A 115343-nucleotide genomic window follows, 5' to 3' on the forward strand; every position below is an offset into this window, starting at 1 on the left:
AGGACCCATAAAACGAGTTAGAGGAAATCCCAGAAATAAGCCCTGTAAATAATTGAAGGGCAACACCCACCAGAAAAATATTATACTTTAGATGATTAGAACTTAGGCACCTCCTCTTTATTTCAAATGAGGCTTTAAATGCATTCCAAATAACTGCTAAAACAGGGAGAACAAACAGGAACAAACCAACAATACCGTTTCTGAAGAGAATCAATACATACATATTGTGGATATGATGATAACTACCACTTTGAGAACCTGTACTATCTTTTATTAAGGGAAACTCTGGGTGAGCATTAAACTCAGCCCCTACTCCAAGTCCAATTAAATACTCTATAGCACCAACATTCTCGCCTAATGTGCTCATCGCACCTTTAATTTCAGCAATTCTTTCAAAAGATGAACTATCAAGACCTGATTGACCAGAAAAGGTATATTGAAGTCTATCAACTAAAGAAAAAAGCATTCCTTGATTTAAATAAGCAATACCCGCACCACCTATAGCCAAAATAAAAAAGTAAAAGTAGGCACTTGAATACCTCCGAACATAATAAAATGCAAAACCTAAACTCAAAACCAAGACTACCCAATACTCTCTTTTAAAAGAAAGTATACTAAGCAAAATACCAACCACCAGAAATAACAACAACCACTTTTTATTGATATTAAATATCACATTTTCCTTTGAAATCACCCCATACAACAATGTAAATATTAGAAATGGAAATAAGAGAAATTGATTTAATCCAGCTCCATACCTTTCACCTAGAAAAAGAAGTATAACCTTACCAATCATTGCCAACAATGTATAAAAAAACAAAAAAGCAATGATATTATCAACTAATTTTTCTTTATCATGAGTAGTTCTTACATGTGAAAGTGCATAAATTATAAAAACAAATGATATTAGATATCTCACAGAATCTGAAAGAATATATTTAAAATCGGAACCACCTGCCCTTCCTATGAATATAGAAACAAAAAGTAAGAGTATACAAGAAAAAAACAGGCCACATAGAAACCTATCACCTCCAATTTTTTTATTCTTGCTGAAAAACACAAGTGACAGAATCAATAATGGTATTAGCTCTATAAAAGCTCGGAACATTAAAAGGAAGCTAAACACCCCTTTATTGTGAACAAATATAGTTATTAAAAATAAACTAAAAGTAACTCCGAAGGCAATAAACTTTAATGTATTTAGGTTCATCTTATCAACTAAATGACTTATTTATGAATTTATGAGAATTGGTAACCAACCTCTCAAGCTCATCGTAATTTGTATCATCATGCAAAATTTCTACGTCAGCCAGATCTCTTTCATCAGTTATAATTCGACTTTCTGAACCTATAGATAACAGTAAGCTTTCAATCCTATTTATGTTGTATCCGTGTGACACAGCTAGAAATGGTTTTCTAAAAATCAGTGCAAAGACAACACCATGAAAAGAATCAGTCACAATAAAGTCTGACTCATAAAATTCACGAATGAACTCTCTTGGGCCTATGTCATTTAAGTGCTCATCTACATATTTTCCAGGGTGAACATCTAAAGAGATTGCACGTACAATATCGTTCGTTAACTCTTTAACAGCTTTAACGGTCTTTGTGGTAAGAGCTGTCTTCTTTAAAAAATAAGTAACTATTCTTTTTTTCTTTTTGGTATTATAAAGACCTGTGTTACCCGTGTACTCTAGCCACTCTTCAGCAGTTAATAATAGAGTAGGATCTACAACATGCTCCATAGTTAACCGTAACGACTTCAGCTTTTCAACCATATCAGCTTCACGAACACTGATGCTCTTAAATTTGTTCAATTCATTCAGCATCTCGTTCAAATAACTATTGTCTGGTTGATAACTCCCCATACTAGAAGCATAAGAAATTTTTACGGCTTTATTATCAAAGTTTAATAAGTATGCTTTATCCAAAGTTCCGTCTGATGTCATACATGTCGGATTCCAAATTTGGTCACTGCCACTTAGAAGATAATCATAACGACCAGACAAACTCCCCAATGTTTCACTTGTTACGGGAGTAGAGTATTCTATTTGGTTAAAAAAACGTTTAAATCTATCTATTGCTCTTTTCTTAGGTATAACTCTTAATATGTCTTTAAAACTTCGCAAAACCCCTCTAGGGCTGAAATCTAGACGTATTAATGATAAGTTTTTTTTAACATGTTTATTTTCATAATCAATTAACTCGCACTCTCCATACCTTGACATTACCTTGTACGATGAAAAAGCTTGTAGCATTCCACCATAGTTTACTGTCTTTTGTACCGTAATAATTCCTATTTTTATATCTTTCACTTACTATACCTAACGCTCTATAAAATGAAGCACTTCTTTTATGTCCCTTCTTGGAGAAACACAAACAATATTTTCTTCTTTTGGATAACCTATCGCTAACATCATAATTACACTGTTACTATCAGGAAGGTCATACATCTTTCTTAAAGCCAGATCTGGCTTTATCATCTGGCTCCAATTCAAACAACAAGAACCCACACCTAAAGAGTGAAGACTATAAATGAAACTCATAGAAAAAAGACCACCATCAATCCAATGCTGATACCTCTCATTTCCAGAAATGAATGCTTTTAAATCAGCACTGATGATAGCTAGTGTGTGTATATTACCTGTAAACCCTTGATTGCCGTTCTGAATTGATAATAGCTCATCAATTTTTCCTTTTGATTTTACTATATCCACTCTCCATGATTGCCTGTTACAAGCCGAAGGTGACTTCATAGCATATTTAGTGGCTTCTTCAATTATTGCTAGAGGCACTTCTTTATTAGAAAAATCACGTAGCGAATACCTTGTTAGGAAAAAGTCACTTGGCTTTTCCAAAATCCCAAGCTCAGCCTCAGCCTTTTTAAGAACCTTCACTCCTGCCTTAACTTGAGATTTGTAGTTCAAAATCCATTCATACTTTTCTCTAAATAAAGTGGACTGTTTTGCTGTCGAGTTCTTTTTATAGAACTCCTTAATGGCATTTATCGCACCAAGTTCGTGAGCAGTTTTTAAATTTTGGTCAGATTGCCACAATTCAGTCAGAATATCAGCAACGAAGTGAGCATTAGCCCACCCTCTTTCAGGATCATTATCTCTAAAACTCAAACTTTTTTCTAAGCTGTGATATGACTTAGCAAGAATGTAAACACGCTCATCTGAATTTTTATGTTTTTTCCTCCAACCTCCATGCTTGATAACACGAAGCCAGTCATAAATAAATCCAACTAGCGTTAATACTGGCCTAAAGTATACTCTCACCATTTACCTCTTTATTTAATTTAAAAATAGTTCTCATAAACTCAGACGAGTATTTTTTATATAAAAAACACAAAGCCACTTCAGATAAAACAGTACTTATAGCTGCCCCAACAGCACCATATAAAGGTATAGTTACTAAATTTAGGGTTATATTTAAAACAGCAGTCCACCCCATACATTTTACCTTAATATTTATATTATTTTTAACCATTAGTAAGGCACCATAGTTACATGATAAAAATCTAATTGGGATTGCTATTGCCAAGCAATAGACTAACACCAGACTATCACTATAATCTGCACCAAAAACTAATGGTATAAATACATATGAGCCAACCATCACAGCTACTGAACAAACGGAACCAATTAAAAAGGTTTTAAACCTTAATTTCTCAAAAGCATTAATACGGCTTTGCTCATTAGAGCTAAACCATCTATGGAGTTTTGCCAGCATTATTTTCTGATAGTATATTCCTGGCAATATATACACAGAGCTAACAATCAGAAAAGCCACATTATAATAGGCAACCGTTTCAGCACCCACAATAACTCGAAGAAGCAATAAATCTGATTGAAAGTATACAAGATGCATCAAAATAGCAAACGAAAATGGAATTGAATTTTTCAACAACTCCCAGTCACTATAAATAGTAAATTTTGAGCTTTCAGCACGATAGAAAATAGAGTAGCCTATAGCAATAGTAATTATACTAACAGCAAGATAAGCAGAAGCAACGCTTGTCACACTTGCCCCCCAAACTAAGAAGACTCCCATAAGGAATAACAATCTTAATGTTGGTTGTATTATTTGAACAAATGACAAAGCATTATAATTACCATTCACTTGCAGAACGGAATTTAAAAACAAAAAAGCCCCATGAGAGTAAACAACTCCCAGAAAAATTGCTAAATGTAGCATTCCATAAAAATATAAAATTATTGATGTAATTGAAAAAATGATAAGAAAAGCTAAGGAATGAATTTTTAACATTCTTAATCTCATTTCTTTACTACAGCCACTTTTTTCAGATGCTATCTTCAAATAAAAGTCATTTAGGCCAAATGTTATTACTGTCCCTAACAAGCTACATAAAGTTAAAGCAACTGTTACATCACCATAGGCAGCTACATCTAACCATCTAGTTAAAATTCCCTGTATAAGAAAAGTGATGGCAATAGAAACAACAGTCAAACTTGCAACTCTTATAGTTGCGTCTGTAGATTTCATTTATTACCAAACACCTTTAGTATCAATAATCACACCAGATGTAGGCCTAATTTTTTTAAATTCTTTATGATCAACTAATAAGATGTGAATATCAGCATTATGAAGTGTGTTGTTCATACTGGACAAGTGCCTCCCGTAGTTACTTGGTAACAATTCTATATTTGGTTCTACACAGAGTACTGATCCTTTGTGAAATTTTGATATCTCAATAAATATATTTAACGCAGGACTCTCTCGAAGATCATCAATATCAGCTTTAAAAGCTAAACCATAACATGCGACCGTAATATCTTTTGCCGTTTTATCCGGATTAGCTTGTAAAAAATCAGCAATAGCTAATTTCACTTTATCAATTACCCACTGTGGTTTAGAGTCATTCACTTTACGTGCTGTATGTATAATTCGTGCTTCTTCTGGTGTTTTGCTAACTATAAACCAAGGGTCTACTGCAATACAGTGTCCTCCAACACCAGGGCCTGGCTGTAAAATATTAATACGTGGGTGGCGATTAGCTAACGATATAAGCTCCCATACATTTATATCTAGTTTATCGCAGATAATCGATAACTCGTTAGCAAAAGCGATTTGCACATCTCGACACGAGTTCTCTGTTAGTTTTGCCATTTCAGCAGTACGAGCATTAGTAATTACGCACTCGCCTTGTACAAAGGTTTTATATAACTCTACAGCTCGAGCAGAACAATTTGCTGTCATGCCTCCAATTACGCGGTCATTTTCTACCAACTCACGAACTACATGGCCGGGCAATACACGCTCTGGGCAGTGAGCAATATTAACATCAGCATTTTCTCCCGCTTGCTGCGGGAAACTTAAATCAGGGCGAGCCGCAGCTAGCCAACCTGCCATTTGCTCAGTAGCACCAACTGGTGAGGTAGATTCAAGAATAACTAAATCTCCTTTCTTTAGTACTGGTGCAATTGCTTCACTGGCTTTATGAATATATGTTAAATCGGGTTCTGGAATTTGAGAGTCGTTATTTTTAAAAGGAGTTGGCACCGCAATTAAAAAAGCATCAGCTTGCTCTGGTGAAAGCGTTGCTTTGAGATAACCTTCTTTTACGGCTGCATGAACAATCATATCTAGCTCAGGTTCAACGATATGGATTTCACCTCGATTGATTGTGTCTACGGCATGCTGATTAACATCCACACCAATTACTTTCTTTTTGCGAGAGGCAAACATCGCTGCTGTTGGCAATCCAATGTAACCCAAGCCAACGACCGAAATTGTATTAAATGACATACTTTCCCTTTGAAATCTTGAAGTTTAAAACTGCTTACTGGTGTTTATTTAGCTAAAATATCGCAGATTCTTTTGCATGCATTTCCATCACCATAAGGGTTATGGGCTCTGCTCATTTGCTCGTAGCTTTTCTCATTAATTAGCAGTTGTTCTAAAGAAGTGGTGATTGCTGCTACATCAGTCCCGACTAACTTTACTGTTCCAGCTTCTACTGCTTCAGGACGCTCAGTGGTATCGCGCATAACTAGAACTGGCTTGCCGAGGCTGGGCGCCTCTTCTTGGATACCACCAGAATCTGTTAAAATAACATGTGCTCTATTCATTAAATAAACAAAAGGCAAATATTGCTGAGGTTCTATTAAGTGAACATTGTCAATATCGCTTAAAATGCGATTAACTGGCTCTTGCACATTTGGATTTAAATGCACTGGATATAGGATTTGGCAGTTTGGATGCGCTTTTGCAGTCTTAGCCAGAGCTTCACAAATACGCTCAAATCCACCACCAAAGCTTTCTCTTCGGTGACCTGTAACTAAGATAAGCTTTTTGCTCTCATCCAACATGGGGAATTGTGCAGCTAGAGTATTGCTTAGATCGGAGTCTGTTTCTATTTGATGCTTAACCATTAGCAAAGCATCGATCACTGTGTTACCCGTAACAAATATATTTTCATCATGGTAATTTTCAACTAGCAAGTTTTGTTTAGAGGTCTCAGTGGGAGCAAAGTGGTATCTGGTAAGCGCCCCTGTAAGCTTGCGGTTTGCTTCTTCTGGCCATGGAGAGTATATATTGCCTGTACGCAACCCTGCCTCGACATGACCAACTGAAATTTGCTCATAATAAGCAGCTAAGCTTGCTGCAAATGTGGTTGCAGTATCGCCATGTACTAAGACCACATCTGGCTTAAACTCTTTAAGTACTGGAGTAAGCTCTAATAAAATTCGGCTTGTCACTTCTGGTAGCGTCTGCCCGGCTTTCATTAGGTTTAAATCATAGTCAGGTGTAATTTTGAATAACTCTAAAACCTGATCTAACATCTCTCTGTGCTGTGCTGTAACACATACTTTGGCATCGAAGCGTACATCTTGCTTTAGAGCGTGTACTAAAGGTGCCATTTTAATTGCTTCTGGTCTTGTTCCGAATACTGTAAGTACTTTCACAGAGTGTCCCTTTATTTTTTCTGCTGGTTTATTTAGAAATGCCGATTGGATTTTAGGAGGCTTTACTTGTCTTATTCAGCCTCCCTATTCATAACGCCCTATATCTTCATGCAGAGCTATTATTCTTCGAATTAAATTCGCAGTTGAGTAACCTTGATTGGTTATCTTTCAATCTCAACATAATGCCACTTTATACACATTGAGTTGTTATGTTGCACCAACTTCGGCTTGCCCTATGTCTCACAATAACAACTCATCTTATTGGTCATAACATAAAGTCGTTGCTGAGGGTCGCAACATAAAGTCGCTGCTACAAGTCGTAACGTAAAGCCGTTGCTACGAGTCGCAACGTAAAGTCGCTGCTACGGGTTGCAGCGACATAACCTGCTATGCTTTATCTGATTTGTATTCGTAGTTGTAGTAGCCGTAGTAACCATAAGCGTTGGTTGATTTACGAACAACACCGTTGAATACCACCCCTTTTACATCAATACCATTTTGCTCAAAACGATTTCGTGTAATTTCTAGCTCTTTTGCATGGTTTTGGCCAAAACGGGTTACTAGTAATGTTGTACCTGCGTGGGCACTCACAATTGCAGGGTCTGTTACCGCTAAGATTGGAGGAGTATCAACAATAACTAAGTCGTACATTTTGCTCACTTCCCCAATCAACTTGCTAAAGTTTTCATGCATTAGTAGCTCAGACGGATTAGGCGGTATTTGGCCTCGGGTCATTACTTGCAGACCTTCTACTTGGCTTGGCTTAATCACTTGCGCTAGGTTCAATCGGCCAGAGAGATAATCACTTAAACCGTCATCCCACTTCATACCAAACTGAGTTTGCAGGTACCCTTTACGCATATCAGCGTCAATAACAAGAATGCGTTTGCCACTTTGCGCCAGCACGGTTGCAAGGTTTACGGTAATAAAGGATTTACCCACGCCAGGACTTGGACCTGAGATGGCAATAACATTGTTTTTTGCCTCTAGCATAGCAAAGTGCAAGCTGGTACGAAGACTACGCAGTGCCTCAACAGAAAGGTCCGCTGGGTTATCCATGGCGAGTATAGATTTTGCCTTTGCCACTTTGCCCTTGCGTGCCTTTGCAAAACCTGTGAGTTTTACTTGGTACTCTGAGAAGGGCACGCTGGCGTATACAGGCAAACCCAATGCTTCTATTTCCGCTGGGTCTTCAATACCTTTATGCAGCGCTTTTTGCACAAGCACGATAGCAACAGCTAACATACCGCCCAGCATGATTGCCATCACAACGATTAGCGCTTTTTTAGGTTTGACTGGCTGGGTAGTATTTACCTCTGCGTAATCTACTATGCGAACATTACCTACCGTACCCGCACGCACAATATCTAGCTCTTGCGTTTTACCCAAAAGCAGCGTGTAGATTTCATTATTTACTTCTACATCACGCTTTAAGCGTAGCAGCTCGCGCTGAGTCTCTGGTAAGCCTTGTACTTCACCAGCTAATTCGTTGCGTTGGCGCTTTACTGTATCAATTTGCTCTACCACACCGCGGTAAGAGGGGTGTTCACGCTTAAATTTACGGCCAAGCTCTAAACGCTTTAGCTCTAACTCTTGCAGTTTAGTTTCTAGTTTTACAATTTGTTCTAAAACGCCCTGTGTTTCTAGGCTAATATCAATAGACTCTTGGCGAATTTGATAGTCATTAAAGGCTTTTTCTGCGCGCTCTAGGTTACGCTTAACTTCAGGAAGCTGCACTTCTAAAAATTCAAGAGACTGCTGCGCCTCCGCGCTATTACGCTCCACATTGCGACGCACATAAATACCAGCCACTTTATCTAGCACTTTTTCTGCATATTCAGGGCTAGCACTCTGAAGTGCCAAGTTAATAATGCCGGAGTCTTTCCCCTTCTCAGACGCTGATATTGCACTTTGCAGATCTAAAATAGTCTGAAGACGGTTACGTTTAACGATTGAAAACTCGGTCTCTGGACGTGCTATCAAAGTCTTAATAGTCAGCTCAAATTGGCCTTGTTTTACTTCTTCGCCCACTTTACCTGCAAGTACTTCGTCACCGTCACTTGTTAATAATGCAAATGACTCATCTGTTCTCGCTTGTAAAACAAACTCTTCGCCTACTGCACTACTTGGCACCTTAAATCGATGTATTTCAACTTTCTCACCACCCCACGCATAAGAGCTTGCGCCGAGGCTTGGCTCTGCAACTTCGCCTTCACTTTGTGCAACAAATTTACGGAAGCTGCGGCCACCAAATAGTGGAAATAGTTTTGGCTCAACAACGGTATCTAAATTTAATGTGTCGACCGCTTCACCAATGACGCTTCTAGATTTTAATAGCTCAATTTCGGTTACCGCTGCGGAGGTACTTTCAAACATACCAGACATATCATCAAAACCGGGAACAGAACCGCCCTTTTCCTCTACCTGTACCATTGCAGTTGCTTGGTAGATTGGCGTGCTAAATATTGCGTAGGCTATGCCTAACAACATAAATAGTGCAGTAATGCCTGCGATAAAAAACTTAGCATCTAATAATGCGCCAACTAGCGCCATTAAATCGATTTCTTGCGTCTCTTCTTTTGATGACTTTTGATTAGAGATAAGATTTGGCTGAGCATTCATATACTCACGGATCCTTATAAATACTGTTGCCAAGCGCCACAGGCGCTATCGATAAGCTCATAAACATGCTCAAACGCTTCACGTGATTGGCGATACGGATCTGGAATTTCTTTATCGCCAATCCATTTACCAAGTAAAAAGGTTTTGCCACGAGCTTGAGGGTAACGGCTGCAAAGGTCAGTTAAATGCCTTTGCTCCATTACGAGGATGAGACTATTTTGTGCGACCAAGGTACCAGTTAACTGGCGGCCTTGGTGCTCACTCATGTCGATTCCTTGTTCTTTCGCCAACTCCTGCGCTAATGCATCAGCGGCTTTTCCTTCTAGGGCGGTTAATCCAGCTGACGAAACAGCTACATTTTTGCCACTTAGTTTGTTTTTTAGCAGATACTCTGCCGTAGGACTGCGGCAGATGTTACCTGCACAAACCATTAAAACACTATCAAACATGAGTACTCACAATTACTGATTTTCTATATCTTGAATCGCATCCACTGTAGACAGTGAAGGCAATAATAAACTGATAACTTTGTTCCAACGAGCAAGTGGCGCGCTAGTCACATACACAATATCTTGTGGCTCAAGTTCAAACTGTTCAGCAAGTACTAGAGAGGCTACGTTTTTAGCATGTAGCTGATATACATCTGCAAGCACACCATCTTTTTGCAGGTCGCGCTTACGCAAGACAAAAACACCGTTTGCGTCTGCTGTACGCTCGTTAAAGCCACCAACATCTGTTAGTGCTTCAGCTAGGCTTAAACCATAGCGGTTTACGTCTACTTTGCCCGCTTTAATCACATCACCCAACACATACACGTTGCGTTTATCATTACGACTTACGTGTACAATATCACCGTGTCTAAGTAAGCGGTTTTGTGAAATATCACCTTCGCCATAAAAATCATCGAGTTGAATAACTTCTGTTTTGTCACCACGAGTAAAGGTTACCGTTTCCCAATCGGCGCTTTCTGTTAAACCGCCAGCTTGGTTTATCGCATCAATGAGTGTCACTGGAGTTTCTGTGATTGGATACACACCAGGTTTTGTAACTTCACCGGTTACATACGCTTTTTGGCTTTTAAAACCAACCACTTTTACGTCGATTTGCGGCTCTTCAATAACACGACTTAGTCTTTTTGCAAGATCAGTTCTAAGCTCGGTTACTGTGCGACCAGCAGCAGGAACCTTTGGCGCATAAGCAAAGTTGATTGTACCATCGGCTTGAACACGGAAACCGTCAAACTCTGCTGTTCGTTGTACAGCTGCTGGAATGGTGAGTTCAGGATGGTCCCACACACCAATGGTAATTACATCACCTACGCCAAGACGATATTCATAATTTGAAACATCAATACCCGCAAGCGACGAGTGATCAATTTGTTTCGCTCGTTTGATTTTATGTTCTTGCACCAATTGCGAGTCGATAATATGAATATTTACTTTTTCAAGATCTCGCTCAAGGTTTGCAGTTTGTTCACCAGAACCTATTCCTTCGAAATGGCCACCTGGAACGAGTGTACAGCCACTCATTGCAAGTAATACAGTTGAAGCAATGATAGTTTTACAGCGTAGCGCCATTGTATCTTCCCAAAAGTGTTTATAGTCTTTTCTTTTAATTACTTTTATTGCCTTTTACTTAATAACGTAAAGACAACAGAAATTTCGTGGGCTAATTAAAGCATGCACGATTGTTGATCGCAAGCGAGTACTAGGTTTTCCAGCTATTCTCACTCTTAGTTCCGTGTTTTATCTGTTATGTGATAAGAACTTGTGCCTTAGCCCCATAAATTTTCACCAAAACCTTTTATTTAGCCCAACCCGCTTTATTTCTCATTTTGCAACTAATACATAAAATATAGAGCGAAGTTCTAATTATTGCAGTCTCACTGAGACGGACCGTCTATTCATCTAGGACACAAGTACCTGACTCAACCCTTCTCAGTACGTTTAGGCACGCTTCCGCCCTTAGGTTGCAGCTCCTAAATGCTGTTCTAGTTTTTATTTGTTGTGCTTAGGCCGCAAATATATCTCAAGGCGATGTATCTACACTTAACTTAACGCACCCAAATAAAGTGCCGTTCAGCTATCAGCCATAGCTTTGTGCTTTTACAGTAGCTTGCTGCTGTGTTATCCAGCTAATTTATTATTCTTAGTAGAATCAAGTTGCAGAGCAAATCCAACCTACAGGGGCCAAAACCGCTCACATCGTTCTGTTTTTGCTCTCTAGAGTTAGAGAAGATTTAAATTTCAATTTTAGATAACTTAACCGACAACACAGTACACCTTTAATATTACAAATAAATAAGAATAAAGGATTAATTTCTTATTGTACCTTTTTGATTGTGCTGTTATCAACAACTATTCTCGTATACTGATTAAGCAATTTAATTAATAAAATGCTTCGAACTTCTCCGTCAGGTTGTTGAAATATTGCATGAATATCCTTATAGCAACCGTCAGTCAGCCGAACCAGGTCACCCTCTTTCAAGTCGCATTGCACCTCAACTTTGCAAGATTGCATGAGCTCATTAACTAGTTCATCCGGTACTATTTGTAGATCCATTCCATATCGAATGAAATTAGCAACACCGCGAGTATTTTTTACCGCAGAAAAGTGTGAAGAATGTGGATCAAGACGAACAAATAAATACCGTGGAAAAAGAGGTTGTGTTACCGCTTTCGCACTTGAGTTTTTTTGTTTTATGAAAGTCGGGAAGCAAGATACGATCCCTTGACTTTGAAGATTTTCCTGTGCTCTGAATTCCTGTTTCGGTTTACAGTAAAGTAGATACCAACGTTCCATGCAATAATCCATTATCAATTTTTTTGGTAGTCAAACTAATTGTTGGAATTATACTTGAATAGATGCTTGTGTCTAGGGCGTTTCAACACTCATGTAATTACTGTCGCCACTTAACAATAATTACACTTATTACAATAAAACTTGAAACTTATATTATGGTTGAGTCTCATATACTGGCATAGGGCCTATTTATCTTTCACCTTTGTTTCGCAGCAGTTTGATTGCCATCCATATAAGGCAGAGTTTACGCGGCATAGTTATTCTATGCGTAAGGTGATAAAGGCTTTTTACTCCTGTAAAGTCTCTTACCTCACCTCCATGTGGGGTAACACAGAAAAATGCCAATCAAGCGCTGCCCTTTGGATTCACCTGCTTGCACTTTGTTCATTGTGGCTCAACGCTTGCTTAGATCACTAGACACAAGCTGATTACACTACAGATACACTCATTGCTTACGATAATGTTTTCCTGAGAAAAGCGCTTTAAATAAGGGAGCTAAATCAAAGGTTGGCTGGCCATTAAACAAACGTGTAGTCAAAGTACTGCTGCATACTTTGGTAAGTATTATCAATTGCTTAATTAATGGTGTGTAGTACCGCAATGTAAGACCCAAGTCGTAACTTCGCTCAAGCCTTCTAAAAGCAATGACTTTTTTACTTTCTTTTTGATGTCTTGACAATGAATGTTCAAATCCAGGGATAATCATAATTGCTTCAGAGAGTTTCGCTAAAAACACACGAAAGCAAAATGTAGTATCTACCCCATATAAATAAAAGCGCTCATCAAACACACTTCCAAATAAAGCTTCTAACCTGCTTGCAATGTCTCTTCCAACAATAAGACCACTTCCAATTGTAATCACTTTGTCTTGTTGCCCTATTTGAGCACTTGGATTTGCCGGCCGACCATTAATTACAGGATTAACGATCTGCCCTGATGATTTAATCAATGGCATGGCTATCCGATCAGAGAATGCTTGCGCTGAAGCGTCAATGTAACTTTCATTCAACTGCGAATCGTCATCTAAAAAAATATATTTTTCACTCTTTGTTTCGCGAATAAATCGATTGTAAATCGCAGCTAATGAGCGATTTTCGATTGTCTCCTCAGTTACAACATCATAACCAACCTGTTGTAATCGAGATACATCGCGAGATTTCAGTGGGTTAGGTCCATTATTCCAAATAACTAGTCTAGCATTTCTATATTGAACTTTAGATCGTAGCAGTGAGTTTATTGTGTCACTTTCGCTTATCTCTTTGTTATATAACAAGACTAGAATGGCAGTATCAAATTCTAGACTCACCTTACTTTTCCTTGATGATATCTAAAATTTTATTGTTATTCTCAATAATGGATTGATTAATTCTGTCCCTATTTTCTTTTAGTTTTTCTAAACATTCGTTATCAACATAGTCTAGAATCTTTGCAGCACTTCTCATGTCTAAACACTTATTGAATGGAGCTAGACTCCAATCTTTAAGAAAACTATCTAATTTAGGAATTTGTGGATTTAAACCGACATGAGGCTTTGCATAAGCCATTGCTGTAATCACTCCGTGTAAACTTGTCCCTATGAATAGCGAGGACTGTTTAATCACATACATAATTTCCCATACATTCAGTGGGTAAAGTAACTGGTGTTGATAGTCCAAAATTGCACTGAGTTTTACTAGATACTCATTATCGTCATGACCAGAAGCATAACCAATTGGTAATAAGATAATTTTTTTATTATTTTTTTGCGCTACGCTCTTGAGGTTCTCAACTACACTTTCTATCGAGTTTCCAACTTTAGTCGGTGCGGCTTGAAATACAATATAGTCTTCACTACATGCTAACCTTACCTTTTCTGATACGTGCTCGGCAAAGGTATCATCGTCGACTAAATCTGACATCAAAAATGCGGAGTCTGGCGCCAATCCTGTTTCAGAAGTTAGCTCTTGTACTTGAGCTTGTGTCCGAGTATCTCGTACCGATACATAAGATGCTTTATTGAGACGATCGACCACTGTTTTTTTATCTTTTGGTCTCAACCACTGAATACCACCACCAACGGTGTTATAAATAACCTTCACAGAAGCCTCAAAGCTTGCAGGATCAACGATAAACGGATATTCCCACTTAGCTGAGTAAAACCAATCAGAATAGAGTGAAAAGTATCTTCTGGTCACCTTTTTTACGAGCGTTAGAAACTTATTAAACAGTGCGCTTTTTTGCATGTGAAGATACAAAGTTGCATTCGTTGCGCAAAGCACTTCACCACCTATTACGATTACCGCAGATCCATCATTGAGAAGCGTCGTGTAGTCATTGATTGATTCGCTAGGCAAACATTTGTAATTGGTTAAATCAGCTTTGCTAACTGCAGCATATTCAAGCTGGAACTCCTCAAGCACTTCCGGTCTATATTTTTTTATGAATCTTTCAAAGAGAATCGGCATAAGGTTATCGCCGTAGTTGTAACGATCAAATGCCCCAAGTAAAACTATTTTTTTCACACACAACCCTAACACGATTTGTATTGACTATGGCGCTTTGCTTTTAGTAGAACGCCACCAATGATAATTAATTGAGGTATGATACCTGCAATTGAGAAAAGTGCCACTGCGGCAACATCACTACCCAATGCCCCCCCGAGATAAAAAGCGGATAAAACTAACCCTGTATTAAATATGCTGTTGACTAATAGTACCTTTTCAAACTTCAGCACTGCGACTGCTGCAACACAAGGCCGGTTAATAAAGTTGAAAAAGAGCCACACACTAAACCACTGAGCATATACGCCTGCCTGATGCCACTCTGAGCCAAAAACAGCACTAAATAGCCAAGGGGAAAATAAAATTAAAATTATCATTGGAATGACTCCAATGAGTGCAAGAACTAGTGTGGACTTTAAAAGAAGTCCAAATATAGGGATACCTGAGACAAAGCGCTCACTAATATTTGGATACAAAACATCACTTACAGACTTAGCAATAAGATTTAGTGGCATCGTCAAAATACTACGACACAAAGTAAAGAAGCCTGCTGCTGGAGCCCCAAACAGGGACGCTAGCAAAATAATTGGCAGTGACTGATTAAGCCCAGCTAACAGCCTCTGTGGGGTACGGTACTTAAAAAAATCTTTAAACTTATATGCAAGAGCGCGATAGTAATGTGTGTGAATCACTTTAATGGGCGCTTCAGTAATGCTTCTTCGAAAAGCACAAAAATAGATAATGACGCTGACGGCTGTCACAAACGTTGTAATTGCAATAAGGGTAATAGGGGAATCCAAAGTACTTCCAAGTCCCAGCTTTAATCCATTACTTAGCAAAGACTGAAATAATAAAACCTTTGAATTTAAAGAAAAATACTTTTTCCTGAGCGCCAAGTATGTAAACACTTCAAGCGCAGCTAGTAGCAGTACATATACAGAAATTATGATTTCTATTGCATCGAGTTCGCTTAACGAAAAGTACCCTAGTAAAATATCATTGCTACTATACAGAACAATAAAAATGACTAATGACCAACCTAGTGCAAAAACCAAAGACAATATCGCTAATTGTATCGCTGTACTTTCTTTTTTGGGCAAAATTACCGCCATTGAATAGCTAAAAGTCATTAACGGCAATAATATTGTCGCCAATGCGGTAAAGCTTCCCAGTAATCCAAATAATTCAGGACCATATAAACGTGTGATAATTGGAGAACAAAGAATTGTTATTAGCTGAGCGCCAGCAGTGCCAGTTGCGACAACGAATACACCTTTGACTAATTTGTTCTCAAATAAGCTTGATATTTTCATGTATGAGTTTTCTACACCGAGTGAGTGCACTTAAATTAAGTAGACTGTGAATTTTTACACAGTAATCAGCTCCCTCTCAAAGTGTTCGTTAAGGTTAAACCAAATTACCGTGAAGTTACTACTTCAGCATGAATAATACTAATTTAATTAATGCACTCTCTCATTTTAGGAGTTAAATGTTTTATCTTAACGACAGGGTTAGTAAGAGCCCTATATATTGTTTATATCAACTGAGTTAAGCTTATTAATAGTGTAATCGATCTAGCGTAGTTAAAACGATGAGTAGCCATTTCCATTTTAACCTATTGTTAAAATAGTATTTTTTCAGATAGCAAGCAGCTTTCTCATACTCATTTAGCATGATTGGGTTGGGTTGAGTCTACTCCCAGTACCCAGACAGGGAGCAACTTCAACCAGACTTAAAACTAATTGGTTAACTAATCTTCAGCTGATATTTAAAGTTAAATAGGTCATGATTCTAATATTGAAACTCTCTAAGCGAGATGCCCTCTTTGTCTTTTTCTGAAAGAAGGGGTTGGCCTTTTAAAGGCCATTTAATCGCGAGTTCTTTATCATCCCAAGCGATAGTCACTTCGGACTGAGGGTGGTAATAATCGGTACATTTATAGACAAACTCTGCATGTTCACTTACAACATAAAAGCCATGCCCAAACCCTTCTGGTACCCATAATTGGCGCTTGTTATCAGCAGATAGATATTCTCCGACCCATTGGCCATATGTCGGTGAATCTTTGCGTAAATCAACCGCAACATCAAAGACTTCTCCAGATACAACTCTCACCAGTTTTCCTTGAGTGTGCTCCTTTTGTAAATGAAGTCCACGTAAAATACCTTGGCTAGACTTGGAATGGTTGTCCTGTACAAATTCAGTTGTTTGATGGGTCACTAGATCTTCAAACTTCTGTTGATTCCATGTTTCCATGAAAAAACCTCTTTTATCTTCAAAAACACGAGGTTCTATAATTTTGACAGCTGGTATATTTGTATCTATTACGTTCATCTATTTATATCTGCCTATTGATATTTTTCTATCTGTTGTAACTGCAGTCGCCAATCGCTTTGAGGTATTGCAAATTGTTCAAATATTTTTTGACAATTTAATTTAGAATTAGCTGGTCTTGATGCCAATGTTGGGTATTCTTTTGTTGTAAGTTGAGTAAGTGCGATCGGAGTGGATACGATGCCGTGCTCTAGCGCCCGTTGAAAGATCACTTGAGCAAAATCATACCAACTTACATAGGGAAAACCAGAGAAATGATAAACTCCAAACTTAGCTTTTCTATTATAAATAGAATGGGCAATTGACAACAAAGCCTGAGCTATGTCGCCTGCGTAAGTTGGGCCTCCAAATTGGTCAGCAACGATGCCCAATGACTTTTTAGACTGTGCAAGCCGTAGCATTGTCTTTACAAAGTTATTGCCATATTCACTAAAAACCCACGCAGTACGGAGAATTACATGACGCTCACAAGACTCTTTTACCTGTTGTTCTCCTGCTTGCTTGCTTCGCCCATAAACATTTTGCGGGCTCTCAGTATCGAGCTCAGTATATAACTCGGGGCTGTCTCCAGCGAATACATAATCTGTTGATATATGCAAAATCGCTGCATCGTGTTCATCCGCTGCAATGGCCAAATTTTTAGCCCCATCTCGATTAACCTGGAACGCAGCCTCTATCTCATTTTCAGCATTGTCTACTGCTGTATATGCAGCAGCATTAATAATAACGTCTGGTTTAAAACTAGAAACACACTTTGAAACTTGACTTATATCTGTAATATCAAGCTCATCTCGACCCAGCGCCAAAAAAGTAATTTCTTCTTGTTGTTCAAGTATTGATACAAGGCTTTGCCCTACCTGACCATTTTTCCCTGCGACAAGTATTTTCATTACTTACCCTTTAGATACTAACCGATTCAAATACTGGCCATACTCATTCTTGAGCATTGGCTTTGCTATTTCTAGGATTTCATCTGAACTTAACCAACCATTTCGCCAAGCAATTTCCTCTAAACACGCTACTTTCAAGCCTTGCACGTTTTCAATTGTTTGGACAAAAGAAGAAGCCTCATGCAAACTCTCATGGGTTCCAGTATCCAGCCAAGCGAACCCTCTTCCGAGCAGTTCAACATTTAAACTGCCATCTTGTAGGTACATATCATTAATTGATGTGATTTCAAGCTCACCACGCTCAGATGGCGTTACTTGCTTGGCAAACTCAACTACTCGATTATCATAGAAATATAAACCAGTTACAGCATAATTAGATTTTGGAGTAACGGGCTTCTCTTCAATAGAAATCGCCCTCATCTGTTCATCAAATTCAACCACTCCGAAGCGTTCTGGATCTTTTACTTGATAACCAAAAACTGTAGCTCCTTCGCGCTGAGTTGCTGTTTTCAATGTATTACTAAATGACTGACCATAGAAAATATTATCACCAAGTACCAAGCAAACACTTTCATCACCTATGAACTCTTCACCAATAATAAATGCTTGCGCAAGGCCATCTGGTGACTCCTGCACTGCATAACTTAAGTTAATGCCAAAGTCGCTACCATTCCCTAACAAACGTTTAAAACCTTCATTGTCCTCTGGAGTTGTAATTATCAAAATATCCCTAATTCCAGCCAACATAAGAGTTGATAAAGGGTAATAAATCATTGGCTTATCGTAAACTGGCAGCAATTGCTTTGAAACGCCTCGTGTTAGTGGATATAGTCTAGTACCCGACCCTCCGGCCAAAATTATTCCTCTCATTATATCCTCAACTTATAAGTTCGAAATTTCGCCTAACCGCGATCTATTATATGAACCATCCTGAACATTCCGACACCACTTTTGATTAGCTAAATACCACTGAACGGTCTTTCTTAATCCAGATTCAAATGTCTCTTTTGGTGTCCAATTCAGTTCAATCTGCATTTTGGTAGAATCAATTGCATAGCGACGATCATGGCCTGGACGGTCATTTACAAAGGTGATTTGCTCCGCATACTTTGAGTCTTTTGGCACTAGTTCATCTAACAATTTACAGATACTCTCAACCACATCAATGTTCTGCTTCTCGTTGTGTCCACCTATATTATAGGTTTCTCCAACTCTGCCCTCTGTGACAACTGTATACAAAGCTTCAGCGTGATCTTCAACATATAACCAATCTCTAATTTGATCCCCTTTACCGTAAACTGGTAACGATTGTCCTTCAAGCGCATTCAGAATAACAAGTGGGATTAACTTTTCAGGAAAATGAAAAGGGCCGTAGTTGTTTGAGCAGTTTGTAACTATCGTTGGTAATCCATATGTGCGCAACCACGCCCTGACCAAATGGTCACTAGAAGCCTTACTTGCAGAGTATGGACTGCTTGGAGCATAAGCGGTTTTCTCAGTAAACAGCGGCAATTTAGCAGCATGTTCAAATTGGCTTGGATGAGGCAGATCTCCATAAACTTCATCAGTTGAGATGTGGTGAAATCTGAATTTAGCTTTTCGGTCTTCACCTAGCGTATTCCAGTATACCCGTGCAGCCTCTAATAGATTATAAGTACCTACTATATTAGTTTGAATAAACTCGGCTGGTCCTGTAATAGAACGGTCTACGTGACTTTCCGCCGCTAAATGCATTACTGCATCAGGTTGATGTTGTTTAAATACTCTATCTAGTTCAGCGCGATCACAAATATCCACCAACTCAAAGTCATAGCGTTCATCTTTTTCGACACTCTCAATTGACTCTAAGTTGCCCGCATAAGTTAATTTATCCAGATTTACAACAGAATCACCGGTTTTATTAACAATATGGCGAACAACAGCAGAGCCGATAAATCCTGCACCACCTGTAACTAGAATCTTCAAAATATACCCTTATAAATTACTTTTTATATTCACGGTTCAGCAAAGCAATGGCAATGGTTAAAACCTAAGTTTCAACTATTGCTCATTACAATGAAAAATAAAATATGGATTTTTAGACTAAGAAAGCCATAGGCTATTGATAATTAGATCGCTAAAGTAAACTTTGATGCTTATAGCACTTACAATTAAGCTTAATAACGCAGTGTTTATTTAATCGCAGCCAAATATGTCTCTTGTATACACTTTACTTTTAACATCCATGAGCTCTTCAACCATTCTATTTGAGACAATAATATCACTGCGCTCTTTTAGTTCGGAGATAGACTTTACAATTTCGGAGTTAAAAAAGTGCTCTCCATCATAGCTCGGCTCATATACTATTACCGTTACACCTTTAGCCTTGATGCGTTTCATCACCCCCTGAATAGCGGAAGCTCTAAAGTTATCGGAACCTGCTTTCATAATAAGCCTATAAATCCCAACGACTTGAGGTTTTTTTGCCAAAATTGAGTTGGCAATAAAGTCTTTCCTGGTGGTATTAGCTTCGACTATCGCACCTATCATATTGTTTGGGACATTTTGATAGTTAGCTAACAACTGCTTAGTATCTTTGGGCAGACAATAGCCACCATAACCGAATGAAGGGTTGTTATAGTGATTACCAATTCTAGGATCCAGCCCCACTCCCTCTATTATCTGCCGGCTACTCAGTCCATGCGCCTCTGCATAGCTATCTAATTCATTGAAGTAAGCGACGCGCATTGCTAAATAAGTGTTAGAAAACAGCTTTATCGCTTCAGCTTCAGTTGAATCTGTAAAAAGTAGAGGAATATCTGCTTTTTTTGCGCCCTGCTGAAGAAGCTGTGCAAAGGTTTTCGCTATATCAGTGTAGCCACCAACAATAATTCTCGATGGATACAAATTATCACGTAATGCCTTTCCTTCACGAAGAAACTCTGGAGAGAAAGTTAAATTCTCGAATTGAAGCTGTGTTTTTATCTTCTCAGTATACCCCACAGGCACAGTTGATTTGATAAATACAGCTGCTGATGGAGCGTACTTTTTAATGTCATGAAGAACAGCTTCAACAGACGATGTATTAAAGTAATTTGTCTCAGGATCATAGTCTGTCGGTGTTGCGATGATAATAATTTCAGCATTATCGTATGCTCGCTGCTTGTCCATAGTTGCAGTGAAGCACAAGTCACTAGAAGATAAGTAGGATGAGATCTCTTTATCTTCAATTGGAGAAACACCTCGGTTTAACAATTCAACTTTTTCTTGAACAACATCCAATGCAATAACGTTATTGTGCTGGGCTAGTAACACAGCGTTAGAAAGACCAACATAACCCGTTCCTACAACTGTGATATTGAACGATTTTCCTTTACTCATTACTACTTTTACCTTATGGCTGTACGCTTTCTGTACCACTTTAATATTCGCCAAACATGTAATATTGCATAGTTATAACTAATGAATATCGCAATAAATAGCAAAAACATTAATCCCTCTGATACTTGATATACCTCGCCAACAAGTCCTACCATAGCAAATAGAATGCCGATAACTGAAATAATGACTAGAGCTTGCTTTGAGGTAAAACCAGCTCGTAGAAAAATGTGATGCAGATGGTCACGGTCTGGACTGAAGGGAGATTTCCCTTTTCTAATTCGCCGAATAATAATCGCAGCCATATCCATAAGTGGAACAGCTACAATCCACAAGGCTGTAACAGGACGAAATGAACTAAACTCCCCCTGCGTATTAATTACAAGTAACCAAACTACCGTGAAGCCAATAAACATACTACCAGCATCACCCATAAATATTTTTTTATACTGCGTACCAAATACACCCAAATTGAATATTAGATACGGGACGAGAGCCGCAACCAATAAAATCGACAATAAGCTGGTTTGACCACTATTAAACAAGAGAAATGAAATAGAGGTTAACGTGATGATAGCCATTGATCCGAGTAACCCATCGATACCATCAACCATATTAAAGGCATTGATAATTCCGATAACCGCCACATAAGTAAAGATAACACCAAACCAGGCAAGGTTTATATCACCAAAAAACAAGATATTCCCCAGGTTTTCGATGTAGCCTTCAGTCGAAACTATCATCAATGTAGCCACGACAACCTGAAAAAAAACCCTAATCCGAACACTTAAATCATGCCGATCATCCATCACTCCAAGCATTACCATTAGACCCGAAGCAAACAAGTAACTGGCTAGTTCATTATTTAAAGGGAAAAAGAGGCTAGCGGTCACTGATACACTGCAAAAAACTGCAATTCCACCAATTAATGGAATATTTCCTTCGTGCTTCTTCCGTTCATTTGGTTTGTCGACGAGGTTGAAACGAATCGCAACAGGTCTTACTACCCCAATCGCTACAAGAGACATCACGAACGAAAAAAATAAGGCTAGCATGAGCTCCATTAAAAACACTCCAAAATCATATAACTCTTTCGTCTACTCGTGCTCTTACACGACAATCAACATTGATACAGACAAATTACAAATGGAAATAGCGCAACAATTGTAATTCAAAACCGACATAGTGTACTTGATTTGAATTACTTATGCACTATGAAAGGGGATTTCGTTGTCAATCATCTTCTCCCTTTAAGCTGTAAATAAAAAGCTACTAGCTGTTAATAATTGTTATCTCCAGTACAATATCTCGCAAGTAAACTCACTTTCGCCGGGACGCCTGAAGTCAGCTTTCATGATGACTCAAGTTAATTATTGACAAACATGGCTCTTTCTTTAAAAAGTACAACTTTGGAACAAAAAGCTGACAATAAATAGATTCACAAGAAAGGGCTCTTGTGTAAAAATATGGGGTTCAATATTTATTCCAGAAGTTAACGCTGTATTATTCGCACGCTCAGTTGGCGCAGCATTACTCACATCGACTATCGATACTGATTATGTTGCTCCCTATACCTTACTATTGCTGAATAGTATTGTGGATATTTGAATACTTACGCCTACAGATTAAGAGAATTATGACCGCCAGTCTTAAGCAACCAAGCGCTTCCCCATTAATCACCATATACATGCCTACCCATAATAGATTAGACAACCTAAAACGGGCGCTATTAAGTGTTCAAGCTCAGAGCTATGACAATTGGGAATTAATAATTGTTAATGACGGCTCTAGTGATGGAACAAAAGCATTTTTAGATTCGATCCAAAGTGTTCAGATCAGAATATTTCATAATGATAAAGCCAAAGGTGCGTGCCATGCTAGGAACATTGCTATTCAGGCTGCTCAAGGTGAATTTATTACGGGGCTCGATGATGATGACGAGTTTTGCCCAGATAGGTTAGAAACACTGATAGGCGCATGGCAACCACAATATAGTTTTCTCTGTACGCCAGTCACAATATGTAAAGGCTCAGCCCAAAAAGAGCACCCATTTTTCATTGGGCCTATCTCTTTAGAAAGTATGCTGGTTATCAATAAAGTGGGTAATCAAATCTTCTGCAAAACAGAACATCTAAGAGAGATCGGCGGGTTTGATGAAGAATTTAAAGCTTGGCAGGATTACGACACATGGGTGCGGTTCATCGAACGCTTTGGTCCTGGCCTAAAACTACCTAAATCAACCTACCTTCAGCACGAAAGTAGCTCTGTGAGCATAACACGCTCACCAAATAGGCTAAAAGGATTTTATCAGTTTTTAGCAAAACATGAGCATTTAATGGATCAAAAACAACGTAATGCTATGAAGTGCTGGGAGCATATAATTAAAGGGCAATGGGTCCCTCTTCGAGTGCTAGCTGCAGCTGATAACGCCATTTTTAAATACTCATTTTTCCATAATATAAAACGAATACTAGGTCGATAATGAAATTGCTATTTGTACTTGAGGACTTTACTTTAGGTGGTGTTGAGAGAGTAACTTTACAGTTAATAAAAGGGCTTTTATCCGAGTATAATGTTGAGATTGCAGCTACCTCTCAGTGCAAAAAAGGCCCTTTATTAAAAGACTTCGAGGATATCACTACTGTTTGTGATAGCGCATCAAAGTTGAACAGTTTCAAAACATTAATACAGCAATATAAACCGACCATCGTTATCTTTACAAAAGGTGGACTGTCAAAATTAGCTGTCGTTTTGCCAAAACACTGCAAAACGGTTGCAATACAACACGTTCCTATTCAGCTTCCTGAAGAAAGTTGGGTTAAAAACGTTATTCGAAGAGTCGGCGCTACACTACTTTATCGTAAGATGGATAAAGTAGTGTGTGTATCTGATGGAATATTCCAGAATCTCATAAAGCTAGGCGTTTGCTCAAAAAGCAACACAACTAGAATTTATAACCCTGTTTTGAGTGAAGATATTCTTACATTAGCCGATCAGGCGATGCCTGAATATGAAGACTATTACGTTTGTGTTGGACGACTGCATTATCAAAAGGGCTATGATTTGCTGCTCGAAAGTTTGATCAAATTAGGAAAGCCTACATGTAAAGTAGTCATCCTAGGTAATGGACCTGACAAAGCAAAGCTAGAAGCCTTAATAAAGAAGTACAATTTAGAATCTCAAGTAATTTTACACGGTGTAACAAGCAATCCTTACATGTATATTAAACACGCTAAGGCAATCCTATTACCTTCTCGCTGGGAAGGTCTCCCTACCGTTTTGGTAGAAGCTAGTTACCTAAAAACGCCCATTATTGCGTTTGATTGTCGATATGGTCCGAAAGAGCTTACGAGAAATGGATTGTATGGCTACCTTGTGCCCTTTGGTGATACCACTCAATTTGCAAGTTATATTGATTTGATTGAGCAAGGTGTATTAAAAGCGTCCGTGGATACTGAAGAATTCACATTAAAATCATCGGTTCAAAACTACTATAAGCTGTTCAAATCTCTATGAAACCAAGTTTAAATAGAAAGATCTACTCTGGCCATCAATTTTCAGAAATAAGAAATAATGCATTTCTACAGGAAAAAGCCATTGCGATCTCGTTTGTAAACCCATTTTCTTACTACGAAGTGCAAAAAAGTGACTCATTGATTGATGGCATTGATTATTATTTTTCCGATGGTGCACTGCTTTGCATGTTGCACAACCTCTTCTCTCCCAAAATATCTAGGGCGAGCTTTGATTACAGCTCTATTGCAAAACCTTTCCTAGAATACGTTGAGCAACACAACAAACGCTTGGCTGTGATTGGAGCAACAGACTCTGAGAATGCTAAAGCTGTGGAAGTATTAAAGAAACAGTTCCCCAATCTAAATATCGTATTCAACAGAGATGGTTATATTGATGATATTGAGCCTGTAGTAAATCAGATTGAAGCTTTAGAGGTAGACGTAGTTCTAGTTGGTATGGGAACGCCCTATCAAGAGAAGTTTTGTGTAGAAACCAAGAAAAAGCTAACTCGTCCAATGCTACTAATCACATGTGGGGGTTTTTTGACTCAAACCTCTATCAAACCAGACTACTATAACCCTATTATCAAAAAGCTAGGTCTCAGGTGGCTACAACGCATGATAATGCATAAACACGTTAGAGACCGTGTCATAAAACAGTACCCAGCTTTCGTCATCAATTATCTTACTCATATGATATTCAAAAAGAAGTAATTAAGTTGTACACCATACTATAGGTTTCTGTTCCGAGCTTTTACAACACCAAAATCAGATGGGTGAAAGCTCGGAACAGGCATATTTTATTTAATCACAATTGGTACGCTATACAGTTCTGACATCGCTTCACCAAATTCGTCAACTTCTGATTCACTCTTAACTACTTTGGTCGTAATAAGCATCATCAACTCTGTACGTTGCAAGCTATCTACCTTAGCTTTGAACAAGTTTCCTAAAATAGGCAATTCACCTAACGCAGGAACCCCCTGAGTATAGTCGTTTTTCTTCTCTTGGATCAGTCCACCCAAAGCAACTGTTTGACCATCCCCAGATAAAACTTCTGTGCTAATTGAGCGATTTGTAATAGTTGGAGAGGAGACCCCACCAAGAGTGTTAGGTTTACCATCACTCACAGACATTGAAACAGATAAAGTCACAACACCTTGAGAGTTAATGATTGGAGTAATCGATACGTTAATACCTGTTGAACGATATTGTACTGAGTTTGATACAGAGCTATTGTTACCTAGGTTTTCAACTGTTTGTGTAATTATCGGGATCTGATCACCTGAACTCAACGTCGCAGATTCACCATCTCGAACAATAAAATAAGGTCGCGACAACACTCTTGCATCATCAAGAGAGTCTTTCCAATTAAACTCTGCCTTCCAATCACCAGATATAACTTGACCAAATAGCGTTCCAGTTCCCGGGTCCAACGTCAGTCTATCAGACCCACTTGAACCAGCTTGGTTATATAACCACTTAATACCTGATGACATTTCGTCATTCAGTGTGATCTCTAAAATCGTGATATCCAGTATTACTTGCCCTGGTAATACATCCATTTTTTTCAATAATGATTCAACCAGCCGATACTCATCTTTAGTTGTGTAAAAAATCAATGCATTCTGCTGTTTATCCAAACTAAATTTAACATTTTCTGCACTTTTATTTACAGCACCTTTCGATGCAGTATCCTCACTCCCACCGGATGTTCTGCCTCGTAACAATACATCCAAAGACTCTCGCATATCTTCGGCTTTCGCATACTTTGGCTTATAGATGAAGTATTGCCTTTCATCACCAGCTAATGGCACATCTATTTTTTTAGCCCAAAAACTAATGCGCTCAATTGTATCTTGGCTTGCAGCGTATGCCACGAATGAATTTATGCGTGGTAATGGCACAAAAGAGACATCACCTTCTTTCGATACACTTAGGCCATCCTCTTCCAACAACGCCTTTATTTGCTCAATACCCTCAGTAGGAGAAATGTGTGCAAACTCGAATAAGCGTATTTCACGACCAAAAGCACGAGGAACATCAAGCATATTGATAATTTTTATAGCGCGCACTAATTCAGCTCTCTCTCCTTCGAGAATAATCAGCTTTTGTAACGAGTTAACGGTAACTTTGGCTGTCGATAATTTGCTAAGAATATTGGTAATATTTCTACTACTACTGTAAATATACGGTACAATATGCGTGATAGCACCAGCAACTTCTGGGATATCATTGACTTTATTACCTATTCCCACCGCAATTGAATTTTTTTGTTCCGCGCCACTTGATTTCGAAAGATATAGAATTTCATCTTTTCTGAAGCTAGTCACGCCACTCTCTTCTAACGCTTTCATTGCAACTCTGTAGAATTCAGTTCTATCAATAGAAGAAGAAAGGTTTAGCGTTACAGTATCTCCAGAAGCCGATAATTTCGGAGATATAACATAGTTAATTCCAAGCAGCTCTTGAAATACCTTGTTTGCAAATTCTTTTACGGGCATTTCATCGGCAGAAAAAGTAATAGCAGGCCCCTCGAGCTTAGGAGCAGATTTAGCTTCTTCTTTTAGGCGCGTAATTCCCCCCCAATCTTCAACATTGACTTCTTTAAACTGTCGGCCTTGCTCCTCAACCTGCTGCTTTTGAGAGGCGGTAACAACTTGTTCATGCCTTTTGTTTAGTAGAGACTTTTCCACTTGAAGATCTTTGTCCCGTAAACCTGTTTTGCTTGCACAGCCCGAGACCAACAATATTGACATTATCGCCAAATACAGTTTCTTTGAAGGCATTGGTATCATTCTAAACTTCTCCATTAGCTTCACTTGCCATAACAGACACGGTGAGTGGCTTGAATATCTTTAACTCTATCGGTTGGGTGTCTTTAAGTGACAATGTAATGCTATTCACATCAATTTCTGTGATGCGATATTGATAAAACGAGTCACCCTTTTTTATATTCAAATATTCGTCACTGTCACTTAGTGTAACCTTGACTCTTGCTACTGCTAACTCGCCAGATGTATACACCGCAATAAGTGACAGTTGTGCATCTTGATATAAGGGCACATCGAGCTTTTTATCGTCGATCCTTTTGAACTCCACGCCTAAATTTCTTGATAGCGCTTCAACATCCAGTGGTGATTCTGTGTGAATATCGATCGCAGTTAGATTATTTTCCTTTTCACTAACATTAATATATGAAGCCATTATCATTTTCAGTGCCCACCAAATAACAACAATGATGAAACTGCACAGTATTAGAAGGTTTTTCATTTCTTTTTATACACCCTCACAAACTCAATGTTAGCAGTTACATGTCCTTTACGAGCCTTAGGTTGGAACATGGAGACTTGCCTAACTCTATTTCCTTTACTAATGTTTTCTAACTCAGATAAAAGATTTAGAACACGATTATAATCTCCAGACACATTTATCATCCCGGTAAAAGCAGAATAAGTGCTGTTAATAGCAACTTCTCGCTGTGGTGTCTTGTTATTAACTTGGACTTCTACTTTTTCTATCGCCACATCAACAACTTCAAGCCAGAGTAACGCAGGATCTTCTTTTTCACTTAACTGTGGAAGCCCTGCGTAATGCTCCAGTTGAGAGTCTAATATTTTTAGTTGTGCATCAATCTCATCATACTGAGCAGCTACAACCGCTTGCTTAGATGCAAACACTCTAGCGGCAGCAATTTCATCCATCGATTTTGAAATCCAATCAATCCAAGGAAAGATTAAAAACTCCATAGAGATAAGAAGACCTATAGCAGCCCCTCCCCATTTTTTTATCAATTGCTCACGTGAGTTCACAGCCAAACTACCTCTATTGTAAACGCCTCACCGCCTGCTTTTTGCTTTATAACTGGCCCTGAAAACTTTGCTTCTTTGACACCAGGAGAACTAACAATCTGCTTTAATAAGTCTGTTGCAGATCCTACTGTGACACCTCGCAACTCAACCCCTTTAGGTATTACTGTAACCCTTTCAAACAAAACATCCCTGACGTTTAATTGCAAACCTGCGAGCTTATTCAATACATTTGGGTTATCAGCTAAAAATTGCTGTAATTCTTTAACTGAATCAACTTGGTTATTATATTGACGTCGTTTATCGATACTTTCATTCACTTGAGCCTGGTTTAACTCTTTTGCTGAATCTAACGTCATTTTATTCCAAAAGACGTAACTAGTAAGTGTGATAGCAGCTATACCACTAGCAGCCAAAAGGCCATAAGCTAAGTTTCTATTCGAGAGACGCTCCCTTCTTTTTGGTTTACTTCGCTTTATTCGAAGTCCAATTAGATCAAACCATAATAGTTGAGATTCGGATAACGAGAGCTGGCTACTATTTTCATGGGCTAAGCTAAGAGGCCAGTTATTCGAGTCTTCTACTTCGCAATAAAGCGGCAGAATGAATTCGCATGAATCAGGGATCAGCTGATAAACATCTCTAGGGATGACAAAATATTCGATACTAAAGTGACTTTTACTTAAGTTCCTAGCACGCCAAAAAAATACACCTTCAAATGGAGGCAAAGCTTTACTTTGTGCCTTGATAATATTAAAAATCTGATTTAAGGAAGACTTTGAATACTGCTTCGTAGTTGCCCAAAAAAGATTTCTATCTAGCACACAGGCTTCTGATAACTTGACTTTGACAGCAGGGCACTGCGTATCTACAAGCTCTTTTTGGCTATTAAGAAAGTATCTTTTATGCACGACCAAAGCTGTCGCATCATTGATATTTTTATTCGACAACATCATGAGCTAGTTCACTACTTCTTCTTTACTTACAAAATATGGTCGTAATCCCGGACCTCTCTCAAAATTAAAACGCTTTGAGTAATTTACAGGCCCCTCAAATGTGATTTGAATAGAAAGTTTTCCACTGGCGATACTATCAACACCGCCTTCGCCCTCATCTTGCGAAGGTGTTTGCCCCTCAAATCCAAACGCAGAGTATAAAGACTTAGGTGTAAATTGTCGAACAATATAGGGATTGACCCTAAGCACCAAAAATGGCTGAATTTGTTCAAATAAATTATCATTTTGAAGAATGTAGCGCAGCTCTTCAACAGTCTGCAGCGCTGTATTATTAGGTAAATAAGGCAGCGCGTAATCTCCCTTTTCAGCTCCTTCTAGGCGGCGGAAATTGTCGATATCCTGCCAATCATCAAAGCGGTCCATAATTTGGTTTATGTCGCTAGAGTCAGTGCCATAATGTAATAATAACCGCTTAAATGCACCTTCATTCAATGGCGCGAGCGATACTAGACCACTTAGATCTTGAGCACGCACATGAAGGTCGCCCCGTTTTGTAACCTCCCCCCTAAAGTTTTTTAGTGAAGGATCTATTAACTCAATCCCAGGATAACGAGAGTTTGGCCCCAAAATACCTAGCGGTGTTGTCATTAACTCATAAATAATTTCAGATTGAGCATTATCGACCGCAATTTTAGCCCTATTGTGTTGCTTGATCATATTTGCCATATTGGCCGTATTGTTACCTTTTTCCGACATAAAGATCATCATACTTGCCATTGCGGCAGTGATCATCAATACTAATAGCAATGCTGCACCATTACTTTTGCCTATTCTGCTATTCACTACTTGCACCTGATAAGGAAGGTGGAATTCTAGATATTCGATAGATCAAATGATTGACCTTATCGCGCGTACTATCATTTTTGACCTTAATACGAATAAAGAGAGGCATTATTCTACGCTGAGATGCATAGAATGTATCATTCCAAGTGGGCTTAGGCTTCACAACTATATCTAAGTATTCGGAGTAGTAATTGCTAAACTCAAGCCAGTCTTTCCAACCAAAGTATTGAAACTCAAAGCTTTGGCTGGACATAAATGAAATGCTCTTCTCACAGTTACTCTCATGAATTTTAAAGCTACTTAACGAAACAACACCCAGAGGGACTTCACAATACAACAAATCACGGTCTTTAATATACAGTGTGGATACTGCAATTGGCTCCGATATCAATACTGGAGAACGAGTCACAAACGCAAATCCCCCTTTTTCTCCAATAAAAAAAGGAACTGTTTTGCCAAGTTCGTCTACATACCCATAAGGGAATGCCTCTCTAATTTGTTGATTCACAAGTTTTACTCTAGAAAGCTTGTCAATATCATATCTGCTATTTGAGCTGGTTAAATTTTGTAGGGAGAATCGATAACTCATTACAGCAAGTGCAATTACTATCGAAAAGATAACCATTGAAATTAATACTTCAATCAGGGTAAACCCAGTTCTATTACTTTGCTTCACGCCAGAATACATTTTTGAACTCAGTAATTTTTTTGGGGGCTGGGAGTAATTGAGAAAAAACAGCGCATTTATATAAAATCATCGTTCCATTTGATGTTTCACCGCTTTCACTACCACCAACGCTTGTCAAGGCTGGTTTCTCTGATACCACTTCAACTCGCCAATAGTAACTTTCACCATCATATTTGTACTCACCTTCAACCTGAAGGTTATACTCATACTGATACCTTACTTCATCTTGAATATATTCAAGCATGTAGGATTGCTGTGCCGTTGTAACAAGCCTTCGCTCGTTCAATAACATAGCTTGAGTAACATAACTAATTGCGCTAATAGATATAAATAAAATAACAGAAGCAATTAGCACTTCAATTAGTGTCATCCCTGTCTGCTGCTTAGAACTCAATCGTTTCACTTTTCTCTGTGTCTTTGTAGGTAAATGATAATTTTTTAGCCACTAAATAATTGCTAGAAGACAATTGAACCGTTTCACTTTCAAAACTAAGCTGTGAGAACGTTATTGATTTAAGTGCTGATAGCTTAGCTTTCTCGGAGGACTCATACTCAACCTTTGGTTGTGGTATTTGTGCTTCTCCAGCTTCCCAAACCTCTATGTTAAACCCTTCAAGACGCAGTTCTAAATCACGCCCTCTATAAATTGAGTACTGTTTTGCATATTCAAGCAAAGATTTAAGTTGCTGCTTTTCGGAGTAACGCTTAACTTGTTCTAATTGCTCCCACATATTTGGTAGTACCACAGAACTTGTCAGGCCAACTAGTACCAACACAATAAGCAGTTCGATTAAAGTAAAGCCTTCTTGTTTAGAAAGAGACATCATTCATCGACACTATACTTAGAAGCATCACGATTACGACAGATCCAACTATCCCCCCCATTATTAGTATCAGTAGTGGCTCTAGTAATGCTGTAAATTTAGTTAGCCAGCTTTCGAAACGATTTCGAGAGCGATTAGCTATCTCACTAAAAGAGCTTGCTAAGCTACCACTTTCTTCACCCACAGTAATTAGAGAAATAGCAACGTCATCATACAGGCTAACCCCCTTAAGTTCGTTACTTAAGACACCACCACTACTAACAACGCCCACCACTTTCGTAAGTTTTGCGTGAAGTCTAGGGTTAGCCACCGTTTGCAAGGCTAACTGTAAACTATCAGATAGGCTAACACCACTTTCTAATGTCAACTGCAAAGCCGTTGAGAACTTTATACGATCTGAGTGGGTTACTATTTGCTTTACAATAGGGAACTGAATCACCGTCGAAAATAGCTTTTTTCTTAGTAAATCTCTTTGCATAGCACTGTATAAAGCTAAGGCGCATAAAAATAAGAAGATTAGTAAATGAAGCTGATAGTTTTGAACCCAAGTAGAAAGGTCTAATAGCAACCTAGTGTATTCAGGGATCTCTCCACCATTGTCAAACATAGATGACATACTAGGAATGACAAAATTAAAAATAGCCCAGATAGCAGAAATACAAACGAACAATATGAAAATGGGGTAAGTTGATGCTTGAATAACCTTACTTCTCAATGCACTTTGAAACTGCAAGTTTTGACTTAACCTAGCGAATACCTGAGGCAAGTTGCCTGTTGCCTCACCAATTTTCACCATTTCAATATACAAAGTTGAAAAAATATCCGTTCTTTTCGCCAGCGCTTCGCTTAGCACGGCTCCTTGCTTTATATCAGCCAGAACAGAGGCCCATACTTGCCCAAGCGCAGAGTTTCGATTAGATTGGGCAAGCACATCCAGAGCTTTGTCTACACGAAGGCCATTTTGAAGTAAAGTAGACAACTGGCTAGTTGACTGCTCTAAGTCGTTAAGAGATACTTTTTTGCGAATACTTCTTGTTCGTACCACTTTTATTTCAAGAACCAATAGATCCTTTGACTGTAGCTGAGTATATACCGAACTTTCACTTTCAGCCGTAAGTTCACCCTTTTCTATCTCGCCTTCTGAGTTACAGACTTTATATCGGAATACTTGACTCACCCAGCTACCCTCAATACTTCCTCTATAGTTGTCTGACCATTTACAGCTTTCAGAAAACCATCTTGCTTAAGCGTGCGAAGCTGCTTTTGCTCCATCATTTCATAAAGGCTGTCGAGAAGGCGCTCATCTTTAGGCAGTTTCTTAACATCTAAATCACAGGGCAAATACTCTAAAAATGCGACGCGACCAGAGTAACCAGTGTTCTCACAGCGTTCACAGCCTTTAGCTTGATATAGAGGTTTATCTACTCCCTCTGCAACCTTAGATAAATTATATCGCTGATATAGTTCTCTTGTTTCTTGTTCACTGAGAGGTTGTTTACAGTGATTACACAAAGTTCTGGCAAGTCGCTGCGCCATAATGGAAACAAGACCAGCGTTTAATAAGTATTCTTGAATACCCAAATCCAATAATCTCGTATAAGCAGAAGGCGCATCGTTTGTGTGAACCGTACTAAAAACTAAATGCCCAGTTAGTGCTGATTGCAAAGCTATCTTAGCAGTTTCATTATCACGGATCTCACCAACCATGATTACGTCAGGATCCTGACGTACAATACTTCGAAGTCCTGCTGAAAAATCATACCCAATCTCAGCATTCACTTGTACTTGATTAATCCCCGGTAATTGATACTCGATAGGATCTTCTAGGGTAACAATTTTAATATCGGGACGATTTATTTGATTCAAAAAGGAGTAAAGAGAGGTTGTTTTGCCTGAGCCCGTAGGTCCAGTCATTAAAATAACTCCGGATGTTTTTTTAAGATCCTGGTTTATTTTATCAACAAGATCGGCTGAATAGCCGAGCTTTTCCAAATCGAATTTAACAGCATTTTTTATTAGAAAACGCATTACAACACTCTCGCCAGTACCCAAGGGTAATGTCGAGCAGCGAATGTCTAGGTCAGTAGCACCCGCTTTCATTTCTATTTTACCGTCTTGTGGGCGTCTCTTTTCGGCAATATCCATCCCTGATAGAATCTTAATTCTTGAGATAACAGCTAGCTGAAGATTGTTGGGTATTGGATCTGCTTCTTTTAAAATGCCATCAATTCGATATCTAGCTCGATATTTACCATTAATAGGTTCGATATGTAAATCTGAAGCTCCGAGCTTTACCCCTTTGTTTATTAGGCTATTTACCAGATTTACAGTTGGCGCGCCTAATGCTAATTCTTTTAATGCACTTAAATTATCACTTGAGATAGAAAGCTCAGGCGTATCTGAGACTAGCGCACGACATTGTTCAGCTAGCAACTCAAAGTCTTTCTTTGTTACAGCGTAAAACTGCTTTTCCTGCGTAATAAAACGAAGATAATCTAATGCATCGCGGCTATGCGGGTTAGCGAATACTATGCTCACCTCCGTCTCACAGACAGAAACAGGAGCCATATCATTCTCTAATAGAAGCTCTAAATTGATAGATCTTAAAAAGCTTATATAGTTCGCTGAAGTGCCTAAGTTATCATTCCATTTTTTGCAACTAAGTAATGTGCAATATAACTCACAGAGCTGATCTTCATCGATCCAGCCAGAATTCAATAGTACTATCTCAAGTTGAGAAAGTGCACCTCTCTCAAACTCAGCGACTTGCTGCAGCCGCTCACTATTTAATATTTGCTGGCTGCCAATATACTCATGAACCTTAGAGTTCCACGTCTGCATCTTCACCTTCGCCACCAGGTTTGCCGTCTCGGCCAAAACTCTTCAACTCAAATTGCTCGCTACCATTTTCACTGATAGCTTTATAACTGTATGGATTACCCCAAGGGTCATTTGGTATTTGCTTTGGAAAGTAAGGTCCATCCCACATTTCTTTGTTACTTTTCACAAGCTCATCAAGAGTCTTTGGGTAGTAACCTATATCTAATCGATAAGAGTCTAACGCAGTTGAAATAACCTGCATTTGCGCTTTTGCAGTACCCTCTCTAGCAGTACCTACCTTACTAAACATTCGAGGCGCAACAACAGAGGCTAAAAGCCCCAAAATTACCATAACAATTAACAACTCCACTAAAGTGAAACCCTTAATTTTTTTTAACTTTTTCATTTGAATACTCATTTAGTCAATGCTGTTTATATCAAGTAGAAAGCCGCGACCTGCGTAAGACACCAACAACTCAAATTAGTTCCTGCACAATGTAATCAGGACTTATGACATAATAAATGCATAATTCTAGAGTGGAACCTCGTCATAAGTGGGTCGCATTTATACCGCTGAAATCTAACATACAACGGTATAATTTTGAACTAGTATGGCTTTACTTTAATGCATTAATTGCAGCACTTAGTTTATCAAAGCCACCACCTGTTACTATTTGATAATCCACTAATATACCGTCTTTCTGCTTTCCAATCACAAATGAAGGAGTTCCATCTAAACCGAGAAGTTGAGCATCAGTAATTGAACGAGAAACTTCTGCATGTACGGATTTATCCTCTAAACAAGCATTAAACACAGTTTCATCTAAGTTAAAATCAGTGGCAATTTCCTTTAGTGAATCCGTTACTATGTTATTTCCTAACTCAAAAAGCTTATCTTTAACTCCTTCATACTGGCCTTGCTTATTTGCGCAACGTAATACAACAGCGGCATAACCAGATTTTGGGTGAAGTTTAGTTAATGGGAGCTCACGCGCTAACACAGCAACCTCACCAGAATCAACAAACTTGCTCTTAAATTCGGGCCAAATTTCTTGTTGGAATTTTTTGCAATAAGGGCAATGTAAATCAGTGTATTCAATCATCACAATACTGGCATTTTTATCGCCAATCCATTTACCTTCGTTGGACAGAGGTAATGTGTCTGGCTTTACCAGCTCAGCAAGTCCAACTCTGACGGCTACTTGCTGTTGAATTGTTTTCAATTTTTCCACTTCTGCACGTAGCTCTTTAAGCTCAGCATTCTGAGTGGTACTACACCCTATTAGTAAACTTGATAATGCTATTGGTAATAACCAGTTTTTCATTGAAACTCCTTAATTTAGGCTCTTTTTTATGACAGGTTGGTCCGGACAAACACAGGTTGTTGGTATACCTGATCAATCTTAGTTTTGGGTAACAAATAACTTTGTGATAACTAGCATTGACTCTAAGTTCACCAGATCTGCTTCACTAATATTGGCATCAGATTATAACGGCGTTTTGATACGCAGGCAGCGTTAATTATAAAACTCACTGTGTTGATAAAGGTATAGTTGCGATGAACTTCAAAATGAAACAGTCAGTCCATGATTTACCCAAAACTCATTTTCATAACCACCTTCGAAAACCCACGCCACACTCATATATCAGATAGCAAGTAGCAAAATATTTAGCCTCGGCTATTTGAGCTTTACTGCCTCATTGGTTTCTGCACGAAACGGTAATGTTCGATACAGCTTCCTTGTCTCGAAAGAGATTACTTAAGTAATCAAATGAATATCTGTACGCTTTGTTCCCCTCTAAAAACATAATCTGTAGATATATTTTCCACCCCATTAGGTCATCTATACTTAAGGTGAATGATGTTTGACGCTAATAGAGTCAACGTCGACCAAGAAAATAGTAATAAGGCACAAAGCCAGACATTACACTATGATGATAAAAAAACCCTCGCAAAAGCGAGGGTTTTTAAACTATGGTAAGTAATTAAAAATTACTGAGACCATTCGTTTTGGTCTAGTACTGGCATTACGCGGTCAGTACCACCAATGATTTTCTGTACAGATACACCGTGTACTGAATCTTTAGGAGCAGTAACTGTGAATGTTACAGTATGACGATTGTCAGCTGATTTAGCGTTTGCAGCGTTTGTACCTAGAGATTCTGCAGCGTAACCGCCGTCAGCACCAGTGTAACCTTTCTGAGCAACTGCTTGCTCGATTAGCTTAGGCACGAAGTAAACTACAGAAGACTTCGCAGGAACTTGACCAAGTTCAACAGCAGTTACTTTACGAGCACCAGTGTTACCGTTAGCTGATTCGCCAAATACGTCAACTGTTACTTCAGCCGCTTCGTCGTGTTCGTTAGTAACACGTACAAAGTTACCTTCAGCGTTTACTACGTAAGGAACTTTAAGAACTGCACCGTTAACGCCAACTTTGTGAGTTACTTTGTTATCTTCACAGTGATCAAGTTCACCTGCTGTACCGAAGTCTAGCGTGTAGTAAGTAGTAGCGTCATAGTTGAAGTTCATGATGCCGTCAGTTGGGTTATTCTCAACTACGTAGTACATTGCATTGTAAGTTGCACCAAGAAGTGGAGCAGTTGTCTGAGCATTAGGCTCCGCATCACCTGTACCAGCATTTGGAGTGAATAAGTCAACAGCTTCTGTGTTGTATACAGTAGCAGCAGCTTGAGTTAAACCAAATGAACCAGGTACTGTACCAGTTTGTACAGGAACAGATGTGTCTAACACGCCTGTAGCAGCCGTACGGCCATTGTATAGACGCATTTTAACGTTTGCGCCTGGCTCTGCAGTTGCAACGAAAGCTGTTTCTAAGTGGTCATCAGCGTCTAGAGTAATAGCTTGGTCTAGAAGTGCTGCACGGTTATAGAAACCGTTCTTGTAAATCGCTTGTGAGCTAGTAGCTACTAAACGGTTGTTAGCTGCTGCATTGTATACAAATTCAGTACGAGCAACGATCGCATTGCCTTCAGAATTTGAGCTTTCAGCATTAACCTGAACTTCAGCAGTTGTGCCGCCGTGTAGTGCGTAGAACTGAGGAGTGATATCAACAACTTTCTGAGCAGCTGAAACAGCACCTTGGATGTTATAACCATTACCACCATCTGTAATAGCAGAAGTAGACTTGATTGTTACAGACTGTGTTGTAGAAGCTGTAGTACAAGTTGTGTTAGCAATCTTGATACCTACTGGATCGATAGCTGTAGAGTCAGCACCCGTAGAAATACGAGAGAACGCAAGACGAGTACCTGCACCGATAGTAATACCAGCTTTAGTTAGGAAAGTGATAGAAGAAGCACCATCAACTGTACCATCCGAAGATGCTACCGCTTCAAAGTTAGTGTTTGCACCAGAACCATCAGCATCTTTTACTAGGTGGATTTGGTTAGCGTTACCAGCGAAAGTTGCGCCACTAAGTTCGATAGTGATTTTAGTACCACCAGGGATATCAGTAGTAGGGATGTAAACGATGTGCTGGTCAGTGTTAGTACCATCAACAGCGTCAAAATCTAATGTTAAATCACCAGTAAGCTCGTAAGCAACTTTTGCTTCGTTAGTAGCTTCAAGGTTTGCTGCAGTTGCACCTGTACGGCTAGCTTCTGCGATACAAGCTGCACCGCCGTAGATAGTATCAAAGCCTGTAACAGCTAGTGCATCTGCGCCTTTGTAAACTTCGAAACAAGCTTCAGTACCTGCGTAAGCATTACCTGCTAGTACAGCAGCAACTGCAGCAGGAATTAAAGCGACTTTATTAAAACGCTTCATTTTTATCTCCATGTATCCGGTGGACACTTTATGTTTTCAGTTAATATTTACACACTCTGGACACCAGAGCATAGCAAAACGTTAAATAAGTTAAAGGGCCCGACCGATACTGCACAAACATGTAGCATCAAATCTAGGCTCGTCTATTATGATAATAAGCTAAATTAAATTCAAGAGCTAGCGCTAAATTAATATGGTTTTAAAAGTAACATAACAAGTCATATTCGCAACCTTTTCATAAAGATTAATCACCCAATACCACCACGATACTTTCCATTTACATCTGAGAACAAAAAGTAACCAGACAACACATAGCCAAATAGCAAATAAAAGGTAGGCAGCGTTTTGAAGCGATCGCTTATCGCCGAAGAAAACCCAAATAGCAAAACTTCTGAGGCGACCAAACATGCTACAGCAAACGCAAGCGCGGTTTGAGTTTCATTCCTCTCGGAGCATAAACCCTTTTTATATACATAACAACAAACTAAGAAAAATACAAACTTAATTACTAGAGCCGCTGTTAATCCTAGAATTCCCCACTTAATAAGGTGAAATCCATAGAAAGATTCTATTACCTCTATCCTAGTCTCAAGTTCTAACCGATTTGAGCCTTCAGACAATGGCGGTAACTGTGATAAATATTCGCCTGCCAACGCAAGCTCTTTTAACCGGTGGCTAGTCGAGCCATCAACATCTCCATCTTCACCACCAAAAGTCTCAAGAATATAAGAGACTTGTTCAAACTCTTCACTAAAGGCTAGAAAAATTGAGATGCTAGACACAATCATAGCAAACAATAGTAAGTACGAAGTTTTGCGCGTTCTTGCGCCTGTGAGCCAAAAAGCAAGACCCAAAATTCCTACCGTCGAGAATAATCCACCTCGACTAAAACTCAAAAACATTGCACAAAACGCAACAAGCACAATTAACCACTCACCAACCGACATTGATATTCGCCTAGCAAAAAAGCTGAAATAGTAAAAAATAAAAAATGACAGATAAAACGAAAAGTCTGAAGGGTAACCATATGTCCCTGACCAACGATAAAAGTGTAGCGGCATGTCATCACTAGGCCGCCCCTTAAATATATCAACGACAGGCCACAGCGCAGGAATGTAAATCAACATTGAAATAATCACCTGAAATACAAACATTTTTTTGAAGAACACAAAAAATGTACGTAGTTCCCTTTCATCCAATGGATAGATCAAAGGGATAAGAATGTATATCAAGTAAATAAGAGGGCGTAAATAATCGGGCAAATCTTTAAAGGTTAAGAAGTTCGTAAAAGCCAATGAGACGGCCATATAATAGCTTATCATTACGGTGCAAATAGCCACAACAGCAGTGACGAAGCCTGGTTTAAAGTACGTGCGTCTAATCATTAAAGATAAAGCTACGAATACAAAAGCAAAAACATGTAGTACTTTTTGTGCGGTAGGGGCCCCTAGAGTATGAGGCAAAACTGGGAATAAAAAAACAAAGAGCCAAACAAGTTTGTTTATTACAAGATTATTAAATATCACGATTAACCTTACATACCCAGCAATTGTGCTGGGCATACCTATCAAGGAGCAAAGTGCTATAATTAATTATTAGTCGCCCTCAGGCCAAAGACTATTACGTATCCAGTAGCCAACACTCCACCTAACAACGCAAAAATTACCACGATCAGCGCCCTGTTAGGACCGTACTTACGCTCAGGAACAATAGCGGGATCGATAACTTTAAAGGCATACTCTTCTTTAACACTGGCCAGCATTTTGGTTCGGTGTTGCTGCTCGATCAACTGATAAAACATTTTTTTAGTTTCAAGCACTTTAGTACCTTCTAGCGCAGCTTCTAAATAATCAATACTTTTATTAGCATCAGAGATTTCTTCTTGACGGATCACTTGGTTAATATCTTTCACCAATAGATCCGTAATTTCTTTAGCTACAAAAGGAGATTGATGAAGCACCGATAACGCAACTAATCCAGTCTTAGCATCAATTTCCAACTTAAAATTGTCTTCAATAAATTGCTCAAAAACCATATTTATCGATACAGGTTTTTCTGCATCCACATCAAATTGCGCAAGCCTATCCACATCATAGAGCAACTCCCCTGTCTCCCATACATACGACTTCGCAGCATAGATTTTTTCTTTTAGTCTATGTTTTTTAATAAACTCGGTTAAAAAAACACGGCTCTTGAAACGCTCTAAATGCAGCAACGACTTGTCCGCAGAGCCACCGCCAAGCTGCACACCAGCGAGCGCCGCAAGCCCTCCAAGTTGCCCAGATAAGCCACCACTACTATTTGACGGATTACTTGCTGGGCTTAGAAGAACTTGAGACTGATAGATATTCGCTTTAGAGAGTGCAAAAGCTATACCTAATCCGACAAACAAAGCTGTGACAACAATAATAACTAATAATCGTTGCTTTACTAAAATGAAGATATCTCCAATTGAAACATCTTCGTTATTTTGTTTAGACATCAGAAAGTTCCCTAAATTAAATATTGTTGATAGCTGCCGCAGCAACACCAAGTTGATAAATAATTTGGGTAGTAGTACTCCAAAGCGTTAAGTTGTCCATGTAGTTAGAATTAAGAGGAACTACAATGGTATCCCCTGCAGTGAGTGTGTCTTCACGATTTACTGCAAACCAGTTATTTTTTGGAATGATAACGGAGCCATTGGCTTTGATGATGTATATTCTCTCTTCATCAGCCAATTCTTTAATACCACCGCTACGCTCTAGATACTCAGAAAGGCTCAAACCTTGTTCAAACAAATGAGAAGCCGGATAATTCACCTCACCAATAACACTAATGGAGTCTCTTTCTTGCGGAATATAAAGAGTATCCCCATCTTGTAATACTAAGGATTGTCTGCCATCCATAATACTAGGCAGGTTGATTACCAATCTACCTTGCGCTTTAATCGTACTTAAATCTTTGAGTAGCTGTTTAACTTCAGAGTAAGCAATATTTTCAGCGCTAGGTTGAAGACTCTTAGATGCAATTTCTCGCTTTAGGTTTTCAGTTAACCGTTTGAGTTGTTCCTGTTCTTGATTCTTTATCTCTTCCCTTGTAAATACAGCACTGTCTATCGAAGCGAACTCCGTCAGCCCCCCCGCACGTGCAAGCACATCATTCAATGTTTCACCACGCTTGATTGTGTATGTGCCAGGGAACTTCACTTCCCCCTTAACTGTAACTTGGTTTTCATCCATCCATTTTGGAACTGACAATATGTTTATGGCATCTTTACTCTTAATGGTAATAGACTGCTGTTTCAACTCTTTAGCCAAATTGAAAGATCTATGCTCTACGCTCATCGATTCATCATTTTTGAACGTTGTCAACTCGGCTAAACCTAAATAGGCGGATTCGAGCAACCCACCTGCCGCATCTATGGCATCTTTCACAGTGTAATTACTAGCTATTGGATAATTACCAGGGTACTTTACACGCCCCTGAATTGTTACAATTTCTAATGGGTGCTGTGGTGTTGCTTGCTGTTGTAGTTGCCTAATTACAGGCTCCAATAAAGATATTCTAGAAAACGGACTTGGTAGCTCAGTTTTAGCATCCAATTCTACTTTCGCGTCTTCTGGTAACATAAAGGACCAGTTTTCGCTTTCAGGCTCACTTTTTTCTTCAAAATCTTCCGCGGCGACTTGGTTTTTTTGCCCCTGATTTAGCGTTGTAATGGCTTCGGTGTCCACAAATGCCTTAAACAACTCATTTTCATATAAGTGCCATAGTTTTGTTTTTTCTTGTTGCTCTAGCTCATCAGCAGTTAAATCTAATGCTTTTAGCGCATCTTTCTCCTCATTGAGATATTGAAAACGGCTAAAAATAAACACTTTATCGCCACTTTGCAGTTCGACAAGGCCTTTATTATCGGTATTGGAGCTTAACTGCTCTAGTAAATTAAACTGTACCAGAGATACTTTTTCAAAACGCCCTCCTCGCACAACCAACCCATACCCCGTATCAGCCTGAGGAAGAACTGAATGCAATGAGTTATTAAATAATTCACTGATGGTCAACCCTGGTTTCCAAGCGTATTTACCGGGCCTTACAACGGCACCAATCAACGTCACTTCATTATCAAAATGAGTCCCCGTTTTATCAACCTTAACAGCATCACCATCTTTGAGCTTCGTACTTGCAAACTCACTCCTCTCAACACCAATCACAGTTCGTGTACCGTTAGTATAGCGGCTAATCATCACCGAATTTTTAAACGCTGTTGCACTCATACCACCAGACATTATCATCAAGTCAGCTAATGATTCGCCTTCTTTAACTTCGAATATAGCTTCTCGTCTAACTGCACCTTCAAGTCGCACTTGGCTTTTCAGACTTGGTACAAATACGGTATCTCCAGCTCTAAGCGGTGCATCGTCTGCATTATCACCACTTAGTAATAGGTCATAAAGGTCCAGTGTTTTTACGACTTCCCCCTTACGCTTTAACTGAATATTACGAAAAGAGCCGATATCAGTTAATCCACCGCTGGTATATATACTATGAGTGATATTTGACAAAGACGATAAAGTGTAACTTCCAGGCCTTTTCACTTCTCCAACCACTAAAACCCGAATTTTTTTCAGCGCTGTAAGGGATACGTAAACTGAAGTACCAATAAGCTCTCTTGATACCTTATCCTGCAATAATTTTTTAAATTCACTATATTGCATTCCAGTAACACTAACAGGCCCCAACTCTGAAAGTTTGACATGGCCCTCACCATCAACTTCGACTATTTCTTCAAAGCTTTGTTGGCCGAAAAAACTGACCTTAAGTTGATCGCCTGCTCCCAAGATATAGTCCTGTGGAACAGAAACATTACTTACGTCGTTCTCTGCAAATGTATTACCACTAAACAACTCACTACCAAAAGGTTTTAAAACCTCTAGCTCAGGTTTGAAGCGCTTTTCTTCATTTGATAGATAGTCTTTCTCAGGCTGTAGTTGTGGCATATTGACTGCTTCTGGCTTTTGGTTTTCTGTTGTACCACCACTAGAAGAGTTTAGTGTACTGATATCAATACCGTACTGCTTGGCAAGCAATTGTTGTTGACTTTTCGGTAGTTTTTTAAACTGTTCTATTTGCTGCTTTGTTGGAGTAAAAGCGGCTGCGGAGCAGGCAAATAGCATTATTAGTAATAAAAGAAGACGGTTTACCAACATGCCTTACTTCATCCTGTGTAAGTGAAATTCATAAATAGACGCGTATTCTACACTAGTTATTCAAAAATCCAAATCGGGGAGGAGTGTGCATTCTGTTATATTGTGTAACCACACCAACCTGGGAAGCAGTTAGACTAAATTTGGGATAGCTACTTATTTTCTAGCTGTTGTTATTCTAAGCTATGGCCCCCGTTATTAATCTCGAGTCAGAAAGTAGCATCTGAATAGAGTAACCTGCATAAGTGGCCTATTAATTTCAATGCGTTAGCTCACAGCTTATCGCTAGTTCAAATTAGTTAATGTGTTTAACTAAACGGGAGGACTAAATTCTTTAAACTAATAATGATGTCTAAACGGAAGACCTCAGCCTAGCTAGTTTAAACATCATTATTTACCTGAACAGATTTACACCTTAAAAACTGTAAACCAAAGTAAGTGAGGTTTCTGTATCAGTATTTTCTTTATCGTCTGCTACGTCTGAGTTGTGGATGATGTTGTATGCCACTTTCATCTGGAGAGAGCCGTTGATTTTAGTCAACAATGCTGTTTCAGACGTTGTCTTGGTGTTGGTATCACCATATTCAATCGCGATAAGCTGTGTAAAACGTGCGTTTTCTGAGATCTGCCATTGGTAATCTAGTTTACCAACACCGATGAACTCGCTTTCAGAAGTACCAGCAAGTAATTCTCCGTCATCGTCAAGTTCAGTGCTATCGTCTTGGTGCTCAAAGCGCTTTACACCGGGACCGATTTCAGCGTTAAGATACATGTCGTCGTTTTCGAATAAACGTTGACCGTAACCCACTGAAATAACGGCTTCACTGCGGTAAGCACCAAAGTAGTCTGAAACATAAGAACCAAACACAAATAAATGGCTGTTATCTTCATTTAACTTGTAGTTACCTTGAACTGATGCTGAGTATTTTTCGTTAGTACGAGATGTAACATCGACACCGGCATCGTTTTCACGCGTGTCTTCTTTGTAGAAGCCGTCTAACTTGTACTCGTTATTCCAGTTAGTTAGGTTGTGCTTAGCTTTGATCCCACCTTTTAGGGTTGTTGTTTCTGTATTACCACTGGTGATAATCGCACCCACTTCACTGGTTACATCCCAAACTTTCTTTGGCTTCTTAGCTTTGCTTTCTGCCGCTGCATTAGCGCTTGCTGCAACAAGAATACAACAGGTTAAAACCTTTAATTTCATTTCTAACTAACCTTTTACTGATCTTTGTGTAGGTGAACATCCATTTGCGGGAATGGAATGGTGATATCGGCTTCGTCTAGCGCAATTTTAATATTTTCCACAAGTGTGAAATACGTTGGCCAGTACTCTTCTGTTTTAACCCAAGGGCGAACGACAAAGTTAACACTTGAATCCGCAAGCTCTAGTACCGCAACATTGTACGCAGGTTCTTTAAGAATTCTAGGTTCATTATCTAGTACAGACTTTAATACTGCTTTTGCTTCTCTTAGATCTGCGTCATAACCAACACCAATAACAAGGTCAATACGACGTGTTTTTTCACGCGAGTAGTTAACGATTGCACCAGACATAATAGAAGAGTTTGGCATTACAATCACTTTGTTATCAGGAGTACGTAGCTCAGTAGAGAAGATTTCTATCTTTTGTACACTACCCGCTCTACCGCCCGCTTCAATATAGTCACCTGACTTGAACGGGCGTAGCATAATAATAAGTACACCAGACGCAAAATTAGAAAGTGAACCTTGCAGCGCAAGACCAACAGCCAAACCTGCTGCACCTAGAATAGCAATGAATGAGGTGGTTTCGATACCAACCTGAGATAATGCCATAAGCAGTGTCGCGGCAAACACAATCGCATAAGCAATATTGGCAACGAATGAGCCTACCGCTTTATCTACTTTGCGTTTACCAAATGCTTTTTCGGTGAGATCAGCACTGAGCTTAGCTAGTTTTAAGCCAACGAAGAAAATTATTAGTGCTATAACGCCTTGAAGCACATAGTGTAAGATTAAATCTGAGTTCTCATTAACCCATTTCCAAACAGCTTCCATACTCATCCCCCTTTTTATATTAAGCAGTTATTTATCATTAGATCGGCTGGATCATACATAGGATATATGAATATTTGCTGTATGCGGAAATAATCTCCGAAAAAAAACTTTTATTAAGTTTTTTCGATATTTCCCTTTGCATTTGGAAAAAACTTATGTATTATGCGCGCCACACCAGACAAGGTGTTCAAGTCTTTTGTGGCGGCTGTAGCTCAGTTGGTAGAGCCCTGGATTGTGATTCCGGTTGTCGTGGGTTCAAGTCCCATCAGTCGCCCCACTCTTTCTATAAATGTATTCCACATTTTTATTTTTACGCACATAGCACCCTACGCAATAAACACCAAGCACCAAACATCTGCGTAGCAGCGATTTTATATCGCGACTTAAGAATAAAACCCTCGCTACATAAAGTAGCTCCTACCAAACTACAAGCACCAAATTCAACGTAGCAGCGATTTTATATCGCGACTTAAGAATGAAACCCTCGCTACATAAAGTAGCTCCTACCAAACTACAAGCACCAGATTCAACGTAGCAGCGATTTTATATCGCGACTGAGAATAAAACCCTCGCTACATAAAGCAGCTCCTACACGACCAACACCACACAATAAGCACCAGACATCTGCGTAGCAGCGATTTTATATCGCGACTAAGAATTAAACCCTCGCTACATAAAGTAGCTCCTACACGACCAACACCACACAATAAGCACCAAACAACAAGCGCCAAACATCTGCGTAGCAGCGATTTTATATCGCGAATAAGATCTCAGCATTAAGCCGGTTTTGCAGATAAGGGAGTGATTTAGGCATAAAAAATGCCACCTTATTCAGGTGGCATCACACACGGGATTATTTCTACATACATAGAAATTCTGTATTACTTCCAGCTTCTCATTTTATGACCCTTCAATGCATAGAAGAGAATGAATAAGTAGCTAGGTAGCATTAAACTGTACGCACCTTGAGCACCTAGTCCAGCAACGTTGCCTAAACCGATAAGCAATGGTCCAAGTGCGCCACCGGCAATACCCATAATAAGTAGGCCTGATGCAGTGCCTGTTAAGCGCCCTAAGCCATCAAGTGCTAAAGGCCAAATTGCAGGCCATACCATGGCATTAGCAAAACCCAACAACGCAATACACAATAGCGGATCTGGTAAGTGAGGTCCACCAAAAGGTACCAATAGTATATTCGATAGGAAGTATGACTCATTACTGCCTAAAACAACAGCAAAAACGGTGATTATACCTGCAATCGCTGACATCACGAGCGCAGTTTGCTGTGACATAAAGCGTGGAATAGTCGCGATCCCGATCGCATAACCGATTAACATACAGCCCATGGTATATGACGTCATCACAGAGTAATCAGCGATCCCTAACTGTAATGCATATGAACCAATCGTATCGGCGGCAATAACTTCAACTGCAACATATAACGCAATACCAATAACGCCTAGCGCTAAATGAGGATGACTAAGCGCTTCTTTTACTTCACCCTTACCTGTTGAGGCTTCTTCTTCAAATACAAGATCTGGAAGCGGCGATACTTTTGCAAATAAAGCAAATAAGAAGATTAAACCTGCAATACTCATATATGGAGCAATCAAGCTGTTTGCCATCGCGTCCTTTTGAACTTGTGACAGTGCTTCACCTTCATTTACTACGCCGCTGACCACAACAGCTGCAAATACGATAGGTACGATTACACCCGCAGACTTATTGAGTAAACCCATAATACATACGCGTACAGCCGCTGATTCTTCAGAACCCATTTTTACCACATATGGATTTACAGCGGTTTGCAACACAGTTTGACCAACACCTATCATTAACTGAGCAAATAGGAAGATTTCGATCATTTGCATTTTTGCAGCAGGAATATACATCAATGCAGATAAAGCCATAATCGCGCAACCGATAGCCATACCATTTTTGTAACCGACTTTTTTGATCAGCATCGCTGATGGGATACCAGCGATCGTCACTGCAATATAGAAAGAAGAAATGATAAATGAAGCTTGGAGCGGTGATAGCTCCAACATCTGTTGTAAGAATGGCGTAATAGCCCCATTTAACCAAGTAATGCAGCCCAATATGAAAAACATTGACCCTGCGAGTGTCATAGGTAGCCAGACGCTTTGTTTGGCGAGTTGTTCTTTATCCACTGTCGCTTCCATAAAACTCTTCTTGTTGCTAGGGGTACATTGCAGTTTTGAAGCAAACTCAGCAATGTACAAAGTTAATTTGGATTATTATTTTTGCGCTTTATGTGCTCAATTTGGCATAGATCCAGAAAAATGACAGCGCTGACATTTAACTTTACGTTAAAATCTATTTCATTACCAGTTAGAATTTGAGCAAAATTATCACCAAAAAAGGGCCATTGCCCTTTTTTGCGATAAACTGAATACGAGGGTTTATTTCAACCCTGTGACACGGCTCGTATTTTTTTCTCCGGCTCGCGTTCTCAACAATACCTTACTTTCATCTGAGACACTCATCTGATCAGTATAAGGCTGCCAAGATTCACCATTGTCTAAGCTCACTTCAATTGCAAGATAAGGGAAAGTACTATTCGCTTCAAGTTTACCCAACACCACTTTGGCACCAGGAACCGGAAGGTTTGGCTTAATGCCATCGTTTTGCAACTTTGCAATTTCTTTTAAAGACAAGGCTGCAGCAAAGGTTGAGAAGTCCTTATTTAACTCTTTTTGGTTAATACGACGCCCTTCCCAATCCGCTTTATGCCAAGCGCGTTCCGCGAGCGAAAGCAAACGAGGGAAAATCAATCGTAGCACTTGGTCTTCCGAGCGAATGGTCTCACTCCATATTTGCCCTTGCATACCAAGGATATTTTGCGGTCTTTTAAGCGCAGGTAACTCTCGACCAACTAAGGCTTCTAGATTCACGATAGGCTCACGGTTTCGCGTGAAGTCCGCATTTGCATATATATTATCTGGCATATACGAAAATGCTTTTTTTGTATCAGTGTAACGAGTTGCCCAATAATAGCCGCGCTCTTCAGGGTGCGCTTCGTAAGGGTGATCAAAGTACAAATGTGTACCGTGAGACAAAATAACCTGGTAATTGTTGTTTGCAAAACGGTGAGCTCTGTCTGCAACCCCCCACTCCCAAATGTTATCCCAAGTATTTACCAAAAACTGTGGATTTGGAAATTCATCACGTTTAAAGGTCGTCGTGGTGTTATACATTAAACCATCTTCCCAAGCGGCAGGAGTGATCCCACGCTTAGCAAGCAATTTCGCAACTTTTTGAGTAAAGTATGGTTTTAAATCATTGGGTCCAGCCACTCCGTTGTCGGCGACCGCAAATAGATCATTACATGCTGGTGATTCAGTCCATGATCCCTTTCCAACCTCATCGCCACCAAAATGGACTGTGGTTAGCATAGTGCCAGCATCGCGATACATTTCTTGCAGCTCATATACCACCTTCTCCATAAAGGCATAGCTTGAGTCCAAGCATACATTAATAGAGTTATCAGTATAGAGTTGCACGGTTAGATACTTTGAAGTGTCATCAATGTCGTTCAGAAGATAGGCTTTGGCCTCTTGCGCTTTACCTGCTTCCATCAATTTGTGATAACGCGCTTCCATGGACTTAATCGCAGCACGAGCATGCCCAGGGCTTTCGATTTCTGGAATGATCTCGATATGACGCGCAGTGGCAAATTTAAGTAACTCGACAAAGTCTTCGCGAGAAAGGTAACCATTTCCACTTCCCGTTTTGAAAGGACCGGTGCCCAGTTGAGTCAGTAAGCACTCACGCTCTTGTAAATCAAAACAACGAAATGCGCCGACTTCTGTTAACTCCGGCAGTCCTGGGATCTCCAAGCGCCAACCTTCATCATCTGAAAAGTGCCAGTGGAACTTATTTAATTTATAACGCGCCATCTGTTCAATTAATTTAAATAACGCATCTTTACCATGATAGTTGCGGGCATTGTCGTAATGCATACCACGCCAGCTAAAGCGCGGAGAGTCTTTGATCTCTACGTGAGACAAGGTAATTTCATTTTTACTATCGGCTGGAAATAGCGCAAGCAAACTTTGAATACCGTAAAACACACCGGCGTTATCAATACCCGTGATTTCAATCACATCATCATCAATATCTAATGTATATGATCCGGCTTGGTTGTAGTCATAATCGCGCCCTAGACTTTTCGCAACTTTAAGGCGGATCGTTGGGATGTTCTCTTCAGGCACGTGATTAGCTTCGGCTCGTAAATCCAGCCCATACTCTGACAAGTCTTCTTGAAAAACGGCGACTTCTGACTTCAAACGTCCGGCAAAGCGGATCTGCCAGTTTTTGTTAAGGGTGATTTCGCCACGATTAAAGTCGATATGCTCAGGCTTTGGAATGATACGTCTTAGCGCATCTTCTTTTGAGACCGAAATATTGCTTTGATTACGTTCAAAACGCAGCGCTGCGTTCGCTATCTGCGTGTAATCGGTAGGTGTATTGTATCTCTTCAGCTGATTCTCACGCTCAAATGGCGCAACGAACTGCGTCATATCTTCTGTATCAGTATTTGCAAAAATGACCGGCTTATTTTTACCTGACACAATAAAGGCACGCGGCATAAAATCGCTGTATGCAGCAATCCAAGCCGAACCATCAAAAGCTAACTTGAGCTTTTCACCGGCTTTTAAGCCAGCAAACGAATCGGTAGGAGTTATACTATGAAGGTCGCCATTAATATGCTCAAAGCGTAAACCTTCAGCTGTTTCTGTTGAAATATGACGAACTGAGTGCAAGTAGATTTGCCAATCGCTTTGTCCTTTTGGTAGATCAACTTTTGAATTGTTAGTCAGTGTAATAGCACCGCTAAAGCCCCCAGCACCATTACTGAAGTTATTTTCTACCGCAAATTCAAAATGCGTGTCACTTGCAAATTGCGCTAACTGCTGCTGCGTAAATGATGCGTGTGTATAGAACGAGCACCCAGCAATTATCGCCCCAAGCAAAGTCGTTTTTATTCTCATCTTTTGCTCCCAGTCTTCATGTTCAATTCAAAATGAACATCATTTAATCACTTATTGTTCCTAAACATCATATAAAAGTTAAAATGACAGCGCTATCATTATTTTTTCATATCCTTGTGTTAGACAAAATGAAGCTACTCTGATTTGGCTGTAAATACCATCAAATAGCGATGAACTTGACCTTGGAAATAGCGAGTGCTTGTAGAAAGTGCTGAATTGAGTGTGATATTTTGTGAGAAGTTCAGAGAATTGTAATTGGATGTCGTAAAAAGCGGCGGATTTACTGAAAGAACACAATAAAACCGCCACGAATTCATAATGTGAAATTACCAGATTTTCACTCTGTCTTCTGGTTTAAGATACATCTTATCGCCTTCTTTCACATCAAATGCCTTATAGAACTCTGGCATATTCGGCAGCACACCAATCACTCGATAATGACTTGGTGAATGCGGATCTGTCATCAGACGATTACGCAGCTCTTCATCGCGGTATTTGCGACGCCAAATTTGTGACCAGCCCATAAAGAAGCGCTGCTCTCCTGTGTAACCGTCAATAACAGGCGCTTTTTGATCGCCTAGTGAAATTTGGTACGCTTTATAAGCGACAGTTAATCCGCCTAGATCACCAATATTTTCACCCAGTGTCAGTTGACCATTAACACCAGCGTCTTCAAATGGTTTAAAACCATTAAACTGCTCAACCAGCTTTTGGCTACGCGCTTCGAATTGTGAAAGGTCAGACTCACTCCACCAATTACGTAGGTTACCATCACCATCGTACTTCGCACCTTGGTCGTCAAAGCCGTGACCTAATTCGTGACCGATAACCGCACCGATTGCACCGTAGTTTACTGCATCATCCGCTTCTAGGTTAAAGAATGGTGGCTGTAAAATCGCAGCAGGGAATACAATCTCGTTATTCACTGGGTTATAGTACGCGTTCACCGTTTGTGGTGTCATCAACCACTCGCTACGGTCCACAGGCTTGCCTAATTTATCGATCATTTCCTGATTAGCAAATTGGCTATAGCGTACATAGTTACCGACTAGATCATCAGGGCTTACTTCAAGTGCTGAGTAATCTTTCCATTTGTCAGGATAGCCAATCTTTGGCGTAAACTTATTGAGCTTGTCTTTTGCTGCTACTTTTGTTTCAGCACTCATCCACTCTAGGCCGTCAATTGCTTGATCAAAACCTTTAATAAGGTTAGCAACCAACTCTTCCATACGCGCTTTCGCTTCTGGTGGAAAATAAGACTTTACGTAAATCTTGCCTAACATTTCACCTAACACAGAATTACTCGCATCCACCGCTTTTTTCCACGTTGGCGCTTGTTCCTCTACACCCGTCAATGTTTTACCAAAGAACCCAAACTTAAGGTCAACTACATCTTTACTTAGTAACTCAGCGTAGTCATTGGTAAAGTGGAATGTTAAATAGTCTTGCCAAGCTTCTAGCTTTGAATCAGCGATGATTTTTGATAGCCCTTCAAAGAAACTAGGTTGGCTTACAATAAGTGAATCAGCTTTGATACCAAGCGCAGTTAGAAATGCTGACGTATCAAAGTCTGGCATTAATTGATTAAACGCATCATTGCTTAGCTTGTTATAGGTTTTAGTCGCGTCGCGGCTTTCAACACGTGTCCATTGCGCCTCGGCAATTTGCTTCTCTAACGCTACAATATTCAGTGCAGCTTGGCCTGGATTTTTATGACCAGCCTTAGCCAACAACTGTTCAATGTAAAGCTGGTACTGTTCACGGATCTTACTGAATTTTTCGTCATCTTTCAGATAGTAATCGCGATCTGGTAAACCAAGCCCTGACTGGAACATATAAAGTGCATTTTCGCTTGAATTTTTGGCATCATTATTAACGTACCAACCAAACGGTGTACTTGCCCCCGTTAAACGCATTTTAGCAAAGATAGCTGGTAGCTCCGACTTACTCTTCAAGTCTTGAATTTCTTTCAGATAAGGCTTAACTGGGTTTAAGCCCAGCTCGTTTCTCGCCCCTTCATCCATATAGCTTTGATAAAACGCACCCAGCTTCTGTTCATCGCTACCCGCTTTTGCAGATGCATTATTTGCAGCATCTTCCAGTACTTTACGCAGTGCTTTTTGCGACTCATCATAGAGCTGCGAGAAAGAGCCATAATTTGACTTATCTGCAGGGATTTTGGTTTTTTCTAACCAGTGACCATTAACGTGAAAGTAAAAATCATCTTGTGCACGCACTGATTTATCAATATTTTCCAATTCGATACCAGAATTCAAAACCGCCTTTTGTGCTTCGGCTTGTTCCGCTGGTTTTTGTTGTTGTGTTTGCGGTTGTTCGCTACAACCAATCAATCCCAATGCAAGTGCAACACTTGCAGCGGTCAATGATAGTTTTTTCATTTTTATTCCCCTGATAGAGTTTCGCTTGTAAACGTCGTATCCCATTCATCTAGATAAAATAATGCTCAAATTACTTATCCAAACCTCAGCTTAAATAATCAAGCAGGTCAATTGCATATAGATGAATGTAATATAGACATATCCTTTGTGGCTTGAAAAGAATTCCTTCTAGCTGTGTTTCCTATCAAACCTCAGAGTAACGAGAATCGTTGGCTGATGTTTATTTACACGTAAGCGGTCATTCACTAGTCTACCTATGCACATAGTGAATGACTATGACTCAGAGTGCTGAATTTAGTAACAAAGTTTGTCACTTACTTTAGCGGGCTTGTAGTAACTCAACGATTGCTCTATTGGCCTCAGGAAACGCGAGCTCATGTAACTGCTCGACTGCAACCCATTTAGAAGGCTGCCCTTCTGCGCCATGAGCTTCACCGGAAAAATCCTCAACATGATGAATGTATAAGCATACCGCCTTATCAGCATAGTCATGCTCAATGCGCATTAGCTCAGATGAGTTATAGATCTCAATGCCAACCTCTTCTTGTAGCTCACGTTTCAATGCCGAAAACACATCTTCGCCCACTTCCATTTTCCCACCTGGGAATTCCCAAAGTCCACCTTGATGTTGCTCTTCACCTCTTAAGCAGACAAAGATTTGCTGATTTTTTTCAATCACACCAACAGCGACTTCAACACGTTTTTTTTGCATCATTTTCTCCATAAAAAAAGCGACTTAGCGTCGCTTTTTATACAAATTTAGATTTAGCCAATTATTTTAGTTTGCCGCAACACTGCTTAAACTTCTTGCCTGATTGACAAGGACAAGGATCGTTACGACCTACTTTTGGCTCATTTCGATGGGCAACAGACACGCCTTCCGGTGCATCACCACCTACGCGCTCAACCTCTTCATGTTGATATTCACGCGGTGCTTGCTCACTCTTACGATGTTGTTCTTCAACCTTCTCAACATCTTCCTCCGCACGAACCTGAACTTTACTTAGTACGCCAACAACGTCAATCTTCAAGTTTTCAAGCATTTGTGAGAATAACTCAAACGACTCACGCTTATATTCTTGCTTCGGATTCTTCTGCGCATAACCACGTAAATGAATACCTTGGCGAAGATGATCCATTGCCGCTAAGTGATCTTTCCAATGCTGATCTAGGCTTTGTAACATAACCGCTTTTTCGAAGTGACGTAGCACATCTGGACCTACCATCTCTTCTTTTTGCTTGTACGCTTTATCCACGTCTTCTACGATACGATCGCGTAGCATTTCTTCATATAGTTTGCTGTCTTCTTCAAGCCATTTAGCAATCGGAAGCTCAACATGGAAGTCGTTTTTCAAGCGTTCTTCAAGTGCTGGGATGTCCCACATTTCCGCCAGACTTTGCGGTGGAATATACTGATCAATAGTCGCATTCAATACATCTTCACGAATAGCCGTGATCGTCTCTGAGATATCGCCTTCTTCAAGTAGTTCGTTACGTTGTTCGTAAACCACTTTACGTTGATCGTTCGCAACGTCATCGTATTCAAGTAATTGTTTACGAATATCAAAGTTACGCGCTTCCACTTTACGCTGGGCGTTTTCAATTGCACGGTTAACCCATGGGTGTTCAATGGCTTCACCACGTTGCATACCTAGTTTACGCATCATGTTAGTCATACGCTCACCTGCGAAGATACGCATCAATGCGTCATCCATCGATAGGTAGAAGCGGCTTGAACCAGCATCACCTTGACGACCTGCACGACCACGCAACTGGTTATCGATACGACGCGATTCGTGACGTTCTGTACCAATAATGTGTAAACCACCAGAAGCCAGTACTGCATCATGACGCGCTTTCCAAGCGGCTTTAATTTCTGCTATTTGCTCTTCTGACGGGTTTTCTAGTTTTTCAACATCCGACTGCCAGCTGCCACCCAGTACGATATCCGTACCACGACCAGCCATATTCGTCGCAATCGTTACCTTGCCCGGTAGACCCGCGTCCGCGATAATATCCGCTTCTTGGGCGTGGAATTTCGCATTCAGTACGTTATGGTCAATTTTTTCTTTGCGAAGGAAGTGAGAAAGATACTCAGAACTTTCGATAGATACCGTACCCACCAATACAGGCTGACCACGTTCTTGGCAAGAACGAATGTCTTCAAGAATGGCTTCAAATTTCTCTTCTTGCGTCAAATATACAAGATCTGCACGGTCATCACGCACCATAGGTTTATTGGTTGGGATAACGACCGTATCTAGGCCATAGATTGACTGGAATTCGAACGCTTCAGTGTCCGCTGTACCTGTCATACCTGCAAGCTTGTTATACAAACGGAAGTAATTCTGGAATGTGATTGAAGCCAAGGTTTGGTTTTCGTTCTGAATACGAACCCCTTCTTTCGCTTCAACGGCTTGGTGAAGACCCTCAGACCAACGACGTCCTTCCATCGTACGGCCAGTGTGCTCGTCAACAATGATAACTTCATTATCTTTTACAACATAATCCACGTCTTTTTGATATAGCTTGTGAGCACGAAGTGCTGCGTAAACATGGCTAAGTAGTGAAATATTACCTGCCGAGTAAAGCGAGTCACCCTCTTCAATCAAACCACGTTCAGTCAGTAATTCTTCAACTTTGATTTGACCACGCTCGGTAAGGTGAACTTGTTTACCTTTTTCATCAATGGTGAAATCGCCATCGCCTTCCACGCCTTCTTCGTCTTCTTTTTCTTGCTGTACAAGATCAGGCACGATTTTATTGATTTCGGCATAAAGCTCAGAGCTATCTTCAGCAGGACCAGAAATGATCAGTGGTGTACGCGCTTCATCGATTAGGATTGAATCCACTTCATCCACAACCGCATAGTTAAGTGGACGTTGTACACGTTCTTCAACACTAAACGCCATGTTATCGCGCAAGTAATCGAAGCCGAACTCGTTATTGGTGCCGTAAGTGATATCCGCAGCATAGGCTTGCTTTTTCTGCTGTGGCATCATGCCTGGTACATTACAACCTACAGTAAGACCTAGGAATTCAAAGAGTGGACGGTTGGTCTCAGCATCACGCTTAGCTAAGTAGTCGTTGACGGTAATAACGTGAACACCCTTGCCTGAAACCGCATTCAAATACGCCGGCAATGTTGCTGTTAGTGTTTTACCTTCACCCGTTCTCATTTCTGAAATACGACCTTGGTGAAGCACCATACCACCAATCATTTGCACATCGAAATGACGCATTCCAAATACGCGCTTAGATGCTTCACGCACCGTAGCGAACGCCTCTGGTAATAAATCATCTAGCGTTGAACCTTGCTCAATACGCTGTTTAAACTCAGCCGTTTTTGCTTTTAGTTCCTCATCGCTCAATTTGCCGTATTGTTCTTCTAACGCATTGATTAAAGCGACTGTTTTTCTTAGGTTTTTGATGGTGCGATCATTACGACTACCAAAAATTTTGGTAAAAATATTTGCTAACATGTTTAAACCGTTTCACTCTGTGTATTGGCTGACCCATCTCTCTAAGCCAATGTGGTTAAGGCTGGGTCGCGCTTGTCCTGTTGGCGACAAAAGCGTTCCTAAATTACGGTGTTCATTTTGCCAATTTAGGAGTGAGCATTTTGTATCTTGCCGAGTTAAAATTATGCCCTATCATACCAGACTCTTTGTTTCTGCAAACCTTATTGGGTAAATAATACCAAGTTCAATTGCAAGAAATCTTTACTGTTGGGCGTAAGCGTACCGTTGCAAGTGATAAAGTTTAGTTGGCACCTAACTCGAGTCAGTTATTCGAGTGCAGAGCTAAGCGCTTTCGACAACAAATGTTGGTACTTTTGGATTTCTCAAAAATTTGTCTCTGATATACTTAGAAGACTGAGAAACCACCAGTACGGAGTAAATTGACTCCGTATTATCCCGATATGGCGGTTATTTTTTATTTTTCAACCTATGGGAAGTAAGTCATTGGCTAAAAATCGCTACAATCCAAAACCGCTTGATGAAGTGATGGGTGGGTGGTCAGATAAGCTCAATCAATATGGCCAAAAAAGTGCCCAAGCGGCACAATTACAGAGCTGTTTGGAAGACACGCTAGGCCCTATTTTGAGTAAGAAATGCCGTGTCGCTCACTACAAAGAGGGAACACTGACGATAGAAGCGGCTTCTGCAACGCTTGCTACTCGGCTAAACTTTTTGAAAATGGATATTCTCAGTGCATTTAGAAAAGTTGGGTTACATGACTGTGCATCGGTTAAAATTACCACTAATCCAGAAGCCCAACAGCGTCTTACCAACAAGGTGGAATCCCAATCTTCGACCTATCAAGCTAATCGCAGTATGAGCCAAGCCACTGGCGAGCATTTGCTAGCGCTAGCACAATCCGCTCCACCATCGCTTAAGGCGAAACTGGAAAGACTCGCTAAACACGCAAACACAACGCAAAAAAAATGACGCCTTAGCGTCATTTTTTTATCAAACTATTGGCTTAAAAGCCTTATGCCGTTGCGGTATTGATACCCGCTTCCATTCCTGGCGCTGGCATACTGACTGGCTCTTCGAATGTTGCCCACTCCCATGCTGACTCAGTTGCCATGATTTCACGAAGCAACATATTGTTTAGGCCGTGGCCTGATTTATAGCATGAGATCTTACCTAAAATGTTGTGACCTGCCATAAACATATCACCCACACAGTCTAAGATCTTGTGTTTAACAAACTCATCCGCATAGCGTAGGCCATCAGGATTTAATACTTTAAACTGGTCTAAAACAACCGCATTATCCATGCTGCCACCTAAGGCTAGGTTGTTTGCATGCATGTATTCGATATCACGCATAAAACCAAAAGTACGAGCACGACTGATCTCTTCAGTAAAGCTTTGAGCGGTAATGTCTAATCCAATACGTTGGCGGCTAGCGTTGATCGCAGGGTGATTGAAGTCGATTTCAAAGTCGATGTGGAAACCATCGTAAGGCTCAATTTCAGCCCACTTGTCGCCATCTTCAACACGCACTTTTTCTTTGATGCGAATAAAGCGCTTGGCAGCGTTTTGCTCTTCAATACCGCCTTTTTGAATTAAGTAGATGAATGGCAATGCACTGCCATCCATAATAGGCACTTCGGCGCTGTCTAGCTCTACGATGAGGTTATCAATCCCAAGCGCAGCCACCGCGGCAATCAAATGCTCGGTAGTAGACAAGCGAACGCCGTCTTTATTTGTTAAACACGTACACAGTTGCGTGTCGCCCACAGCTTCCGGTGTTGTTTCAAAATCAACAACAGGGTCTAGATCAACGCGGCGAAATACAACACCTGTATTCACACCAGCTGGTCGGAGAGTGATCGTGACCTTTTCACCTTTGTGTAAACCTACACCTGTGGCTTTAACGACTTGTGCAATCGTACGTTGTTTAATCATATATTCGCCCACTTAAATTCTAGATAGGCGGCGGAGTATAACATAGTTCCACCAAACTGCCAATCTTTGTTTATTTTTTATACCAACTTTAGTCTGACTGCTTACGTAAAAAAGCCGGAATATCGAAGTAGTCACCTTTTTCTTTACTGTCGCTACCTTTTGCGCTTGCTGAACTAGAAGCTTGTTGTGGCTTCTGCTCTTGCACTTGTGGTGCAGGCGCTTCAGCTGGCTGCTCAGGCTCTGCAGCTGACGTTTGTGGTTGCGTAAAGCTTGGCACATACATGCTCGTTTGTGAGCTAGTTTGTGTTCCACCTACCGCATCTGAGCCTGAAGCTTGTCTAAAGCCATTGTCTACAATACCAAATTGCGGACGACGGTCACCACCTAAGCCCGTAGCAACCACGGTCACTCTTAGCTCTTCGCTCATTTCTGGGTCAATAACAGCACCCACTACCACAGTCGCGTTCTCTGACGCTAACGCTTTAACATGGTTACCAACGACCTCAAACTCTTCGATAGTAATGTCCATGCCTGCGGTGATATTAACTAAAATACCTTTCGCGCCAGTTAGGTCAACATCTTCTAAAAGCGGGCTAGAAATCGCGGCTTCCGCAGCTTCTTGTGCACGATCAGGACCTGTTGCCGAAGCTGTCCCCATCATTGCAGTACCCATTGCTGACATCACGGTTCTCACATCCGCAAAGTCAACGTTGATTAGACCTGAACGTGTGATCAACTCTGCAATACCTTGTACCGCGCCATAAAGCACGTCATTTGCTTTTGCGAAGGCATCTAGCAGTGTAGTCCCTTTACCAAGAACTTTAAGCAATTTGTTGTTTGGAATTGTAATAAGTGAATCTACAATTTCTGACAACTCAGCAATACCTTGCTCAGCCGCAGCCATGCGCTTTTTACCTTCAAGATCGAAAGGGCGCGTTACTACAGCCACAGTCAAAATACCTAGCTCTTTTGCAGCGCGTGCAACAACAGGTGCGGCACCGGTACCTGTACCGCCGCCCATACCAGCTGCGATAAATACCATGTCTGCGCCTTCAAGGCTGCTCTTGATGGTTTCTAGATCTTCTTCTGCTGCGCTGCGGCCCACTTCTGGGTTTGCGCCAGCTCCAAGACCTGAGGTGATCTGAGTCCCCAGCTGTACAGTAATATCCGCAGACGAACGACGTAACGCTTGTGCGTCCGTATTCGCTACGATAAAACGTACACCTTCAATTTCTTGGTTTACCATGTGTTCTACGGCGTTACCGCCGCCGCCACCGACACCGATGACTTTAATGACAGCTTCTTCGCTGTGCTGTTCCATAATATCAAACATCTTCACTCTCCGACTTGAGTATTAAAACTCGCCTTGGAACCATTTTGTAACACGGTTCCACCAACTCCCCTCTGCATCTACTTTCGACTTCTGTGCATTCATCGATTGTAGTGAACGGCCGTATTGTAACAAACCTACCGCCGTTGCATATGCAGGGTCATCCACATAATCTGTTAACCCCTTAATGCCAATTGGTTTCCCTATTCTTACTGGCATTTGGAATATATCTTCTGCGACTTCTTGTGCACCTTGCATCTTGGCACTACCACCAGTGATAACAAGACCTGCCGCAATTTGATCTTCAAAACCTGAGCGACGTAATTCTTCTTGCGCAAGCTCAAACAGTTCTCTAAATCTTGGTTCTACCACTTCAGACAAAGTATGACGAGACATTACCCGAGCAGGACGTCCACCAACACTTGGTACTTCGATGGTTTCTTCACTTGATGCCATTTGGCTCGACGCGAAGGCATATTGTACTTTCAGAGACTCGGCATGCGAAATAGGTGTTCTAAATATTTTTGCTATATCGCCAGTGACCTGATTACCCGCAACCGGGATCACGGCAGTATGACGCAGCGCCCCATTCACATAAATCGCAATATCCATGGTGCCACCACCAATATCTAATACCGCAACACCAAGCTCTTTTTCGTCTTCAGTCAACACCGAGTAACATGACGCCAAGGCGTTAAACGTTAATTGGTCTACCTGTAAACCACAGCGTTCAACACACTTTTCAATATTCTTTGCCATGTCATTCGAACACGTAATGATATGTGCTTTCGCTTCCATCCTTACGCCACTCATACCTAGCGGGTTTTTGATCCCCTCTTGCATGTCGATGCTATATTCTTGCGGCAATGAGTGCAGCATTTTGCGTTCGGCAGACATAGGTACAGAACGTGCAATATGAATAACATTGGCAATATCATCATCTGTAACTTCAGCATTATTTATTGCCACCACGCCACTTTCGTTTTGACACTGAATATGTTTGCCTGAAATCCCCAAATAAACCGAGCTTATTCTGCAATCAGCCATTAGCTCTGCTTCATCTACAGCGCGTTTAATAGACTCAGAAACGAGGTCTAAATCGTTTACCCCGCCCTTATCCATGCCGTGAGACTCCTGGCGTCCGACACCGACAATACTAAGTTGATTGTCCACAGTGATCTCCCCAACTGTGGCGACGACCTTTGATGTGCCAACATCTAATCCAATCACTAAGTTTCTTTCTGCCGACTTTGTCATGCTTCACTCTTGTTATTTTGTTGTTCTTGCTGCTCAGTAGGTTCTTTCCAACTCACTGCCAGTCCCGTGTCGTAGCGTAAATCAATGACATCAATTACTTTACCTTCAGGGCGTTCCATACGTGGATACACGTCGATAAAACGTTGTACTCGTTTGGCTTTATCTTCACGCCCTAAATTTAAGCGGATCCCATTGTCCAGCCATAGCTGCCAAGCAAATCGTTCTGAAAGCGCTAAACTTTCCAAGGTAAACTGATTTACCGCCAACAAGGCTTTAAACTGCTTAAATGTTTGCCATGCTTCTTCAGCACTCCCTTCAGGGCCGTATAATTCAGGCAGCCCTTGCGGCAATTTGTTACTGCTCGCTTGGAATACTTCACCATCATCATTGAGTAATGAATCGCTATTCCAATGCGCAACCGGCTTATGTTCCACTACATAGACTTGCAGCGTATCCGGCCATTGTTTTCTGACTGACACTGTCGCAATCCAAGGTAAAGACTTTACTGCCTTGTGGACTGCTTTTACATCAAGCTCAAAAAAACTATTTAAATCTGCGGTTTTAATTGCCGCCACAATGTCATCTTCATTGGTATAATGCGGTTTACCGAGCACTTTGAGTGTTTTTATTTGCGCATCATGATGTGCAACTAACCAATCACTTACCCAGTATGTTCCTCTTACCAATGTAAAAATCACCACAAAGAAGAAGCCAAGTCCCCAAAAAAGGGGCCAGTTCACTCTTGAACCGATCAGCTTCAACCCTGCCAAAAATGCTCGCATATTAAAGCGTTTGCTCCAAAATGCGAACAACTAATTGTTCAAAACTTACACCCGTTGCTTTTGCTGCCCTCGGTACCAACGACTTTTCGGTCATACCAGGTACGGTATTTACTTCGAGTAGATAGAAATGACCATGCTCATCTTGCATGGCGTCAACACGTCCCCAACCAGTGGCACCAACCAATTCAAAAGCGTGCTTTGCCATCACTTGTAATTGCTCAGTGTGTGCAGCGCTAATATCCGCCGGACAATAATACTCAGTACTGTTGACTTGGTATTTGGCTTCATAATCGTAAAAACCACGAGGCGTACGCATTTCAATAACAGGCAATGCCTCTTTACCAAGCATAGACACGGTAAACTCACGTCCAGTGATCCATTGTTCAACGAGAACTTGATCGTCAAACTTAAAGGCATTATTTAATGCCGCAGTCAGGGTTTCCTCGCTGTCTGCCTGAGCCATACCTATGCTTGAGCCTTCGTGACTTGGCTTTACCATGACTTTGCCAAACTCAGCGATTAGCGCCTTAGCATCAAAACCCGTCTCTTTGCTTACGACAGCATAAGGTGCCGTACTTAACTTGGCAGACTGAAATAGATGCTTACAACGGACTTTATCCATTGCAAGCGCACTACCAAGTACACCGCTTCCTGTATATGGTATCCCCATAAACTCAAGCGCACCTTGAATAGTGCCATCTTCACCGCCACGGCCATGTAGTGCAATGAATACGCGATCCACACCAAGGTCTTTAAGTTGCCATAAATTACGTTCTGCTGGATCAAAAGCAATCGCATCTACACCCTGATTAACGAAGGCATTTAACACTGCATTACCAGACTTTAGCGACACCTCTCGCTCCGCTGAACTACCACCAAGTAATACGGCTACTTTTCCAAACTGACTACTCATAATTCACTCTGTTTTAATTGCGCTATCGATAGCCCGGTTGCGGCTAACTGCTTCACGATTTGACCTATATTGCCAGCCCCTTGCGTCAACACTAAGTCACCATCTGCCATGGTGCTTGCCAACACTTTCGCCAATTCACCATGGTCACTGATATGGATAGGCTCGACGCCACGTTGACGGAGACTACGGCACAAACTTTTACTATCCGCACCAACGATGGGCGCTTCACCGGCACTATATACATCTAACAGCAGTAGTTTATCAACATCGCAAAGCACTTTTACGAAATCTTCATATAAATCGCGTGTTCGACTATAGCGATGTGGCTGATAAATCATAACCAAACGCTTATCAGGCCAACCAGATTTAGCTGCTTTTATCGTCATCGCAACCTCAGACGGATGGTGGCCATAATCATCAACCAACATCACCTCACCCACTTCATTATTGAATGAGCCGTAATGCTGGAAGCGACGTCCTACCCCTTCAAAATTGGCTAGCGCCTGATAAATCGCTTCGTTTTCAATATTGTGATCTTTTGCAACCGCAATAGATGCCAGCGCGTTCAATGCATTGTGCTTACCTGGCATATTTAGTGTCACTTCAAGTAACTCACCGTCTTTGGTTCTGACTTTAAAGTGTGATTCACTTTGTGTTTGCTTGAAGTCCAGTAACTGATAATCCGCATCGTTAGCCTCACCGTACGTGATGGTCGGCCTTGCAAAGCGTGGCAATAATTCTCTCACGACTGGCGAATCGATACACACCACCGCCAGACCATAAAATGGTAAGTTATGGATAAACTCGATGTAGGTGTCTTTCATTTTTTCGAAGTCACCGTCGTAAGTATCCATGTGGTCTTCTTCGATATTTGTTACCACCGACACCATCGGCTGCAAATGCAAAAACGACGCATCGCTCTCGTCCGCTTCTGCGATAAGGTATTCACTGCTGCCGACTTTGGCATTACTGCCAGCACTATTGAGCAAGCCACCAATAATAAAGGTTGGATCCAGCTCAGCCCGCGCAAAAATACTCGCGATCAGGCTCGTCGTTGTGGTCTTACCATGTGTTCCTGCCACCGCAATCCCGTGACGAAAGCGCATCAACTCGGCGAGCATTTCGGCGCGACGAACGATTGGCGTACGGTTTGCCTTCGCCGCTTGGATCTCTGGGTTTTGGTCGTTGATGGCACTCGATACCACAACCACATCAGCCATTTTTACATTTTCAGCTTGGTGGCCGATAAAGATCTCGGCGCCCATATTTGTTAATCGCTCTGTCATCGTACTTTTAGCAATATCTGAGCCTGTAATTCGGTAACCTTCAAAGGCCAGCACTTCTGCAATCCCACCCATACCAGCACCACCAATCCCGATAAAGTGGATGGTGTTGATACGTCGCATTGCTCTTCTGCTTGAAGCTTCCATTTTATATCCTAGTTCGATAATTCTGTACAAATTTGGGCAACTTTCGCTGTTGCCTCCGACTTACCGCATTGTCTCGCTTTTGCTGCCATGGTCGCAATTTTTTGCGGCTCAATAACAAGTGGCTGCAGTGTAGTTGCTAGCATTTCTGGCGTCAGTGCAGTTTGCTGCAATATAAAAGCTGCCCCAGCCGACACTAAAAATTGCGCGTTAGCCGTCTGGTGATCGTCAACGGCATGTGGGAAAGGCACAAAAATCGCCGTTTTCCCAGCTGCGGCTATCTCACTCACAGTAAGCGCACCGGCACGGCAAATAACAAGGTCGGCCCAAGCGTATGCGGCATCCATATCATGAATGAACTCGCTGACCTCAGCATTAATGCCTGCACTTTCATATCGTTGTTGTGTATCGTCTTGGTTATGTTTACCGCTTTGATGACGAATATTTAATCCGATACTGGCTACCTGTTGCTGAAGTAACTTGAGTCCTTCTGGTACGGTTTCATTCAGTGCTTTTGCTCCCAATGAACCACCGACAATTAATAGATTTAACGGCACTGAAACCGGTTTATCGCTAATCTCAGCAACACTTGCACGTACCGGATTCCCCACAACCTGAGCGAGCTTTTCACTGAATGCGCCGGGAAAACCAGCCAGTACGCGACTTGCAATTTTCGCCAGCAACTTATTGCTCATACCCGCAACCGCATTTTGCTCATGGATCACCAAAGGGATCCCAAGCAGTTTCGCAGCAACACCTACCGGGCCAGTTACATAACCGCCCATGGCTAACACCACATCAGGTTTACGCTGTTGTAAAATACGCTTTGCTGCAAGTACCGCTTTTAAAACCATAAATGGCGCAGTTAGTAATCGTTTGACTCCGTTACCACGTACGCCTTTCATGGCAATAAAATCAATTTCAAAACCGTAACGCGGCACCACATCCGCTTCCATTCTGTCCGCAGTGCCAACCCAGCTCACTTGCCAAGCCTGCGCTTGTAAAAATTGTGCCACTGCAATACCTGGAAAAATATGTCCACCTGTACCGCCCGCGACCACTAGAAGACGTTTTGTCATCGTCTACCTCCACGGGATGTTGCCTGCCTTGTCGACATTTTTGTCTCAAAATCTATACGTTGTAGAATGCCCGCCGCAATTGTCATCACCCAAAGGCTAGAGCCACCGTAAGAAACAAATGGCAGTGTTAAACCTTTAGTGGGTAAAATGCCAGCGCTCGCACCAATATTAACGACTGCCTGAAAGGCAAACCAAATACCAATGCCCAGGGCAAAATACCCTTCGTATTCTTTGCCTGCTTTAAGGGCCTTTTGCCCGATAAAAAGCGCACGAGTAACCAATACACCGAGTAAAATAATAATGCTAAAGACACCGATAAAGCCCAGTTCTTCGGCAATTACTGCAAAAATAAAGTCATTATGTGCTTCCGGCAAATACTGTAGCTTTTGTATGCTATTACCCAAACCTTGACCAAACCAGCCACCTTGGCCGTATGCCATTAGGGATTGTACCAATTGATAACCAGCGCCAAATGGATCTTCCCAAGGGTTTAAAAAGCCCACGACACGCTTCATACGATATGGCTCAATGATGATAAGCACTACAACCAAAGAGACACCGGTAAGCATTAAGGTAAAAAACTGCCAAAGCCTTGCACCAGCTAAAAACAATAGGCCAACGGTCGTCACAAACATGACCACCACAGTACCTAAATCCGGCTGCATCAAAATTAAGAACGCATACACCGCAAACACAATCATTGGCTTGGCGAAACCTTTGATGTTTTCTTGTACTTCATCGCGTTTACGTACCAAGTAGCCGGCAATATAGCTGAAGAAAAATAGCTTAGATGCCTCTGCTACTTGCAAACCAAAAGGACCAAGCGGGATCCAGCGTCTTGCACCATTTACTTCGCGACCAATAATCAGTACCGCCACTAACAGTACCAAACCAAAAAGCAGCAAATATGGATTACTGCGTTTCCACCAAGTCATTGGCACACTTGTCGCGAACCAAAAGAGAATAAACGAGCCCACTAAAAAGATAACGTGGCGAATGGTAAAGTGAAAAGGGTTATCAAATAGCCGCTCGGCAACCGGCATAGAAGCACTTGTCACCATCACAAATCCCACTCCAATAAGCATGAGCATGCAGTACATCAAAGGTACGTCAAATAAGCTCTCGGACTGGCGAGGCGTCAGCGCCTCTTTGATATCTGCGACGTTAATCAAGCATGTTCCCCCACTAAACGGACGAACTCATCCCCACGCGCCATATAGTTTGGATACATGTCTATGCTGGCACAGGCTGGTGCTAATAGCACAATATCACCATTGGTCGCTATCGTTTTTGCCGCCAACACGGCTTCTTCCAAATTGTTGACTTGATGGCTATTGCGCAGCAGTGGCATAAACTGTGCGCCGTCTTGTCCGAAACAAAATAGCGCTTTGCAATGCGTAGTGAGTGGCGTCTTGAGTGGTGAAAGATCTGCTCCTTTCGCATCACCACCCACGATCAAAATAATATTTTTGCGGCCTGAAGCCAAAGAATCAATAGCGGCGACCGTCGAGCCAACATTCGTTGCCTTTGAATCGTTGAAGTAACGAACCCCTGCAACATCGGCAACCAACTGACAACGATGAGGTAACCCCGTGAAACTCGCAAACGCGCTGGCAAATGCCTGCACAGGCAATTGCATCGGCGCTAATAACGCCAATACCGCCAAGGCATTAAATTGATTATGTCGCCCCACCATCGCCAATGTTTTTACCGCTAGCAGTGGTGTCTGTTTATGTGCGAAATGCGGCTCACCGTCAAAGGTCATTAAGTGATAATCCCCCTCAGTGAGGGATACACTGCTGCCTTGCCCATGCTGCGCAAAGGTATAATGATCTTCAGCATTAAAGACAATATGTTCAACATGCTGGTAAATACGTTGCTTCGCTTCGATATAAGCTTGAAAATCAGGATAGCGATCCATGTGATCTTCAGTAATATTGAGGATCATTGCCGACAAACAAGCCAAGCTATGCGTGGTTTCAAGCTGAAAACTAGACAGCTCAAGTACATAAACATCATGCGGCTGCTCTAACAACGACAGCACAGACGTGCCAATATTGCCGCCAAGCCCAACTTTTAAGCCTGCGGCTTTCAATACTTCTGTCGCGAGCGTAACAACGGTGGACTTACCGTTAGAGCCCGTAACGGCAATCACTGGACGGGTATTGAGGCGTGCAAATAGCTCAATATCGCCGATGACTTCAACGCCTTCGGCAATGGCTGCGGCAACGCTTTGTTCAAATAACGGGATCCCAGGGCTGATGATAATCAGATCCGTTTGCGCCAAAGCGGCATCAGCAAGATTGCCAAATACCGCTTCACATTCAGGTGCGTTGTGACTTAGCCAGTCCGAGCCTGGAGGCACTGGACGACTATCAACCACTTTTGGATTAATACCGTGCGACAGCAGAAAACGCACAATCCCCTGTCCTGTGACTCCAAGTCCCAGTACCGTGACATGCTTTTTCTGTAATTGCTCAATATACGTCATTATCTAATCTTCAACGTCGCAAGACCGGCCAGAACCAAGATAATCGAGATGATCCAAAAACGGACTATCACGCGTGGCTCAGGCCATCCTTTTAATTCGTAATGATGGTGAATAGGGGCCATTCTAAAGATCCGCTGGCCTCTGAGTTTGTAAGACCCTACCTGTAAAATCACGGATAATGCCTCCATCACAAATACACCACCCATAATGATCAGCACTAACTCTTGGCGTACTAAAATAGCGATGATCCCGAGTGCACCACCCAGCGCCAATGAACCCACATCGCCCATAAAAACTTGTGCCGGATAGGTGTTAAACCATAAGAAACCAAGACCTGCGCCAACAATCGCCGTACATACCACAACCAATTCACTTGTGAGTGGCAAATGAGGAATATGAAGGTAGCTTGAGAAATTCGCGTTACCAGTAACGTAAGCAATAATCGCGAGTGCTGAGGCAACCAAAATGGTCGGAACAATGGCGAGTCCATCCAAGCCATCAGTCAGGTTAACTGCGTTTGACGTACCCACAATCACAAAGTAACTCATGACCAAATAGAACAAACCAAGTTGTGGTAATACATCTTTCAAAAATGGCACGACTAACGTGGTTTCCGCAGCGCTGGTGGACGTAAAGTACAAAAATGCCGCCGTAGATATCGCAATAACCGACTGCCAGAAGTACTTCCAACGTGCAATTAGGCCTTTACTGTCTTTTCTGATCACCTTGCGGTAATCATCCACGAACCCAACAATACCTAAGCTGCCAATGACAAATAACGTCACCCATACATATTTGTTGCTAAGGTCGCCCCACAGTAGCGTACTGGTAAAGATCGCAGCCAGAATTAACAGCCCACCCATAGTTGGGGTACCCGACTTGGACAAGTGCGATTCAGGGCCATCATCACGTACAGTCTGACCAATCTGCATGCGTTGTAATGCAGCGATGAGTTTAGGGCCAAAATACAACGAAATCATTAAGGCCGTTAAAATGCCTAAAATCGCCCTCAGGGTAAGGTAAGAAAATACGTTAAACCCAGAATAATATTGGGTAAGATACTCGGCTAGCCAAACTAACATGATACTTCTCCTGTCTCGCTATCCGACTGGCCAGCGTTTACTAATTCTTCAACGAGCAGTTCCATCCGCGCACTACGTGATCCTTTAACGATAACGGTGCATTGTCCTGATTGCTCGGCCAATACAACCCGTAACGCCTTCATTAAATTCTCGCGAGTCGAGAAATGACGATTTGGCTTTTCAAATACATTGCTTGCGCTACTACTCAGCACCCCCAATGAAAACAATTCATCAATGCCTTGCTGCTTAGCATACTCGCCGACTTCACGGTGATATTCGCGGGCATCTTCACCCAGTTCTGCCATATCGCCCAACGCCAATACTTTATAGCCAGACATAGACGCCAGTAAATCAATCGCCGCGTTGACAGATTTCACGTTTGCATTGTAGGTGTCATCGACGACACGCAGCGTGTCCGAGACTTGGATCATGTTGACACGGCCCTTTACTTCAGCCATTTGTTCAAGACCCGTTGCCACCTCACTTAAGCTTGCGCCCAGTTCAGTTGTCAATGCTGCCGCAATCAACGCATTGCCAACGTTGTGCTGGCCACTAAGCGGTAAACTAATGGTGGTACGCTGTTCACCTTGGCATAGCGTGAAGGTGGGGCGAGCTAGCTCATCCAGCTCAATTGCTTCCACCCAAATATCAAGCTGAGCATTTAGGCTATAACGTTTCACTTTAGAAACAGCTAAGCTTTCCTGCCACATCTGAGCATAATCGCTATCAGCATTGATGACTGCGACACCGTCAGCTTTTAGGCCTGAGAAAATCTCACCTTTCGCTTTTCCTACGCCATCAATTGAACCAAACCCTTCGATGTGGGCTGGTGCGACGTTACATACTGTCGCCACGTCTGGACTTACTAATGCAGTGGTATAAGCAATTTCACCCAAGTGGTTAGCGCCGAGTTCTATCACCGCATATTCATCATCTTCACTTAAGCGCAATAGCGTCAACGGTACCCCGATGTCGTTATTAAAATTACCTTTCGTCGCAAGGACTTTGCCTTTTTGTGCCAAAATCGCCGCACACATTTCTTTCACTGTGGTTTTACCGACACTGCCGGTAATTGCAATGGTTTTAGGGGCAACGGTTTCAATTACTGCTCGGCCAATTTGGCCTAAAGCAATGCGCGTATCTGCAACCACAAACTGTGGTAAATCGATATCTTCATCGTGCTCAGAAACAATAGCTGCAATAGCACCTTGCGCTTTGGCCACATCCAAGAAGCGGTGGCCGTCAAAGTTAGGCCCTTTAAGTGCTAAAAATACCTCTCCAGACTGTATTGTTCTGGTATCAGTATTAATATTGGCGACTGCCAAATTCTCCCCGTCGTAAGGGGTTTTTAAGACTGCTGCAAGCCAAGAAAAATCCATCTTGATCATGCCTTTTCCCCTCGTAAAATCGCTGCAACGCATTGCCTATCACAAAAATCAATGCGCTCAGTACCTATAATTTGATAATCCTCGTGCCCTTTCCCCGCTATCAGCACCACACTATTTTCATCAGCTAGGTCTATCGCGTGTTGAATGGCTAGCCCTCTATCAGGCTGGCAGACAGCATACTCAGGGTGGATGAGTCCTGCCTTAACGTCATCAATGATTAAATTGGGATCTTCACTTCGTGGATTATCGCTGGTGATCACCAGTTTATCTGCATATTTATCTGCTGCTCGCGCCATTTCAGGACGCTTACCTTTATCTCTATCACCACCGCAACCAAACACACAGATAAGATTACCCGGTACATGTGCTCGCAAGGCTTGTAGTGCAAGTGCCAAAGCGTCTGGGGTATGGGCATAATCAACAATACATGTAGGTTTTTCAGGGGCACTAAATGGCTGCATGCGGCCTGCAACTGGCGAGAGCTGGCTGCAAGCTTCGCTTAATGCTTCAAGACTTGCGCCTTGTAATAGTAAAGTCGCAATCGCAGCAGCTAAATTATAAAGATTAAACTCACCATACAGTGGCACACTGACTTCACATTCACCCCAGCTGGTTTTTAACGTCGCCGTTAAACCATTTGGGTGTGCCGACACGGCATCAAAGAATACATATTGTTGGTAGCTATTTTTTTCAGTCCAGCGACCGTAAACAACCACTGTATCGTCATTAAACTCAGCGGCCCAGCTTGCACCTACTTCGTCGTCAATATTGATGACTTTGTGATTTGGCGCACAGCGAGTAAATAGCAGTTTTTTGGCTTCTGCATAGCTTTGCATATCACCGTGATAATCTAGGTGATCGCGCGTCAAATTGGTGAAAACAGCCACATCAAAGTCGCATTCGTCAACTCGACCTTGCACCAAGCCATGGGAAGAGACCTCCATCGCGACTTGATCATATTGTTGCTGTAAAAACGCTAAAATACGTTGTAAATCTACGTTTGACGGCGTGGTGTTTGCCAGCGGAATAAGGCTGTCTGGTTGACCATAACCAAGCGTACCTATCACAGCCCCTGCACTACCGGTTAGGCTAGCTAAATTGGCAATCATTGCTGTCGTGGTAGATTTACCATTGGTGCCAGTAACGCCTGTAAGTTTGAGCTTTTTACTCGGGTATGCATAAAACCGCGCTGCAATTGCTGCCAACTTATTAGCAAGATTATCGATAAAAATCGCTTGCTCTGGTGCAACATTAAGCTCGCTTCCCGTTTCTACAAGCACACATTTAGCGCCTTGCGCAACGGCACTGGCGGCATATTTAGCACCGTCTTGGGCATGACCTTGCAGTGCAACAAAACAATCACCCGGCTCAATCACTCGACTGTCTATGCGTAGATGCTCAACCTCAACAGGGGCAATATTGACACCATAATCACTGAGTACCTGAGCAAGATCACGCATCGTTATCTGCTCCAGAAATATAAGCCACACGCTCTTTATCAGGTGCTACGTTTAGAATTCTCAGTGCATTAGACATAATTTCAGCAAAAGCAGGCCCTGCGGTTTGACCGCCATAGTAAACATCTCCCGCCGGTTCATTAACCATCACCACAACCGCAAGCCTTGGGTCACTTACCGGTGCAACGCCCGCAAAGTAACCAACGTACTCATCACCATAGCCACCCGCCACGGCTTTTTCTGAAGTACCTGTTTTACCAGCGGCACGGTATCCATCAACTTTTACGTTGTGGGCAGTGCCGCCACGTTCAAATACTGACTCCATCATCTCTACCACGGCATGTGTATCTTGCTCGCTAAAAATACGCTTGCCTTCAGGAATTTCATCTTGCTTCACAATAGTGAGTGGTCGCAAGATACCGCCGGCTCCAAACATAGCGTAAAGTCTTGCCATTTGCGCGGTGCTTACAGATACTGCGTAACCATAAGAGAGTGTTGCGATTTCAAAGTTAGACCAACGGCGGTTTGGATAAAATAGACCTGCGCTTTCACCAATCATGTTTGAGCCCGTTGGCTCACCAAATCCCACGTCTTGGTATAAATTGATAAAATACTCTTTTGGCAGCATTTGCGAGATCTTCGCAACCCCCATGTTACTGGAGATTTTAAGAATCTCTCTTAAGCTCAGCTCACCGTTATTACGAGTGTCTTTCACTAAGCCACCACTTAAGTTCATCCAACCCGGATAAGTATCTATCGTGTCTGTTGCCTTAACTGCACCATAATTTAAACCAGCCAATACCGCTAAAGGCTTTAAGGTTGAACCGGGTTCAAATAGGTCAGTCATAGCACGATTACGACGCTTATAAGGTGCAGCAGTACTTAGATCGTTAGGATTAAAGCTTGGGCTATTCACCAAAGCTAAAATCTCGCCAGTGTGTACATCAACAACTATCGCCGAACCAGAGGTAGCTTTATAGCTCAGTACCGCCGACTTTAACGCGCGATAGGCAATAGCCTGGATCCGTAAATCGATACTCAAGTAAACATCTTCTGGCTCAACACGCTGTTCTTCTGAAAGTACTTGTACTTCACGACCCTGCGCATCTTTACGAATGGTGCGTTTACCAGCCGTACCGGTTAATGCAGAGTCGAACATACGCTCAACGCCTTCTATACCTTTGCCATCAATATCGGTAACACCAATCATGTGCGCCGTTACTTCGCCGCTTGGGTAAAACCGTTTGGACTCGTCAAGCAAGTGCACGCCCGGCAGGCGCATTTGACGAATATAGTTGGCAACAACCGCTGTCACTTGACGCTTCAAATAGACAAAACGACGGCTTGGGTCTCCCCTAAGCCGTTCATCGACATTTTCTGGTTTAAGTCTGAGCACATCTGCAAGCTCTTTCCACCTGAGCTCATCATCGTACCAAGCTTGTTTCCGTATTTTCAGCTCAGCATCGTTTTGCTCTAACGCTTTATAATCTTCACCTTCTTTACGGGCTTTACGTAACACTTTTTTGGCAAGTGCCTTATCAATGGCAAGGGGATCAGCATAAACGCTCACAACCGGCACACTCACAGCCAGCTCTTTGCCATTGCGGTCGAAGATCATGCCTCGTTGGACATTGAGTTTCTCAACCCGTACAGTGCGCTTATCATTTTCTTCAATGGCCTTATCGGGCTCAATTACTTGCAAAAATGCAGCGCGTGCAACAAGCGTCATAAAAACGGTGAGCATTACGCCGCAAACTAGAGCAAAGCGCCAGGTGATAATAGATTGAGATTTTTGCTTTTGTTTATTCATGGCAGCACAATCACCTGTTCATCTTTACTGGTTGGGCGTTTCATCTCTAACTGCATCTTGGCTATCTCTTCAATCCTTGCATGCTGGGAGTAAAACTCTTCTTCTACAACGAGATATCGCCATTGTAGGTCTAGCTCATCGCGCTGTTGCAATAACTCATCCTGCTGTATCAATTGCTGGCGAGTTAAATGGGTAATTTGCACTACCGCGAGTGCAGAAATCAAAATCGTAAGTAGCAAGAATGCCGTCAACTTATTAGCAATGATGTAATAGCCTATTTCTACAAATAGATTCGGTTGACGTTGCTTACTTGCATTCATTAGAGTTTCTCCGCCACTCTTAATACTGAGCTTCGCGAGCGTGGATTTTGTGCAATCTCTGCATCGCTAGGCTTAATGGCTTTACCCACTGCCTTTAAGGTGAGATTTTGTTTAAGTTGTTCATCCGTTAAAGGCAGACCTCTGGGTATCGCCTCTCCCTTACTCTGCTTCTTGATAAACTGCTTTACAATGCGATCTTCTAGAGAATGAAACGAGATCACCACTAACCGACCACCAGGTTTTAACACCTCAAGTGACGCTTGCAATGCAGTCTGAATTTCTTCTAACTCGCTGTTAATATAAATACGAATGGCTTGGAAAGTACGAGTTGCAGGATGCTTGTGTTTGTCCTTGACAGGCACAGCTTCATCAATCAATTGCGCTAATTGCGCTGTGGTTGTAATCGCGGTGTGCTCACGTACTTCAATGACTTTACGAGCAATACGAGTGGCAAACTTTTCTTCGCCATACTTTTTGATCACGAATACCATTTCTTCAAGCTCTGCTTCAGCTAGCCACTGTGCAGCGCTGCGACCTGAATCAGGATCCATACGCATATCTAGTGGCCCGTCTTTCATAAAGCTAAAGCCACGGTCTGCATCATCAAGCTGAGGTGAAGACACACCAATGTCCAACAAAATGCCATCAACCTGACCTAAGATACCGGCTTGTTCCGCGACAGATTTAATTTGCGAGAAGCGGCTTCGCGCTATAGAGAAACGTGTATCATCAGCAAACTTTTCAGCCGCCTTAATCGCTTGAGGGTCTTGATCTATGGCTTGTAAACGCCCAGTCGACAATCTTTTGAGGATTTCACCTGAGTGCCCACCACGACCAAACGTCCCGTCGATATATATACCTTCAGGGTTAATTGCTAGGGCATCTAGGGTTTCGGTCATTAATACCGAAATATGCTTAAACTCTTCGCTCATTAATTTGTTTACCCCTACAAGGAAAAGTTTTCCAATTCAGGGCTTTCCTCAAAGTTTCCTGAGTGTTCAATTTCGGTATCTGCCTGCATTTGCTGATACCAGCGTTCTTCGTCCCAAATTTCAAATTTATTGAGTAACCCAACTAGCATGATCTTTTTGCCTAATTGCGCATGGGATCGCAATGAAGGCGCCAGTAAAATTCGGCCATTTTTGTCTAGTTGGTATTCTGTAGCATGACCTAGCAACATCCGCTGCCAACGTCTCACTCTGGGATTGGTATTAGAGATGCGACTTAGTTTGGTCTCAATTTCTAGCCATTCGGAGAGTGGGTAGAGCCACAAGCACGGTTCGTTGATCGCAATAGTACAAATAACAGTTCCCTGATCTTCGGACAGCAGCGGTTGACGGTACTTAGTCGGTACCGCAAAACGCCCTTTGTCATCCAAAGCTAGCGAACTTGCACCTCGAAACATGCGTGATCCTATTTCTAAGTTGGTTGATCCAGTTTGATCCACTAAAACCCACTTTTTACCACAGAAGAACAGTCTAGGGCTTGACAAGCACTTTTGTCAAGCTCAGTCGGTACCTTTAACGCCTTTGAAAGCCAGAAAAATCGCGGGATTTGTGGAAGATCATGAATTTTGTGGAAAAAAGTGGAGAGATGAAAAAATGCCATATTTTTTGGCCGGATAATCACGTCATACTTTCAAATTAGAAATTAAAAATTCCATTTGTTAACCCTTGCTTAAGGATGCTTTTGCAGCTGAATTATTTATGCAAATTAGCTTGGTTGTCCCTACTCGATTCGGTATCATTCGCGCTCTCTGATCAGCTCCATAGGTGGGATTATTCTGAAATCTTCAATACAGTTTCGATTTTATCGCTTACTCGTTCTACTGTGCTTGCCATGTCTGATCATTATTTTATTTCTATTATGTGAGCAACGTCAGCAGGCATTAACACAACAGTCACAACAGGCGCTGCATTACGCCAAACAAGTTGCGGCGATCCAGCAGGTAGAACTCGCAGATACAGAACAAGTGTTACAGCAACTGTCGACCCGTATTGATCACCTTACTGTAGAGCACGGTAAATGTCCGCCGCTGCTTTATCACGCGATGCTGCTCAGCCCCAACCTAGCTAACCTTGGCATAGTTGACGCTCAAGGGAACGTACTTTGTACTACGCATCAAGCAGATCAACGCGAGATCAATATCGCCGATCGTGGTTACTTTAAAACCGCAATACGCACTGCCCAGTTTAGTATTGGTGAGTATCAAATTGACCGCAGCATGCAACGTGCAACAGTCAACTTCGCGCTACCAATTTACGATGATCAGCAACAATTTTTGTTTATGCTTGTTGCGGTGAAAGGCTTAACGCATTGGAGCCAGACCCTTGCAAAACTGCCTCTTCCTGTTGGTACTCGGGTAATGATTGCCGACGCTAAAGCGCAAATCATTGCGCAATATCCAGCAGCAAATGCAGAACTTGGCCGTGCTGTTAGCAGTTCTTGGCCAAGCAATTTAAGCACACAGGCGACGCTACTAAACACCCCAGAAGGCAATCGCTTGGTGTATGTAAAGCAATCACTCAATAACAGCAACCGAGCGTTACAAATCTACTTTAGTTTCGATTTTGAGTCCCAGTTGAGTAGCATAGACAAGCGTTTTGCGCTCTTTTTGGGGATCTTCTTTGTGCTTGTATGCATTTTGTTTTGGCAAACCCATTGGCAATTAAAACAACAGCTTTTAAAACCGCTTAGTGCACTCAAGCATGCTATTGCAAAGCTTGAGTCGGGCAAGCAAGATCCCCGTTTTGATGCAACCAAAGTACCCAGTGAATTTGAGCATATCGCCGAGCGTTTTGCTCATATGGCACAAACACGCCTAGCCGCTGAAGACAATGCAAATCATAGACTTGCCGTTGTAAAAGCCTTGATTAATGCACTCCCCGATAGCTATGTGCGCTTAGATCAACAGGCTCAGATCTTATCTCGCTATGGTGATTATACCGATAAGGCACAAACGCTTAGAGAGTTGCTACCAGAACATATTTATAAGCGGATCCGAGCAGAACTTGCACTGCTAAACGATAAAACCTATGTGCAACTCGAGTTTTCTCCAACCAGCAATCAAGTAGTTGAATGTCGCCTGTGCGCCATTGAATCTCATCCTCAGGCGTTGCTGATTTTCCGTGATATTAGTCAACGTAAGCATCAAGAAGAGGCACTAAACCTGGCTGCATTGGTGTACAACAATAGTAGTGAGTGCATGATCATCACGGATGCTAATGGCTTTATCTTGGATGTTAATCTCGCCTTTACGCGTGTAACTGGTTACTCACGCTCAGAGGTGCTGGGTAAGTCCACTGCCATGTTAGGATCGGGTCAACACGACCGTAGCTTTTACGAATTAATGTGGCAGCAGCTTAACGAACACGGCCGTTGGCAAGGTGAGATTGTCAACCGCAAGAAAAATGGCGAGCTTTACACCGAATGGCTAACTATTGATAGCGTTTATGATAGCAACCGTGAGATCTATCGCCGTGTCGCGATCTTCACCGATATTACCGAAGTTAAGCGTAAAGATGCGCTGATCTGGAGACAAGCACATTTTGATGAATTAACCGATCTTCACAACCGCGTGGGACTTAAAAAGCACTTAAAAAAGCAGGTTGCCAGCGGACAACAGCAAACCGCCGTGTTGTTACTCGATCTCGACAATTTCAAAGATATTAACGACACTTTAGGCCATTATTACGGTGATTTACTCTTAAAGTTAGTCGCGCAACGTTTGAAGAGTATGGCTCCGCATGCGTTTTTATCTCGCATTGGAGGTGATGAGTTTGTCTTTGTGTTGGAAGATGATGAACACAAAACAACATGCAAAGCATTGGCCTCCCAGATCCAATCAGCACTTAAACAACCGTTTGAGATCAAAGATGAGCAGTGCCATATCACGGCAAGTATGGGGATTGCCACCGCACCAACAGATGGTAATGGCGCAGAAGCCCTATTAAAGGCCGCCGATCAAGCAATGTATCGAGCAAAGCAACAAGGTCGCAATGGCTACGTGATTTTTGATGACACCTTACGCAAAGTCGCGGAATCTAGAATGCAAATGCTCAAAGGTATTCGTACTGCACTGCATAACAATCAATTTGAAATGCACTACCAGCCTATCGTATCACTTGACGATAATCGCGTCGCCAAAGCCGAGGCTTTGATCCGCTGGCAACATCCAGAGCAAGGCATGGTGAGTCCAGCTGAGTTTATTCCGTTAGCGGAAGAAACCCAGCTCATTCATCATATTGGAGATTTAGCCTTTGCGCAGTCTGTTGACACGTTGACGCAACTACAGCACTTAGGCCATACAACACAAATTAGCATCAATGTTTCACCGGTCCAATTTGCCGCTAAAAATTGCACCTTAGCAAGCTGGAGTGACAAACTCACGACGCTTGCGATCCCCCCTGAGCACGTGGTTTTAGAGGTCACTGAGGGAATGATGATGCACAATGATAGCCGCACAAAGCAACGTGTTGAACGCTTAAAGCAGCAAGGTTTTCAATTTGCGTTGGATGACTTTGGCACGGGTTACTCGTCACTTGCGTATCTAAAACAATTAGATTGTCACTTTGTGAAAATTGATAAGCGCTTCGTCGATGGCATCGCAACCAATGCAGACGATTTAACCCTGTGTGAAACCATTATTTTGATGGCCCACCGCCTTGGTTTAAAAGTCATCGCTGAAGGCGTTGAGACCGCGACTCAGCATCAGCTATTAAAACAGGCTGGATGTGATTTTGGTCAGGGTTATTACTATTCAAAGCCGCTACCACAACGCGAGTTTCTAACCTTAATGACAGAAAAAAGCCACATTGCTGTGGCTTAACTGAAGTTACTTAAATCTAGGTGCTTGGTTTATTCAGTTAAACCAAGCGCAGTCATCATTTTGTTTGCAACGTCCACATGGTGCTGCATGGTTGAGAACTGCTTAGTTACACCCGCAGGACCGAAAGTATAAACTGGTACTGGCGCAGCCGTATGCGTACCAGTACCCCACACTACGCTTTGCTCTGAGGCAATCGCGCGAGCGATTTTTCCAGTGTAATCTTCTTTAGCGTATACATAGAAGTCACCGAAGTCCTCAAACGCAGGGATCATCGTTGCATCTTTGTCGTCATAAACACTTTGACCAACCTTCTCTGCATTATCTAGCGTCACCGTGTAAGCCGTCATATCTTCAATGGTCGCTTTCCAAGTTGGGCCCGATACATTTTCATAGGCTTCATCAGGCGCAGCTTCAGCAAGAATATCGAAGAAGGTGCCTGTTTGCGCGTAGAGCTTGTCTAGTTGCGCAAGTGGGCCAAAGTTAAACTTAGGATGATATTCTTTAGCAACACCATTTACATACATACCATCGCCAGACAGCGTTTGTGCTTCAGGACGCTCATGCTTTGAATAACTAAAGCCAAAACTACCCGTTTCATGGTCCGCAGTCACAACGACTAGCGTATCGTTACGGTCTTTTACCCACTCATGAACAGCTTCAACGGCTTCATCAAATTTAAGCAGCTCGTTTAGCATCCAACCTGCATCGTTTGCGTGACCCGCCCAGTCAATTTGACCACCTTCAATCATCAAGAAAAAGCCATCTTCATCTTTTGACAAGATATCAAGCGCTTTCACCGTCATTTCTTTTAATGAAGGCTGAGTACAGCTGTTGCTTTGTTGACAAGCTTTGTAAGCAATTGCGTCACTCATACCAGAGTTTGCGAATAGACCTAGTACTTTTTCGCCTTCAAAACTGCTTAATTGTGCTTTATCAAAAGCAAGGCCATAACCATGTTGCTCTTTTGCTTCAACAACTAGGTTAGTTTCATCTCCACGCTTTGAACTTTTATATACGCTACTAGGCATGCCAAGTGCGTCAAGTTGTGCTTTTACTTCAGCATTGTCAGACGTGCTCTTTGGTACAAATACGCGAGCGCCACCAGATAACATCACGTCAACACTGCCAGAGCGAACTAATTGCTCAGCGATTTCAGCTTCATATGAACGATGCGGCATATGGGCAGCAAATGCAGCAGGCGTCGCGTGCGTAATACGCGTATCTGAAACAAGACCCGTCGCTTTACCTGCGGCTTTGGCTTTTTCTAAGATAGTCGCTACTTTATTGCCATCGGCATCAAGGCCTATCATTTCAGAGCCTGCGGCAAGGCCGGTTGCTAATTGTGTTGCCGAACAAGCAGAGTCAGTCACTAGACTGCCAGTTGCGCCATGTGGTGCGTTCATGGAAAGACCTAAATGGCCACCCGCAGCAAGTTTAGAAAGCGCAGTTTGATTGCCTTTGTTTTTATAAGTTGAGTTTGGCGCGCGCTGAGCATACTCTTCAAGTAAGCCAACTTGCTGTGGTCCCATACCGTCACCGATCATAAGGATCACATTTTTTACTTGTGTCACTTCTTGCACTGGTACTTCTTTGATGACTTCAACTTCTTTGATCACCTCAACGGTTTTTGTATCGTCATCACACGCGGTAAGTAGAATTGCAGAGATAGCAACTGTAAGTAACTTTTTATTCATTGTACTGTTCCTGAAACGTAATATTTGTCTGTAAGGCGGGCACAGTCTAGGCGCGTTACATGACTTTTTTATTTCAGCAAAGTGACAAAAAATATTTTATTTCACAATAAGTTACAATATAACAGTACAATTCAGATACGAAATCATACGCTATACCAATTGTTATTTAGAGTAATCACTCTCGACCAGAAGCACTGGTAAATAATTTAGAAATGGGTCGACTAGATAATCCAAACACAAAAATGCTGAGCAGCACCGTTGCCATTGCCACTTGAGTAATTTGCAAACCATTTGGCAACTCTTCGCTAAGTAGCATTAAGGTGAGCACCACCGAAGCCAATCCCTTGGGGCCAAACCAAGCTAACGTAAAGCGCTCTTTGGTTGTCAGTTCGCCACCTAACAAGCAGAGGAATACCGGGATCAATCTGAACATAGCGGTTGCTAACACTGCGTACACCCAAACCTGCCATTGGGTAACATTTAACAACACTACACTTGCCGACAAACCAAATACTATCCAGATCATAAAAGCCGCAAATTCGGCGAGGTGCTCCCCTTCTTCGATAAGCTGATCTTTAAACTCATCACGATAATATTTATCAAACAGCAAACCGCTGACAAATGCAGCAATAAAACCGCTGCCATGCAAAGCTTGGGTTACCGAAAAAACTAAAAAAGCGATGCCAACAAAGAGAAAAGGGCTGGTTTTAGACGCAAAGTAATGATGTTGATAGGCGCGTTTAAGTAACCAAATTATCACCGCAGTCAGTAACCCCGCGACAACGAGTGCAATCCCCACTTCACGTATAAAAATCCAAGCAAATGATTCAGTCGTCGCTTGCATTCGCTCAGCTAATACCCCCAGTAAAAACAGAAATACCGGAATACATAGGCCATCATTCAAGCCACTTTCCACATTAATTGCCTCACGCAATCTGGTGGGCACGGACTTATCCTGAATGAAGGTTTTGCATAAAGTGGCATCAGTTGGGGTGATGATCACCGCAATTAAAAAGCAAGCCAACCAAGATAACTGGAACAGCTCATGGGCCACCCACGCGCCAAATACCATGGTTAATGGCAGCCCGAGTAATAATTTAACCGGTAGCTGAAAGCTGTGAGATAACACCCGTAATCGCGTTTTTGCAGCATCGGAAAATAAATAAATAGCAAGCGTCAGCTCAATAATCGGCAACCAAGTCTGTAAGCCATTAATATCTACCGCTAAAGCTTGTTGCCCTCCTTCAATATTACCCAGCACAAAGCCTATCGCCCCGCCCGTTAGCACAAACCACATAGGTGCGGTGAGCTCCGCCCTATCTAATTGTCGAGCTGTGATGCTATAGATAAAAAGAGAAAGTCCAATCGCCGCAATCAAAGCATAAATCACGCTGCCATTCCTTTACTGAAAACTTGCTGCTGATAACGCGAGTATGACAAATCTTATTCAGTTAAGCCAAACATCTAACAACATCCTCCTATCTCATTTAAAGCGAATCAAACAACAAAGAGCAGTAGGCGCTAGTTAATTTTTCACCTTTGTGTCATCGGAATGTAAAAAACCGTCATTACTCTATCTGCAACAAACTGGACTAGACCAGAAATTTAACCCAAACTTTTGAGAAAAGAGCAATGAAAAAACTAACCCAAATCGCTGCTGCCGTGTTACTCGCCACCAGTCCCAGCTTATATGCTGCGACAGGTAAACTTGTTGGTGTTGTAAAAGACCTACAAAGTAATCTGTCTGGCGCCGTTATCTCGGTAAAAGGCCAAGATGTATCCACTGTGTCTGATTATCGTGGTCGCTTTGAACTGCCAAAACTAGATGCTGGTCGCTACACCTTAGTCGTGAAATATATGGGTTATCAGGAAACTGAACTTCAGGCTGAAGTAACTGATGGCAAAGTCACTACATTGTCTCCAATCTTATTAAACCACCAACAAGCAATGGAAGAAGTGGTCACTGTTGGGCAAATCTTCCGTGGCGAAATGGCCGCAGCAAATAACCAAAAAAATGCCAGTAATATCAAAAGTATCATTTCTGCTGATGGGATTGGTAAGTTACCAGATAGAAATGCCGCTGAAGCCGTGCAACGTATTCCAGGTGTGTCGATAGAACGCGACCAAGGTGAAGGGCGCTTTGTTGCAGTGCGTGGTTTACCGTCACAATGGAGTTCGGCAAGCATCAACGGTAACCGCCTTCCAACCGCTGAAGAGGAAACCACCAGCCGCGCTACTGCGTTCGACTTTTTTCCAAGCGAATTGATTGAATTTGTGGAAGTGTCTAAGGCTATCACCCCTGACATGGAAGGCGATGCGATTGGCGGTAATGTTAATTTCGTGACCAAAAAAGGCGCTGATGATTTTATCCTCAAAACCAACTTCGCTGTGGGCCAAAATGAACTGGCCGATGGCACAAACTATTCTGCCAATGTGGTGTACGGCGATCGTCTACTCGACGACAAGCTAGGTTTTATCATTAACGCCACAGCTTGGCAGCGTGATTGGGCAACCGATAACTATGAGCCGCGTCGAGGTAACGATGGCTTAGGCATTTACCGTTTAGAGCTGCGTGATTATACCGGAACCCGTGAAACTTACGGCTTAAATGGCTCGCTGGAATATCAACTTGAAAGCGGCACGCTCAGCGCCAGCGCGCTATATGGCACACTGATTGATGATGAAACCCACTATAAGCACAGGCTGCGTTTTGATAAAGACCGTGCTGAGCTGCAGCATATTCGCAACGAACTCATCACCGAAATGCAAGGCTTTGAAATTGCAGGTGAACATGACTTTGGCTTTGATAAAACGCTCTCTTGGCAACTAGCCACGTACGAAAATGAGTTTCGCTATGGCGACAAACCCAACAGTGAAGACAATAGCTATTTTGTCGCCCGTTTTGATCAAAAAGAGGTTGGATATGTTGGACTTGAAGACCGCGATACCGGTAAAAATTATGCCTACAACCAAGTAGACGGCGGCAGTGACCCTTGGAACGCCATTAGCAATCACTTCCCCTCGGGCTTTACACTCGATCCAAGCAAAATGGGTTTGTCTTGGGTTGAGCTATACAAAGTCTACATCAACGAAAAAGACAGACTGGTAGCCAATGCCGACTTTGACTGGCAATACAATAACCAGCTAGCCGTTAAATTTGGGGCAAAATACCGTGACAAAGTCCGTAAAGCTGACTTTGCCGATGAGTTTTACGCGTGGGACAGCGAACAATATGGCGCAGCGCCAACGCTTGCAGACTTTGCCTTAAGCGAGCAACCCGGTCGCAGCGATTACTTAAGCGAAGCCAAGTTTGATTATCGCACGCAGTTGTCGCAGGTGGCTTCCACCGATGCTCTTGCTCAGTTTTGGACGCAAAATCGCAATAAGTTCAAGCTAGATGTGGGTGAATCAGCACTCATCAGCAACGGTGGAGCGCTGGGCAGAAACTTCGATGTTGAAGAAACCCACACCTCGCTCTACGGTATGGCAACTTACCAAGCTAACGACAACTGGGAAGTATTAGGCGGCTTACGCGTTACCCGCACCGATACCGAAGTGTCTGGCTACACCTATTTAGCCGACGAAGACAAAGTTGTTGATACCACCAACAGCAATGATTATTGGTCCATATTACCCGCACTACATGTTACTTATCGTGCCAATGACGATACCAATTATCGCCTCGCACTAACTCGCACCTTTGCCCGTCCTGACTTTGGTTCGTTAACACCAGGCGCAACTTACCTTGAGCAGGACAACCAGCTTAATTCAGGAAACCCAGCGCTCGACCCTACCTACTCAAATAATCTCGACTTGATGGTGGAACATTACTTTGACCGCGTTGGTTTGGTCTCTGCGGGGGTATTCTACAAAGATATCCAAGACCCAATCTTCCAAGCCACCAGCGTTGGCAATTACAACAACAAGCAAGGCGTGACCATCATCCGTCCTGAAAACGGCGATAGCGCTTGGCTTGCGGGTATTGAGCTGGCATTTAACCGCGACCTTGGTTTTATTTCTGACAGGTTGAGCAACTTTGGGGTAATGACCAATGCAACCTTTATGGATTCTGAAATGCAGATCCCAGAGCGCACAGAAAAAGTGGCCATTCCACGTCAGGCCAATGAGCTTTACAACTTTACGCTGTATTACGACGACACCCGTTTTGCAGCTCGAATAGCACTTAATCATAAAGGTGCTTATATCGAAGAGCACGGCGGTGATAGCCAATCGGATAGCTACTATGGCGCCAATACCAGCGTGGACTTTACAACGTCATACCAACTTAACGAACAAACGTTAGTTTACCTAGAGCTAAGTAACCTCACCAATGAAGCATTGCAGTACTACCAAGGTGAGCAAGGTCGCCCATTACAGGTGGAATACTATGGTATCCGCGGCATGGTCGGCATTAACTACCAATTTTAATACCAATTCACTTGATTAAGCCGATTGGTATACACCGGTTGACGGGCAATCCACAAAGGATTGCCCTCGAATTACCGAGGATCCTATGATGTTGCAGATCACGCTATTTAACGCCCGCCCGCGCTGGCTAAAAGACGCCCAAGGTATCGGCTTTGTACTATTTGCCGCGACCAGTGCGTTTATGACTTACTTTTGTATGTACGCCTTTCGTAAGCCATTTTCGGTCAATACCTATGAAGCCTTTGATGACCCGAGCTGGGTTGTTAGCTTTAAAATTGCCCTGATCCTTTCGCAAGTATTTGGCTACCTATGCGCGAAATTTATCGGCGTTAAAGTGATTGCTGAAATGCAGCATCATTATCGCGGCCGTGCGATTTTGGCCATGATTTTAGCCGCCGAGCTCGCACTGGTGCTATTTGCCATTACTCCTACGGGCTGGAATCTGGTTTGGCTGTTTGCCAATGGCCTCTCCCTTGGCATGATCTGGGGTTTGGTTTTTAGCTTTTTAGAAGGCCGTAAAACCACCGAAATCTTAGGCGCGGTACTCAGCGTGACTTTTATTCTAGCCTCAGGATTGGTCAGAACTGTGGGCAAATGGCTGGTGAGTGAACTCAATGTGCCTGAACTGTGGATGCCAGCAGCAACCGGAGCGATTTTTCTACCACTGCTTGTACTTAGCGTAGCTTGCCTTAATAGTATTCCCGAGCCTACACAAGAAGATGAACAATTACGACAAAAGCGCGCGCCAATGGATGGCAAAGCCCGGCTGGCGTTTTTTAAACAGTATTGGTTTGGAATAACTGTACTGGTGCTTAGCTTTTTACTCTTTACTGGCTTTCGTGACTTTAGAGATAACTTCTCAGCCGAGATCTGGCAGGCCTTAGGCTATGGGCAAGAACCCGCGATTTTTGCTTATGCCGGGATCCGCATCGCCTTTATCGTACTCATTGCGCTTGCCGCATTGGTATTAATTAAAAATAACCGCATTGCATTTTTTGCCAACCATGGCTTTGTCTTACTCGGGGCTTTACTACTGGCTGGCAGTACGTATTTATACCAAACCCAAAGTCTCGATCCTAAAACGTGGATGGTACTGCTGGGAGCTGGTCTTTATATCAGTTATATCCCCTATAACTGCTTTTTGTTTGACCGCATGATCTCAGCGGTTGGCTCGACTGCGAACGCAGGTTTTTTAATTTATCTGGCGGATTCGGCGGGCTACATCGGCTCAGTGGGCATTTTGCTCTATAAAACTTTTGCCACACCTGAGCTCAGTTGGCTGCACTTTTTTACCATGGCTTGCTACTGGGTGGCGTTTATCGCAAGCGCCCTCGTAGTGAGTTCAATTATTTATTTTGCCGTGAAATTAAAGCGACCACGTAAAGCGTCAACGCAAGTACGCACCACGGCACTTTCATCACATATTTCCTAGCTAGGAGTCTTTGCAACATGAAACACATTGAAGCGTTAATTTTGGATTGGGCAGGTACTGTGGTCGACTATGGTTCGATTGCCCCTACCAGTATTTTTGTTGAAGCATTTAAGCAAGCGTATCAATTTGATATTTCCTTAGCTGAAGCGCGCGGTCCGATGGGAATGGGTAAATGGGATCACATTAATACCTTGCTACAAATGGAGAGTGTCCGCACCCGCTGGATAACGCAATTTGGTCAGGCACCGAGTACGGCAGATGTTGACCATATTTATCAAACCTTTATGCCGCTCCAACAAGCAAAAGTCGCCGACCGAGCTGCCCCCATTCCGGGCGTGCTTGCGGTGATCAAACGATTACAACAACAAGGCGTTAAGATTGGCACTTGTTCTGGGTATCCCAAGCCTGTGATGGACGTACTAGTGCCTGCCGCTGCCGACTATGGTTATCAGCCAGATTGTGTGGTTGCCAGTGATGAATGTGCAGCAGGCTCTCGCCCAGGTCCCTGGATGGCGTTAGAAAACGTGCAAAGACTTGGGATTAATCGCGTATCAGGATGCGTAAAAGTCGATGATTCCGCGCCGGGAATAAGCGAAGGGTTAAACGCTGGTATGTGGACCGTAGGACTTGCGTTAACGGGTAATGCGGTGGGGCTTAGCGAAGAAGAATGGACGGCGCTTGGTCACGAAGAGCAAAGTGCACATTCCCTTAATGCTTATCAGCAGCTTGGAGAAGCCGGTGCGCATTATGTGATTGATTCACTAGCCGACATCGAAATGGTCTTGGTGGATATTTCTGCTCGTATCGCCCGTGGAGAGCGCCCGTAATGCGTTTTCAGCCTTTTTGGTTTGATGAAGCAATCACTCAAGCCGATATTGAAGCCGCAGCCAGCGCGCCGCCTCATGGCGCGTTAGATACCCAAGTTTGTATCATAGGTGGCGGCTTTACTGGCCTTTGGACAGCCATAACGCTGAAAAAGCAAAAACCTGAGCTGAATATCGCCATCATTGAAAAAGACCTCTGCGGGCAAGGTGCTTCAGGTCGAAATGGCGGAGCTATGCTGACATGGTCAACTAAGTTTGCCAGCTTAATTAAAGAGTTTGGCTTAGAACAAGCCTGCTTTTTAGTGCGCCAGTCGGAGCAAGCTGTTCATGATATTAAAGCCTTTACCAGTAAACACGAGATTGAATGTGATTGCCGCGTTGATGGTACTTACTATACGGCTTCAAATCTCAGCCAGCGTAATGCCTTTGGCCCCATTACCGCCCTACTTGAGCAACACCAGCTTAATGCGTGGCAAACACTGGATAAAGTGCAGTTACAAGCAACCGGCTCTAATGCCAACCTTGCTGGAATTTACTCCCCCCACGGGGGTAGCGTTCAACCCGCTAAGCTTGTGCGTGGACTGATGAAGGTGGCAAAAACCCTTGGGGTTAAGGTATTTGAACACACCCGCTACCTAAAGCACCAAGGCCAAGACACGCTAACCATTACCACAGACAAAGGCGAGATCAGAGCCAATCAGCTGGTATTTGCGGTTAACGCTTGGCTGCCAAGCTTATTGCCGCAGTTTTCTCGCAGCGTAGTGTTGGTTTCGAGCGATATGGCGATCACCACACCAGCACCTGAAAAGCTTGCAGCAATGAGGCTGAACCACGGTGCGCCAGTGATTGATGCACGCATTTTTGTGAATTACTACCGTACCACCTCAAGCGGTCGATTAATGCTTGGCAAAGGCGGGAATTATTTTAGTTTCAATAACCAAGTGAGAGACACCTTTCACCGTGCTAGCCGTTATCAAGCGATTCTTGAACGCTCATTTAGCCATTTTTTTGCCCCCCACCAGCTCGAGATAGAAAGAACCTGGACCGGCCCCTCAGACCGAAGTGTCTCTGGCATGCCTTTCTTTGGTCATTTAAATGGTCAAGCTAATGTGTTTTATGGCAGTGGCTACTCGGGCAACGGCGTGGTGCAATCCTATTTAGGTGGACAAATCTTAGCGAGTCTACTGCTTAATCAACATAACGACTGGCGTCATTGCGCCTTGGTCAACCAAACGCTTAAACAGTTTCCCGTCGAGCCATTTCGCACCGCGGGGGCCTTCATGGTGAGAAATGCCATTCGCCGTAAAGAAAGCGCTGAGGATAACAACACGCCACCGCATAAACTCGATGTTTGGCTAAGCAAGCTTAGTGGCAGCGCAGCAAAATTAGACTCGAACGTAAAGCAGGAATATATAAAGTGAATGCCATTACACAAATAAAACAGCTATTCGAGCAATATGGTCACGCGACCTATGACGAGGCATGTAGCCAAATTTACCATGCCGAGCAATGCGCCACCCTCGCGAAAGAAAGTGGTTATGATCAAGCGACCCAAATCGCTGCATTTTTACATGATATTGGCCATTTTGTTGCTCAGTCTCAGCATAACCCCGACTTTACCCCACAAGGGTATAGCAATCATGGCGATTTAGGGGCAGATCATTTAACCCAACTTGGTTTTGACCCCGCGGTGACAATACTGGTGCGCAAACACGTAGATGCGAAACGCTATCTGGTGAGTGTGGATGAAAAGTATTACCAAGCACTCTCTCCTGCCAGTCAATTAACACTAACAAGACAAGGCGGAAAGATGAGCAACGAAGAACTTGCAGCATTCTCCAAGCTGCCTGAATTGGACGCTATTATCGCGCTGCGTCGTTTTGATGATTTAGGAAAAGATCCGAGTTTTAGCGTTTTGCCGAGTAGCTATTGGTTTAGCCAAATAGAAGCCTATTTGGCGAGTTAGGCCAATCTGAGTTTACAAGTCATATTTATCCTGTCATAAAACGATAGTAAGCTTGTCACAAAAGGTTTTATCGACTCAATTATGCTGCTTTATCAACGTATTCGAAACCATATCCAAGCGCTGCTAGCCGCTGGCAGCATGACGCCCGGTGCCAAGTTGCCTTCAGAACGTGCGCTGCAAGAAACATTTAGCTCAACACGGATCACCGTCCGTGAAGCCCTTGCACGACTAGAAGCCGAAGGACTTATCTTTAGCCAAAAGCGTCGCGGCTGGTTTGTCACGCCAGAAAAGCTCAAATGGCATCCAGCTAAAAAAGTGAACTTTAACCACCTAGCCATTGAACAAGGCTTTACACCAACAACTCAAGTAGTCGCAATTAATGCCCCATCCACAGAGCCTGAGTTTAGCCACTCTCATTTTAACGGCCAGCCGGTGTATGAATTAACCCGAGTACGCGCGTTAGATGGTCGCGCAATAATGATGGAACAGATCTATTGTGCAGCCGAACGTTTTGCCGACTTACACAACCAACCGCTGGATGGTTCTATCACAGAAGTAATGTCGACTCACTACCAAGTTGATGTCAGCTTTGAGCAGTGCGTGATAAGCGTCACCGTACTACCCGATGACGTTGCCGACAAATTAGAAAAGAACAGCGGCGCACCTTGCTTAAAAGTACTGCGCGCCCGCTATGACGCCGAACAAGCATTGGTGGATTACAATATTGAATATTGGCTCCATGACGCCATAGAGATGATTGTTGAAGGCGTGTAACCCCCGTCCCCGTAGGTCGTGCTTTAGCACGACAACCTTTCCGCATATACCGTCGCATAGTGCAACATAATCATCATATTAAATATCAGCTTCATGAAGCTATAGCGATGATTGTTGAAAGCATGTAACCCTTATACACGTAGGTCGTGCTTTAGCACGACAACCTTTCCTATAACCTGCGGTTGTCCTATTCTAGAAATAGCGCTAAGTTTAAATTCGGTACTCCCACATTTGACAACTGCAAGGAACATCAAGATGGCTAATTTTAATGAGCGACTTAAAAGCCTAGATCTAAGCCGAATAACACATAGACTCAAAACCGCAACAGGTATGACAGGAGCAGATTGTTTACAAGCAGAAGTACTGTACAGGCAATTTCTTGTGTTAAAGTCAAAATATCCAGATATGCCTATCACACCGCCGCAACTAGCAGATGAGGTATGGCATGAGCATATCACCGATACACTCGCGTATCACAATGACTGTGAAAACCTCTTTGGCGCATTTTTACACCATATCCCAGACGAAGATAATCAAGAAACATGGCAAAAGGCTGTATATTTATATCAGTTAGAGTTTGGTGTTGATATTAGTGGGCTACAAGCAGGGGTATGCAGATAATACTCCAGACTTGCTACAACGGGCTTTCACTACCCAAACTATACCAACAATATCTTTTACTTTGATACTTTCTCAATGACTATTTTGTCTACTTACTCTAGCTTGTAATTACATTTAGTTTAATTGAAAGTTTATAGCGATTCTGAACAGGTAAATTATGTCTGACATTAATTTAAGAAAACTTCAGCAACGAATTGCATTCGTAATGAGTGCATTAATGGTCAACATTGTTTTTGCCTCATCAGAAACTCCGATCAAGAGTGCTCAGTATCTTTCGCAAGAAATACCCAAAATAATCAAAGCGGAACCTCCTGAAAATTTATCTAAGTTAATAAAAAGTTCGGCAATGATTTTGGTCCATTGCTACAACGAAAATAATAAAGAAGTTAAAACGAATATGAGATATCTGATTCAAGATGAGCTATATGGTGTTGCGCATGCATTTAAAGGGGTTTTTCGTAAGTACATATTGAGCTCTATCAAACAACCAGCACTAGAGCATGCTGATATCAGTGACCGATTCATAGATCTAGCTAAATCTAAAGGAGAAGTTTACAGTCAGATATTTAATGATGCTAAAGTTTATTTAGAAAATAAAGAGAGAGCTAAAATAATGCAAAACCTAAGAGCATCCATTAGTAGCATGAAAAAACTCCCTGACGATCCTGAGCTTCGTGAGAAGTATTCTATTGAAAACTATGATAAGTCTGAACCTATGTTTTGCGCATATGCCGATATGATACTAGGCATGTATGGTTACAACGAAGTAGACGGAGTATCAGTTGTATCTTTTAGAAGCTCTAAGCTTATGATGGATAACGCAAGAATGGCAGCTGCCAAAAATTAAAAAACTCCCGAAGCCAAATAAGCTCTATTTCAGAGCTTATTTTTGTTTAAGTATGGTATTTTATTCTTTCTGCGTCGATTTTGTATGGCAAAACCGACGCACGATCAGTGCTTCACCCATCGCCGCGTAAAGCGCCTCCTACCCTAACGGTTTACCAGTATTTTGCTTGTGTGATAGCTTCTAGTAGTCCGCTAATATCTGCGGCATACACTTCGCCAATATTACCGATCCTAAAGCAATCTGCGTTTGATACTTTACCAGGGTAAATTACATATCCTTTTTGCTTTAATGCTTCATAAAAGCGCTTAAACTCATAGCTTTCGTCAATTGGTGAATAAAAAGAAGTGATAATAGGTGAATGCATGGCTTCTGGTAACAAGGCTTCAAAACCTAGGGCTTTCATGCCGCTAACGAGCTGTTTTTGATTTTCACTGTAACGCTTAAATCGCGCAGAAGCGCCTCCCTCTTGCGCCAATTCTTCCAGTGCCTTGGCAAATGCTCTGACAACATGCGTTGGCGAGGTAAAACGCCATTTACCATGGTGATTTTCCATGGTTTTCCACTGGGCGTGAAGATCCAGCGAGAGTGAACGTGCTTGTCCTTCAGAGGCAACCAGCAGCGCCGTTTTCGCAATCACAAAGCCAAAACCTGGAACACCTTGAATACACTTATTTGCTGAGCTAATGAGGATATCAATTTGCCACTCATGCATATCCATCTCAATGCCGCCAAAACTGCTCATAGCATCAAGGAGCATTACTTTATTGTGATGTTTCGCAAGCTCCGCTACGCGCTTAGCCGGATTCAGCATCCCCGTTGTGGTTTCGCAGTGTACCATTGCTACGTGGGTGATCTCAGGGTGTTGCTCAAGCGCTTGTGAGATCTGCTCTAGTTGCGGCAATTCGGTCTCAACAAAGTTGAGCGCTATCACATTAATATTTAGATAATTGGCTATCTCAATAATACGCGCACCATAAGCACCGTTATTGATAACCAGTAAAGTGCTAGACTTAGGAATAAAAGTCCCAATAGCCGCCTCTACACTTGCTGTACCACTGCCCTGCATTAAGGTTGCACTGTAGTCACTGCGATACTGTGGATCTGCAACCGCAATTTCACAAAGCTGCTTGCGAATAACTTGCACTACACCTTGGTTATATTCATCATCCCAAGTGCACCAGTCTTTCAACATGGCTTCTTTCACGCTGTGAGAGGTACTGAGTGGGCCTGGCGTCAGGAGTAAATAATCGTTGTTCATAACTTGCCTCTAAACTGGTCTATACCAGATTATTTAACCGAGTTTAGGTGACAACGGCATGACAGTTTTATGAAACTAAGATTGATTTAGTAATGATGCTCAATGAAACCTTGCCTTTACCCTAAATGGCAAAGGCTAAGAGAGGCAACAGAGGCTCTGGTTGCTATCCCGAGTTTAGGTTATTTAACCTGAACTCAGGATAAGAATTTAGGTTATTTATAACCATTTGGATTATTGCTTTGCCAGCGCCATGTATCTTGCATCATGGCATCCAGACCACGCTCTGCATGCCAGCCTAATTCAGATTTGGCTTTTTCAGGCGCAGCGTAACAGGCGGCAATGTCGCCATCGCGACGTGGTTTAATGTCATAGGGTATAGCTTTGCCCGCTGCCTTTTCAAACGCGGTAACCATCTCTAGTACCGAGTAACCATTGCCGGTACCTAAGTTATAGATATGTGTGCCTGTTGCTACTGCGATTTTCTCAAGCGCTTTTAAATGGCCAATAGCAAGGTCAACCACGTGAATGTAATCTCTCACGCCTGTGCCGTCTTTGGTGTCATAGTCGTCGCCAAAGACGCCTAAACTCGCCAGTTTACCAACAGCAACCTGTGAGATGTAGGGCAGTAAGTTATTGGGAATACCATTTGGGTCTTCACCAATTAGCCCCGACTCGTGTGCACCAACCGGATTAAAGTAACGCAAAATAGCAAAGGCCCAACGCGGGTCTGATTTAGCGACATCCTGTAGTAGCATTTCAACCATCAGCTTTGACGTACCATAAGGATTGGTTGTGCCACCAACAGGGAAATCTTCACGAATAGGAAGGCTGGCAGGATCTCCATATACCGTCGCTGACGAGCTAAAAACTAGCTTAAATACATTGGCGTCACGCATTGCATCAAGGAGCGTCAACGTGCCTTGGACGTTGTTTTGATAATACTCGATTGGCTTTTGAACCGACTCTCCAACGGCTTTTAAACCGGCAAAGTGGATCACTTCTTCAATATCATATTGCGCGAATACACTATCAAGAAATGCCTTATCAAGAATATCACCTTGATGAAATGCGGCTTCCTTTCCTACTATCTCAGCGACTCTATGTAATGAAGTCTGCTGAGAATTGCTTAGATTATCTACGACCACTACCTTTTTGCCTTGTTGTAGCAGCTCTAATACAGTGTGAGAGCCAATATAGCCTGCACCACCTGTTACGAGAATCGTCATACCTATTCCTATGGTTGTTGTCTATGCATTGCGTTTAACATGCAATTTAATATATCGCTATCAGTCTTCGCTGTGGCATACAAATGCCAGCTTGTTATCAAAAAAGCTCAAGCGAGAGATCGAAGTCTGACAGTAACTTCTTAAGTTTCTTAATAAGTGGACTTTTTTAGGCGCATTTAAATCCCGGTAATAAATCTTGTTATCCAATGAGTACGCCACTTTATTATCATCCAACCAGGTATAATCTTGCACTTGACTGGGAAGAGCAAAAAATCGCTGAATATGATCGCTCTCTCTGTGGTAGGTTGCGAACCACATCAAGCCATTGACTTGATAAGTAAAAGCAAACACGTCACGCGCACGGTTGTAAGACAAAGTTCGGCCAATATCTTCGGCAAGAATTTGTGGTAAATGACCGTTAATATCTGTGTACTGTAAGGTATGCGGAGCACTTTCAGTCGCACCTAAAATAAACATAATCAGATCTTGGTTGCTCCCCCAAGCATGATATCCAACAGGTTCAATATGCTCAAAAACACGACTTGGTTTTGTAGCCTGATCAAACGGATAAAACCACAATTTTTGCTTACCGGAGCCCTCAACCACAATCGTCGTTAACCCTTCCCCATTCGGGTGCAGTGTGGGTGAATATTCGGAGACAGGAGATTGCGTGAGGTTGGTTGTGTTTTGGCTTTGAAAGTCATAAAAAAACAAGTCCGTTTGACTATTGCCATCAGCGCTTACTTCCGCGGTATAGTAAACCCCAGAATCAGTCACTAGCGGTTGATTAAAATATGCGGTGTTTTCGGTAATTGGTTTAGCACTGAAATGTTCACCTAATTCAGCTAGCCAAATTTGGCTCTTGGGCATGGCTGAATAAGCCGGTAAACAGGACGCGAAAGCGAATAGACAAACGGCGAGCTTCACACGCATTGAAATGGACATGGACGTTCCTTTGATTTTTCATTGTAGTTATATCACCCCGCTATGATACCCAACACTTGCCCTCAAGCAAAGCTTGCCAAAAACTTTGCTTCGCGTAACATCGAATTAACGGATGATGAAAGCTAAGGCAGATTTATGTCAGACAAACACCCTATTATCGCCATTACTGGTAGTTCAGGCGCAGGCACTACAACAACGACAAGCGCGATAAAACACATATTCCGCAGTCTTAATACCAAAGCTGCCTATGTCGAAGGCGATAGCTTTCATCGCTATACTCGCCCTGAAATGGATAAATTGCGTCGCGAAGCGCTGCAAGAAGGTAAGCACATTAGCTACTTTGGTGAAGAAGCTAATGACTTCGGCGCATTAGAAAGTCTGTTCAAAAGCTATGGCGAAACCGGCAATGGCAAAGTCCGTCGCTACCTTCACACGTTTGACGATGCCGTACCATTTAATCAGCTACCGGGCACTTTTACTCCTTATCAAGAACTAGAACAAAACACCGATATGCTGTTTTATGAGGGACTGCACGGCGGTGTCGTGACCCCCGAATATGATGTGGCCAGCAACGTTGATTTATTGATTGGCATGGTGCCTATCATCAACCTTGAATGGATCCAAAAGCTCATTCGCGATACCAATGAGCGCGGCCACTCCAAAGAAGCGGTCATGACGTCAATTGTGCGCTCAATGGATGACTACATTAATCACATTACCCCGCAGTTTTCTCGCACGCATATTAACTTTCAACGCGTGCCCACCGTGGATACTTCTAACCCATTTAGTGCTAAAGACATACCATCATTAGACGAAAGCTTTGTGGTTATTCGCTTTCGTGGCATCGAAGATGTTAACTTCCCTTACTACTTACAAATGATCGAAGGCAGCTTTATGTCTCGTGTAAACACGTTAGTTGTACCGGGCGGGAAAATGGGGCTGGCAATGGAGTTAGTACTGACTCCACTTATCAAAGAATTATTAGTAAAGAAACGCGCCCTTGAGAATATGGCGCCAGTCGATTTACCGATTTAACCCAGCTTATGTTTTGATTAGGAATAATAGCTTCCTTGCATCGCTCCATATCACACTTTACACTGACGCCTTTTAGGGCATCACGAGTAGTTGTTATATGGACGTGCTTACCATTTTAGTGGGGTCTAAAAACCCAGTAAAAATCAATGCTGCAAAAACCATCTTTGCGCAGTACTTTCCCAATGCAAAAATTGACTGTCAGGGTATCTCAGCGCCGAGTCTCGTTGCGGATCAGCCTTTAGGTGAACAAGCCACCCGCGAAGGCGCAGAGAATCGTGTTACTTACTTACAGCAACATCATCAAGCCGATTTTTATTGTGCCATGGAAGGAGGCGCTGCCAAATTTGAATACGGTGCAGCTACTTTCGCTTATGTCGTCATTGCGGATAACCGTCGTACGAGTGTCGGCCGTAGTTGTAATTTGCCGCTACCGGCATCGGTCTACACGCGTCTTGAACAAGGTGAAGAACTAGGACATGTAATGGATGACCTCTTCAATACCACTAATATCAAGCAACAAGGCGGTGCTATCGGTTTATTAACCAACCATCTTGCCACCAGAGAGAGTAGCTACACGCAAGCCTTATTGCTCGCAATGGCGCCCTTTAATCACCCAGAGATGTATTTATAATGCCGAACTACACACATATTTTATTTGATGCGGATGAAACCTTATTTAGCTTTAATGCCAAACTTGGATTACAAACGCTGTTTACTCAATATGACGTTGTGTTCACTGACGAGGACTTCGAAGAATATAACAGCTTAAATGCGCCACTTTGGGTGCAGTATCAAAATGGTGAGATTGACGCAAAAACACTTCAGGTAACGCGCTTTAGTCGCTGGGCTGAAAAACTCGATATCGCGCCTGAAGTACTCAATGCGGGATTCTTGGCAGCGATGGCAGAAATTTGCCAACCGTTACCGGGAGCTAAAGCCTTGCTCGACAGCCTGAAAGGCCAATGTACTTTGGCTATTATTACCAACGGATTTGCCGCGCTTCAGCAAAAAAGATTGGAACATACCGGCCTTGTAGATCGTTTTTCTGAAGTGGTGATCTCTGAGTTGGTAGGTAAAGCCAAGCCAGATCCGAGTATTTTTGCGCATACGTTAGCGCTGTTGGGGAACCCCGACAAATCCAAGGTATTAATGGTTGGCGACACACCAGCGAGTGATATTTTAGGCGCAAACCGCTTTGGGATTGATAGCTGTTGGTTAAAGCATGATGGCAAAGTCTGCCCCGACCATATCAAGCCAACCTATACCGTAGAGTCTCTTAAAGAGTTACAAGCGATTTTAATGGGGTAATACCCTGTATAATTGTGTGGGAGTAGGCTGACCTGTCAGGTTTTAAAAGCTCGCCGAGTAAATCGGCTCCTACCAAAGGTAGCGCTGTGTGGGGCATGCTGACTTTGCGGGTTTTAAAAGCTCGCCGAATAAATCGGCTCCTGCCACAGACAGAATCGTGTAGGAGCAAGTTTACCTTGCGAGCTATTAAAGCTCTTAAAGCTCTTTAAGCCGTTGAAGATGCGCCGCAAAGCCGGCACTTATCAAGTGATTAAAGTGCTGAGCGCTGCCTTAACACTTCAAATAAACACACACCGGTCGCAACCGATACATTTAAACTAGACACGCTACCTACCATCGGGATCTTAACCAGCTCATCGCAATGCTCTCGAGTTAAACGGCGCATGCCATCGCCTTCGGCGCCCATTACAATGGCCATAGGCCCAGTCAGGTTTGCATCAAAAACAGCTGTATCGGTTTCACCTGCCGTACCCACAACCCACACACCGGCTTCTTTAATATCACGCAATGTGCGAGCAAGATTGGTTACTTGGATAAGCGGAACCGTTTCTGCAGCACCACACGCTACTTTTCTTGCAGTGCCGTTTAGCTTTGCAGACTTATCCTTTGGTACGATAACACCATGTACACCTGCTGCATCAGCACTACGTAAACATGCACCTAAGTTATGAGGATCCGTTACCCCATCAAGTACCAAGAAAAATGGTGTGGTTTCTCTTTGAATGATCTCATCAAGATCTTTTTCATTGTATGCGCGCGCCGCTTTAACATTGGCAATAATGCCCTGATGTTGCTCACCATTCGCTTTGTTATCAAGCGCTTTGCGCTGCATAAACTGCACTGAAATACCAAACTTACGGGCATCGTTTACGACTTGATTTAAACGCTGATCTTCACGTCCCTTTAGTGCATAAATTTCTAAAAAGCGCTCCGGCGCGTTATTCAAAATGGCTTCGATTGAATGAAAGCCAAAAATTAATTCGTTACTCACGTTAAAGCTCCCGCTTTATAATCTATTGCGCTTTTTTGCTACGATTTCTTTCGTTCTTACCTGGGCGTTTTGCTTTGCCCTTTGCCGCTTTGGCTTTTTTACTCGTCGATTTTTTCTTCGACTTCAGCGTGCCTGCCTTTTTCGCCTGTTTGAGCTCACCCTTAGGGGTCGTTCTTTTGCGCTTTTTGGCTTTGTCATCGCCTTTATTATCTTTATCGCGACCAGACGTTTCACCGTCACGGCGCTTAGCTCCCGGGATTTTACCCGTTTTTAGCTGCTCACGAACACTACTTGCAGTGCTTTTTGGAGATTTTCGACGCCTTGCATACCTGTCTTGCTGACCTTCTTCAGCTAAAGCTAAGTTGATGCGACGATCGTCCAAGCTAACTGAAGCAACCACAACAGTAAGTTTATCGCCGAGTCTAAACACCGTGCGACTATGCTCACCAATCAGACATTGCTTTGCACCATCAAAGTGGAAATACTCATGCCCTAAATTGCTCACATGGATCATTCCGTCAATCTGCAGGTCGTCTAACCTCACAAATAATCCAAAGTTGGTGACTGATGAGATCACACCGGTAAATTCATCGCCAACGTGATCTTGCATAAATTCACATTTAAGCCAATCAGCAACTTCACGAGTGGCGTCATCAGCGCGGCGCTCTGTCATCGAGCACTGCTCACCCAGTTGTTTTACTTCATCTTCGTTATAGATGTAAGCGCCACTCACGGGTTGTTGTTGCTGCTGTAAAATGCCTTTGATTGCGCGGTGTACCACCAGATCCGGATAACGGCGAATAGGTGAGGTAAAGTGTGCATAGGCTTTTAATGCTAAACCAAAGTGGCCAATATTTTCTGGCTGATATACCGCTTGCTTCATTGAGCGCAGTAACATGGTTTGGATCAATTCTTTTTCAGGGCGATCACCCAATGACTCAAGCGCTTGGGTCAACTCCTCTGGCGACGGATCGTTAGGTAATTGGCTTTCAATACCCAAGTCTTGCAAGAATTGCCTAAATTGGCTCAATCTTTCAGGATCTGGCTCATCATGAACACGGTACAAGCTATGGGCTTCGTGTTTTTCCAACAGCTTTGCTGCTGACACGTTCGCCAAGATCATGCACTCTTCAATCAGCTTGTGGGCGTCGTTACGAACCACAGGCACGATAGAATCAATCTTCCGGTGAGCATTAAATACAAAGCGCGTTTCTAGGGTTTCAAATTCAATCGCGCCACGCTCCTGCCTTGCAGCCTTCAGCGTCATATACATGTTATGGAGCTCAGTTAGATGAGGCACAAGAGGCTGATAATCCGCTCTAAGCTTTTCGTCACCTTGTAAAATCGCATGGACTTTGGTGTAAGTAAGACGAGCGTGAGAGTTCATCACGGCTTCGTAAAAACGGTAGCCAGACAAACGACCCGCTTCGGACACGGTCATTTCCGCAACCATACATAAACGGTCTACCTTTGGATTTAATGAACATAAGCCGTTGGAGAGTACCTTAGGTAACATTGGCACAACTTGCTCAGGAAAATACACTGAGTTACCACGCTCAATCGCTTCTTTGTCAAGCGCAGTGCCTTTACCTACATAATGAGATACATCCGCAATAGCAACCCATAAACGCCAACCACCTGACTTTTTACGCTCGCAATATACGGCATCATCAAAGTCACGGGCATCTTCACCATCTATGGTCACTAACGGTAAATCGCGCAGGTCGACACGGCCTTGTTTGGCAGACTCTTCTACAAACTCACCAAGATTTGCAACTTGTGCTTCTACTTCACTTGGCCACTCATGAGGAATGTCATGATTACGAAGTGCCACCTCAATTTCCATACCCGGTGCCATATGATCGCCGAGCACCTCAAGTACTTTACCCATTGCATTCATTTGTTTGCTAGGGCTTTGAGTGATCTCTACCTGCACCATTTGATTATGGCGAGCACCATTTTCTTGGCCTGGTACGATGATGATATCTTGAGTAATACGCGGGTCTTCTGGCACCACGACTGCCATGCCAAACTCAACAAAATAACGACCGACGACTGGTGCACGCTCTTTTTCAAGTACCCGCACAATGCGCGCTTCCACCTTACCACCTGAGCCTCGGCTGCCAGCCTTCGCTAACACCCAATCGCCATGCAGCACGCGCTCCATTTGATACTTAGTGATAAACCAATCTTTGGGTTCGCCTTCGACTTCTAAAAAGCCAAAGCCGTCACGGTGTCCAACAACGCGGCCTTTAACTAGACCATCATCACTTGGAATGGTGTAACACTTAAATTTATTGAAGTGCAGTTGACCGTCTCGCTCCATTGCGCGCAAGCGGCGTTTAAGCGCAATTTGACGTTCTTCGTCTTGCACTTTTAAATCGTTACACAATTGAGAGAAAGAAGGTGGTTTGGCCGCGCTTTTAATGTGTTCTAAGATAAATTCGCGACTAGGTACTGGATTGTCGTATTTTTGCTGTTCTCTATCGAGATAGGGATCCTGTTTTGGCATTACTGTCTTGTTAAATAAGCTATGCTGTTATTTTAACCCAAAATAGCCTAATGACCTAGGCCAAGATCGATGAATCTTTTTATGCAGATAGATTAACCACTGAATTTGATACCGACTCCAGTGTTGCAATTTGGGCATGAAGTTCTAATAAACGCTCAACTGAGCGTCTAGCAACCATAGCAAGACAGTCCCAATCAACTTGCTCTTCCGAGTAACTTAGCTGCACAGTTGCTGCTTGCACAAGCTCGGCAAAATTCACCATGCCAAGCTCCAGCGCTTCATTTTCAATGTAGGCAAGTTTATCAACGGCTAAGTCAGTTACATTCAACTCTGTGAGCCCTTTAATTTGCGCAATTTCGTACTCAAATCGATCGGCTAAATACATCAATTTCGTCGCCAGCACACCTGAACTTTCACGGTTTGCGAGATCCATAAATCTTGATTGATCAATCAAAGTCTTACATTCCAAGCGAGACGTTGTTTTTACAGTCGCACATTCCAGTGCCGCATATAAACGGCTTGGCATGATAGGCTTAGTTAAACAGTCCTGCATGCCAGCTCGGAGGCATCGCCTTTTTAATTCAGGATCGCCATCACCCGTTAACGCTATCACCTTAACGCTGGAGGTGAAGCCAATTTCGTTGAAGCCCTCTTTAAACCACTCAAGACCATTACCATCAGGCAGTCGCATGTCTAACAGAATAATATCGAAATTGTGTTCTAATAGCGCGACCTCAGCTTGAGCAAGGCACTTAGCAATAGAGAACTCACTCACCATATCGTTTAAATAGGTGCTGATCACATCAATATTCATGGGGTTATCTTCAACAACAAGCACATTGAGTGCTAGCTTCTCTGTATTAAATTCCGTGCTCTGTAACGGTGAATCACTACACTGGCAATCTAACTCAAAGCTAAACACAGTGCCATTGCCAAGCTTGCTGTCGACGTTAAGCTCAGAGTCTAGCCCTTGCAGCAGTTGCTTGCATAACGCCAACCCAAATCCTGAACTTTGCGAGATGGATTGTTCAGTATTTAATGTGACAAAGGGCTCGAAGATCTTTTCCATTTGTACTTCAGTCAGCCCTTTGCCCGTATCCTTAATTGCAAAACGGATAGTTTGCTTATCCTCAGCGCGATTTGTGCCTTCCAGGATCAGCGTAATAATGCCTTTATCTGTGTACTTAATCGCGTTCGAAAGCAGATTTCTAAGTACCAAGGACAATGTATCTTGCTCGACAACATGAACGTCCTGTGGATACAGGCCTTTAACCTCCACCCTCAAACTCAACCCTTTAGCCAATGCCAGCGGCTGTAAGAGGCGAACTAACTCTTGCGAAAGACTATAAAGCGACACTGGCACGCGATTTTGCGCCGCATATTCCCCTTTCGCTTGCAATAATACTTGATTGGCTAAGTCTGACATCGACATCGCGGCGTGGACGATAACATCGCATAATTGAGCATGGCGATTGGGCTCACGCGGCACTTTTTTAAGTGATTCTGCATGACCAACAATGGCGTTTAGTGGTGTTCTCAGTTCATGACTTAATAACGTTAAAAACTGTCCTTTTACTTGCGCTGACTGCTCAGCAGCAGTTTTTAACAGGCAGAGTTCTTTTTCACGACGGCTGCTACATAACAGGCATAAAGAAAAACACAACAGCAGCGGCATCGTGCTCACCGAAATGGCAAAAAACTGATTAACCCAATTTGCCGAGACAAGGCTATCTGTCACTGAATAGCCGCCAAGCATGACCACTCTAAAAGTAAACACGGCTAGTAAGCTCAAGCACGATAGGCCAAACGCCCAATGTGCTGCACTAAATTCCTTCGATAATAACTTTTGTCCTTTATTCAAAGCCCGTAGGCAATAAATCATCGCCATCGCCCAGACTAAGTAGTTGATTCCGACGCGAGCGATAAAATTAAAATCCACGTACAAAAAGTAAGTAAAACTGGGAATACCCAATGCGGCTAATACATACCAAGGCATGTAATTGCTTTCCACACTAAAAAACGCATCAACACCACGAGCCAGATAAAAAAGCCCAAATGCGATAGTGAGATTGGGGATAAAAATTGAGAACGTAATGGGAAGTGTATAGGCGGCCAACAAGCCACATCCAATTGCGGTAAGCGCAATGAAAATAAGCCAATCTCGAGTGCCTGGTAGGCCTTTATTAATAAACCAGTTTACGGCCATAAAAACTGTACAGACCACAGTCGTTATTGCGGTAACTTGAATAAGTAATTTAGGATCCATTATTGCACTCAAAATTAATACATTATTATTACTTAGCGAATGGTGCAGTATATTACCGCACAGCATGATTTTGAAGTATTAACTGGATATATGCTATTACACCTAGTTACAGCCACCCTTTTTGCTTAGCAATTCTTGCTGCATCTACTCGGTTTGTCGCATGTAATTTTGCGATAGCGTCAGATAAATAATTCCTCACAGTTCCCTCACTCAAAAATAGCTGTCCTGCGATTTCAGCGGTTTTTAACCCTTCACTCGCCAAACGTAACGCTTTGCGTTCCTTATCGGTAAGTGGATCAGCATCTTCCAAAGCGTACAAAGCAAGCTCTGGGTCAATAACCTTATATCCATTCATGACCTTTTTCAGCGTTGATAGCAAGTACTCACTTGGGGCTTCTTTTAATACAAAACCATTTACCCCTAAAGTGATCGCGCGGCGAATATAACCCGCCTTAGAAAAGGTCGTCATGATAACCACTTTTGTGTCTGGCATTTTTTGTTGTAAGTGCTGAGCAAGTTCAAGACCAGTGACTTGTGGCATTTCAATATCCGTTAGCACGATATCAGGCGTTAACTTTGCTAACTTTTCCTTTGCAACTTGACCATTTTCAGCTTCGCCAACCACTTCTATCTCTCTATCTAAGCTCAATAATGCCGCGATAGCCCCTCTTACTAATGCTTGATCTTCAACAATAAAAACTTTGATCATCCTGCTTCCCCTAGTACCGCCTTAAAGTATCCGCCCTGTTCGGTATGATAAAATAATTGGCCACCACATTCTTTCAATCTGGTACGGATCCCCATTAAACCATTTCCTTCTTTTATGGACTTTATAGAACCATTATCTTTAATTTCTACAAAGACATTATTGTCAGTTTGCCGCAGCGTGAAGCAAACCTTATCAGCATCGCTGTGACGAATAATGTTGGTGCATATTTCTTTAGCAAAAAAGCACAAACAGGCTTCGCTTACTTTATCTAAAGTGACCGCCTGCAATTCTAGCGTTACGGCAATGCCCTTATCTTTTAGCCTTGAAGCCAAAATGTGCAGCTGAGCATCAAGCGCTAGCTGATGATAGCCGGTGACGGCTTGGCGCACTTCGCTTAGTGCTTCTCTCGCTAAGTCTGCAACCTGCTGCGCTTCTGATTGCGCTTGCTCTAATGCATTTGCAGCAGCAAATTTACTCGCCAACTCCGCTTTTAATGCTATCGAGCTAAGTGAATGGCCTAGTAAATCATGTAGGTCGCGCGCAATACGCTCTCGTTCAGCCACGGCGCCTAATCGCTTAATCTCCTCTTCACTTTGCCTCTGCAACTCTTTGTGTACTCGCTCTCGGTGTGACATCCAACCAAAAATAAAGAGTCCACATGCCACACACAGTGCAGGCATCAAGAAATAAACCGTTTGCTGGGTCGCGATAAATTTAGCCGTTAGCAATACCAACGCTATGATGACCAGCATCGCAATGATTTTATAGCGAGGCAAAAAATTAAAACCGCAGAAAAAAGCAATAAAGCCAAATAATGAACTTGTCCCGGTCGTCACCCAACTACCTGCGACACAAAGCCCTGCCATCAGCACTAAATTCATCACCAACGCATTGCCCGTTTTTGTAATACTCTGCCAATAGAGCACGACAAAACTAAGGTACACAACAACTTGCAACGAAATATTCACTACACTCAATTGCGCCCAGTTAAATATCAATGGGAAAAAATAAAAGGTTGAAAATATAAGGGGTCCGGCATTCCAAAATGAGCGCCGTTTCTCAACTAGGGTAAATTCTGTGGTTATGGACACAAGCTTCTCTGATTCACTCTTTTTATTATTATTTACGTTTAAGCGCAGAATGTTGAGTGACAAGTGTCAACAATCTTGTCATCTCAAAGCGATTAAATGATAGACTGCTAAAAAACAGTTCTAATATTCAATATGCGCCCACAACAATCCGCTTTGCTCTCGCTTCATAGTGCCGTTTTATTATTTGGTGGAACAGCATTATTTTCAAAATTAATTTCACTCTCAGCACTGGATATCACCGTTTACCGTACCGCCGTTGCTTTCGTTGTGCTATTGCTGTTACTCAAAATACAACGGCAGCCGATAAAATTAATACACAAAAAAGATTATCTAACAGCTTTAGTTCTTGGTGTCATCGTGGGACTTCATTGGGTGACTTACTTTGCAGGCATGCAAATGGCAGGAATTGCAGTTGGGATCATTGCCTTTTTCACTTACCCCGTGATCACCGTTTTTTTAGAGCCACTTTTCACTCGCAGCCGTGTACAGCTAAAAGATTTTATCAGTGCGAGCGCGGTGTTATTTGGTATCTATCTGTTAGTACCAGAAGCGAATCTTGGCAACCAAGTTACCTTGGGGATTATTACGGGCGTATTCTCGGGCGCACTCTTTGCGCTACGCAACTTGCTCCAAAAGCGCTTCTTTTCTCACTATAGCGGCCCACACACAATGCTTTATCAAACGCTTGTTGCATGTCTCATGCTGTTAGCATTTGTGGAGGTGCCAATTCAGCAAGTATCCACAGAAAATCTCTGGTTAATCTTGCTTGCAGGAGCAATATTTACGGCAATTCCACACGCCTTATTTGCCTCTAGCCTACGTTATTTATCTGCCACCACTGCAGGGTTAATTTCTTGTTTACAACCATTGTATGGAACGCTATTAGCTTATATTCTGTTACACGAGACGTTGACACTTACAACATTACTTGGCGGGTTGTTGGTAGTTAGTGCAGCCTGTTTTGAAACTTGGTCTATTACAAGGAAAAAAGCATGATTCAAGTCTTAGCGCACCGTGGAGCCAGTGGCAGCTATCCAGAAAATACACTTGCTGCAATAGAAGCGGCTCTCCATATTGGCGTTGATGGTATTGAGTTGGATGTGCAAAGTTGCGCGGATGATTACGCCATTATCCACGACACTTGGCTAGACAGAACCACCAACGGCGTGGGTAGAGTTAATGAACAAACTCAAGCCTACCTTGCCACGCTTGATGCCGGTAAAGGGCAATCAATTCCCACGTTGCAGCAAGTGTTCGCCACGATAGGCAAACAGACAGATATCAATTTAGAACTAAAGCATACCTTTGGCCTAGATAAATTCGTTACCTATATTGAAGAACATATCCAGCAAGGCGTGATCACCAGAGAGCAGCTACTCATCTCCTCTTTTGACCATCATCAACTATTGTGGCTAAAGCAGAAATTACCTTGGGTAAGAATTGGCGCGTTAACGGCTTCTATTCCAATTCATTATGCGCAATTTGCCGAATCGCTCCATGCCTACAGCATTCATATGGACAAAAACTTTATTAATCATGAATATGTGTTGGACGCAAAATCTCGCGGATTAAAGGTATTTGCTTATACGGTCGATAAACAACAAGACATAGATATGATGCTAGATTTCGGGGTGGATGGTATTTTCACTAACTTTCCATGCCAAACCAAAATGTATTTACAGGGCATTGGCGCCTACGCCACCCCAATTGAGTAACTGCTTGATCGCTTTAGCATTGTTATTCCATTTAGCTCATCTATACTGAGACAAATAAAGTGGCACAATGATGAGCCCAATATGAGTTTATATATGCGCATTTATAATTTTGTAGAACAGACGTTTTTCTATACCCTTTCTCGTAAAATTGTTGGCAATTTAGGCTTTTTACTCCTATTTCAGGTTATTAGCTTGGTCTGGCTGTATTCTGAACTTGCTCACTCCGGTGCGAGTATGGGACTGTTTTGGCTTATCACTATTGTGATCCTTGCCGCGTTTGCGTTTACCGTCTTCTATATGCGCTTTTTAATCGTACGACCTGTACAAGCGATGAAAGAGTCATTGGAGCGTGTTAATCGCCAAAACGGTAACTTAGATGCGAAACTGCCACAATTCACTTATGACGAATTTAGAGATTTAAGCGAGCAGTACAACACCTTTACCACCCACCTTAGTCTCTTATTGGAAAAAACATACGAAAGTGCCGCTGCGGCGACACAAAGCAACCGCGATATCACCAGCTCCATGCAAAGTACCGCAAAGTATGGGCAGCAGCAGCTGAGCCAAGGTGACACGATTATTGCCGCTTCCGATCAGGTCAGCCACAGTTTACAAAGTATTGTACACAATACCGATCAGGTTTATCAGGCCAATACCGAAAGCTTGCACTTTGTTCGCGGTTCATCACAGTCGCTAACTAAGCTTGTCGTTGAAGTAAAACAAATCACCACGCTACTAGGTAACTTTTCATCGACGGTTTCAGGCCTGAAAGAAAATAGTGAGAATATTCGCAACATTCTAAAAATGGTTGAAGAGTTTTCCGACCAAACTAACTTGCTTGCGCTCAATGCGGCAATTGAAGCAGCTCGAGCAGGTGAAGCCGGGCGTGGCTTTGCAGTGGTTGCCGATGAAGTTCGTGCGCTGTCGGTCAAGGTCAATGCGGCCACCCGCCAGATCAGCGATTTTATCAATCAAATGAACGTGCTGGTCGGTGAAACCAATCAAGAATCAGAACAATTGATTTCTCATTCAAGCTCAGCAGAGAAAGCCATCAGTGATACCTCTCAAGGCTTTATTTCGATGAGTGATGACTTTGAACGCAATCAAGCGCAATTAGAAGAAATCGTTAGTGCGGTACACCAACTTGAAGAAACACAAAAACATACCCACCAAGCAGTGCAACAAATTGTCGAACTGGGTCAGCAGTCTAAATCACAAATTGATGGTGCGTTAGCCGAATGCCAAAGTGCCCAAAAGCTCACAGAAACCACTCAAAAAGAACTTACTCGCTTTGTTTCGCGGCGCTAAGCCCGCGAAACATCAAATGTGAGCACTTCGCTGATACTCGCTTTGTTTAGCGCCAGCATGACTAGCCTATCTATTCCCAGTGCAACACCAGCACAATCGGGGATCCCCGCGTCAAGTGCAGCCAATAACCGCTCATCAGCCGGCACTGGATGCAATCCCATCTCAGCTCTGAGTTGATTATCTTGCTCAAAACGCGCTCTTTGCTCTACCGCATCCGTCAATTCGTTAAATCCGTTGGCCAGTTCCATGTTGCGATAATAGAGCTCAAAACGCCCTGCAACGCGATTGTCTTTCGGGTTAAGTTTTGCCAGTGCCGCTTGCGATGCAGGAAAGTGATAAACAAAACAAGGTTGCTGCTGACCGATTTTAGGCTCAATTTCCATGCAAAATAGCAATTGCAGTAGAGTATCTGGATTATTCTCGATAGCTGCAATATCACCATAACCATATTTATTGGCGTGCGCTTTCAATTCCGTCAGCGACACGCTTAAAGGGTCAAATCCAAGATGGGTCTCAAAGGCTTGCTGGTAAGTCATCGAATCACTAGCTGGACAGTCCAATAACATCTGCATCAACTCATCGATTTCCGCCATTAAGTCAAATTCGTCAAAGCCCGGACGATACCACTCTAACATCGTAAATTCTGGATTGTGATGACGCCCTGACTCTTCGTTACGAAAAGCCTTACATAATTGAAAAATCGCACCACTGCCTGCGGCAAGTAGTCTTTTCATCGCATACTCGGGTGACGTTTGTAAAAATAAAGGCAAACCTTGGCTGTGATTTGGGCCAACAAATCGAGTATGGAAAGTATCTAAGTGAGGGTCGGTCACTGAGGCTTGAGAAAGGCTCGGCGTGTCGACTTCCATCACATCACGAGCAGCAAAAAAGTGCCGTATCTTCGCTAAAATTGCAGCCCTTTGCCTAAGCGTCTCTATCGTTGCACTTGGCTGCCAATTGTTCACCGTCATTGTTTACTCCAAAAAAATCCCAGCAACATGCTGGGATTTATAAAACATCGTAAATTGCTTTACGCTATTATTTTACGCGGCTTACGTATTCGCCACTACGCGTATCAACTTTGATCACTTCACCAATTTGAACGAACAAAGGAACACGAACAACAGCACCTGTGCTCAGCGTTGCAGGCTTACCACCAGTACCCGCAGTGTCGCCTTTCAGGCCTGGATCTGTTTCAGTGATCTCAAGCTCAACAAAGTTAGGTGGTGTTACTGCGATTGGGTTACCATTCCACAGTGTGATAGTACAAACGTCATTTTCAACCAACCATTTTACGCTATCGCCAAGTGCTTTTTCATCAGCTGCGATCTGCTCAAATGTTTCGTTGTTCATGAAATGCCAGAACTCACCATCAGTGTATAAATACGCTAGATCAGTATCCATTACGTCTGCGCCTTCCACTGAGTCGCCAGACTTAAATGTTTTCTCTAGTACTTTACCTGAGATAAGCTTACGGATTTTAACGCGGTTAAACGCTTGTCCTTTACCAGGCTTGACCATTTCATTTTCTAAGATAGAACAAGGCTCGCCGTCCATCATAATTTTTAGGCCGCCCTTGAACTCGTTGGTGCTATAATTCGCCATCGTATCCTCTAATCTACGTATATTCGAGTAATTAACCTGCTAATGATACAAATAAATGAAGTAAATTTGCAGACTAACTGGCAAAAAGAATTAGCAAATGTTGTAACTGACCCACAAGAGCTACTCAACATCTTGGGGTTGCATGACCAATTTGATGCACGAGACTTTGCAGCTAAGCGCTTGTTTCCTATGCGAGTACCTCGCCCATTTATCGCTAAAATGCGCCACGGAGATCGTCATGATCCCTTGCTATTACAAGTGTTACCTGTACATCAGGAATATTTAACTGAAGCGGGATTTAGTAAAGATCCACTCGAAGAACAAGACGCGCCTGTACCTGGTTTGTTACATAAGTACCGCTCTAGGGTATTACTCATGCTCAAAACTGGTTGTGCGGTCAACTGCCGCTACTGTTTTCGACGCCACTTCCCTTATCAGGATAATCAGGTCAACAAACGCACCTTAGAGCCTGTATTTGATTATTTGCGCGCCCATCCTGAAATCAATGAGGTGATCTTAAGTGGCGGTGATCCGCTGATGGCCAAAGATGACATGATAGCTTGGGTGCTAGAACAATTAGAGGCTATACCACAAATCAAACGTTTGCGTATTCACAGTCGCTTACCGGTAGTGATCCCAGCGAGAATAACCGAGGAATTGTGCCTACGTTTAACAAAGAGTCATTTAAAGGTGATTTTGGTAAATCACATTAATCATGCAAATGAAATCGATGGTACTTTTAAAGCGGCAATGCAAAAGCTTAAACAAGCCAATGTGACCTTGCTAAACCAAGCTGTGCTACTTAAAGGAATTAATAACGATGTCGCAACCCAAGCCCAATTGAGTGAAGCCCTGTTCGATGCAGATATACTGCCTTATTATTTGCATTTACTCGATAAGGTAGAAGGCGCTAGTCATTTTGATGTAGAAGAGCGTGAAGCCAAGGCGATAATGGCTGAGCTTTTGGAAGTACTGCCGGGATTCTTGGTGCCTAAATTAGTGCGAGAAATTGGTGGTCAGCCAAGTAAAACGCCGATTGACTTAAATTTACTAGACTAAAATAGCAAAAAATCGGTGCTAATGACCCTAGCACCGATTGCTTTGCACATATCTATCGGACATGCCGAAGACAACGTGCCATCAGACATAAGCTTACGCGTATGTATTGATGTTGTTGCCCAGCGTTGCTGTCACTGATTTAGCTGGCGTTTGTGCTGCTGCACTGCTGCCCGCAGATTCAATTAAAGCAAGCGCGGCTTGTCCATCTGCTTTCTGTTGCTTTTTTGCCAAAACGGCGCTGTATACTTCACCGCTTTGACCAGCTCCAGACATAGCAGGTAGGTTACTTCCGGAAATATTCATAAGTGATTACCTGACTTTTTGATGGATCAAATTGGTTATCGGCGTATAAATTTAAACCTTTAGGATAAATTACGAGATAAATTTCCAATTCCTTTGTACTACTTATAAAAGGGTAGATTTACACCTGACATTTGTAAATGAAACCCTTAAAATAAGCGCTTTTAGTAGGGCGATTAGGACTGACCATGCAAGCCGTTATCGAAAAACTCAATGAAAATCTCAAGATCATATACCGCCAAGCACTAGATGCGGATAAAAAACTCGATGAATTGCAGCAGCAAGGTCATGGTAAGTTTAAAGCACTATTTACAGAAGAAGCAGGGTTTACGTTTGAAGCAAAACGCTTTAAACCTTATGTTTTAGATGTTGCAGCCGACGTTGAAGGCCTATCGACAACTGAAGAAATTGACGAGCAAAAACTTGCACTTGTTGTGAAAAAGCTACAAAGCCTATTACAACTACTCGCTACTTTTAAATAATTTATCAATTCTGGTTCTGTTGTTTGGGGCCTCTATAATGTACAAGGAATGAAATCATGTTTACATACCCGACTTGGGTTGGCTTTGATTTAGACGGTACTTTAGTCAGTACCGCTGAAGATATCGCCTACGCTTTAAACACAACATTAAACCATTACTATTTGCCGGATATTGAACTTGCCCTTGTTAAAACTTGGATTGGCAATGGTACAACTAAGCTGACTGAACGTGCGTTAGACTTCCATAACAATACCAATATTGACAGAGCCGAAGCGACTCGTTTACTTGAAACCATTTACGATGACTGTGTCACACGCTCATCTTGTTTATTCTCTAATGCAAAAACTACACTGCAAAGTTTACGTCAGCAAAGAATTAAACTCGCTTTAGTCACCAACAAGAACACTTCACATACCCATAAATTATTAGAGCACTTAGAAATTAAAACGATGTTTGACACAATTGTGTGTGCTGACACTTTGAAGAAGAAAAAGCCAGATCCACTGCCTTTATACACTTCTGTAAATATTATGAATTGCAAAGTACAAGATGGGTTTTATGTTGGTGACTCGATCAACGATGTTGCAACCGCACGAAATGCAGGTTGTAAAGTCGTTACCGTTGACTATGGCTATAATCATGGCAATCCAATTTCACGAAGTGAGCCTGACGCTATTATCAGTGATTTATCGGAAGTATTAGCACTATTCAATTAGTAATCTTAGATAAAAAAGCTCACATCCATGTGAGCTATGAGAAAGTAAATACATTACTATAGAATATGAACCCGTTTTAGATGACGATTTAAGCCACTTCCTTCAAAGCGACTGCGTCCATGTAATAAAGCTAGATTATCCACAAACACAAACTCGCCTTTCCTCCAACTATGTTTATAAAAGTAGTTCGACGAGTAAAGTAACGAGTTCATTTCTTTCAAAAAGACATCACTTTGATAAGTATCAAAACCTATCACCTGTGTCTCAACTGGATTCACTGCCATATTATCTTCATTGAAAGGTTCAATATAACGCATGCGAAGCTTGCCTGTCTTAGGATGACGGCTTATTAAAGGAACTTCAATCACCCCTCCATAGTGGGCTTTCTTTTCCGTTTCATAACGGATCCGAATTTGCTTCCATTGCTCAATGATATCGTTCGGTAGACTTTCTAGTAACCGTGTTGTATTCAAAAATGTAGTCTCTCCACCACCGGAGTTGGAACTACTTTGCAAGCATTGAAAGAAGTTAAACCTTGGCTCTTCTGAGGCAAATGCTCCGTCCCAGTGCAACTCGACCTTACCCTCACTGAAAATGTGATTTTGCGGTTGTTCTTGTATTTTTAAATCAAGTACATAACCGAAGTCCCACTGTAAAAGCGGACCGATCTCTTTAGCTACTAACTCCATATCAGTATCATTGAGGGGCTCAAATCCTTTGAGCACAACCAGTCCTTGAGAAAATATTTCATCGATCAATGAAGCGATATTAAGACGCTCAACTCTTTGACAAGCCATAGAAGTTGCATCAATGACAACTCCAACGCTATCCAAGGCTTTAATAGTATCCATCACTCCGCTCCTCGATGAATGCGCTCAAAATGGCTTGCACGCCCTTCGTTGAACACCAATACACAACCTAACTTCTCAGCTTGTTCACGTGGCATGAGTTGATAACTTGTATTATCTTTCACTAATACTGAATGCCATGGCGTCGTCCAGACATCTGTTTGTGAAACTAAAGAAATACCAATTTTTTCAGACACCAAGTATTGAGGGTGAATTGATAGACGTAACGCTTCAGGTAAGTGATCTTTCAACAATCGACTCCATGCATTACTCCTTTGGATCACTCGGTAGGCAGCTGTTTTAGCAACTTTTTGCAACGCTGTGCGGCTATAATCCGAAAACTTGTCAATGCCAGAGAAATCTTCCAACATAAAGCGTGTTATGCCTTTATACATCGTGGACGCTTCTTTTTCATTTTTCACGCGTTGACGTAAGTCTGACAAGCTCTCTCCGTAGCGGATCATCAGCTCTTCACGAAGTACAGTAAAGTCATCAACTTTGTCAAATACATCTTCTAAATTAAAGAATTCAAAATAGTTAGGGTAATGACGAGCCGCGTATTGGCGTAGTGTATTTACGTACTGACTGACATGTGAATCCGTGACATGAATGATATCGGCAAAAACACGCCCATCAGAACAAATAGTGACTTTTGCACCGGGTTCATAAATAGATTCAATCTGTTTACAGAGATTGACTAAGCGTTCAAATGCATAGAACTCTCCTTTATCAGGCAAGAAACCCAGTGTTTTCGTTCTATTTGGTGACTTTGCAGGGAAAGCTGGCAATACCATATTAATAGGTTCGTTATTTGCGATGAATTGCTCAACCCTCTCCACATGCCCCGCTATCTGCTCAGTGAATGGTGCGTTATCTTCTATAGGTAACAAACGGCGTTGCTCAAAAATTAGTGAAATAATATCTTCTGCTAACGACTGTATTTGACAATCCTGGATGCGGTGTTTAGTAGCTAAATTTTCCATTTTCTTTGCCTAATTATTATATGTGAAAAAGCTGCATAGCATGGGTAAGTGATAATTTATCTTCGATAGCGGCTTGAACTACCATCGGCATTTTTTCTTCGTCAAAGTCGACCTTTTGAATTTCACATAAGCTACGTAAAAACCCTTGATAGGTGACTTCCAAAAGTGCATGATCTAACTCTGCAATCGCCGCATCGTCTAACATTGCACCTCTTGTGTGTGCGTGTTTCATACGTTGTCGCGTGAGTTCAATATCGAAAAAGTGTCCACGATTGTAACGGTATTCATACCCTTTGATTAATTGAATAAACTCATCTTTTAATACGTGAATTCGTGCAATCGCAGCATTTTCTATCATCGCGATGGCTTTTTGATTGACTTCGTCTTGACTCATTCCATGCAGGCTTGGGCAATAACCATAACGACGAGACATAGAAGACGGTAAAATAAAACCAAACCAATGCATTAGTAATGCTTCAAAATGCGTTTTATGTACTTCATAACTACCATGGTAGTTACCTGTAATGTGCAACATAAAACTCTCATACCAAGAAAGAAGATACGCATTGAATGCCTTTGTTTTACCGGCAAACATTTCTGCATCTTCGGCGATATCCGCCTCAATAAGTTCGCCAATCATGCGGTTAGCATCGGTTAAGTAAGCAGAACCTGGTGATAACAAGGGATCTAAAAAGGCTGATGACATTCCAGTTAAGAACCAGCGTTCTGTAGAAAAGGATTGCTTTGCCTTTCTAGATAGTCGTTTCATTGACGTGTAATCTAATAATTCAGCGTGCTGTCCTAGAATTTCATTGAGTGCTTGATGAGAGCGTAAAAACTGCTCAAACTCTTCAGCTGAACGAATATTTAAATTCACTTCATTATTTTTAGCAGTAATCCCAATGCTAAAGGTGTCTTGATTCAATGGAATTAACCAAATCCAATATCCTTTGTACATAAAGTGATTGGTAGCCAATGCTCTACTCGTAAAGTTCGAGCGAGCACGCCACTCATCACTTCCAAGATGATCAATTAGCTCAATATGCTTAAACCTTCCCCAGTATGAACTCACAGGATGGCGATCATTTTGTGATTCAATTAATCCAAGCTGTTTACCCAACGGTGAATTAAAGCCCGATGCATCAACTAAATAACGACAAGTATAAGTACTACCACTGGTAACTACAGTGTGTCCTTGCTGCGCATCGAGACTAATTTCATTAACTGTAGTACCCATTACAACATCGACACCTAGTTCACGATTAAACTGCACCATATCGTTATCAAACTTTTCGCGGTCAATTTGATGCGCAGGGATGCCATGATACCAACTACGCCCAAGCTCACTCAGTTCTTCCACACTTAAATCGCGGTTATCACTATCAAAGTAAAAACGCAGTCCATGTTTGTATAGGTGGTTTGTTTCAAGGTAAAAACCAAGCTTTAAATCATTTGCCATGTAGTCCCAAAAAGACTCCAGCGTCGACTCTCCAACCCAACTATTAAACGCCTGCTT

96 protein-coding genes and 1 tRNA gene (2 of these 97 cut by a window edge) are annotated in these 115343 nt (G+C 42.2%); 23 read left to right on the forward strand and 74 right to left on the reverse strand.

Going from position 1 to position 115343, the window contains the following annotated elements; translation table 11 throughout:
• The 19 genes from EXT48_RS14180 to wecA form a co-directional block, all read right to left on the reverse strand.
• Window positions 1-1210 carry the 5' portion of an O-antigen ligase gene (locus EXT48_RS14180; RefSeq protein WP_130164834.1) on the reverse strand. The gene continues 71 nt to the left of window position 1, outside the view, so the window shows 1210 of its 1281 coding nt (coding positions 1-1210); its start codon is at window positions 1208-1210; its stop codon lies beyond the left edge, outside the window.
• Window positions 1211-1214: 4 nt separating this feature from the next.
• A complete protein-coding gene (locus tag EXT48_RS14185; protein ID WP_045988144.1) occupies window positions 1215-2315 on the reverse strand; it encodes a polysaccharide pyruvyl transferase family protein in 1101 nt (366 codons plus the stop codon).
• A gap of 9 nt (window positions 2316-2324) precedes the next feature.
• Entirely contained in the window at window positions 2325-3284 is a 960-nt protein-coding gene (locus EXT48_RS14190; RefSeq protein ID WP_045988145.1) for a nitroreductase family protein, read from the reverse strand.
• The gene (locus EXT48_RS14195; protein ID WP_130164835.1) at window positions 3265-4509 is read right to left on the reverse strand and encodes a polysaccharide biosynthesis C-terminal domain-containing protein; all 1245 of its coding nucleotides are present in this window, start codon (window positions 4507-4509) and stop codon (window positions 3265-3267) included. The genes EXT48_RS14190 and EXT48_RS14195 overlap by 20 nt, the downstream gene beginning before the upstream one ends.
• A 3-nt stretch (window positions 4510-4512) precedes the next feature.
• Window positions 4513-5772 carry a UDP-N-acetyl-D-mannosamine dehydrogenase gene (wecC, locus tag EXT48_RS14200; protein ID WP_130164836.1) on the reverse strand — a complete coding sequence of 420 codons (1260 nt, stop codon included), beginning with the start codon at window positions 5770-5772 and terminating at the stop codon, window positions 4513-4515.
• A 44-nt stretch (window positions 5773-5816) separates the two neighbouring features.
• Window positions 5817-6932, reverse strand: a complete 1116-nt coding sequence (gene wecB, locus EXT48_RS14205) for a non-hydrolyzing UDP-N-acetylglucosamine 2-epimerase (protein ID WP_130164837.1) — start codon at window positions 6930-6932, stop codon at window positions 5817-5819.
• Window positions 6933-7319: 387 nt separating this feature from the next.
• Complete coding sequence (locus EXT48_RS14210) at window positions 7320-9554, reverse strand: polysaccharide biosynthesis tyrosine autokinase (protein WP_130164838.1); 2235 nt, start codon at window positions 9552-9554, stop codon at window positions 7320-7322.
• A gap of 14 nt (window positions 9555-9568) precedes the next feature.
• Complete coding sequence (locus EXT48_RS14215) at window positions 9569-10003, reverse strand: low molecular weight protein-tyrosine-phosphatase (protein ID WP_010605767.1); 435 nt, start codon at window positions 10001-10003, stop codon at window positions 9569-9571.
• A gap of 12 nt (window positions 10004-10015) precedes the next feature.
• Entirely contained in the window at window positions 10016-11131 is a 1116-nt protein-coding gene (locus EXT48_RS14220; protein WP_130164839.1) for a polysaccharide export protein, read from the reverse strand.
• A gap of 745 nt (window positions 11132-11876) precedes the next feature.
• The gene (gene rfaH, locus EXT48_RS14225) at window positions 11877-12356 is read right to left on the reverse strand and encodes a transcription/translation regulatory transformer protein RfaH (protein WP_130164840.1); all 480 of its coding nucleotides are present in this window, start codon (window positions 12354-12356) and stop codon (window positions 11877-11879) included.
• A gap of 445 nt (window positions 12357-12801) precedes the next feature.
• Window positions 12802-13662: a glycosyltransferase family 2 protein gene (locus tag EXT48_RS14230; RefSeq protein ID WP_130164841.1), complete on the reverse strand. Its 861-nt coding sequence runs from the start codon at window positions 13660-13662 to the stop codon at window positions 12802-12804.
• Window position 13663: 1 nt separating this feature from the next.
• On the reverse strand, window positions 13664-14857 hold the full coding sequence (locus EXT48_RS14235) for a polysaccharide pyruvyl transferase family protein (RefSeq protein ID WP_130164842.1): 1194 nt from the start codon (window positions 14855-14857) through the stop codon (window positions 13664-13666).
• An 8-nt stretch (window positions 14858-14865) separates the two neighbouring features.
• A complete protein-coding gene (locus EXT48_RS14240) occupies window positions 14866-16149 on the reverse strand; it encodes an oligosaccharide flippase family protein (RefSeq protein WP_130164843.1) in 1284 nt (427 codons plus the stop codon).
• Window positions 16150-16627: 478 nt separating this feature from the next.
• Window positions 16628-17170, reverse strand: a complete 543-nt coding sequence (gene rfbC / locus EXT48_RS14245; protein WP_130164844.1) for a dTDP-4-dehydrorhamnose 3,5-epimerase — start codon at window positions 17168-17170, stop codon at window positions 16628-16630.
• A 14-nt stretch (window positions 17171-17184) separates the two neighbouring features.
• Window positions 17185-18060: a dTDP-4-dehydrorhamnose reductase gene (gene rfbD / locus EXT48_RS14250; RefSeq protein ID WP_130164845.1), complete on the reverse strand. Its 876-nt coding sequence runs from the start codon at window positions 18058-18060 to the stop codon at window positions 17185-17187.
• Between the two features lie 3 nt (window positions 18061-18063).
• Entirely contained in the window at window positions 18064-18930 is an 867-nt protein-coding gene (gene rfbA / locus EXT48_RS14255) for a glucose-1-phosphate thymidylyltransferase RfbA (protein ID WP_130164846.1), read from the reverse strand.
• A gap of 12 nt (window positions 18931-18942) precedes the next feature.
• Entirely contained in the window at window positions 18943-20025 is a 1083-nt protein-coding gene (gene rfbB / locus EXT48_RS14260; RefSeq protein ID WP_130164847.1) for a dTDP-glucose 4,6-dehydratase, read from the reverse strand.
• Between the two features lie 210 nt (window positions 20026-20235).
• Entirely contained in the window at window positions 20236-21420 is a 1185-nt protein-coding gene (locus EXT48_RS14265; RefSeq protein ID WP_130164848.1) for a nucleotide sugar dehydrogenase, read from the reverse strand.
• An 8-nt stretch (window positions 21421-21428) separates the two neighbouring features.
• Entirely contained in the window at window positions 21429-22481 is a 1053-nt protein-coding gene (gene wecA, locus EXT48_RS14270; protein WP_130164849.1) for a UDP-N-acetylglucosamine--undecaprenyl-phosphate N-acetylglucosaminephosphotransferase, read from the reverse strand.
• A gap of 572 nt (window positions 22482-23053) precedes the next feature.
• Here wecA and EXT48_RS14275 point away from each other — a divergent pair.
• Genes EXT48_RS14275 through EXT48_RS14285 form a run of 3 tightly spaced genes read left to right on the forward strand, consistent with a single transcriptional unit; the run spans window position 23054 to window position 25646 of the window.
• Window positions 23054-23899, forward strand: a complete 846-nt coding sequence (locus EXT48_RS14275; protein WP_130164850.1) for a glycosyltransferase — start codon at window positions 23054-23056, stop codon at window positions 23897-23899.
• Entirely contained in the window at window positions 23899-24933 is a 1035-nt protein-coding gene (locus EXT48_RS14280; RefSeq protein WP_130164851.1) for a glycosyltransferase, read from the forward strand. Before EXT48_RS14275 ends, EXT48_RS14280 begins: the two co-directional genes overlap by 1 nt.
• Complete coding sequence (locus EXT48_RS14285; protein WP_130164852.1) at window positions 24930-25646, forward strand: WecB/TagA/CpsF family glycosyltransferase; 717 nt, start codon at window positions 24930-24932, stop codon at window positions 25644-25646. Before EXT48_RS14280 ends, EXT48_RS14285 begins: the two co-directional genes overlap by 4 nt.
• Window positions 25647-25732: 86 nt before the next feature.
• On the opposite strand, the gene EXT48_RS14290 is transcribed toward EXT48_RS14285, so the two are convergent.
• The 18 genes from EXT48_RS14290 to EXT48_RS14375 form a co-directional block, all read right to left on the reverse strand.
• Window positions 25733-27691 (reverse strand): secretin N-terminal domain-containing protein, encoded by a 1959-nt coding sequence (locus tag EXT48_RS14290; RefSeq protein ID WP_165384112.1) that lies wholly within the window; start codon window positions 27689-27691, stop codon window positions 25733-25735.
• Between the two features lie 40 nt (window positions 27692-27731).
• Window positions 27732-28139: a hypothetical protein gene (locus EXT48_RS14295; protein ID WP_165384113.1), complete on the reverse strand. Its 408-nt coding sequence runs from the start codon at window positions 28137-28139 to the stop codon at window positions 27732-27734.
• Between the two features lie 62 nt (window positions 28140-28201).
• On the reverse strand, window positions 28202-28744 hold the full coding sequence (locus tag EXT48_RS14300; RefSeq protein WP_130164855.1) for a hypothetical protein: 543 nt from the start codon (window positions 28742-28744) through the stop codon (window positions 28202-28204).
• Complete coding sequence (locus tag EXT48_RS14305) at window positions 28741-29697, reverse strand: hypothetical protein (protein ID WP_130164856.1); 957 nt, start codon at window positions 29695-29697, stop codon at window positions 28741-28743. Before EXT48_RS14305 ends, EXT48_RS14300 begins: the two co-directional genes overlap by 4 nt.
• A 3-nt stretch (window positions 29698-29700) precedes the next feature.
• On the reverse strand, window positions 29701-30540 hold the full coding sequence (locus EXT48_RS14310; RefSeq protein ID WP_130164857.1) for a general secretion pathway protein GspK: 840 nt from the start codon (window positions 30538-30540) through the stop codon (window positions 29701-29703).
• A complete protein-coding gene (locus tag EXT48_RS14315) occupies window positions 30533-31216 on the reverse strand; it encodes a type II secretion system protein J (RefSeq protein ID WP_165384114.1) in 684 nt (227 codons plus the stop codon). Before EXT48_RS14315 ends, EXT48_RS14310 begins: the two co-directional genes overlap by 8 nt.
• Window positions 31203-31631, reverse strand: a complete 429-nt coding sequence (locus tag EXT48_RS14320) for a PilW family protein (protein WP_205125748.1) — start codon at window positions 31629-31631, stop codon at window positions 31203-31205. Before EXT48_RS14320 ends, EXT48_RS14315 begins: the two co-directional genes overlap by 14 nt.
• Window positions 31612-32055, reverse strand: a complete 444-nt coding sequence (locus tag EXT48_RS14325; protein WP_130164859.1) for a prepilin-type N-terminal cleavage/methylation domain-containing protein — start codon at window positions 32053-32055, stop codon at window positions 31612-31614. The genes EXT48_RS14320 and EXT48_RS14325 overlap by 20 nt, the downstream gene beginning before the upstream one ends.
• Entirely contained in the window at window positions 32039-33229 is a 1191-nt protein-coding gene (locus tag EXT48_RS14330) for a type II secretion system F family protein (protein ID WP_130164860.1), read from the reverse strand. The genes EXT48_RS14325 and EXT48_RS14330 overlap by 17 nt, the downstream gene beginning before the upstream one ends.
• A complete protein-coding gene (locus tag EXT48_RS14335; RefSeq protein ID WP_130164861.1) occupies window positions 33226-34893 on the reverse strand; it encodes a GspE/PulE family protein in 1668 nt (555 codons plus the stop codon). The genes EXT48_RS14330 and EXT48_RS14335 overlap by 4 nt, the downstream gene beginning before the upstream one ends.
• Window positions 34874-35278, reverse strand: a complete 405-nt coding sequence (gene gspG / locus EXT48_RS14340; protein WP_205992091.1) for a type II secretion system major pseudopilin GspG — start codon at window positions 35276-35278, stop codon at window positions 34874-34876. The genes EXT48_RS14335 and gspG overlap by 20 nt, the downstream gene beginning before the upstream one ends.
• Before the next feature lie 211 nt (window positions 35279-35489).
• Window positions 35490-36197, reverse strand: coding sequence for a thioredoxin domain-containing protein (locus EXT48_RS14345; RefSeq protein ID WP_130164863.1), 708 nt, complete (start codon window positions 36195-36197; stop codon window positions 35490-35492).
• 668 nt (window positions 36198-36865) lie between these two features.
• Complete coding sequence (locus tag EXT48_RS14350) at window positions 36866-38662, reverse strand: hypothetical protein (RefSeq protein ID WP_130164864.1); 1797 nt, start codon at window positions 38660-38662, stop codon at window positions 36866-36868.
• A gap of 248 nt (window positions 38663-38910) precedes the next feature.
• Window positions 38911-39789: an O-antigen ligase family protein gene (locus EXT48_RS14355; protein ID WP_130164865.1), complete on the reverse strand. Its 879-nt coding sequence runs from the start codon at window positions 39787-39789 to the stop codon at window positions 38911-38913.
• 461 nt (window positions 39790-40250) lie between these two features.
• Complete coding sequence (locus EXT48_RS14360; protein ID WP_130164866.1) at window positions 40251-41144, reverse strand: Wzz/FepE/Etk N-terminal domain-containing protein; 894 nt, start codon at window positions 41142-41144, stop codon at window positions 40251-40253.
• 16 nt (window positions 41145-41160) lie between these two features.
• Window positions 41161-43851 (reverse strand): SLBB domain-containing protein, encoded by a 2691-nt coding sequence (locus EXT48_RS14365; protein ID WP_130164867.1) that lies wholly within the window; start codon window positions 43849-43851, stop codon window positions 41161-41163.
• 412 nt (window positions 43852-44263) lie between these two features.
• Window positions 44264-45055, reverse strand: a complete 792-nt coding sequence (locus EXT48_RS14370; RefSeq protein ID WP_010368621.1) for a YdiY family protein — start codon at window positions 45053-45055, stop codon at window positions 44264-44266.
• A gap of 14 nt (window positions 45056-45069) precedes the next feature.
• A complete protein-coding gene (locus EXT48_RS14375; protein WP_010368624.1) occupies window positions 45070-45888 on the reverse strand; it encodes a mechanosensitive ion channel family protein in 819 nt (272 codons plus the stop codon).
• Window positions 45889-46089: 201 nt separating this feature from the next.
• Here EXT48_RS14375 and EXT48_RS14380 point away from each other — a divergent pair.
• Window positions 46090-46165, forward strand: a tRNA-His gene (locus tag EXT48_RS14380).
• A gap of 604 nt (window positions 46166-46769) precedes the next feature.
• Here the strand turns inward: EXT48_RS14380 and nagP are convergent.
• From nagP to secA, 5 genes are all read right to left on the reverse strand, one after another.
• Window positions 46770-48071: an N-acetylglucosamine MFS transporter NagP gene (gene nagP, locus EXT48_RS14385; RefSeq protein ID WP_045987925.1), complete on the reverse strand. Its 1302-nt coding sequence runs from the start codon at window positions 48069-48071 to the stop codon at window positions 46770-46772.
• A 240-nt stretch (window positions 48072-48311) separates the two neighbouring features.
• On the reverse strand, window positions 48312-50903 hold the full coding sequence (locus EXT48_RS14390; RefSeq protein ID WP_130164868.1) for a family 20 glycosylhydrolase: 2592 nt from the start codon (window positions 50901-50903) through the stop codon (window positions 48312-48314).
• A gap of 326 nt (window positions 50904-51229) precedes the next feature.
• A complete protein-coding gene (locus EXT48_RS14395; protein ID WP_130164869.1) occupies window positions 51230-53302 on the reverse strand; it encodes a M13 family metallopeptidase in 2073 nt (690 codons plus the stop codon).
• 319 nt (window positions 53303-53621) lie between these two features.
• Window positions 53622-54014 (reverse strand): 8-oxo-dGTP diphosphatase MutT, encoded by a 393-nt coding sequence (mutT, locus tag EXT48_RS14400; RefSeq protein ID WP_069020766.1) that lies wholly within the window; start codon window positions 54012-54014, stop codon window positions 53622-53624.
• Window positions 54015-54075: 61 nt separating this feature from the next.
• Entirely contained in the window at window positions 54076-56784 is a 2709-nt protein-coding gene (secA, locus tag EXT48_RS14405) for a preprotein translocase subunit SecA (protein WP_130164870.1), read from the reverse strand.
• A gap of 483 nt (window positions 56785-57267) precedes the next feature.
• On the opposite strand from secA, the gene EXT48_RS14410 reads away from it, so the two are divergent.
• On the forward strand, window positions 57268-57753 hold the full coding sequence (locus tag EXT48_RS14410; RefSeq protein ID WP_239358800.1) for a DUF721 domain-containing protein: 486 nt from the start codon (window positions 57268-57270) through the stop codon (window positions 57751-57753).
• Window positions 57754-57796: 43 nt separating this feature from the next.
• Here the strand turns inward: EXT48_RS14410 and lpxC are convergent, their stop codons facing one another.
• From lpxC to mraZ, 16 genes are all read right to left on the reverse strand, one after another.
• The gene (gene lpxC / locus EXT48_RS14415; RefSeq protein WP_010368639.1) at window positions 57797-58720 is read right to left on the reverse strand and encodes a UDP-3-O-acyl-N-acetylglucosamine deacetylase; all 924 of its coding nucleotides are present in this window, start codon (window positions 58718-58720) and stop codon (window positions 57797-57799) included.
• An 88-nt stretch (window positions 58721-58808) separates the two neighbouring features.
• Window positions 58809-60053 carry a cell division protein FtsZ gene (gene ftsZ / locus EXT48_RS14420; RefSeq protein WP_045987929.1) on the reverse strand — a complete coding sequence of 415 codons (1245 nt, stop codon included), beginning with the start codon at window positions 60051-60053 and terminating at the stop codon, window positions 58809-58811.
• A gap of 21 nt (window positions 60054-60074) precedes the next feature.
• Window positions 60075-61307, reverse strand: coding sequence for a cell division protein FtsA (gene ftsA / locus EXT48_RS14425; protein ID WP_010605798.1), 1233 nt, complete (start codon window positions 61305-61307; stop codon window positions 60075-60077).
• The gene (locus EXT48_RS14430; RefSeq protein WP_045987930.1) at window positions 61304-62089 is read right to left on the reverse strand and encodes a cell division protein FtsQ/DivIB; all 786 of its coding nucleotides are present in this window, start codon (window positions 62087-62089) and stop codon (window positions 61304-61306) included. Before EXT48_RS14430 ends, ftsA begins: the two co-directional genes overlap by 4 nt.
• A gap of 1 nt (window position 62090) precedes the next feature.
• The gene (locus tag EXT48_RS14435; RefSeq protein WP_130164872.1) at window positions 62091-63002 is read right to left on the reverse strand and encodes a D-alanine--D-alanine ligase; all 912 of its coding nucleotides are present in this window, start codon (window positions 63000-63002) and stop codon (window positions 62091-62093) included.
• Window positions 62999-64432, reverse strand: coding sequence for a UDP-N-acetylmuramate--L-alanine ligase (murC, locus tag EXT48_RS14440; protein WP_039494196.1), 1434 nt, complete (start codon window positions 64430-64432; stop codon window positions 62999-63001). The genes EXT48_RS14435 and murC overlap by 4 nt, the downstream gene beginning before the upstream one ends.
• Window positions 64433-64440: 8 nt before the next feature.
• Window positions 64441-65508: an undecaprenyldiphospho-muramoylpentapeptide beta-N-acetylglucosaminyltransferase gene (gene murG, locus EXT48_RS14445; RefSeq protein WP_130164873.1), complete on the reverse strand. Its 1068-nt coding sequence runs from the start codon at window positions 65506-65508 to the stop codon at window positions 64441-64443.
• Window positions 65505-66680, reverse strand: a complete 1176-nt coding sequence (ftsW, locus tag EXT48_RS14450) for a cell division protein FtsW (protein ID WP_039494194.1) — start codon at window positions 66678-66680, stop codon at window positions 65505-65507. Before ftsW ends, murG begins: the two co-directional genes overlap by 4 nt.
• Window positions 66677-67999 (reverse strand): UDP-N-acetylmuramoyl-L-alanine--D-glutamate ligase, encoded by a 1323-nt coding sequence (murD, locus tag EXT48_RS14455; RefSeq protein ID WP_130164874.1) that lies wholly within the window; start codon window positions 67997-67999, stop codon window positions 66677-66679. The genes ftsW and murD overlap by 4 nt, the downstream gene beginning before the upstream one ends.
• Window positions 67999-69081, reverse strand: a complete 1083-nt coding sequence (gene mraY, locus EXT48_RS14460; RefSeq protein WP_010368649.1) for a phospho-N-acetylmuramoyl-pentapeptide-transferase — start codon at window positions 69079-69081, stop codon at window positions 67999-68001. Before mraY ends, murD begins: the two co-directional genes overlap by 1 nt.
• A complete protein-coding gene (gene murF / locus EXT48_RS14465; protein WP_130164875.1) occupies window positions 69075-70469 on the reverse strand; it encodes a UDP-N-acetylmuramoyl-tripeptide--D-alanyl-D-alanine ligase in 1395 nt (464 codons plus the stop codon). Before murF ends, mraY begins: the two co-directional genes overlap by 7 nt.
• On the reverse strand, window positions 70466-71929 hold the full coding sequence (gene murE / locus EXT48_RS14470) for a UDP-N-acetylmuramoyl-L-alanyl-D-glutamate--2,6-diaminopimelate ligase (RefSeq protein ID WP_130164876.1): 1464 nt from the start codon (window positions 71927-71929) through the stop codon (window positions 70466-70468). Before murE ends, murF begins: the two co-directional genes overlap by 4 nt.
• Complete coding sequence (locus tag EXT48_RS14475) at window positions 71922-73736, reverse strand: penicillin-binding protein 2 (RefSeq protein ID WP_130164877.1); 1815 nt, start codon at window positions 73734-73736, stop codon at window positions 71922-71924. The genes murE and EXT48_RS14475 overlap by 8 nt, the downstream gene beginning before the upstream one ends.
• The gene (gene ftsL / locus EXT48_RS14480; RefSeq protein ID WP_010368658.1) at window positions 73733-74056 is read right to left on the reverse strand and encodes a cell division protein FtsL; all 324 of its coding nucleotides are present in this window, start codon (window positions 74054-74056) and stop codon (window positions 73733-73735) included. The genes EXT48_RS14475 and ftsL overlap by 4 nt, the downstream gene beginning before the upstream one ends.
• Window positions 74056-74988, reverse strand: a complete 933-nt coding sequence (gene rsmH, locus EXT48_RS14485) for a 16S rRNA (cytosine(1402)-N(4))-methyltransferase RsmH (RefSeq protein ID WP_039494187.1) — start codon at window positions 74986-74988, stop codon at window positions 74056-74058. The genes ftsL and rsmH overlap by 1 nt, the downstream gene beginning before the upstream one ends.
• Before the next feature lie 14 nt (window positions 74989-75002).
• A complete protein-coding gene (mraZ, locus tag EXT48_RS14490) occupies window positions 75003-75461 on the reverse strand; it encodes a division/cell wall cluster transcriptional repressor MraZ (protein WP_010368661.1) in 459 nt (152 codons plus the stop codon).
• Window positions 75462-75890: 429 nt separating this feature from the next.
• Here mraZ and EXT48_RS14495 point away from each other — a divergent pair, with 429 nt between their 5' ends.
• On the forward strand, window positions 75891-78884 hold the full coding sequence (locus EXT48_RS14495; protein WP_130164878.1) for an EAL domain-containing protein: 2994 nt from the start codon (window positions 75891-75893) through the stop codon (window positions 78882-78884).
• A 29-nt stretch (window positions 78885-78913) separates the two neighbouring features.
• On the opposite strand, the gene EXT48_RS14500 is transcribed toward EXT48_RS14495, so the two are convergent.
• Together EXT48_RS14500 and EXT48_RS14505 are read right to left on the reverse strand one after the other, a co-directional pair.
• The gene (locus EXT48_RS14500) at window positions 78914-80578 is read right to left on the reverse strand and encodes an alkaline phosphatase (RefSeq protein ID WP_130164879.1); all 1665 of its coding nucleotides are present in this window, start codon (window positions 80576-80578) and stop codon (window positions 78914-78916) included.
• Window positions 80579-80753: 175 nt separating this feature from the next.
• Window positions 80754-81968 carry a sodium:proton antiporter gene (locus EXT48_RS14505; RefSeq protein WP_130164880.1) on the reverse strand — a complete coding sequence of 405 codons (1215 nt, stop codon included), beginning with the start codon at window positions 81966-81968 and terminating at the stop codon, window positions 80754-80756.
• Window positions 81969-82210: 242 nt separating this feature from the next.
• Here EXT48_RS14505 and EXT48_RS14510 point away from each other — a divergent pair, with 242 nt between their 5' ends.
• From EXT48_RS14510 to EXT48_RS14545, 8 genes are all read left to right on the forward strand, one after another.
• On the forward strand, window positions 82211-85006 hold the full coding sequence (locus tag EXT48_RS14510) for a TonB-dependent receptor (protein ID WP_130164881.1): 2796 nt from the start codon (window positions 82211-82213) through the stop codon (window positions 85004-85006).
• An 85-nt stretch (window positions 85007-85091) separates the two neighbouring features.
• Window positions 85092-86438 carry a DUF5690 family protein gene (locus EXT48_RS14515; protein WP_240703389.1) on the forward strand — a complete coding sequence of 449 codons (1347 nt, stop codon included), beginning with the start codon at window positions 85092-85094 and terminating at the stop codon, window positions 86436-86438.
• A 17-nt stretch (window positions 86439-86455) separates the two neighbouring features.
• Window positions 86456-87265, forward strand: coding sequence for a phosphonoacetaldehyde hydrolase (phnX, locus tag EXT48_RS14520; protein WP_130126939.1), 810 nt, complete (start codon window positions 86456-86458; stop codon window positions 87263-87265).
• On the forward strand, window positions 87265-88683 hold the full coding sequence (locus tag EXT48_RS14525; protein WP_130164882.1) for an FAD-dependent oxidoreductase: 1419 nt from the start codon (window positions 87265-87267) through the stop codon (window positions 88681-88683). Before phnX ends, EXT48_RS14525 begins: the two co-directional genes overlap by 1 nt.
• Window positions 88680-89228 (forward strand): HD domain-containing protein, encoded by a 549-nt coding sequence (locus EXT48_RS14530; protein WP_130164883.1) that lies wholly within the window; start codon window positions 88680-88682, stop codon window positions 89226-89228. Before EXT48_RS14525 ends, EXT48_RS14530 begins: the two co-directional genes overlap by 4 nt.
• Before the next feature lie 81 nt (window positions 89229-89309).
• The gene (locus tag EXT48_RS14535) at window positions 89310-90002 is read left to right on the forward strand and encodes a UTRA domain-containing protein (protein WP_088531664.1); all 693 of its coding nucleotides are present in this window, start codon (window positions 89310-89312) and stop codon (window positions 90000-90002) included.
• 255 nt (window positions 90003-90257) lie between these two features.
• A complete protein-coding gene (locus tag EXT48_RS14540; RefSeq protein ID WP_130164884.1) occupies window positions 90258-90623 on the forward strand; it encodes a hypothetical protein in 366 nt (121 codons plus the stop codon).
• A 157-nt stretch (window positions 90624-90780) separates the two neighbouring features.
• Window positions 90781-91470: a hypothetical protein gene (locus EXT48_RS14545; RefSeq protein ID WP_130164885.1), complete on the forward strand. Its 690-nt coding sequence runs from the start codon at window positions 90781-90783 to the stop codon at window positions 91468-91470.
• Between the two features lie 151 nt (window positions 91471-91621).
• Here the strand turns inward: EXT48_RS14545 and phnW are convergent, their stop codons facing one another.
• From phnW to EXT48_RS14560, 3 genes are all read right to left on the reverse strand, one after another.
• Window positions 91622-92728: a 2-aminoethylphosphonate--pyruvate transaminase gene (gene phnW / locus EXT48_RS14550; RefSeq protein ID WP_130164886.1), complete on the reverse strand. Its 1107-nt coding sequence runs from the start codon at window positions 92726-92728 to the stop codon at window positions 91622-91624.
• 212 nt (window positions 92729-92940) lie between these two features.
• Window positions 92941-93954: a UDP-glucose 4-epimerase GalE gene (gene galE, locus EXT48_RS14555; protein WP_130126951.1), complete on the reverse strand. Its 1014-nt coding sequence runs from the start codon at window positions 93952-93954 to the stop codon at window positions 92941-92943.
• A gap of 60 nt (window positions 93955-94014) precedes the next feature.
• Window positions 94015-94899, reverse strand: a complete 885-nt coding sequence (locus EXT48_RS14560; RefSeq protein WP_130164887.1) for a hypothetical protein — start codon at window positions 94897-94899, stop codon at window positions 94015-94017.
• A gap of 135 nt (window positions 94900-95034) precedes the next feature.
• Here EXT48_RS14560 and EXT48_RS14565 point away from each other — a divergent pair, with 135 nt between their 5' ends.
• The 3 genes from EXT48_RS14565 (at window position 95035) to yjjG (ending at window position 97242) form a co-directional block, all read left to right on the forward strand.
• The gene (locus EXT48_RS14565; RefSeq protein ID WP_010368692.1) at window positions 95035-95934 is read left to right on the forward strand and encodes a phosphoribulokinase; all 900 of its coding nucleotides are present in this window, start codon (window positions 95035-95037) and stop codon (window positions 95932-95934) included.
• Between the two features lie 97 nt (window positions 95935-96031).
• On the forward strand, window positions 96032-96565 hold the full coding sequence (gene yjjX / locus EXT48_RS14570) for an inosine/xanthosine triphosphatase (RefSeq protein ID WP_010368694.1): 534 nt from the start codon (window positions 96032-96034) through the stop codon (window positions 96563-96565).
• Window positions 96565-97242 (forward strand): pyrimidine 5'-nucleotidase, encoded by a 678-nt coding sequence (yjjG, locus tag EXT48_RS14575; protein WP_130164888.1) that lies wholly within the window; start codon window positions 96565-96567, stop codon window positions 97240-97242. Before yjjX ends, yjjG begins: the two co-directional genes overlap by 1 nt.
• Before the next feature lie 250 nt (window positions 97243-97492).
• Here the strand turns inward: yjjG and rlmB are convergent, their stop codons facing one another.
• The 5 genes from rlmB to EXT48_RS14600 all read right to left on the reverse strand — a co-directional run bounded on the left by rlmB (window position 97493) and on the right by EXT48_RS14600 (window position 104688).
• On the reverse strand, window positions 97493-98233 hold the full coding sequence (rlmB, locus tag EXT48_RS14580) for a 23S rRNA (guanosine(2251)-2'-O)-methyltransferase RlmB (RefSeq protein WP_010368698.1): 741 nt from the start codon (window positions 98231-98233) through the stop codon (window positions 97493-97495).
• A 22-nt stretch (window positions 98234-98255) separates the two neighbouring features.
• The gene (rnr, locus tag EXT48_RS14585; protein ID WP_130164889.1) at window positions 98256-100745 is read right to left on the reverse strand and encodes a ribonuclease R; all 2490 of its coding nucleotides are present in this window, start codon (window positions 100743-100745) and stop codon (window positions 98256-98258) included.
• A gap of 79 nt (window positions 100746-100824) precedes the next feature.
• Window positions 100825-103011: an ATP-binding protein gene (locus tag EXT48_RS14590; RefSeq protein WP_130164890.1), complete on the reverse strand. Its 2187-nt coding sequence runs from the start codon at window positions 103009-103011 to the stop codon at window positions 100825-100827.
• 106 nt (window positions 103012-103117) lie between these two features.
• The gene (locus EXT48_RS14595; protein ID WP_010605828.1) at window positions 103118-103720 is read right to left on the reverse strand and encodes a DNA-binding response regulator; all 603 of its coding nucleotides are present in this window, start codon (window positions 103718-103720) and stop codon (window positions 103118-103120) included.
• A complete protein-coding gene (locus EXT48_RS14600) occupies window positions 103717-104688 on the reverse strand; it encodes a sensor histidine kinase (RefSeq protein WP_240703390.1) in 972 nt (323 codons plus the stop codon). Before EXT48_RS14600 ends, EXT48_RS14595 begins: the two co-directional genes overlap by 4 nt.
• A gap of 255 nt (window positions 104689-104943) precedes the next feature.
• Here EXT48_RS14600 and EXT48_RS14605 point away from each other — a divergent pair, with 255 nt between their 5' ends.
• The 3 genes from EXT48_RS14605 to EXT48_RS14615 all read left to right on the forward strand — a co-directional run bounded on the left by EXT48_RS14605 (window position 104944) and on the right by EXT48_RS14615 (window position 107834).
• A complete protein-coding gene (locus EXT48_RS14605) occupies window positions 104944-105807 on the forward strand; it encodes a DMT family transporter (RefSeq protein WP_045987952.1) in 864 nt (287 codons plus the stop codon).
• Window positions 105804-106526, forward strand: a complete 723-nt coding sequence (locus tag EXT48_RS14610; protein WP_017217196.1) for a glycerophosphodiester phosphodiesterase family protein — start codon at window positions 105804-105806, stop codon at window positions 106524-106526. The genes EXT48_RS14605 and EXT48_RS14610 overlap by 4 nt, the downstream gene beginning before the upstream one ends.
• A 93-nt stretch (window positions 106527-106619) precedes the next feature.
• Window positions 106620-107834, forward strand: a complete 1215-nt coding sequence (locus EXT48_RS14615; protein ID WP_130164892.1) for a methyl-accepting chemotaxis protein — start codon at window positions 106620-106622, stop codon at window positions 107832-107834.
• Here the strand turns inward: EXT48_RS14615 and epmA are convergent.
• Window positions 107831-108805, reverse strand: coding sequence for an elongation factor P--(R)-beta-lysine ligase (gene epmA / locus EXT48_RS14620; RefSeq protein WP_099029005.1), 975 nt, complete (start codon window positions 108803-108805; stop codon window positions 107831-107833). The two genes, EXT48_RS14615 and epmA, sit on opposite strands and share 4 nt — an antisense overlap.
• 67 nt (window positions 108806-108872) lie before the next feature.
• A complete protein-coding gene (gene efp / locus EXT48_RS14625) occupies window positions 108873-109439 on the reverse strand; it encodes an elongation factor P (protein WP_017217199.1) in 567 nt (188 codons plus the stop codon).
• Between the two features lie 42 nt (window positions 109440-109481).
• Between efp and epmB the strand changes: the two genes are divergently transcribed.
• Complete coding sequence (gene epmB / locus EXT48_RS14630; RefSeq protein WP_130164893.1) at window positions 109482-110498, forward strand: EF-P beta-lysylation protein EpmB; 1017 nt, start codon at window positions 109482-109484, stop codon at window positions 110496-110498.
• Window positions 110499-110591: 93 nt separating this feature from the next.
• Here the strand turns inward: epmB and EXT48_RS14635 are convergent, their stop codons facing one another.
• On the reverse strand, window positions 110592-110801 hold the full coding sequence (locus tag EXT48_RS14635; protein ID WP_010368721.1) for a hypothetical protein: 210 nt from the start codon (window positions 110799-110801) through the stop codon (window positions 110592-110594).
• 185 nt (window positions 110802-110986) lie between these two features.
• On the opposite strand from EXT48_RS14635, the gene EXT48_RS14640 reads away from it, so the two are divergent.
• Complete coding sequence (locus EXT48_RS14640) at window positions 110987-111280, forward strand: hypothetical protein (RefSeq protein WP_010605837.1); 294 nt, start codon at window positions 110987-110989, stop codon at window positions 111278-111280.
• A gap of 56 nt (window positions 111281-111336) precedes the next feature.
• On the forward strand, window positions 111337-111996 hold the full coding sequence (gph, locus tag EXT48_RS14645) for a phosphoglycolate phosphatase (RefSeq protein ID WP_130164894.1): 660 nt from the start codon (window positions 111337-111339) through the stop codon (window positions 111994-111996).
• A 56-nt stretch (window positions 111997-112052) separates the two neighbouring features.
• On the opposite strand, the gene EXT48_RS14650 is transcribed toward gph, so the two are convergent.
• The 3 genes in view from EXT48_RS14650 to EXT48_RS14660 are tightly spaced (at most 16 nt apart) and all read right to left on the reverse strand, a layout consistent with a single transcriptional unit that may run on beyond the window.
• The gene (locus tag EXT48_RS14650) at window positions 112053-112847 is read right to left on the reverse strand and encodes a TauD/TfdA family dioxygenase (protein WP_130164895.1); all 795 of its coding nucleotides are present in this window, start codon (window positions 112845-112847) and stop codon (window positions 112053-112055) included.
• Entirely contained in the window at window positions 112847-113827 is a 981-nt protein-coding gene (locus EXT48_RS14655) for an L-tyrosine/L-tryptophan isonitrile synthase family protein (RefSeq protein WP_088531700.1), read from the reverse strand. Before EXT48_RS14655 ends, EXT48_RS14650 begins: the two co-directional genes overlap by 1 nt.
• Before the next feature lie 16 nt (window positions 113828-113843).
• A protein-coding gene (locus EXT48_RS14660; protein WP_130164896.1) for an NAD(P)/FAD-dependent oxidoreductase crosses the window boundary here: on the reverse strand, window positions 113844-115343 show its 3' portion. It continues 114 nt past the right edge of the window; only the last 1500 of its 1614 coding nucleotides appear in the window; the start codon falls outside the window, past its right edge — the gene reads right to left on this strand; its stop codon occupies window positions 113844-113846.

This window comes from Pseudoalteromonas sp. CO348 (assembly GCF_004208845.1).
GTDB lineage: Bacteria > Pseudomonadota > Gammaproteobacteria > Enterobacterales > Alteromonadaceae > Pseudoalteromonas > Pseudoalteromonas maricaloris.

Coding starts and splice junctions, on each gene's coding strand:
- phnW (WP_130164886.1), bottom strand. CDS start 92,728: ATGAACAACGATTATTTACTCCTGACGCCAGGCCCACTCAGTACCTCT.
- EXT48_RS14305 (WP_130164856.1), bottom strand. CDS start 29,697: ATGATGTTGTCGAATAAAAATATCAATGATGCGACAGCTTTGGTCGTG.
- rfbC (WP_130164844.1), bottom strand. CDS start 17,170: ATGAACGTAATAGATACAAATATACCAGCTGTCAAAATTATAGAACCT.
- murC (WP_039494196.1), bottom strand. CDS start 64,432: ATGGAAGCTTCAAGCAGAAGAGCAATGCGACGTATCAACACCATCCAC.
- lpxC (WP_010368639.1), bottom strand. CDS start 58,720: ATGATTAAACAACGTACGATTGCACAAGTCGTTAAAGCCACAGGTGTA.
- EXT48_RS14195 (WP_130164835.1), bottom strand. CDS start 4,509: ATGAAATCTACAGACGCAACTATAAGAGTTGCAAGTTTGACTGTTGTT.
- EXT48_RS14215 (WP_010605767.1), bottom strand. CDS start 10,003: ATGTTTGATAGTGTTTTAATGGTTTGTGCAGGTAACATCTGCCGCAGT.
- EXT48_RS14515 (WP_240703389.1), top strand. CDS start 85,092: ATGATGTTGCAGATCACGCTATTTAACGCCCGCCCGCGCTGGCTAAAA.
- EXT48_RS14290 (WP_165384112.1), bottom strand. CDS start 27,691: ATGTCAATATTGTTGGTCTCGGGCTGTGCAAGCAAAACAGGTTTACGG.
- murE (WP_130164876.1), bottom strand. CDS start 71,929: ATGCGTGATCTTGCTCAGGTACTCAGTGATTATGGTGTCAATATTGCC.
- efp (WP_017217199.1), bottom strand. CDS start 109,439: ATGGCGAATTATAGCACCAACGAGTTCAAGGGCGGCCTAAAAATTATG.
- ftsA (WP_010605798.1), bottom strand. CDS start 61,307: ATGACAAAGTCGGCAGAAAGAAACTTAGTGATTGGATTAGATGTTGGC.
- ftsZ (WP_045987929.1), bottom strand. CDS start 60,053: ATGTTTGATATTATGGAACAGCACAGCGAAGAAGCTGTCATTAAAGTC.
- EXT48_RS14390 (WP_130164868.1), bottom strand. CDS start 50,903: ATGAGAATAAAAACGACTTTGCTTGGGGCGATAATTGCTGGGTGCTCG.
- EXT48_RS14540 (WP_130164884.1), top strand. CDS start 90,258: ATGGCTAATTTTAATGAGCGACTTAAAAGCCTAGATCTAAGCCGAATA.
- gspG (WP_205992091.1), bottom strand. CDS start 35,278: ATGAAAAAGTTAAAAAAAATTAAGGGTTTCACTTTAGTGGAGTTGTTA.
- rsmH (WP_039494187.1), bottom strand. CDS start 74,988: ATGAGCGAAGAGTTTAAGCATATTTCGGTATTAATGACCGAAACCCTA.
- EXT48_RS14535 (WP_088531664.1), top strand. CDS start 89,310: ATGCTGCTTTATCAACGTATTCGAAACCATATCCAAGCGCTGCTAGCC.
- wecA (WP_130164849.1), bottom strand. CDS start 22,481: ATGGAGCTCATGCTAGCCTTATTTTTTTCGTTCGTGATGTCTCTTGTA.
- mutT (WP_069020766.1), bottom strand. CDS start 54,014: ATGCAAAAAAAACGTGTTGAAGTCGCTGTTGGTGTGATTGAAAAAAAT.
- rfbA (WP_130164846.1), bottom strand. CDS start 18,930: ATGAGAGGAATAATTTTGGCCGGAGGGTCGGGTACTAGACTATATCCA.
- EXT48_RS14345 (WP_130164863.1), bottom strand. CDS start 36,197: ATGAAAAACTGGTTATTACCAATAGCATTATCAAGTTTACTAATAGGG.
- EXT48_RS14275 (WP_130164850.1), top strand. CDS start 23,054: ATGACCGCCAGTCTTAAGCAACCAAGCGCTTCCCCATTAATCACCATA.
- EXT48_RS14610 (WP_017217196.1), top strand. CDS start 105,804: ATGATTCAAGTCTTAGCGCACCGTGGAGCCAGTGGCAGCTATCCAGAA.
- EXT48_RS14395 (WP_130164869.1), bottom strand. CDS start 53,302: ATGAAAAAACTATCATTGACCGCTGCAAGTGTTGCACTTGCATTGGGA.
- EXT48_RS14510 (WP_130164881.1), top strand. CDS start 82,211: ATGAAAAAACTAACCCAAATCGCTGCTGCCGTGTTACTCGCCACCAGT.
- ftsL (WP_010368658.1), bottom strand. CDS start 74,056: ATGAATGCAAGTAAGCAACGTCAACCGAATCTATTTGTAGAAATAGGC.
- EXT48_RS14295 (WP_165384113.1), bottom strand. CDS start 28,139: ATGGCTTCATATATTAATGTTAGTGAAAAGGAAAATAATCTAACTGCG.
- EXT48_RS14220 (WP_130164839.1), bottom strand. CDS start 11,131: ATGGCGCTACGCTGTAAAACTATCATTGCTTCAACTGTATTACTTGCA.
- mraZ (WP_010368661.1), bottom strand. CDS start 75,461: ATGTTTCGAGGTGCAAGTTCGCTAGCTTTGGATGACAAAGGGCGTTTT.
- EXT48_RS14375 (WP_010368624.1), bottom strand. CDS start 45,888: ATGGAAGCTGTTTGGAAATGGGTTAATGAGAACTCAGATTTAATCTTA.
- EXT48_RS14635 (WP_010368721.1), bottom strand. CDS start 110,801: ATGAATATTTCCGGAAGTAACCTACCTGCTATGTCTGGAGCTGGTCAA.
- murF (WP_130164875.1), bottom strand. CDS start 70,469: ATGATCAAGATGGATTTTTCTTGGCTTGCAGCAGTCTTAAAAACCCCT.
- epmA (WP_099029005.1), bottom strand. CDS start 108,805: ATGACGGTGAACAATTGGCAGCCAAGTGCAACGATAGAGACGCTTAGG.
- EXT48_RS14655 (WP_088531700.1), bottom strand. CDS start 113,827: ATGGAAAATTTAGCTACTAAACACCGCATCCAGGATTGTCAAATACAG.
- EXT48_RS14650 (WP_130164895.1), bottom strand. CDS start 112,847: ATGGATACTATTAAAGCCTTGGATAGCGTTGGAGTTGTCATTGATGCA.
- EXT48_RS14355 (WP_130164865.1), bottom strand. CDS start 39,789: ATGTTGATTTACATTCCTGCGCTGTGGCCTGTCGTTGATATATTTAAG.
- EXT48_RS14640 (WP_010605837.1), top strand. CDS start 110,987: ATGCAAGCCGTTATCGAAAAACTCAATGAAAATCTCAAGATCATATAC.
- murG (WP_130164873.1), bottom strand. CDS start 65,508: ATGACAAAACGTCTTCTAGTGGTCGCGGGCGGTACAGGTGGACATATT.
- gph (WP_130164894.1), top strand. CDS start 111,337: ATGTTTACATACCCGACTTGGGTTGGCTTTGATTTAGACGGTACTTTA.
- EXT48_RS14335 (WP_130164861.1), bottom strand. CDS start 34,893: ATGCAGACGTGGAACTCTAAGGTTCATGAGTATATTGGCAGCCAGCAA.
- EXT48_RS14370 (WP_010368621.1), bottom strand. CDS start 45,055: ATGAAATTAAAGGTTTTAACCTGTTGTATTCTTGTTGCAGCAAGCGCT.
- EXT48_RS14525 (WP_130164882.1), top strand. CDS start 87,265: ATGCGTTTTCAGCCTTTTTGGTTTGATGAAGCAATCACTCAAGCCGAT.
- yjjG (WP_130164888.1), top strand. CDS start 96,565: ATGCCGAACTACACACATATTTTATTTGATGCGGATGAAACCTTATTT.
- EXT48_RS14590 (WP_130164890.1), bottom strand. CDS start 103,011: ATGGATCCTAAATTACTTATTCAAGTTACCGCAATAACGACTGTGGTC.
- EXT48_RS14265 (WP_130164848.1), bottom strand. CDS start 21,420: ATGAGTAAAGGAAAATCGTTCAATATCACAGTTGTAGGAACGGGTTAT.
- yjjX (WP_010368694.1), top strand. CDS start 96,032: ATGGACGTGCTTACCATTTTAGTGGGGTCTAAAAACCCAGTAAAAATC.
- EXT48_RS14475 (WP_130164877.1), bottom strand. CDS start 73,736: ATGAATAAACAAAAGCAAAAATCTCAATCTATTATCACCTGGCGCTTT.
- EXT48_RS14325 (WP_130164859.1), bottom strand. CDS start 32,055: ATGATGTCTCTTTCTAAACAAGAAGGCTTTACTTTAATCGAACTGCTT.
- EXT48_RS14565 (WP_010368692.1), top strand. CDS start 95,035: ATGTCAGACAAACACCCTATTATCGCCATTACTGGTAGTTCAGGCGCA.
- EXT48_RS14360 (WP_130164866.1), bottom strand. CDS start 41,144: ATGTCTAAACAAAATAACGAAGATGTTTCAATTGGAGATATCTTCATT.
- EXT48_RS14560 (WP_130164887.1), bottom strand. CDS start 94,899: ATGTCCATTTCAATGCGTGTGAAGCTCGCCGTTTGTCTATTCGCTTTC.
- EXT48_RS14430 (WP_045987930.1), bottom strand. CDS start 62,089: ATGCGAGCATTTTTGGCAGGGTTGAAGCTGATCGGTTCAAGAGTGAAC.
- EXT48_RS14210 (WP_130164838.1), bottom strand. CDS start 9,554: ATGAATGCTCAGCCAAATCTTATCTCTAATCAAAAGTCATCAAAAGAA.
- EXT48_RS14190 (WP_045988145.1), bottom strand. CDS start 3,284: ATGGTGAGAGTATACTTTAGGCCAGTATTAACGCTAGTTGGATTTATT.
- epmB (WP_130164893.1), top strand. CDS start 109,482: ATGATACAAATAAATGAAGTAAATTTGCAGACTAACTGGCAAAAAGAA.
- rnr (WP_130164889.1), bottom strand. CDS start 100,745: ATGCCAAAACAGGATCCCTATCTCGATAGAGAACAGCAAAAATACGAC.
- EXT48_RS14615 (WP_130164892.1), top strand. CDS start 106,620: ATGCGCATTTATAATTTTGTAGAACAGACGTTTTTCTATACCCTTTCT.
- wecC (WP_130164836.1), bottom strand. CDS start 5,772: ATGTCATTTAATACAATTTCGGTCGTTGGCTTGGGTTACATTGGATTG.
- phnX (WP_130126939.1), top strand. CDS start 86,456: ATGAAACACATTGAAGCGTTAATTTTGGATTGGGCAGGTACTGTGGTC.
- murD (WP_130164874.1), bottom strand. CDS start 67,999: ATGACGTATATTGAGCAATTACAGAAAAAGCATGTCACGGTACTGGGA.
- EXT48_RS14280 (WP_130164851.1), top strand. CDS start 23,899: ATGAAATTGCTATTTGTACTTGAGGACTTTACTTTAGGTGGTGTTGAG.
- EXT48_RS14595 (WP_010605828.1), bottom strand. CDS start 103,720: ATGATCAAAGTTTTTATTGTTGAAGATCAAGCATTAGTAAGAGGGGCT.
- EXT48_RS14240 (WP_130164843.1), bottom strand. CDS start 16,149: ATGAAAATATCAAGCTTATTTGAGAACAAATTAGTCAAAGGTGTATTC.
- EXT48_RS14350 (WP_130164864.1), bottom strand. CDS start 38,662: ATGAAGCGTTTTAATAAAGTCGCTTTAATTCCTGCTGCAGTTGCTGCT.
- EXT48_RS14545 (WP_130164885.1), top strand. CDS start 90,781: ATGTCTGACATTAATTTAAGAAAACTTCAGCAACGAATTGCATTCGTA.
- EXT48_RS14365 (WP_130164867.1), bottom strand. CDS start 43,851: ATGTTGGTAAACCGTCTTCTTTTATTACTAATAATGCTATTTGCCTGC.
- mraY (WP_010368649.1), bottom strand. CDS start 69,081: ATGTTAGTTTGGCTAGCCGAGTATCTTACCCAATATTATTCTGGGTTT.
- rfbD (WP_130164845.1), bottom strand. CDS start 18,060: ATGAAAATACTTGTCGCAGGGAAAAATGGTCAGGTAGGGCAAAGCCTT.
- EXT48_RS14285 (WP_130164852.1), top strand. CDS start 24,930: ATGAAACCAAGTTTAAATAGAAAGATCTACTCTGGCCATCAATTTTCA.
- EXT48_RS14500 (WP_130164879.1), bottom strand. CDS start 80,578: ATGAATAAAAAGTTACTTACAGTTGCTATCTCTGCAATTCTACTTACC.
- galE (WP_130126951.1), bottom strand. CDS start 93,954: ATGACGATTCTCGTAACAGGTGGTGCAGGCTATATTGGCTCTCACACT.
- EXT48_RS14435 (WP_130164872.1), bottom strand. CDS start 63,002: ATGAGTAGTCAGTTTGGAAAAGTAGCCGTATTACTTGGTGGTAGTTCA.
- nagP (WP_045987925.1), bottom strand. CDS start 48,071: ATGGAAGCGACAGTGGATAAAGAACAACTCGCCAAACAAAGCGTCTGG.
- secA (WP_130164870.1), bottom strand. CDS start 56,784: ATGTTAGCAAATATTTTTACCAAAATTTTTGGTAGTCGTAATGATCGC.
- EXT48_RS14605 (WP_045987952.1), top strand. CDS start 104,944: ATGCGCCCACAACAATCCGCTTTGCTCTCGCTTCATAGTGCCGTTTTA.
- rfaH (WP_130164840.1), bottom strand. CDS start 12,356: ATGGAACGTTGGTATCTACTTTACTGTAAACCGAAACAGGAATTCAGA.